The sequence below is a fragment of the Clostridium cylindrosporum DSM 605 genome, assembly GCF_001047375.1.
Taxonomy (GTDB): Bacteria; Bacillota; Clostridia; order Clostridiales; family Caloramatoraceae; genus Clostridium_AB; species Clostridium_AB cylindrosporum.
On the sequence record NZ_LFVU01000026.1, the window covers coordinates 1 to 115343 of the forward strand.

The 115343-nt window shown below is 32.8% G+C and carries 118 protein-coding genes, 4 tRNA genes and 2 riboswitches; of the genes, 98 read left to right on the forward strand and 24 right to left on the reverse strand.

What is annotated here, in order from left to right; genetic code table 11:
• Positions 1 to 344: 344 nt before the first annotated feature.
• Positions 345 to 842: a hypothetical protein gene (locus CLCY_RS06915; protein WP_048570399.1), complete on the forward strand. Its 498-nt coding sequence runs from the start codon at positions 345 to 347 to the stop codon at positions 840 to 842.
• A gap of 117 nt (positions 843 to 959) precedes the next feature.
• On the opposite strand, the gene gyrA is transcribed toward CLCY_RS06915, so the two are convergent.
• From gyrA to dnaA, 7 genes are all read right to left on the reverse strand, one after another.
• The gene (gene gyrA / locus CLCY_RS06920) at positions 960 to 3413 is read right to left on the reverse strand and encodes a DNA gyrase subunit A (RefSeq protein ID WP_048570400.1); all 2454 of its coding nucleotides are present in this window, start codon (positions 3411 to 3413) and stop codon (positions 960 to 962) included.
• 140 nt (positions 3414 to 3553) lie between these two features.
• Positions 3554 to 5464, reverse strand: a complete 1911-nt coding sequence (gyrB, locus tag CLCY_RS06925) for a DNA topoisomerase (ATP-hydrolyzing) subunit B (RefSeq protein ID WP_152668127.1) — start codon at positions 5462 to 5464, stop codon at positions 3554 to 3556.
• A 21-nt stretch (positions 5465 to 5485) separates the two neighbouring features.
• Complete coding sequence (gene remB / locus CLCY_RS06930) at positions 5486 to 5773, reverse strand: extracellular matrix regulator RemB (RefSeq protein ID WP_048570402.1); 288 nt, start codon at positions 5771 to 5773, stop codon at positions 5486 to 5488.
• Positions 5774 to 5826: 53 nt separating this feature from the next.
• Positions 5827 to 6936 carry a DNA replication/repair protein RecF gene (gene recF, locus CLCY_RS06935; RefSeq protein WP_048570403.1) on the reverse strand — a complete coding sequence of 370 codons (1110 nt, stop codon included), beginning with the start codon at positions 6934 to 6936 and terminating at the stop codon, positions 5827 to 5829.
• A gap of 14 nt (positions 6937 to 6950) precedes the next feature.
• Positions 6951 to 7160 carry an RNA-binding S4 domain-containing protein gene (locus CLCY_RS06940; RefSeq protein WP_048570404.1) on the reverse strand — a complete coding sequence of 70 codons (210 nt, stop codon included), beginning with the start codon at positions 7158 to 7160 and terminating at the stop codon, positions 6951 to 6953.
• Between the two features lie 84 nt (positions 7161 to 7244).
• Positions 7245 to 8354, reverse strand: coding sequence for a DNA polymerase III subunit beta (gene dnaN / locus CLCY_RS06945; RefSeq protein WP_048570405.1), 1110 nt, complete (start codon positions 8352 to 8354; stop codon positions 7245 to 7247).
• A 257-nt stretch (positions 8355 to 8611) separates the two neighbouring features.
• A complete protein-coding gene (gene dnaA / locus CLCY_RS06950) occupies positions 8612 to 9979 on the reverse strand; it encodes a chromosomal replication initiator protein DnaA (protein ID WP_048570406.1) in 1368 nt (455 codons plus the stop codon).
• Between the two features lie 548 nt (positions 9980 to 10527).
• Between dnaA and rpmH the strand changes: the two genes are divergently transcribed.
• The 5 genes from rpmH to jag all read left to right on the forward strand — a co-directional run bounded on the left by rpmH (position 10528) and on the right by jag (position 12890).
• A complete protein-coding gene (gene rpmH / locus CLCY_RS06955) occupies positions 10528 to 10662 on the forward strand; it encodes a 50S ribosomal protein L34 (RefSeq protein ID WP_048570407.1) in 135 nt (44 codons plus the stop codon).
• Between the two features lie 66 nt (positions 10663 to 10728).
• On the forward strand, positions 10729 to 11070 hold the full coding sequence (gene rnpA, locus CLCY_RS06960) for a ribonuclease P protein component (RefSeq protein ID WP_048570408.1): 342 nt from the start codon (positions 10729 to 10731) through the stop codon (positions 11068 to 11070).
• 5 nt (positions 11071 to 11075) lie between these two features.
• Positions 11076 to 11291, forward strand: coding sequence for a membrane protein insertion efficiency factor YidD (gene yidD / locus CLCY_RS06965; RefSeq protein WP_048570663.1), 216 nt, complete (start codon positions 11076 to 11078; stop codon positions 11289 to 11291).
• Between the two features lie 15 nt (positions 11292 to 11306).
• Entirely contained in the window at positions 11307 to 12179 is an 873-nt protein-coding gene (yidC, locus tag CLCY_RS06970) for a membrane protein insertase YidC (protein ID WP_048570409.1), read from the forward strand.
• Positions 12180 to 12197: 18 nt separating this feature from the next.
• Positions 12198 to 12890: an RNA-binding cell elongation regulator Jag/EloR gene (jag, locus tag CLCY_RS06975; RefSeq protein WP_048570410.1), complete on the forward strand. Its 693-nt coding sequence runs from the start codon at positions 12198 to 12200 to the stop codon at positions 12888 to 12890.
• 489 nt (positions 12891 to 13379) lie between these two features.
• Here the strand turns inward: jag and CLCY_RS06980 are convergent, their stop codons facing one another.
• Positions 13380 to 13880 carry a CarD family transcriptional regulator gene (locus tag CLCY_RS06980; RefSeq protein WP_048570411.1) on the reverse strand — a complete coding sequence of 167 codons (501 nt, stop codon included), beginning with the start codon at positions 13878 to 13880 and terminating at the stop codon, positions 13380 to 13382.
• A gap of 172 nt (positions 13881 to 14052) precedes the next feature.
• Here CLCY_RS06980 and CLCY_RS06985 point away from each other — a divergent pair, with 172 nt between their 5' ends.
• The 7 genes from CLCY_RS06985 to CLCY_RS13485 all read left to right on the forward strand — a co-directional run bounded on the left by CLCY_RS06985 (position 14053) and on the right by CLCY_RS13485 (position 23804).
• A complete protein-coding gene (locus CLCY_RS06985; protein ID WP_048570412.1) occupies positions 14053 to 14478 on the forward strand; it encodes a MarR family winged helix-turn-helix transcriptional regulator in 426 nt (141 codons plus the stop codon).
• A 730-nt stretch (positions 14479 to 15208) separates the two neighbouring features.
• Positions 15209 to 16591 (forward strand): tRNA uridine-5-carboxymethylaminomethyl(34) synthesis GTPase MnmE, encoded by a 1383-nt coding sequence (gene mnmE / locus CLCY_RS06990; protein WP_048570413.1) that lies wholly within the window; start codon positions 15209 to 15211, stop codon positions 16589 to 16591.
• A 10-nt stretch (positions 16592 to 16601) separates the two neighbouring features.
• Positions 16602 to 18503 (forward strand): tRNA uridine-5-carboxymethylaminomethyl(34) synthesis enzyme MnmG, encoded by a 1902-nt coding sequence (mnmG, locus tag CLCY_RS06995; RefSeq protein ID WP_048570414.1) that lies wholly within the window; start codon positions 16602 to 16604, stop codon positions 18501 to 18503.
• Between the two features lie 3 nt (positions 18504 to 18506).
• On the forward strand, positions 18507 to 19220 hold the full coding sequence (gene rsmG / locus CLCY_RS07000) for a 16S rRNA (guanine(527)-N(7))-methyltransferase RsmG (RefSeq protein ID WP_048570415.1): 714 nt from the start codon (positions 18507 to 18509) through the stop codon (positions 19218 to 19220).
• A 274-nt stretch (positions 19221 to 19494) separates the two neighbouring features.
• Complete coding sequence (gene noc, locus CLCY_RS07005) at positions 19495 to 20268, forward strand: nucleoid occlusion protein (RefSeq protein ID WP_048570664.1); 774 nt, start codon at positions 19495 to 19497, stop codon at positions 20266 to 20268.
• 630 nt (positions 20269 to 20898) lie between these two features.
• Entirely contained in the window at positions 20899 to 21762 is an 864-nt protein-coding gene (locus tag CLCY_RS07010) for a DMT family transporter (RefSeq protein WP_048570416.1), read from the forward strand.
• A 302-nt stretch (positions 21763 to 22064) separates the two neighbouring features.
• Complete coding sequence (locus tag CLCY_RS13485) at positions 22065 to 23804, forward strand: methyl-accepting chemotaxis protein (protein ID WP_082141742.1); 1740 nt, start codon at positions 22065 to 22067, stop codon at positions 23802 to 23804.
• A 90-nt stretch (positions 23805 to 23894) separates the two neighbouring features.
• Here the strand turns inward: CLCY_RS13485 and CLCY_RS07020 are convergent, their stop codons facing one another.
• Positions 23895 to 24164 (reverse strand): TMEM165/GDT1 family protein, encoded by a 270-nt coding sequence (locus CLCY_RS07020; protein WP_048570417.1) that lies wholly within the window; start codon positions 24162 to 24164, stop codon positions 23895 to 23897.
• 101 nt (positions 24165 to 24265) lie between these two features.
• Here CLCY_RS07020 and CLCY_RS07025 point away from each other — a divergent pair, with 101 nt between their 5' ends.
• The 5 genes from CLCY_RS07025 to CLCY_RS07045 all read left to right on the forward strand — a co-directional run bounded on the left by CLCY_RS07025 (position 24266) and on the right by CLCY_RS07045 (position 27982).
• Positions 24266 to 25036: a ParA family protein gene (locus CLCY_RS07025; protein ID WP_048570418.1), complete on the forward strand. Its 771-nt coding sequence runs from the start codon at positions 24266 to 24268 to the stop codon at positions 25034 to 25036.
• Complete coding sequence (locus CLCY_RS07030; protein ID WP_048570419.1) at positions 25036 to 25887, forward strand: ParB/RepB/Spo0J family partition protein; 852 nt, start codon at positions 25036 to 25038, stop codon at positions 25885 to 25887. Before CLCY_RS07025 ends, CLCY_RS07030 begins: the two co-directional genes overlap by 1 nt.
• 106 nt (positions 25888 to 25993) lie before the next feature.
• Positions 25994 to 26713: a DUF4446 family protein gene (locus CLCY_RS07035; RefSeq protein ID WP_082141743.1), complete on the forward strand. Its 720-nt coding sequence runs from the start codon at positions 25994 to 25996 to the stop codon at positions 26711 to 26713.
• A 196-nt stretch (positions 26714 to 26909) separates the two neighbouring features.
• The gene (locus CLCY_RS07040) at positions 26910 to 27326 is read left to right on the forward strand and encodes a flavodoxin (RefSeq protein WP_048570420.1); all 417 of its coding nucleotides are present in this window, start codon (positions 26910 to 26912) and stop codon (positions 27324 to 27326) included.
• Positions 27327 to 27346: 20 nt separating this feature from the next.
• Positions 27347 to 27982: a DUF3793 family protein gene (locus CLCY_RS07045; RefSeq protein ID WP_048570421.1), complete on the forward strand. Its 636-nt coding sequence runs from the start codon at positions 27347 to 27349 to the stop codon at positions 27980 to 27982.
• Between the two features lie 69 nt (positions 27983 to 28051).
• Here the strand turns inward: CLCY_RS07045 and CLCY_RS07050 are convergent, their stop codons facing one another.
• The 3 genes from CLCY_RS07050 to CLCY_RS07060 are packed head-to-tail and all read right to left on the reverse strand — an operon-like array spanning position 28052 to position 30576.
• Entirely contained in the window at positions 28052 to 28609 is a 558-nt protein-coding gene (locus CLCY_RS07050) for an ANTAR domain-containing response regulator (protein ID WP_048570422.1), read from the reverse strand.
• Between the two features lie 9 nt (positions 28610 to 28618).
• Entirely contained in the window at positions 28619 to 29917 is a 1299-nt protein-coding gene (gene glnA, locus CLCY_RS07055; protein WP_048570423.1) for a type I glutamate--ammonia ligase, read from the reverse strand.
• 29 nt (positions 29918 to 29946) lie between these two features.
• On the reverse strand, positions 29947 to 30576 hold the full coding sequence (locus CLCY_RS07060; protein WP_048570424.1) for a CvpA family protein: 630 nt from the start codon (positions 30574 to 30576) through the stop codon (positions 29947 to 29949).
• A 128-nt stretch (positions 30577 to 30704) separates the two neighbouring features.
• Here CLCY_RS07060 and ytvI point away from each other — a divergent pair, with 128 nt between their 5' ends.
• The 5 genes from ytvI (at position 30705) to CLCY_RS07085 (ending at position 34562) form a co-directional block, all read left to right on the forward strand.
• Entirely contained in the window at positions 30705 to 31754 is a 1050-nt protein-coding gene (gene ytvI / locus CLCY_RS07065; RefSeq protein WP_048570425.1) for a sporulation integral membrane protein YtvI, read from the forward strand.
• Between the two features lie 67 nt (positions 31755 to 31821).
• Complete coding sequence (gene yyaC, locus CLCY_RS07070) at positions 31822 to 32406, forward strand: spore protease YyaC (protein WP_048570426.1); 585 nt, start codon at positions 31822 to 31824, stop codon at positions 32404 to 32406.
• Between the two features lie 412 nt (positions 32407 to 32818).
• A complete protein-coding gene (locus CLCY_RS07075; protein ID WP_048570427.1) occupies positions 32819 to 32998 on the forward strand; it encodes a hypothetical protein in 180 nt (59 codons plus the stop codon).
• Positions 32999 to 33304: 306 nt separating this feature from the next.
• Positions 33305 to 33715 carry a phosphonate C-P lyase system protein PhnG gene (locus CLCY_RS07080; RefSeq protein WP_048570428.1) on the forward strand — a complete coding sequence of 137 codons (411 nt, stop codon included), beginning with the start codon at positions 33305 to 33307 and terminating at the stop codon, positions 33713 to 33715.
• Between the two features lie 37 nt (positions 33716 to 33752).
• Positions 33753 to 34562, forward strand: coding sequence for a PHP domain-containing protein (locus CLCY_RS07085; RefSeq protein ID WP_048570429.1), 810 nt, complete (start codon positions 33753 to 33755; stop codon positions 34560 to 34562).
• Positions 34563 to 34668: 106 nt separating this feature from the next.
• Here CLCY_RS07085 and CLCY_RS07090 read toward each other — a convergent pair whose 3' ends face one another.
• On the reverse strand, positions 34669 to 35160 hold the full coding sequence (locus CLCY_RS07090) for a hypothetical protein (protein ID WP_048570430.1): 492 nt from the start codon (positions 35158 to 35160) through the stop codon (positions 34669 to 34671).
• 178 nt (positions 35161 to 35338) lie between these two features.
• Between CLCY_RS07090 and CLCY_RS07095 the strand changes: the two genes are divergently transcribed.
• Together CLCY_RS07095 and CLCY_RS07100 are read left to right on the forward strand one after the other, a co-directional pair.
• Positions 35339 to 37906, forward strand: a complete 2568-nt coding sequence (locus CLCY_RS07095) for a 3'-5' exonuclease (protein WP_048570431.1) — start codon at positions 35339 to 35341, stop codon at positions 37904 to 37906.
• Between the two features lie 179 nt (positions 37907 to 38085).
• Positions 38086 to 39180 (forward strand): hypothetical protein, encoded by a 1095-nt coding sequence (locus tag CLCY_RS07100; protein ID WP_048570432.1) that lies wholly within the window; start codon positions 38086 to 38088, stop codon positions 39178 to 39180.
• 153 nt (positions 39181 to 39333) lie between these two features.
• On the opposite strand, the gene CLCY_RS07105 is transcribed toward CLCY_RS07100, so the two are convergent.
• Positions 39334 to 40185, reverse strand: a complete 852-nt coding sequence (locus CLCY_RS07105; protein WP_048570433.1) for a protein-tyrosine phosphatase family protein — start codon at positions 40183 to 40185, stop codon at positions 39334 to 39336.
• 282 nt (positions 40186 to 40467) lie between these two features.
• Between CLCY_RS07105 and CLCY_RS07110 the strand changes: the two genes are divergently transcribed.
• The 17 genes from CLCY_RS07110 to CLCY_RS07180 all read left to right on the forward strand — a co-directional run bounded on the left by CLCY_RS07110 (position 40468) and on the right by CLCY_RS07180 (position 52139).
• Entirely contained in the window at positions 40468 to 41865 is a 1398-nt protein-coding gene (locus tag CLCY_RS07110) for a membrane protein (RefSeq protein ID WP_048570434.1), read from the forward strand.
• Between the two features lie 196 nt (positions 41866 to 42061).
• Positions 42062 to 42667 carry a sulfurtransferase-like selenium metabolism protein YedF gene (gene yedF / locus CLCY_RS07115; protein WP_048570435.1) on the forward strand — a complete coding sequence of 202 codons (606 nt, stop codon included), beginning with the start codon at positions 42062 to 42064 and terminating at the stop codon, positions 42665 to 42667.
• 3 nt (positions 42668 to 42670) lie between these two features.
• Positions 42671 to 42928 carry a putative Se/S carrier protein gene (locus tag CLCY_RS07120; RefSeq protein WP_048570436.1) on the forward strand — a complete coding sequence of 86 codons (258 nt, stop codon included), beginning with the start codon at positions 42671 to 42673 and terminating at the stop codon, positions 42926 to 42928.
• 119 nt (positions 42929 to 43047) lie between these two features.
• Positions 43048 to 43899, forward strand: coding sequence for a mechanosensitive ion channel family protein (locus CLCY_RS07125; RefSeq protein ID WP_048570437.1), 852 nt, complete (start codon positions 43048 to 43050; stop codon positions 43897 to 43899).
• Positions 43900 to 43902: 3 nt separating this feature from the next.
• On the forward strand, positions 43903 to 44103 hold the full coding sequence (locus CLCY_RS07130) for a DUF951 domain-containing protein (RefSeq protein ID WP_048570438.1): 201 nt from the start codon (positions 43903 to 43905) through the stop codon (positions 44101 to 44103).
• Positions 44104 to 44201: 98 nt separating this feature from the next.
• A complete protein-coding gene (rpsF, locus tag CLCY_RS07135) occupies positions 44202 to 44486 on the forward strand; it encodes a 30S ribosomal protein S6 (protein WP_048570439.1) in 285 nt (94 codons plus the stop codon).
• 19 nt (positions 44487 to 44505) lie between these two features.
• On the forward strand, positions 44506 to 44964 hold the full coding sequence (locus tag CLCY_RS07140) for a single-stranded DNA-binding protein (protein ID WP_048570440.1): 459 nt from the start codon (positions 44506 to 44508) through the stop codon (positions 44962 to 44964).
• A gap of 30 nt (positions 44965 to 44994) precedes the next feature.
• A complete protein-coding gene (gene rpsR, locus CLCY_RS07145) occupies positions 44995 to 45240 on the forward strand; it encodes a 30S ribosomal protein S18 (RefSeq protein ID WP_048570441.1) in 246 nt (81 codons plus the stop codon).
• Positions 45241 to 45534: 294 nt separating this feature from the next.
• A complete protein-coding gene (locus CLCY_RS07150; protein ID WP_048570442.1) occupies positions 45535 to 45864 on the forward strand; it encodes a MazG-like family protein in 330 nt (109 codons plus the stop codon).
• Positions 45865 to 45914: 50 nt separating this feature from the next.
• Positions 45915 to 46871, forward strand: a complete 957-nt coding sequence (locus CLCY_RS07155) for a DUF2232 domain-containing protein (RefSeq protein ID WP_048570443.1) — start codon at positions 45915 to 45917, stop codon at positions 46869 to 46871.
• Positions 46872 to 46897: 26 nt separating this feature from the next.
• The gene (locus CLCY_RS07160) at positions 46898 to 48907 is read left to right on the forward strand and encodes a DHH family phosphoesterase (protein WP_048570444.1); all 2010 of its coding nucleotides are present in this window, start codon (positions 46898 to 46900) and stop codon (positions 48905 to 48907) included.
• Positions 48885 to 49325: a 50S ribosomal protein L9 gene (gene rplI, locus CLCY_RS07165; protein WP_048570445.1), complete on the forward strand. Its 441-nt coding sequence runs from the start codon at positions 48885 to 48887 to the stop codon at positions 49323 to 49325. The genes CLCY_RS07160 and rplI overlap by 23 nt, the downstream gene beginning before the upstream one ends.
• Before the next feature lie 163 nt (positions 49326 to 49488).
• On the forward strand, positions 49489 to 49923 hold the full coding sequence (locus tag CLCY_RS07170) for a hypothetical protein (RefSeq protein ID WP_048570446.1): 435 nt from the start codon (positions 49489 to 49491) through the stop codon (positions 49921 to 49923).
• A 109-nt stretch (positions 49924 to 50032) separates the two neighbouring features.
• Positions 50033 to 50167, forward strand: a complete 135-nt coding sequence (locus CLCY_RS14090; protein WP_278336152.1) for a hypothetical protein — start codon at positions 50033 to 50035, stop codon at positions 50165 to 50167.
• 319 nt (positions 50168 to 50486) lie between these two features.
• On the forward strand, positions 50487 to 51119 hold the full coding sequence (locus tag CLCY_RS13990) for a B12-binding domain-containing radical SAM protein (RefSeq protein ID WP_242844951.1): 633 nt from the start codon (positions 50487 to 50489) through the stop codon (positions 51117 to 51119).
• 42 nt (positions 51120 to 51161) lie between these two features.
• Complete coding sequence (locus CLCY_RS13995) at positions 51162 to 51758, forward strand: B12-binding domain-containing radical SAM protein (protein WP_242844952.1); 597 nt, start codon at positions 51162 to 51164, stop codon at positions 51756 to 51758.
• Positions 51759 to 51860: 102 nt separating this feature from the next.
• Positions 51861 to 52139 (forward strand): DUF4190 domain-containing protein, encoded by a 279-nt coding sequence (locus CLCY_RS07180; protein ID WP_048570447.1) that lies wholly within the window; start codon positions 51861 to 51863, stop codon positions 52137 to 52139.
• A 59-nt stretch (positions 52140 to 52198) separates the two neighbouring features.
• Here the strand turns inward: CLCY_RS07180 and CLCY_RS07185 are convergent, their stop codons facing one another.
• The 3 genes from CLCY_RS07185 to murJ all read right to left on the reverse strand — a co-directional run bounded on the left by CLCY_RS07185 (position 52199) and on the right by murJ (position 55760).
• On the reverse strand, positions 52199 to 53563 hold the full coding sequence (locus CLCY_RS07185; RefSeq protein WP_048570448.1) for an amino acid permease: 1365 nt from the start codon (positions 53561 to 53563) through the stop codon (positions 52199 to 52201).
• A gap of 262 nt (positions 53564 to 53825) precedes the next feature.
• A complete protein-coding gene (locus CLCY_RS07190; RefSeq protein ID WP_048570449.1) occupies positions 53826 to 54167 on the reverse strand; it encodes a hypothetical protein in 342 nt (113 codons plus the stop codon).
• A gap of 66 nt (positions 54168 to 54233) precedes the next feature.
• Entirely contained in the window at positions 54234 to 55760 is a 1527-nt protein-coding gene (murJ, locus tag CLCY_RS07195; protein WP_048570450.1) for a murein biosynthesis integral membrane protein MurJ, read from the reverse strand.
• A gap of 289 nt (positions 55761 to 56049) precedes the next feature.
• On the opposite strand from murJ, the gene CLCY_RS07200 reads away from it, so the two are divergent.
• From CLCY_RS07200 to CLCY_RS07220, 6 genes are all read left to right on the forward strand, one after another.
• On the forward strand, positions 56050 to 57072 hold the full coding sequence (locus CLCY_RS07200) for a FecCD family ABC transporter permease (protein ID WP_048570451.1): 1023 nt from the start codon (positions 56050 to 56052) through the stop codon (positions 57070 to 57072).
• The gene (locus CLCY_RS07205; RefSeq protein WP_048570452.1) at positions 57069 to 57851 is read left to right on the forward strand and encodes an ABC transporter ATP-binding protein; all 783 of its coding nucleotides are present in this window, start codon (positions 57069 to 57071) and stop codon (positions 57849 to 57851) included. Before CLCY_RS07200 ends, CLCY_RS07205 begins: the two co-directional genes overlap by 4 nt.
• A gap of 34 nt (positions 57852 to 57885) precedes the next feature.
• Positions 57886 to 58998: an ABC transporter substrate-binding protein gene (locus CLCY_RS07210; RefSeq protein ID WP_048570453.1), complete on the forward strand. Its 1113-nt coding sequence runs from the start codon at positions 57886 to 57888 to the stop codon at positions 58996 to 58998.
• Positions 58999 to 59234: 236 nt separating this feature from the next.
• Positions 59235 to 60578 carry a replicative DNA helicase gene (gene dnaB, locus CLCY_RS07215; protein WP_048570454.1) on the forward strand — a complete coding sequence of 448 codons (1344 nt, stop codon included), beginning with the start codon at positions 59235 to 59237 and terminating at the stop codon, positions 60576 to 60578.
• Positions 60579 to 60701: 123 nt separating this feature from the next.
• Positions 60702 to 60860 carry a hypothetical protein gene (locus CLCY_RS13770; protein ID WP_161797116.1) on the forward strand — a complete coding sequence of 53 codons (159 nt, stop codon included), beginning with the start codon at positions 60702 to 60704 and terminating at the stop codon, positions 60858 to 60860.
• Between the two features lie 109 nt (positions 60861 to 60969).
• Positions 60970 to 61815: an MBL fold metallo-hydrolase gene (locus tag CLCY_RS07220; RefSeq protein ID WP_048570455.1), complete on the forward strand. Its 846-nt coding sequence runs from the start codon at positions 60970 to 60972 to the stop codon at positions 61813 to 61815.
• Positions 61816 to 61885: 70 nt separating this feature from the next.
• Here CLCY_RS07220 and CLCY_RS07225 read toward each other — a convergent pair whose 3' ends face one another.
• Positions 61886 to 62500 carry an ECF transporter S component gene (locus CLCY_RS07225; RefSeq protein WP_048570456.1) on the reverse strand — a complete coding sequence of 205 codons (615 nt, stop codon included), beginning with the start codon at positions 62498 to 62500 and terminating at the stop codon, positions 61886 to 61888.
• 218 nt (positions 62501 to 62718) lie between these two features.
• Here CLCY_RS07225 and CLCY_RS07230 point away from each other — a divergent pair, with 218 nt between their 5' ends.
• From CLCY_RS07230 to CLCY_RS07320, 19 genes are all read left to right on the forward strand, one after another.
• Positions 62719 to 63180 (forward strand): hypothetical protein, encoded by a 462-nt coding sequence (locus CLCY_RS07230; protein WP_423230493.1) that lies wholly within the window; start codon positions 62719 to 62721, stop codon positions 63178 to 63180.
• 44 nt (positions 63181 to 63224) lie between these two features.
• Positions 63225 to 63395, forward strand: a complete 171-nt coding sequence (locus CLCY_RS07235) for a DUF6440 family protein (protein ID WP_048570458.1) — start codon at positions 63225 to 63227, stop codon at positions 63393 to 63395.
• Positions 63396 to 63554: 159 nt separating this feature from the next.
• On the forward strand, positions 63555 to 63785 hold the full coding sequence (locus CLCY_RS07240; RefSeq protein WP_048570459.1) for a hypothetical protein: 231 nt from the start codon (positions 63555 to 63557) through the stop codon (positions 63783 to 63785).
• A 61-nt stretch (positions 63786 to 63846) separates the two neighbouring features.
• Positions 63847 to 64533, forward strand: coding sequence for a hypothetical protein (locus CLCY_RS07245; protein WP_048570460.1), 687 nt, complete (start codon positions 63847 to 63849; stop codon positions 64531 to 64533).
• 17 nt (positions 64534 to 64550) lie between these two features.
• Positions 64551 to 64817 carry a hypothetical protein gene (locus CLCY_RS07250; RefSeq protein ID WP_152668128.1) on the forward strand — a complete coding sequence of 89 codons (267 nt, stop codon included), beginning with the start codon at positions 64551 to 64553 and terminating at the stop codon, positions 64815 to 64817.
• Between the two features lie 165 nt (positions 64818 to 64982).
• A complete protein-coding gene (locus CLCY_RS07255) occupies positions 64983 to 65843 on the forward strand; it encodes a M28 family peptidase (protein ID WP_082141745.1) in 861 nt (286 codons plus the stop codon).
• A 41-nt stretch (positions 65844 to 65884) separates the two neighbouring features.
• Positions 65885 to 66238, forward strand: coding sequence for a hypothetical protein (locus tag CLCY_RS07260; RefSeq protein ID WP_048570462.1), 354 nt, complete (start codon positions 65885 to 65887; stop codon positions 66236 to 66238).
• Positions 66239 to 66242: 4 nt separating this feature from the next.
• The gene (locus CLCY_RS07265; RefSeq protein ID WP_048570463.1) at positions 66243 to 66689 is read left to right on the forward strand and encodes an acyl-CoA thioesterase; all 447 of its coding nucleotides are present in this window, start codon (positions 66243 to 66245) and stop codon (positions 66687 to 66689) included.
• Between the two features lie 166 nt (positions 66690 to 66855).
• Positions 66856 to 67437 carry a sigma-70 family RNA polymerase sigma factor gene (locus tag CLCY_RS07270; protein ID WP_048570464.1) on the forward strand — a complete coding sequence of 194 codons (582 nt, stop codon included), beginning with the start codon at positions 66856 to 66858 and terminating at the stop codon, positions 67435 to 67437.
• Complete coding sequence (locus CLCY_RS07275; RefSeq protein WP_048570465.1) at positions 67427 to 68500, forward strand: DUF4179 domain-containing protein; 1074 nt, start codon at positions 67427 to 67429, stop codon at positions 68498 to 68500. Before CLCY_RS07270 ends, CLCY_RS07275 begins: the two co-directional genes overlap by 11 nt.
• Positions 68501 to 68657: 157 nt before the next feature.
• Complete coding sequence (locus CLCY_RS07280; RefSeq protein WP_048570466.1) at positions 68658 to 69365, forward strand: ferric reductase-like transmembrane domain-containing protein; 708 nt, start codon at positions 68658 to 68660, stop codon at positions 69363 to 69365.
• 311 nt (positions 69366 to 69676) lie between these two features.
• On the forward strand, positions 69677 to 72154 hold the full coding sequence (hpsG, locus tag CLCY_RS07285) for a (2S)-3-sulfopropanediol dehydratase (protein ID WP_048570467.1): 2478 nt from the start codon (positions 69677 to 69679) through the stop codon (positions 72152 to 72154).
• A gap of 30 nt (positions 72155 to 72184) precedes the next feature.
• Entirely contained in the window at positions 72185 to 73093 is a 909-nt protein-coding gene (hpsH, locus tag CLCY_RS07290; RefSeq protein WP_048570468.1) for a (2S)-3-sulfopropanediol dehydratase activating enzyme, read from the forward strand.
• Between the two features lie 110 nt (positions 73094 to 73203).
• Complete coding sequence (locus tag CLCY_RS07295) at positions 73204 to 74541, forward strand: aminotransferase class III-fold pyridoxal phosphate-dependent enzyme (RefSeq protein ID WP_048570469.1); 1338 nt, start codon at positions 73204 to 73206, stop codon at positions 74539 to 74541.
• Positions 74542 to 74552: 11 nt separating this feature from the next.
• Positions 74553 to 75668, forward strand: a complete 1116-nt coding sequence (locus CLCY_RS07300; protein ID WP_048570470.1) for an iron-containing alcohol dehydrogenase family protein — start codon at positions 74553 to 74555, stop codon at positions 75666 to 75668.
• A 22-nt stretch (positions 75669 to 75690) separates the two neighbouring features.
• Positions 75691 to 76479 carry an ABC transporter permease gene (locus CLCY_RS07305; RefSeq protein WP_048570471.1) on the forward strand — a complete coding sequence of 263 codons (789 nt, stop codon included), beginning with the start codon at positions 75691 to 75693 and terminating at the stop codon, positions 76477 to 76479.
• An 18-nt stretch (positions 76480 to 76497) separates the two neighbouring features.
• Entirely contained in the window at positions 76498 to 77538 is a 1041-nt protein-coding gene (locus CLCY_RS07310; protein ID WP_048570472.1) for a taurine ABC transporter substrate-binding protein, read from the forward strand.
• 21 nt (positions 77539 to 77559) lie between these two features.
• The gene (locus CLCY_RS07315; protein WP_048570473.1) at positions 77560 to 78369 is read left to right on the forward strand and encodes an ABC transporter ATP-binding protein; all 810 of its coding nucleotides are present in this window, start codon (positions 77560 to 77562) and stop codon (positions 78367 to 78369) included.
• A 226-nt stretch (positions 78370 to 78595) separates the two neighbouring features.
• Positions 78596 to 79480, forward strand: a complete 885-nt coding sequence (locus tag CLCY_RS07320) for a hypothetical protein (RefSeq protein ID WP_048570474.1) — start codon at positions 78596 to 78598, stop codon at positions 79478 to 79480.
• 164 nt (positions 79481 to 79644) lie between these two features.
• Here CLCY_RS07320 and CLCY_RS07325 read toward each other — a convergent pair whose 3' ends face one another.
• On the reverse strand, positions 79645 to 81093 hold the full coding sequence (locus tag CLCY_RS07325; RefSeq protein ID WP_048570475.1) for a hypothetical protein: 1449 nt from the start codon (positions 81091 to 81093) through the stop codon (positions 79645 to 79647).
• 180 nt (positions 81094 to 81273) lie between these two features.
• Between CLCY_RS07325 and CLCY_RS07330 the strand changes: the two genes are divergently transcribed.
• The 3 genes from CLCY_RS07330 (at position 81274) to CLCY_RS07340 (ending at position 84280) form a co-directional block, all read left to right on the forward strand.
• Positions 81274 to 82563 carry an adenylosuccinate synthase gene (locus CLCY_RS07330; RefSeq protein WP_048570476.1) on the forward strand — a complete coding sequence of 430 codons (1290 nt, stop codon included), beginning with the start codon at positions 81274 to 81276 and terminating at the stop codon, positions 82561 to 82563.
• A gap of 220 nt (positions 82564 to 82783) precedes the next feature.
• The gene (locus CLCY_RS07335) at positions 82784 to 83197 is read left to right on the forward strand and encodes a hypothetical protein (protein ID WP_048570477.1); all 414 of its coding nucleotides are present in this window, start codon (positions 82784 to 82786) and stop codon (positions 83195 to 83197) included.
• A gap of 222 nt (positions 83198 to 83419) precedes the next feature.
• A complete protein-coding gene (locus CLCY_RS07340; protein WP_048570668.1) occupies positions 83420 to 84280 on the forward strand; it encodes an SDR family oxidoreductase in 861 nt (286 codons plus the stop codon).
• An 87-nt stretch (positions 84281 to 84367) separates the two neighbouring features.
• Here CLCY_RS07340 and CLCY_RS07345 read toward each other — a convergent pair whose 3' ends face one another.
• Both CLCY_RS07345 and CLCY_RS07350 read right to left on the reverse strand, forming a co-directional pair.
• Complete coding sequence (locus CLCY_RS07345) at positions 84368 to 85447, reverse strand: anti-sigma-I factor RsgI family protein (RefSeq protein WP_048570478.1); 1080 nt, start codon at positions 85445 to 85447, stop codon at positions 84368 to 84370.
• Complete coding sequence (locus CLCY_RS07350; protein WP_048570479.1) at positions 85431 to 85931, reverse strand: RNA polymerase sigma factor; 501 nt, start codon at positions 85929 to 85931, stop codon at positions 85431 to 85433. Before CLCY_RS07350 ends, CLCY_RS07345 begins: the two co-directional genes overlap by 17 nt.
• Positions 85932 to 86478: 547 nt before the next feature.
• Between CLCY_RS07350 and CLCY_RS07355 the strand changes: the two genes are divergently transcribed.
• The 5 genes from CLCY_RS07355 to CLCY_RS07375 all read left to right on the forward strand — a co-directional run bounded on the left by CLCY_RS07355 (position 86479) and on the right by CLCY_RS07375 (position 88216).
• Entirely contained in the window at positions 86479 to 87693 is a 1215-nt protein-coding gene (locus CLCY_RS07355; protein ID WP_048570480.1) for a M20 metallopeptidase family protein, read from the forward strand.
• Positions 87694 to 87895: 202 nt separating this feature from the next.
• Positions 87896 to 87970 (forward strand) — tRNA-Glu (locus CLCY_RS07360).
• A 7-nt stretch (positions 87971 to 87977) separates the two neighbouring features.
• Positions 87978 to 88053 (forward strand) — tRNA-Val (locus tag CLCY_RS07365).
• Positions 88054 to 88058: 5 nt separating this feature from the next.
• Positions 88059 to 88135 (forward strand) — tRNA-Asp (locus CLCY_RS07370).
• Positions 88136 to 88140: 5 nt separating this feature from the next.
• Positions 88141 to 88216: transfer RNA gene (locus CLCY_RS07375), tRNA-Thr, on the forward strand.
• Positions 88217 to 88267: 51 nt separating this feature from the next.
• Here CLCY_RS07375 and CLCY_RS13775 read toward each other — a convergent pair.
• Positions 88268 to 88408 carry a hypothetical protein gene (locus CLCY_RS13775; RefSeq protein WP_161797117.1) on the reverse strand — a complete coding sequence of 47 codons (141 nt, stop codon included), beginning with the start codon at positions 88406 to 88408 and terminating at the stop codon, positions 88268 to 88270.
• Positions 88409 to 88585: 177 nt separating this feature from the next.
• The gene (locus tag CLCY_RS07380) at positions 88586 to 90454 is read right to left on the reverse strand and encodes a bifunctional diguanylate cyclase/phosphodiesterase (protein ID WP_048570481.1); all 1869 of its coding nucleotides are present in this window, start codon (positions 90452 to 90454) and stop codon (positions 88586 to 88588) included.
• A gap of 159 nt (positions 90455 to 90613) precedes the next feature.
• A riboswitch (cobalamin riboswitch) is annotated at positions 90614 to 90808 on the forward strand.
• 160 nt (positions 90809 to 90968) lie between these two features.
• Positions 90969 to 91142, forward strand: a riboswitch (cobalamin riboswitch).
• Positions 91143 to 91245: 103 nt separating this feature from the next.
• On the opposite strand from CLCY_RS07380, the gene CLCY_RS07385 reads away from it, so the two are divergent.
• The 18 genes from CLCY_RS07385 to CLCY_RS07470 all read left to right on the forward strand — a co-directional run bounded on the left by CLCY_RS07385 (position 91246) and on the right by CLCY_RS07470 (position 108191).
• The gene (locus CLCY_RS07385; protein ID WP_048570482.1) at positions 91246 to 91989 is read left to right on the forward strand and encodes an energy-coupling factor ABC transporter permease; all 744 of its coding nucleotides are present in this window, start codon (positions 91246 to 91248) and stop codon (positions 91987 to 91989) included.
• Positions 91990 to 92005: 16 nt separating this feature from the next.
• Positions 92006 to 92293 (forward strand): energy-coupling factor ABC transporter substrate-binding protein, encoded by a 288-nt coding sequence (locus tag CLCY_RS07390; protein ID WP_048570483.1) that lies wholly within the window; start codon positions 92006 to 92008, stop codon positions 92291 to 92293.
• On the forward strand, positions 92293 to 93072 hold the full coding sequence (gene cbiQ, locus CLCY_RS07395; RefSeq protein WP_048570484.1) for a cobalt ECF transporter T component CbiQ: 780 nt from the start codon (positions 92293 to 92295) through the stop codon (positions 93070 to 93072). Before CLCY_RS07390 ends, cbiQ begins: the two co-directional genes overlap by 1 nt.
• Entirely contained in the window at positions 93072 to 93923 is an 852-nt protein-coding gene (locus CLCY_RS07400) for an ATP-binding cassette domain-containing protein (RefSeq protein WP_048570669.1), read from the forward strand. Before cbiQ ends, CLCY_RS07400 begins: the two co-directional genes overlap by 1 nt.
• A gap of 69 nt (positions 93924 to 93992) precedes the next feature.
• On the forward strand, positions 93993 to 95138 hold the full coding sequence (gene cbiD / locus CLCY_RS07405; protein ID WP_048570485.1) for a cobalt-precorrin-5B (C(1))-methyltransferase CbiD: 1146 nt from the start codon (positions 93993 to 93995) through the stop codon (positions 95136 to 95138).
• Between the two features lie 2 nt (positions 95139 to 95140).
• Positions 95141 to 95839: a precorrin-2 C(20)-methyltransferase gene (cobI, locus tag CLCY_RS07410; RefSeq protein ID WP_048570486.1), complete on the forward strand. Its 699-nt coding sequence runs from the start codon at positions 95141 to 95143 to the stop codon at positions 95837 to 95839.
• Positions 95840 to 95844: 5 nt separating this feature from the next.
• A complete protein-coding gene (gene cobM, locus CLCY_RS07415; RefSeq protein ID WP_048570487.1) occupies positions 95845 to 96600 on the forward strand; it encodes a precorrin-4 C(11)-methyltransferase in 756 nt (251 codons plus the stop codon).
• Complete coding sequence (locus CLCY_RS07420) at positions 96601 to 97641, forward strand: cobalt-precorrin 5A hydrolase (RefSeq protein WP_048570488.1); 1041 nt, start codon at positions 96601 to 96603, stop codon at positions 97639 to 97641.
• Positions 97631 to 98677, forward strand: a complete 1047-nt coding sequence (hemA, locus tag CLCY_RS07425) for a glutamyl-tRNA reductase (protein ID WP_048570489.1) — start codon at positions 97631 to 97633, stop codon at positions 98675 to 98677. The genes CLCY_RS07420 and hemA overlap by 11 nt, the downstream gene beginning before the upstream one ends.
• Positions 98677 to 99405, forward strand: a complete 729-nt coding sequence (cobJ, locus tag CLCY_RS07430) for a precorrin-3B C(17)-methyltransferase (protein ID WP_048570490.1) — start codon at positions 98677 to 98679, stop codon at positions 99403 to 99405. The genes hemA and cobJ overlap by 1 nt, the downstream gene beginning before the upstream one ends.
• Positions 99398 to 100615, forward strand: a complete 1218-nt coding sequence (gene cobK, locus CLCY_RS07435; protein WP_048570491.1) for a precorrin-6A reductase — start codon at positions 99398 to 99400, stop codon at positions 100613 to 100615. The genes cobJ and cobK overlap by 8 nt, the downstream gene beginning before the upstream one ends.
• Before the next feature lie 18 nt (positions 100616 to 100633).
• Positions 100634 to 101518: a hydroxymethylbilane synthase gene (gene hemC, locus CLCY_RS07440; protein ID WP_048570492.1), complete on the forward strand. Its 885-nt coding sequence runs from the start codon at positions 100634 to 100636 to the stop codon at positions 101516 to 101518.
• Between the two features lie 2 nt (positions 101519 to 101520).
• On the forward strand, positions 101521 to 102999 hold the full coding sequence (gene cobA / locus CLCY_RS07445; RefSeq protein WP_048570493.1) for a uroporphyrinogen-III C-methyltransferase: 1479 nt from the start codon (positions 101521 to 101523) through the stop codon (positions 102997 to 102999).
• Between the two features lies 1 nt (position 103000).
• Positions 103001 to 103984, forward strand: coding sequence for a porphobilinogen synthase (gene hemB, locus CLCY_RS07450; protein ID WP_048570494.1), 984 nt, complete (start codon positions 103001 to 103003; stop codon positions 103982 to 103984).
• Positions 103984 to 105270, forward strand: a complete 1287-nt coding sequence (hemL, locus tag CLCY_RS07455; RefSeq protein ID WP_048570495.1) for a glutamate-1-semialdehyde 2,1-aminomutase — start codon at positions 103984 to 103986, stop codon at positions 105268 to 105270. The genes hemB and hemL overlap by 1 nt, the downstream gene beginning before the upstream one ends.
• A gap of 1 nt (position 105271) precedes the next feature.
• Positions 105272 to 105634 (forward strand): sirohydrochlorin chelatase, encoded by a 363-nt coding sequence (locus CLCY_RS07460; protein WP_048570496.1) that lies wholly within the window; start codon positions 105272 to 105274, stop codon positions 105632 to 105634.
• Between the two features lie 3 nt (positions 105635 to 105637).
• The gene (cbiE, locus tag CLCY_RS07465; RefSeq protein WP_048570497.1) at positions 105638 to 106843 is read left to right on the forward strand and encodes a precorrin-6y C5,15-methyltransferase (decarboxylating) subunit CbiE; all 1206 of its coding nucleotides are present in this window, start codon (positions 105638 to 105640) and stop codon (positions 106841 to 106843) included.
• Complete coding sequence (locus CLCY_RS07470; protein WP_048570498.1) at positions 106833 to 108191, forward strand: cobyrinic acid a,c-diamide synthase CobB; 1359 nt, start codon at positions 106833 to 106835, stop codon at positions 108189 to 108191. Before cbiE ends, CLCY_RS07470 begins: the two co-directional genes overlap by 11 nt.
• Positions 108192 to 108222: 31 nt before the next feature.
• Here CLCY_RS07470 and CLCY_RS07475 read toward each other — a convergent pair whose 3' ends face one another.
• The gene (locus tag CLCY_RS07475) at positions 108223 to 108507 is read right to left on the reverse strand and encodes a hypothetical protein (protein ID WP_048570499.1); all 285 of its coding nucleotides are present in this window, start codon (positions 108505 to 108507) and stop codon (positions 108223 to 108225) included.
• A gap of 77 nt (positions 108508 to 108584) precedes the next feature.
• Between CLCY_RS07475 and CLCY_RS07480 the strand changes: the two genes are divergently transcribed.
• From CLCY_RS07480 to CLCY_RS07500, 5 genes are all read left to right on the forward strand, one after another.
• Positions 108585 to 110087, forward strand: coding sequence for a cobyric acid synthase (locus CLCY_RS07480; RefSeq protein WP_048570500.1), 1503 nt, complete (start codon positions 108585 to 108587; stop codon positions 110085 to 110087).
• On the forward strand, positions 110087 to 110617 hold the full coding sequence (locus CLCY_RS07485; protein WP_048570501.1) for a cob(I)yrinic acid a,c-diamide adenosyltransferase: 531 nt from the start codon (positions 110087 to 110089) through the stop codon (positions 110615 to 110617). Before CLCY_RS07480 ends, CLCY_RS07485 begins: the two co-directional genes overlap by 1 nt.
• Before the next feature lie 11 nt (positions 110618 to 110628).
• Positions 110629 to 111273 (forward strand): precorrin-8X methylmutase, encoded by a 645-nt coding sequence (locus CLCY_RS07490; protein WP_048570502.1) that lies wholly within the window; start codon positions 110629 to 110631, stop codon positions 111271 to 111273.
• Positions 111274 to 111513: 240 nt separating this feature from the next.
• The gene (locus tag CLCY_RS07495; protein ID WP_048570503.1) at positions 111514 to 113223 is read left to right on the forward strand and encodes a methyl-accepting chemotaxis protein; all 1710 of its coding nucleotides are present in this window, start codon (positions 111514 to 111516) and stop codon (positions 113221 to 113223) included.
• Positions 113224 to 113535: 312 nt separating this feature from the next.
• Entirely contained in the window at positions 113536 to 115248 is a 1713-nt protein-coding gene (locus CLCY_RS07500) for a methyl-accepting chemotaxis protein (protein WP_048570504.1), read from the forward strand.
• Positions 115249 to 115343: the final 95 nt, after the last annotated feature.

A 115343-nucleotide genomic window follows, 5' to 3' on the forward strand; every position in this document is an offset into this window, starting at 1 on the left:
TCGCTATAGTTACTGTTTAGTTTTCAATGACCAAAGTACTTGATTAGTTTATCAGCAATTGACTTACTTGTCAACATTTACTTTTAAACTTTTTAAATTTATTTCGTTTCAGTTGTCTTTGCTCTCGCTCCGACAAGATATATCTTACCATTTATATATTATTATATACATTTAATATATCCATTTTATCGAAAATATTACCTATATTTCTCTAATATACTTCCTTTTTCTTTTATATACTACTTATGACACACTAGAATAAGTTGTTGTAAAACATATTAACAAAATGGCTTATACATGAATATTCTATATAGGTATATTATTTTTTATTATGGAGGAATTAAATGAAAAGCTATGCTTCTTTTCAAGGTAGAGTTAAGTCTATAGAAGATTTCCCTATAAATCAAAGCGGAAAAGACTTAGGATGTTACAAATTCGTATCCCTTATTGATAATAATGACTCAATAGTTAATTTTATAGTATCCCCAACTACTTACTTTGTAGATCATGTAATGATAAAGGTAGGGGATATAGTAACTGGGTTTTATGATAGAAATGCACCTGTCCCTCTTATATATCCACCACAATATAGGGCTCTTATTATGGCTAAAAATACACATTATCAAAATGTTAAGGTAGATTACTTTAATAGTAACCTAATAAGTAGTGATGGAATGCTTAAATTAAATATTGCTCCATACACTTCTGTAATATTAGAAAACGGACAAGAGTTTACAAAGTGTCCTATAAATAGAAACCTAATTGTTGTATACGGACCAACTACTAAAAGTATTCCTGCACAAACAACGCCTTATAAGATTGTGGTTATTTGTGATAATTAGTGAGATAAGGGTGATTCATTAGTTAATTGCTTAGGTAAACCGACGAGACCTTCAAAGAGAGCTTATAATCCCCATAAATAAAAAAGACCACCTACATTTGTAAGTGGTCTAAAAAATTTATTCTTGAATTTCATCATCATCTATATCAGTATCATTTGTATTAACCTTTGCAACAGAAACTATCTTTTGACCGTCATCTGCTCTCATTAGTGTAACACCCATTGCATTTCTACCTGTTGTAGATATTCCGCTAACTTCAAGTCTTATTATGATACCGCTATTGTTTATTATCATAATTTCGTCGCTATTTTCAACTGCTCTAGCGCTTATTATAATTCCTGTTTTCTTAGTTACCTTATATGTGATTACACCTTTTCCGCCTCTGCCTTGTACTGTGTAATTCTCAAAGCTTGTTCTCTTACCGAATCCATTTTCACTAACTACTAGAAGGTCATGTCCTTCTTCTGCAATTTCCATACTTACAGCTATATCATCTTCTCTAAGAGTTATACCCTTAACACCTGAAGCTGTTCTACCCATACATCTAACATCTGTTTCCTTAAATGTTATTGAGTATCCGTTTCTAGTTACTATTGTTATATTCTTAGTTCCGTCTGTAAGCTTAACACTTATAAGTTCATCATCTTCTCTAAGTGTTATAGCATTTATACCTGTTTTTCTTATTGTTGCAAATTCAGTTAGCTTTGACTTTTTAATTACACCCTTACGCGTTGCGAATACAAGGGTCTTATCCTCTTCAAACTCTTTAATAGTTATAACTGTTTCTATTTTTTCTTGAGGTTGAAGTGGAAGTATATTAACTATATTAGTTCCCTTAGCTGTTCTACCTGCTTCTGGAATTTCATATGCCTTAAGCTTGTATGCACGTCCAAGGTTAGTAAAGAATAGTATATTATCATGAGTTGATGTGATAAATAGGTTTTCAACAAAGTCATCTTCCCTAGTTGCAAGACCTTGTATACCACGTCCCCCTCTTTTTTGACTCTTATAAGTATCACTTGGAAGTCTCTTGATGTAACCTGCATGTGTAATAGTTACAGCTACGTCTTCCTCATCTATAAGGTCTTCTATATTAATTTCATCTATATTATTTTCTATAGATGTTCTTCTTTCATCAGCATACTTAGATCTAATTTCAAGAAGTTCTTCTTTAATTATATCTAGAACCATTTTTTCACTTGCAAGTACTGCCTTAAGATAGGCTATTGTTTCCATAAGTTGATTATATTCTGATTCTATCTTCTCTCTCTCTAGTCCAGTTAGTCTTTGAAGTCTCATATCAAGAATTGCTTGAGCTTGTCTCTCTGAAAGAGCAAAGTTTTCCATAAGTGCATTTCTAGCAATTTCTGTTGTTTTAGAAGCTCTAATAACCTTAATAACTTCATCAATATGATCAAGTGCTATTCTAAGTCCCTCTAGTATATGAGCTCTAGCCTCTGCTTTGTTAAGGTCAAACTGGCTTCTTCTTCTTATGATTTCCTTTTGGTGGTCTAAATAATGAACTATAAGTTCCTTTAGGTTAAGTACCTTAGGTTCACCATTTACAAGAGCAAGGTTTATAACACCAAATGTATCTCTCATTTTAGTATGCTTGTAAAGAAGGTTAAGTACAACACTTGAGTTAGCATCCCTTTTAAGTTCTATAACAATTCTCATACCATCTCTATCTGATTCATCACGAAGGTCTGATATTCCCTCTATCTTCTTCTCCTTAACAAGAGCTGCTATATTTTCTATAAGCTTAGCCTTATTAACTTGGTACGGAAGCTCAGTTACTACTATCTTGTGTCTTCCCTTTTCCTCTTCAATTTCAGCCTTAGCTCTAACTATTATTCTTCCTCTACCTGTTTCGTATGCACTTCTAATTCCTTCACGTCCAAGAATAGTTGCTGCAGTTGGGAAGTCTGGCCCCTTAACCTTAGTCATTATATCCTTAACTGTAACCTCAGGGTCATCTATAACCATTACAGTTCCATCTATTATTTCTCCAAGGTTATGTGGAGGCATGTTAGTTGCCATACCTACTGCTATACCACTTGACCCATTAACTAATAGGTTTGGGAATCTTGAAGGAAGCACTTTAGGCTCCTTTTCACTTCCGTCAAAGTTGTCTGCAAAATCAACTGTATCTTTATTGATATCACGAAGAATTTCCATAGCTATCTTTGACATTTTTGCTTCTGTATAACGCATAGCAGCTGCGGAGTCACCGTCAACTGACCCAAAGTTCCCATGTCCATCTACTAATGGATATCTAGTTGAGAAGTCCTGTGCAAGTCTAACCATTGCATCATAAACCGCTGTATCACCATGAGGGTGATACTTTCCTAGTACGTCTCCAACGATTCTGGCAGACTTTCTGTGTTTTTTATCATAATAAATTCCTAGTTCATGCATTGAATAAAGAATTCTTCTATGAACAGGCTTTAATCCATCTCTAACATCCGGTAGTGCTCTTCCTACGATAACACTCATAGCATAGTCAATATAGCATTCTTGCATTTCCTCTGCTATATCCCTATCTATTATCTTATCTCTAATTTCATCCATTAATTTTTCACCTCTTTAGTTTATCCAACTACTAGCATCTCAATATACCTATTCTAGGAATAAAGATACGCCCTGTTCCTGGACAACGATTTCTAAGATTTAGATTGAGTACTTAATCAATTTAAATCTAAAACTTTTGTTTATATATCAAGGTTATGAACTCTCTTAGCATTTTCTTTTATGAACTCACGTCTTGGCTCAACCTTATCACCCATAAGTACTGAGAATATATCATCAGCTGCTATAGCATCAGCTACTGTAGCTCTAAGAAGTGTTCTAGTATCAGGGTTCATTGTTGTATCCCAAAGTTGTTCTGCATTCATTTCTCCAAGACCTTTGTATCTTTGGATTTCTACGCCTTCTCTACCTATCTCATCAAGCTTTGCATCACGCTCATCATCACTGTAGGTATACCACATGTTTTTACCCTTAGATAACTTATATAGTGGTGGCTGTGCTATATATACATGACCTTCGTCTATAAGTGGTCTCATATATCTGAAGAAGAATGTTAAAAGTAATGTTCTAATATGAGCACCGTCAACATCCGCGTCTGTCATAATTATTATTTTGTCATACCTAATTTTTGAAACATCGAACTCATCACCGATTCCAGCGCCAAATGCTGTAATCATGTTTTTGATTTCATCTGAAACTAGTATCTTATCTATTCTTTGCTTTTCAACATTTAGTATCTTACCTCTTAGTGGTAGGATAGCTTGGAAAGCTCTACTTCTTCCCTGCTTAGCTGAACCACCCGCTGAGTCTCCCTCAACTAGATAAACTTCACAAAGCTTAGGATCCTTTTCAGAACAGTCAGCAAGCTTACCAGGTAAACTCATACTATCAAGTACATTTTTACGTCTTGTAAGTTCTCTTGCTTTTCTAGCAGCTTCTCTAGCTCTAGAAGCCATTAGTGACTTTTCAATTATTATCTTTGAAACATGAGGATTTTCTTCAAGGAAGCTTGATATCTTATCCCCACAAATATTTTCAACTATACCTCTAACCTCTGAGTTACCAAGTTTAGTTTTAGTTTGACCTTCAAACTGAGGTTCAGTTACCTTAACTGATATGATAGCTGTTATACCTTCTCTAGTATCCTCACCAGAAAGGTTCTTTTCACTTTCCTTTAGAATGTTATACTTTCTTGCATAGTCATTAACAACTCTAGTAAGGGCAGACTTAAATCCTACCACATGTGTTCCACCTTCAGTTGTATCTATGTTATTTGCAAATGATAGTATATTTTCAGTATATCCAGTGTTGTACTGAAGTGATATTTCAACCATAACGTCATCCTTAAGGCCTTCGATATATATAGGCTCTTCATGTACAACGTCTTTCTTTCTGTTTACATACTTAACAAATTCTCTTAGTCCACCTTCATAATGGAAAACTTCCTCACGAACTTCCTCTTCTCTCTCATCCCTAATAGTTATTCTTATTCCCTTATTTAGGAATGCAAGTTCTCTAAGTCTTTGTGCTAGTATGTCATATTCATATTCAAGAGTTTCAAATATTTCTGCGTCAGGCTTAAAGGTAACTATTGTTCCTGTAGTCTTAGACTCACCTGTTACCTTCATATCGTGCATAACCATTCCTCTTTCGTATCTTTGGTTATGTACCTTTCCGTCTCTTCTAACCTCAACTTCTAAGTATTCTGAAAGGGCATTAACAACAGATGCTCCAACTCCATGAAGACCACCTGATACCTTGTATCCTCCCCCTCCAAATTTACCTCCAGCATGAAGAACTGTAAATACAACTTCAACTGCAGGTTTATTCATCTTAGGATGCATTCCTGTTGGTATTCCACGACCATTGTCTCTAACTCTTATAATGTTATCCTTTAGTATTGAAACTTCTATATTATCGCAGTATCCCGCTAAGGCTTCATCTATTGAGTTATCTACAATTTCATATACTAAGTGATGAAGACCTCTACTACTTGTAGTTCCAATATACATTCCTGGTCTTTTTCTAACTGCCTCAAGACCCTCTAATACCTGGATCTCACTGGCACCGTAATTTTGTTCATTATCCACCAAAAGCTACCTCCTTAACCTAAACTACTTACCTGGTTTTAAATTTATTAAACTATTCATTTCTCTTTTGAAATCACTACGCTTCACAAGCGTTACTGATGATATAGGTGATAAATAAATAATACTCTTTTTGTCTCTTTCAGTGAGTACTATAGACTTTGGTTTTTCTTTGTTTATTCTCTTAACAAAGCCCTCTTCATCAGATATTCTCATGAACTTATTACTATCTATACTATTAACAGACTCAATGTCTAATATGGCTATAACTTCTTTCTGTGGAATTACAACATTTTCTCCAAGATGCAGGAACATATTCCTTCCTCCTTAAAAATTAATCATTAATCGATTATACCATATTAAAGTAATCATTGTCCTATACTTAGGTTTCCATTACTTACAAAGAATACATTTTTGTCTTCACTGCTGAACATATCAACATCACTACCGCTTGTACATGTTAATATTGTTTGTACATGATTTAGATTATCTATTAGGTATCTTTGCCTATTCTCATCTAATTCTGATAATACATCATCTAATATAAGAACAGGATACTCACCTGTAATGCTATTTATAATGTCTATCTCTGAAAGCTTTAAAGATAAAGCTGCACTTCTTTGCTGACCCTGTGAACCAAAGCTTCTAACGTCTATTCCGTTTATTTTAATCATTATATCGTCTCTGTGTGGACCTGCTAGTGTATATCCCTTTTTTATTTCAGACTTTCTTTTATCCTTTAATTTTTTTTCAAGAGAAGTCTTTATGTCTTCCTTACTTTGAAAATCCTTAACATCACAGATGTATTCTATTTCAAGCTCCTCTGTACCACTTGTAATTTTATTATGAATAAGTTTTGATATTTCTGATATCTTAATAAGAAAATCTCGCCTCATAATCATAATGTCACATGCAGCCTCTATTAGCTGATCTGTAAATACATCTAGGGTACTTATCATGTCCCTTGAAAATTGCAAAGATTTTAATAGGTTATTTCTTTGATTTAGTATTTTGTTGTATCTATTAATCAAATAATGATACTTAGGCCTTATTTGACTTAACTCAAAATCCAGGAACTTCCTCCTTAAAACAGGACCCTCCTTAACAAGTTTTAAGTCCTCAGGTGAAAACATAACAACATTAAGCCTACCAAGCACCTCGGATGCTTTAGTAGCCTTAACTCCATTTACCTTTATATAATTCTTTTCCTTGCTTGATATAAGAATCTCCAGTACATCCTCTCCGTAAAGCCTACTTACTACGGCTTTAATGTATGTGTCATCCTTATTCCACGCAATAATATCTTTGTTTTTTGATGTCCTATGGGATTTTAAAGAACTTAAGAAATATATTGCCTCTGCTAGATTTGTTTTTCCTTGTGCATTTTCTCCAAGAAATATGTTTAAGCTTTTACTTAAGTTTATATTAATATTATCGTAATTTCTATAGTTTTTAACTTGAAGGTTTTTAACGTACATTTTATTCACCTAGATTAACATATTTCGAAAGAGTCCACTCCTTCAACTTCTACTATATCGCCCTTTCTAAGCTTCTTGCCTCTCATTGTACAAACTTCTGAATTAACCTTAATCATTCCATCCGCTATTATTGCCTTAGCAACTACTCCATTATCTGCAATAGCTACCCACTTTAGAAATTGGTCTAATTTAATGAATTCTGTGCTTATTTCTACTTTGTTCATGTTATATCCTCCTTGTACTAAGAGGAACCACCTGCATGCAGGTGGTCCTATACTAAATATTTTTATTTTATTTTAAAATATCACTTACTTAATACTAGCATCTCTAACTGGTAATACTAGATAAATAAAGTCCTCATCCTCATTATCACATTTCTTAACTATACATGGACTTACACTAGTTGAAAGTTCCAGTATTATGTTGTCTGCTTCAATAATTCTAAGGGCATCAAGGAAGTACTTAGCATTAAATGCTATTTTTATATCATCACCTTGAGTTTCAACATCAACCTTTTCACATACATTTCCTAGCTGTGAATTTGAAGTAATAATAATACTATTATCTTTTATGTCGAATCTTATAAGGTTTGTTTTACCCTCTCTAGATAAAAGTGATGCTCTTTCTATACTGTGTAGAAGCTCTCCTCTATCAACGTTAACCTTTAGACTATACTCATCAGGAATTATTTGTCTGTAATTAATAAAGTCTCCCTCTAGAAGTCTAGATATAACCTTTGTTCCTTCAAGATTAAACAGTATATGGTTAGGAGTAAATGTTATCTTAACCTTTTCCCCTTTAATATCTAGTATCTTAGATATTTCACTAAGTGCTTTTCCTGGTATTACAGCATTAATATCACTTGCACCATCTAGTCTTTCCTTCTTGATACTTAATCTATACCCATCAAGAGCAACAAAACTTAACATGCTTTCCTTAACTTCAAATAATATTCCTGTAAAGATAGGTCTAGTTTCATCTTGAGCTACAGCAAAAATAGTTTGTTTAATCATATTTTTAAGTATATCCTCTGAAAGCTCATACATTGTATTTTCATTTATAAGAGGAAGTGATGGAAAGTCCTCAGGTGATGTTCCAACAATATTAAATTCAGAGTTTTTACATGATATATTAACGTTTCTATCACTAACTCTTAGTGTAATGTCCTCATTTGGTAGCTTTCTAATAAGGTCCTGGAAAAGCTTTGAATTAATAACGATAGTTCCAGGTTCAGTTACCTGTGCATCTATGTTCGTTTCTATACCGAAATCAAGATCTGTTGCTGTAAGAATTACCTTTCCATCAATCGCTCTTATAAGTATCCCCTCAAGAATAGGGTAAGTTGTTTTGTTAGATGCTGCTCTAGAGGCTATATTAATTCCCTCTTGTAATATTTCTTTTTTACACGTAAACCACATATATAAAATCCTCCTTTGTCCACAGGTTAGATTTATCTTTATTATTATTTAATATATATAAAAATATTAGTAGTAGTAGTAGTAGGGGCTGTTGATAAGTGGATAATCTTTAAGTCCATTGATACATAAGGTTCTTATCAAAAAATATATGTGGATAACTTGTATATCATTATGTACACTTTATCCACATTATAAACATCAAAAATCATAAAAATTAGTTGTCCACATTATATGCCCAAGTTATTAAATATAAAATGTTAGTTATTTTTCTGTATTTTTTTCATAAGATTATCAATTGTATCATTAAGACTATCATCTTTTTCAAGCATGTTAGAAATTTTCTCATATGCATGAATTACAGTAGTATGATCACGCCCACCAAACTCTTCTCCTATCTTAGGAAGGGAAAGGTCTGTAAGCTTTCTTGCTATATACATTGCAATTTGTCTAGGATATGCTACATTTTTAGTTCTTCTCTTAGATTTAAAGTCTTCAACCCTTAGATTATAGTAGTTTCCTACTACTTCCTGAATTAGGTTAACTGTAATTTGCTTTGATGTTTTATTAGAGATAATATCCTTAAGAGCTTCAGATGCAAGGTCTACACTTATATCTGCATTTGTAAGTGAAGAGTAAGCAACTATTCTAATTAGTGCCCCCTCAAGTTCTCTTATATTTGCAACTATTTTATTAGCTATATAAACCATAACATCATTAGAGATATCAAGTCCTTCTAAATCCGCCTTTTTCTTAAGTATAGCTATTCTAGTCTCAAAATCAGGTGCTTGAATATCCGCTATAAGTCCCCACTCAAATCTTGATCTTAACCTATCCTCTAAGGTTGGGATTTCCTTAGGAGGTCTATCACTAGAAATAATAATCTGCTTATTTGCCTCATGCAGAGTATTAAAAGTATGGAAGAATTCCTCTTGGGTCCTTTCCTTACCAGCTATGAACTGAATATCGTCAATAAGAAGTACATCTACATTTCTGTACTTGTTTCTGAACTCTACGTTTTTATCATCCTTAATAGAGTTTATAAGTTCATTTGTAAATTTCTCACTAGTAACATACTCAACCCTAGCTGAAGGATTACTATCTAGTATATAGTGCCCTATTGCATGCATAAGGTGAGTCTTACCAAGTCCAACTCCTCCGTATAGAAATAAAGGATTATAAGCCTTAGCAGGAGATTCAGCAACTGCTAGTGATGCTGCATGGGCAAACCTGTTACTATTACCGACTACAAAGCTATCAAATATATATTTAGGGTTTAGTGTAGATGTAGGAAAGTTATCCTTTACTTCTACAGTAGACTCCCTTCCCCCTAGGACGCCATCTGATGATTTAGAAACTAAATCCTTTGAAATATCATCTGATGGAAGTATAATGCATATTTCATACTTTTTTGAGGAAACTAATTTTACAGCATTGGCTATAAGGTCTTTATACCTAGCCTCTAGAATTCCCTTAGTAAAATCGTTTTGGACTGATATATATAATGTATCTTGAGTTATCTTTAGAGGTTTTATTGGACTAATCCATGTATTAAAGCCTACTTCAGTTAACTCAGATTTAATAATATTAGTGGTTTTATCCCATAAATCACTAAGCGGGTTTCCCATAGAATGGCCTCCTATCCTTTAAATTTAAATTATTTAAAAGTTACTATATTAAAAAATAATATTTATTAACAGGTTTATCAACAAGTATCTCTATATATTTCTTAAATGTTGACAATATGGATAAAAATTATAAACAGGATGTTAGTATGTTAATAACTTTTAAAGAATTAAAAATATATTAGAATTATTAACATAGTTACTAACAACAATATTAACATAGGTTAAAACCTTAAAAAAAGGCAAAAAAATAATAAGTAGTTACCAAAATCCAAAAGATATTAACAGGTTTATCCACAGAATGTGAATAACTTGATTAATATCAACATATATTTAAAAGTTATTCACAGTGTATTATTATCTTATCAAAACTTTAAATATGTATCAACAATTATCCACAAAAAAAACAGCCTGGGGATAATTAATATCAACAATATATCTATTTCTTGACAGTTTAGGCCTATAACTATATAATCTTTATAGTAATCTTATTTTAATGGGAAAGTACGGTTTGAACAGAAACCGCATTATATAAAAGGAGGTGTTTTCGAATGCTAAGAACTTACCAACCTAAGAAAAGACAAAGAAGTAAGGAACACGGATTCAGAAAGAGAATGAAGTCTCACGCTGGACAAATCATTCTAAAGAAGAGAAGAAGAAAAGGTAGAAAAAAACTATCTGCTTAAGGCCGCTTTTTTTGTGGCCTTTTTCTATATTTTATTTTTATTTTAACTATTAGAAAGAGGATTTTAATGAAAAGTGAAGAAAGAATAAAAAGAAATTCTCATTTTAGATATATATATAATAGAGGAAAATCTATTAGTAATGATACTCTTGTTCTATATACTCTTAAAAATAAGAAGGATATTAATAGAGTAGGGATATCAGTTAGTAAGAAGGTAGGAAATAGCGTTATTAGGAACAAAGTTAAAAGACTTATCAGAGAAAGTTATAGAGTTAATAGCGAATCCTTTAATAAAGGATACGACTTTATTTTTATAGCTAGACAAAGATCCGCATCAGCTGACTACAATAAAGTAGAGAGCGCTATGAAACACCTTATGAGGAAATCAGGGATAATTCCAAAGGAATAATGCCTATGTTATTAAGAAAACTATTTATAGGCTTAATAAGAACCTATCAAAAATATATATCACCTCTTAAGCCACCTAGTTGTAGATTTTATCCTACTTGTTCTAGTTATGGAATTGAGGCTATCGAAAAATATGGCGCTATTCGTGGCGCTTTTATGACTATAAAGAGAATTTTAAGGTGTCATCCATTTAATAAAGGGGGATATGACCCTGTACCTTAAAGGAGGTTTGTTTGATTGGGCGCATTAAATAATTTGCTAACAGGATTTTTTGACATAATACATAACCTTGTAGAGTCAATTGGAGTTACTAATTTAGGATTTGGATATGTTTTAGACATAGTGATTTACACACTTATACTTAAAACAATAATGCTTCCTTTATTTGTTTACCAGCAAAAGGGCACTAAGGGAATGAGTGAAGTCCAGCCTAAGATGAAGGAACTTCAGGAAAAGTATAAAAATGACCCAAAGAAGCTTCAAGAAGAACAAATAAAGCTATATAAAGAGTTAGGTGTAAATCCATTTAAGGGATGTCTACCATTATTTGTTCAAATGCCAATTTTCATTGCAATGTTTACAGTTCTTTCATCATATCACGGTTTCAATGGTGTACCATTTCTATGGATAAAGAACCTTGCAAAGCCAGATAACTTTTATATATTACCAGTACTAACAGCAGTTCTACAATATGTAAGCATAAAAGTTACATCTAAGAACATGGATGAAGAGCAAAAAAAGATGCAAAACAAAATGGGTATTACAATGTCAATTGTATTCTTATTTATCTGTATCAACTATAAAGCGGTTCTTGCAATATACTTTATATCAAGTAGTGTAATCCAAATGGTACAAACACTTATGGTTAATAAGTATCTTGAAAAGGAAAAGGCTAAGGAAGATGCTATAAAGAAGGCTAAAGAAGAGGAAAGATTAGCTAAGGAAGCAGAGGAGAAAGCTGCTAAACGTGAAGAATACAAAAAGAAAAAGAAGAAAAAGGCTGAATCAAGTGAAGAATTAAATAAAGCTGATAAGCCAGTAAAAAAGAAAAGAACGGAAGAGAGCCAAAAGCTCAAAGATGATAATAAAGATGGTAAGGTTGTAGAGTAAAAGGTGGTGAAGGGTCTCATGAAAACTTTAGAATTTGAAGGAAAAAGCGTTGAAGAAGCTATTGAAAATGCTATTAGGGAACTTTCAGTAAAGAAAGAAGACATTGAATATGAAGTTCTTCAACAACCAAGTAAAGGTTTTCTAGGATTTATAGGGGTAAAGCCAGCTAAGATAATAATTTCTCTTAAATCAAAAAGTAATAAAGCCGAAGGTAAAGAAGAGGCTATATGTAGCAATGCGGAGAAAGTTAAGGCTATAGACTATGAGGTACTAGCAAAAAAGTTCCTAAGGGATGTACTTAACAACATGAATGTAATGTGTGAAATTCATGCTGAGGACAAAGGGGACACATTAAAGGTTAACTTAGTAGGCCCAGACATGGGAATACTAATAGGCCGTAGAGGAGAGACATTAGATGCTCTTCAATATCTACTAAGCCTTGTAGTTAACAAAGAAAACAAGGATGATAAATATAAAAGAGTAGTTTTAGACACAGAAAACTACAGAAAGAAGAGAGAAGAAACTCTTATAAGACTTGCTAATAAGCTTGCATCAAGGGTTAAGAAATCAGGTCAAAGCATTACGCTAGAGCCTATGAACCCATATGAAAGAAGAGTTATTCACTCAGCACTTCAAGGAAATAAGCTAATATCAACTAAGAGCGAAGGTGAAGAACCTTTTAGAAAGGTTGTTATAGAGCTTAAAAAATAGATAAAAGGGCTGCTTCATAGGAAATGAAGCAGCCCTTTTATCTTACTTATCTACCTTCAAATTGAAACTTTTTAGGAGAGATATATTTATTAGATTTAACTAGATATGTTCCATATGTATTAGTCTTGTTATAAGAAATAGTATTAAGAGATTCACTCTCTTCTAATCCATCACTATTAAAACTATTAAATTACAATTTAAGAACTGCACTGGAGTAGTAAGCGGAATTATATATGAGAAAAATAATATAATTATAGATTAGACATATACCAATGGAAATAGGGAATATCTATTTGGAAGTTTTCCTTTAGGAAAGTACTATATAAAGTCAAATAAGTAAGTATATATTGATGTGAAAAGTCGTTGATTTATATCTCAAGGGATTTTAGTTTATATTAGATTAGTGGGCTTTAACATTGCAAGTAGAAGCATTTGTGTTAAATCTATAGTGATTTAACAGAACTTCTAACCTGCAAAAAGAGCCTAATACTAGCTTTCAACGTTAATTCTTTTAGAAAATTCGCTTTTTACTACATCTAAATTTGTATTTAATGACATTGATAATTCTGAGAAAAGTAGCTTCTTAGCAGAAGATAGGACTTTATCATCAGATTCAGAAAATTTCTTACCTAAAAGTTTTGCTTCTGATTTCTTTGCAGTAAGAAGGCAAATTAGCTTTGCTAATTCATTAGGATTTACTTCCTTTATGATCTGTGAGAACTCATTATTTCTTGCATTTCTATCTACAGTCCATGTCATATTTATATTTGGTATAGAATTAAGCACTTCATTTGCTTCTTCATAAGATATGATTGCCCTGAGGTTTACTTTAGCATTATCAACAGGGGTCATTATGGTTGAATTAGCTTCGTGAATTGGATGCAGTATATAGTAGTTCCTTTTAACTTTCCCTATCACCTGTTCACTTATTTCATCAATACTACATACCCCATGAAATGGGTACATAACATAGTCGCCTTGATCAAACATATATTCAACCTCCTTTTAATTGTCAACTTAGTTGACGATTTAAGAGTAACATATTAAAAATATTTTGTCAACTTAGTTGACATTTTAAAACTTTAAGTATATACTCCCACTTAGGATGGAAATCATCAATAAATTATGTGTTATAAAACCTCTAGATGGGAGATAAATAAATATGAATATACCAATACATAATATTGATTTAATAGATTTAATTAGTGAAAAACATATGAGTTTAAGGAAGCTTAGCGAAGATATGTGGAATGATGAAAGTAGCATCTCTATTACCAATTCCGAATGGTTTATCATTTCAATGGCATATGGAAGCCAGCCAACAATCGCAGAGGTAGCCCATAGCATTGATATAAGTAGACAGGCAACCCATAAGTGCATTAAGACTTTAAAGTCTAAGGGCATTATTGAAATACACAATGTAGAGAATAATAATAGGGATAAGTGTCTTAGACTCACAAGGCTTGGAGAAAAGTATTATATGAAGAATAAAATGCTTAAGGAAACTATAGTAAAGAATATAGCTGATAAAATTGGCAGAGAGAATATGATTTTCCTAAAGGATTTGTTAAAGCAAGATTGGATATAAGTTAAGTAAATATAGATTTTAAAGCCGCTTAGGATTAAGCGGCTTTTTTATATCTTTTGATGTAGGGGTGGTGGTGTTGTAATTAATGGTGGCTGAGACTAAATCGACGAGTACTTCAAACAGGGATTCTAACTTTCACAAATACCCTTAGCCTAAGATAATTCATAAACTCGCTAGGGCTCAAACATATGAACTATCTAAGACTAATGGTATTTATGAAAGTTAGAATCCCTAGTTTTTGTCTCCACTGATTTAGCCTGAGCCAGCACTAATTGCAAAGAAACCAGGCCCTACAGACCAATAAGAAATGCATTAAAAATAGCTTTAGAATTAGGAGTATTTATTTAAAGATATAGTAGATTTATGTAAGTAATATAGCTGCAGGTAGCAGTAATTTATGATATTTTTTGCTAGTAATTTAAGGAAATATAGCTTGTTTTCCTGTGGATAAGTAGGTATTTTATATTATTATTTAGAATTTAAATAGCCTGTGTATAACTTTTATAAAATATATATTTTTATTTTAAATTAATATTCTGTGGATAAATTCTATTTTATAATTTATTATAGACTATGTGGATAACTTTAAATTATAGATTATGTGAGTTTAGGATAAACTATTAAGATAGGTTGATGCATAAATATAAATTTTCATAAATATGATGAAATTTATGTGAATAAAAGGTTTTTTGATATAATGTAATAATGATTTTAATTGAGAGGTGTTAGTATGTTTTTAGATGATACTATTGCTGCTATTTCAACTGCCCCAGGGGAGGGTGGAATAGGTATTGTAAGAATGTCAGGGAGTGATTCCCTTAATATATTAAGTAAAGTGTTTAAATTAAAGAGTGGGAAAGCTTTTGAGAATTTTGAAAGCCATACTGTAAAGTATGGATATATATATGATCCTGAAACTAATGAGCAGGTTGATGAGGCTATTGTTATATATATGAAGGGTCCAAAGACCTATACTAGAGAGGATGTTGTTGAGATTAACTGCCACGGTGGTGTAGTTTCAGTTAGAAATGTTCTTGAAACTGTATTAAAAAGCGGTGCGAGAATGTCTGAAGCTGGTGAGTTTACCAAGAGGGCCTTTCTAAACGGTAGAATAGACCTATCTCAGGCAGAGGCTGTTATTGACCTTATAAGAAGTAAAACAGATGAAAGTGCAAAGATAGCTCTTGAACAGTCACAGGGTAAAACCTCTAAGAAAGTTAAGGAAGTTTCAGCTAAGCTTTTAGATGCTTTGGCACACATTGAGGCTGCTGTTGCATTTCCAGAGGATGATATAGAGGATGTTATATCTGATAAGGTTAAAGTAGCTATAAGTGAGGTTATATCAGATGTTAACACACTTATTAATAACTCAAATGCAGGGAAAATATATAGAGAGGGCTTAAACACTATAATTGTAGGTAAGCCAAATGTAGGGAAGTCTTCCCTTCTTAACACACTTTTACAGGAGAAAAGAGCCATTGTTACAGATATTCCAGGTACCACTAGAGACGTTATCGAGGAGTATGTTAATATAAAAGGCATTCCTGTAAAGCTTGTAGACACTGCAGGTATAAGAGAAACAGAGGATGTAGTTGAGAAGATAGGAGTTGAGAAAAGCAAGGAATACATCGAAAAGTCAGACCTTGTTATTTTAATGCTTGATAACTCACGTGCTCTTGAGGAAGAGGACAAGGAGATAATAGAATTTGTTAATGGTAAGAAGGTTATAGTTATCATTAACAAAATGGACCTTAAGGGAGAACTTGATTTAGGCTACATTAAAGAAAGATTTAATGACACTTCTATAGTATATACATCTGTAAATACTGAAGAGGGTATAGAAGAGGTTAAGGATAAAATAGCAAACCTTGTTAACAGTGGTAGCATATCTATTAGTGATGTTTATATAACAAATGTTAGACATAGAGATGTATTACTTAAGGCTAAGGAAAGTCTTGAGGCAGGGTATAACACACTAAACATGAGTATGCCACTTGATATGGCATCTGTTGAACTTAAAGATGCATACCTAAAGCTTGGAGAAATAACAGGTGAAGCTTATTCAGAGGATATATTAGATAAGATATTTAGTGATTTTTGTATAGGAAAGTAAGGTGAGAAATATGTACAAAGGAAAGAAGTACGACGTTATAGTTGTAGGTGCAGGTCATGCAGGATGTGAAGCAGGGCTTGCTTCAGCACGTATGGGACTTAAAACACTTATATTAACTATAAATTTAGATAGCATAGCATACATGCCTTGTAATCCATCAATTGGAGGAACAGCTAAGGGACATTTAGTTCGTGAAGTTGATGCCCTAGGTGGAGAAATGGGTAAAAATATAGATGAAACATATATACAATCTAAAATGCTTAATACATCAAAGGGACCAGCGGTTCATTCACTTAGAGCACAGGCTGATAAATTCGCATACCAACAAAGAATGAAGTATGCAATTGAAAGACAAGAAAACCTTGAGGTTAAGCAAGATGAGGTTATGTCTCTTATATTAGATGGGAATAAGGTTATAGGAGTTAAAACTAGAACTGTACCAGCTATATATGGAGATGCGGTTGTTATAACTACAGGAACATACCTAAGAAGTACGATTATAGTAGGAGATGTTCAGTACCTAAGTGGACCAAATGGTATGGCTTCATCTAACTTCCTTTCAGAGAATCTTAAGGAAATGGGAATAGAACTTAGAAGATTTAAAACAGGAACTCCAGCTAGAATTAAGGCTAGTACTATAGATTATTCAAAGGTTATTCCTCAACCAGGAGATGAAAGGGTTATTCCTTTCTCATTCCTAAATGAAGAGTGCAATATGGATCAGGTACAGTGTTATTTAACATACACTAATGCAGGTACTCACAAGATTATAACTGATAATATAGATAAATCCCCAATGTATAACGGAACAATTGAAGGGGTAGGTCCTAGATATTGTCCATCAATAGAGGATAAGGTTATGAGATTCCCAGATAAGGAAAGACATCAAGTATTCCTAGAACCAGAGGGAAGAAATACAGAGGAAGTATATATTCAAGGACTATCATCATCATTCCCAGAGGACATACAAGAAATGATGATTAGAAGTGTAGAGGGACTTGAAAATTGTGAAATAATGAGATCAGGATATGCTATAGAATATGATTGTATAGATCCAGTCCAACTTAACCTTTCACTAGAAATTAAGTCATATGAGAACCTATTCTTCGGTGGACAGATAAACGGAACATCAGGATATGAGGAAGCTGCAGCTCAAGGGCTTATAGCAGGGGTTAATGCAGCACTTAAGGTTAAGGGAATGGAACCACTTATTCTAGACAGAGGAGATGCTTATATAGGAGTTCTTATAGATGATTTAGTAACAAAGGGTACTAATGAACCTTATAGAATGCTAACATCAAGAGCAGAATATAGATTAATCCTTAGACAGGATAATGCAGACCTTAGACTTACTGAAAAGGGTAGAGAAATAGGCCTTGTAGATGATTATAGATGGGAAAAGTACACAGAAAGAAAACAAATGATAGAAACTGAAATAGAGCGTCTTAAGTCAACTACAATAGGACCAAATGAAGAGAGAAACAAAATACTTGAGGAAAATAACAGCTCACCATTAAAAACAGGAATATCACTTTATGAACTTTTAAAAAGACCTGAAATTACCTATAGTATGGTGAGAATGCTAGATGATAGCGATGTTAGCCTTCCACTAAGCATTCAAGAGGAAGTACAAATTCAAGTTAAATACAAAGGCTATATAGACAAGCAAATAGAACAAGTAGAATCACATAGAAAACTTGAAAAGAAGAAGATTCCTGAATATATAGATTTTGATGATATATCAGGGTTAAGACTTGAGGCTAAGCAAAAGCTTAAAGCAGTAAAACCTGAAAATATAGGTCAAGCTTCAAGAATTTCAGGTGTATCTCCAGCGGATATATCAGTTCTACTTATACACTTAGAACAAGTAAGAAGAAAAAGACCAAATTTAGATACTAAGCAAGGAGAATAGTTTATGATAGAAAACATGCTTAAAGAGGGAGCAGCCATATATGGAGTAGATCTTACAGATGAACAGGTTAAGCAGTTTATGACATATAAAAACCTACTTCAAGAATGGAACGAAAAGATTAATCTAACAGCTATAACAGATGATGAGGGAGTTATAAAGAAACACTTTATAGATTCAATTGCAATACTTAAGTCAAATGTTATAGAAGAGGGAGCAACGGTTATTGATGTTGGAACAGGGGCAGGATTTCCTGGTATTCCACTTAAGATAATTCGTCCAGATATTAAGCTAACACTACTAGACTCACTTAATAAAAGAATTAAGTTCCTAGAAACAGTATGTAATGAAGCTGGACTTGAGGGAGTAAAATGTGTCCACATGAGAGCAGAGGACGGTGGACGTGATAAGACCCTTCGTGAAAAGTATGATATAGCTACAGCAAGGGCTGTTGCAAATATGAGAGTACTATCAGAATATTGTATGCCATTTGTTAAGGTAGGAGGACATTTCGTTGCATTAAAGGGACCTTCAGGATATGATGAACTTAATGATGCTAGAAATGCAGTAGGGACTTTAGGTGGAAAGTGCAGAGAAATAATAGAAACAACAATACCTGGGGAAGATATAAAGCATAACTTAATAGTTGTAGAAAAGCATAAATCAACAGAGGCTAGATTCCCAAGGGTTCCAAAACAAATAGATAAAAAACCACTATAGAAATATAATAAAATTTTAGAAAACAGTTTTATACACATTAGGTATGAGGCTGTTTTTTTATATGGTTTATAGACAATATATTTAGTTAATATAGGGATTTATGATAAAATTTTTATCATATTTGGAAGGGAAAACATGAATTATATAGAAAATATAGGTATAAGGCATTATAATATAATAAAGGAATAAATAGGAAGTGTGGAGTATCTTCTCTACACCTTATATTTTGATTGAAATTATAAAATAATTTGTAAAGAGGTAGAGTGATATGGAAATGAAGGCTGAAAGAGAAGTTATAAATGTTCCAATAATACAAGTGAGACAGAATACTTATCAGCCACGTAAATTTTTTAGTGAAGAGGCATTAATGGAGCTTTCAGAGTCTATAAGAGAATATGGAGTACTTCAGCCTATTACCGTTAGAAGAATGGGAGATAGGTTCGAATTAGTTGCAGGGGAAAGAAGACTTCGTGCATCTCAGTTAGCTGGATTAACAGAGATTCCAGCAATAGTAGTAAACTTAACAGATACTGAATCAGCAGTTCTAGCACTTATAGAAAACCTTCAAAGAGAAGGCTTAAGTTATATTGAAGAGGCTGAAGGTTATCATAACCTAATAAGAGATCATGAATTTACCCAAGAGGAGCTTGCTAGCAAAATAGGTAAAAAGCAATCAACAATAGCTAATAAATTAAGATTATTAAAGCTTAGTGACAATATAAAATTATGCTTACTAGAAAATGACCTTACAGAAAGACATGCAAGAGCACTATTAAAGCTTCCTACAGAGGAACTACAATTTGAAGTAATAGAGAAGATAGTAACAAAAGGACTTAGTGTAAAGAAAACAGAGCAGTTGATAGAAAGTATGTTAGATAACGAAGATATAGATATTGATGAAGAGAGTAAGTATAGATGGTCTATAAATCCTAAAATAATAACAAACACGTTAAAGCAAATTATGGATAAGAGTGGAATAAAAGCTCAGTATAAGCATAGGGAAAAGGAAGATTGCTTAGAAATCATAGTTAAAATACCAAAGGCGTAGAGAAATCTGCGCCTTTTTTATATGGCATTGGTGGTCTGGTAAGAAGCAAATTAGCCTTCTAAAGGTGGCAGTGAGATTTTAAAAAGAGGTTGTAAATTTTGAATATAGGCCTTAGCCTAAGGGATTTCATAAACTCGCTACGCTCAAACATATGAAATCTACTAAGGCTAAGGCCTATATTCAAAACAACAACCTCTAGTTTAAAACTCAAGCACCTTCATAAGGCTAATTTGCTTCTTACCAAGAAACCTTTCCCATATAAAAAGACTTAGTAGTGGAGAAGTTTTTTATAATGGGAGTTGCAGATATAAATGCTATTTTATTTGATATAATAGTAATGGAAAAACCGTTTTCTAATTATAAGTAATATGAAAAAGGTTAAATCAAATTCAGTTATGTAGGAAAAGTGTCATTGCAAGTAGTGTATATCTTATATAAGTCATAGAGTCTAGAGGTAGAAATTCTATCCGAATCAAATGTGATTACCCTTAGAAGACATCGGCTAGAGTAGCGATTTAGATGTCGCACTTAAGGTAATCGCATTTGTGAGGATTAGAAGTTCTTCTTGAAGATCTCGTCGGACTGCACCACCACACCTTCCTACATAACACTAAAATTGGAGAGATAATCATGAACAACTACAAAGGAATACTCTATGCAATTATGTCCTCAGCAGCATTTGGTCTTAGCCCTATTTTCGGAAAACTATCCTATGCTAGTGGGTCTAATCCAACATCTATATTGTTATTTAGGTTTTTAATTGCAGGGGTGGTTTTATTAGCATATTTAATTTATAAGAAAATTGACATCAGGATTACTAAACAGCAGTTTATAGTTCTGCTTTTAATTGGGGGTGTAGGGTATACAGTTACTACTGAGACTTTATTTATGTCCTATGTTACATTAGGTGCAGGACTTGGGACTACACTTCACTTTATATATCCTGCTTTGGTTTGCTTAATTAGCATTTTTGTATTTAAGGAGAGGGTAAGTAGGGTTAAGTTAATTTCATTACTTCTTGCAGGAATAGGGCTTTATTCACTAATTGCCTTTGAAAATCAAAAGTTAGATATTATAGGTGTAATCTTAGCATTAACTTCAGGGGTAACTTATTCTGTGAGTATTATTGCTTTAGGATTTAAAACAATAACTTCCATAGACAATAGAATAGCAACTATGTATGTTAGTTTTGGTGCTTTCATAGGTATGCTTTTGTATGGAGTTTTTAGTGACACTATAGTATTAAAGTTTAATGCGGGGATAGTTTTTTCATATATAGGAATAGCACTTGTTTCAACAATACTTGCAATTATATTCTTTTTAAAGGCAATTGAAACCATAGGACCGACTTCAACCTCAATACTTGCAACACTAGAGCCTATCATAAGTATAATACTTGGAATAATTATATTTGGAGAGAATCTAAGCTTTTCATTAGTAATTGGATCTGCTTTTATAGTTATATCTACCATCATACTTGCAAAGGAAAAATAGAATTTATGATTTTTAGGATAATGTTTCACGTGAAACATTATCCTTATTTTTTATATAACTAAGAAAATACTTATATTTAATAGGATATATGTTAACAATATGTTAAATCCTACTAAAAAAGCATAAATGTAAAAAAATGTTTATTTAATCAATGACTACAGTACGATATATTAATAGTATTGTCAGAAAGTGGTGTCAATTTATAATGGAATTTAACATTTTTTAAATAATAAATAACGGTTTTGAAAAGTCAATAAATAAGAGATTTATTTATTGATTATTATGAAGGGAGAAAGTTTTAGATGAAGGGGAATAAGGGTATAGGTGTAAGGTTATATGCACTAATAGGGTTTGTTATTGTATTTATAATTACTATTAGTAGTTTTACATGGTATAAATTTAAAAACTTTGATGAGAAGAGCAAGATAAGGCTAGAGTCAACTATTAAGTATATTAATCTAGTAGACCATTCTAGACAAGCTCAAGTACATTTTAAGATACAGGTACAGGAATGGAAAAATATATTATTACGTGGTAATGATCCAAAGTCATTTGATAAGTACTATTCACAATTTACTGAGGAATATGAGAATGTTCAGTCTCGTATATCCAATATAAAGATTAACATGTCTAAGAGCGGAATGGATACTTCATTAGTAGATACATTGTTAAGTGACCATAAATACTTATATGATAAGTACACTAAGGCAATACAAGGCTACGATAAGAAAAACCCTCAAAGTTATAAAATAGTAGATACTATGGTAAAGGGTATGGATAGAAGTCCAACACAGAACATGGATAAGCTAGTAAGTTATATAGATGATAAGGCAAAGTCAGAAACTGAAAAGATGGTAAAAGAAGCAAATGAAGATACAAGTGAATTTAATAAGAGTTTAGTGGTTATGACTACTGGTGGTATCATACTGATTATATTCTTTGCTATACTTATAACTTTAACATATAGAGGAATAACTAAGTTTATAGATCAATTTAATCTATTAATGGAAAAGGCTGAGGATGGAGACCTTACTATTAAGGGAGAAATATATAAGAAGGATGAACTTGGTCAAATAACTGAAAGATTTAATAGGTTTATTGATAGGGTTAGAGACTTGATTTCAGAGGCTAAGAAAACAAGTGAAGTTGTAGCTGCATCATCAAGTGAGATTATGGAAGCAACTGATAGGGTAAGTGCTGCATCTGAAGAAGTTGCAACAACAATTAGTAATATAGCTAATGGAGCATCAAGACAGGTAGAACTTGCAGAGGAAAGTAGTAGTTCTGTTAAAGGTGTTGTAGAAGGATTAAATCATATAAGTGAAAATACTATATATATAGATGAACTTGCAAGTAGTGCTATGGAAATAGTTAATAATGGGACCATAAGTATAAAGGATCAAAGTGAAAAAATGTCTACTACAAAGAATGCATCTGAGGATGTTACTAATGTAATTTCTGAGCTTTCTAAGAAGTCTAAGGAAATAGGAACAGTAGTAGAGTTTATTAATGGAATAACAGAACAAATAAATCTATTATCACTAAATGCTTCAATAGAAGCCGCAAGAGCTGGTGAGGCTGGTCGTGGGTTTACTGTTGTTGCTAATGAGGTTAAAAAACTTGCAGAGCTTTCAAAGGAATCAACATTAAAAATAAGCAACCTTATAGAAGAGGTGCAAATTGATATTGAAAAGGCAGTAAATGGTGTAAGTGACACAAAAACTTCAATAGATGAACAAGAAGCTTCACTAAAGATAATCGATGACTCATTTAATCTAATCCGTGAATCTGTTTTTGATGTTGCAAGTAAAATAAAAGAAGTGGCAAATGAAACTAAGATAATAAATGAAAATGCAATATCAGCAGAAAAATTTCTAGAAAATATAGTAGGTATAATAGAACAAAGCGCATTAGGTACAGAGGAAGTAGCATCTACTACTGAAGAACAAACAGCTTCAATTCAAGAGGTGGCATCTTCAATGAGTAACCTTGTAGAGTTATCAAATAACTTAGAAGTATCGATTTCTAAATTTAAAGTATAGTATAAATACATGTTTCATGTGAAATAAGAAAAAACCTTTTGTTTGTTCAAAAGGTTTTTCTTTTTGTAAATATTATTTTATATGTAGGGGTTATACTTTATTAAAAAGGAGTAAAACTCCAATTATGATAAAGGCTATAGCTGAAGCAGTTTGAACTAGGCTTGCAGGAACATATTTGTTAAGGACTCCTCCTAGGAGAACCCCCATAACAGAAGCGCATATAAGTGCAACAGAGGAACCTATAAAAACTGCCATTTTAGATCCTGATTGAGCAGATAACATCATTGTAGTAAGTTGAGTTTTATCACCTAATTCTGCTACAAAGACCAACAGAAAGGTGGATAACATAATTTTTAACATAAATCCCTCCTAAAGTATTTAATATAGATAAGTCTTACGGTAAAATGTATATTAGAGAAATCTATAAAATATACTTAAAATTTGCAAAGGTGGGGATTTTAATGGGGAAGGTTATATGTATCTTTAATCAAAAAGGGGGAGTTGGTAAAACAACAACAACAATTAATTTAAGTGCCTATCTTGCAAGTATGGGAAAGAGGATACTCGTTGCAGATATAGATCCTCAAGGTAACACTACAAGTGGTTTATCTATAGATAAGGACCAACTTGAATACTCAATGTATCATGTTATAATGGGTATATCTCCAAAACTTGCCATAAAGGGTACTGCTATCGAAAATCTTGATGTGATTCCTGGAACTGTAGAACTTGCTGGTGCAGAAATAGAATTAACAGCTAAAATTAGCAGAGAAACAAAGGTAAAGGATGCCTTAGATCAGGTAAAGGAAGAGTATGATTACATATTTATAGATTGTCCACCTTCCCTTGGGCTGTTAACAATAAACTCATTAACAGCATCTGATAGTGTTATGATACCTATTCAGTGTGAGTTTTATGCTTTAGAGGGAGTTGGACAGTTAATGAATACTATTAAGCTTGTTAAGAAAAGCTTAAATCAAAATCTTCAGATTCAAGGTGTTGTTATGAGTATGTTTGACGGAAGGACTAACCTTTCTATAGAAGTTGTAGAGGAAGTTAAAAAATACTTTAAGGGGAAGGTATACACAACAATTATTCCGAGAAATGTTAGATTAGCTGAGGCTCCGAGTCACGGAGTACCTATTATGTTATATGACAAGGTATCTAGAGGGGCTAGGGCATATGAAGAACTTGCAGCTGAATTTTTAGAGTGTGATGAGGAGGATAACTAATGGCTAAAAAGGGTGCATTAGGTAAGGGGTTATCTGCGCTTATACCTGAGGACAACGGAGTTATAGAAAAGGCTAGGGAAGCAAGTATTGAGGTTAACATAGATGATGTTTTTCCAAATAAGCTTCAGCCGAGACATGACTTCGATGAGGAAAAAATAGAATCTTTAGCACAATCTATTAAAGAGCATGGGATAATTCAACCTATAATTGTTAAAAAAGAAGGAGACTTTTATAAGATAATTGCTGGTGAAAGAAGATGGAGAGCATCTAAGAAGATAGGAATGAAGAAAATTCCTATAATAGAAAGAGACTTTTCAGAAAGGGAAATAGCAGAGATTTCCTTGATAGAGAATATACAAAGGGAAGATTTAAATCCTATTGAAGAAGCATTAGCATATAAAAGACTTTCTAAAGAATTTAACTTAACTCAGGAAGAGATATCAACTAGAGTTGGAAAGTCTAGGGCAGCTATTACAAATACCATGAGATTATTAACACTACATGATGATATTATAAATCTAATAGAAAAGAGATCACTTACAGAGGGACATGGAAAAATAATAGCTGGAATAGAAGATAAGGATATTCAGTTAAAAATAGCAGATAAAGTTATAAAAGAGGAATTAAATGTCCGTCAAACGGAAACATTAATAAGAGAAATAAATTTAGATAAATCTACTAAGAAAGTAGAGAAGGCTAAAGATATTCATGTAAAGCATGTGGAAGAAAGACTAAAAGAAATACTAGGAACTAAAGTTAGCATTAATCAAGGAAAGAAAAAGGGTAAGTTAGAAATAGAATTTTATTCTGATGCTGACCTTAATAGGATACTGGACTTGATTTCTAAGTAATTAATATACATATGATAATGTTTCACGTGAAACAAATACATAATTAGACACTAAACCTAATTTTTTAGGGATATGATAAAACTTAATATAGGAGTGAGAGACGAATATGGAGATGATTCTAGAGACTATTAGCGAGTACAATACACTTATAATTATTGCTATATTAGCACTTATACTTGTGCTTATAGTTATACAAATAGTCAACAAGGTCCATTTAAACAAGTTAGACAAAAAGTACAGGAAACTTTTTAGAAATTCTAAATCTGAAACTATTGAAGATATGATTATCGATTATGGTAGCAGAGTAGAAAAGATTCTAGAGTACACAAGAAATGTACATAAGGCTTATAAGGGAATTGATGAAAGAATAAGTGGATGTACACAAAAAGTAGGTATGATAAGATATAAGGCCTTTGATGATATAGGAAGCGATTTAAGCTATTCAATAGCATTACTTGATGAATCTGATTCAGGGGTTGTAATTACAGGTATTTACGGAAGAAATGATTCAACTACATTTGCTAAGCCAATAGATAATGGTATCTCTAAATATGACCTTTCAGATGAGGAAAAAGAGGCTATAGATAGGGCACAAAAGGCATATAAAGATAATAATAAGTATAGAATGGATACTCTAGAGGAAATTAGTGACCTAAAGGAATATAGACCTTTAAATAATGAATCTGATGAGGATGAAGATGATTATGAAGGTGACTATAGTGATGATGAAAATTATCAAGATGAATATAGCGACGAAGATTATGATGATTACGATGAAACCGCATATGATGAAGATGATGAAGAATATATAAATAAAAAAAATTAAAATAAAATAGGGACTGTTTCTCAACTATTACTTAGTTTTGGAACAGTCCCTATTACTTTATATAATATTAATGGCTTTGATGCAACTAACTATAAAATATAACAAATACTAAATTAATGCTTGACAAATATAAAAATATCAAATACTATTTAATTGAGAATGATTTTCATATTTATTTAGAAGGTGGGGATATTACATGAAAATAGTTTATTGGTCAGGAACAGGAAATACAGAAAAAATGGCAGAGTTAATTTCTGAGGGTATAAAGTCAACAGGAAAAAATGCTGAGGCTATTTTTGTTTCAGATGTTAATATAGATTTAATTTTACAAGAGGAAGTACTAGTACTTGGATGCCCATCAATGGGGTGTGAGGAACTAGAGGGAGCACAGTTTGAACCATTTATCCAAGAGATATCTACAAAGATATCAGGAAAAAAGCTTGCACTATTTGGCTCATATGGATGGGGAAGTGGAGAGTGGATGGATGATTTTAAACAAAGAATGATAGGATATGGCTGTGTTATAAGTGAAGAACCTCTAATAATTCAAAATGAACCAGATGATAATGAAGATGATTGTATAGACTTTGGGAAGAGGATAGCTCTTTTATAATAAAGAGTTAACTTTTAAGTATGAAAACTATAGATTTTTATAATAAACTAAATTCAATGCATGAAAAGGATTATATAGAGAACTTTTTGACTTATAGTACATCTCTGGTAATTGCAGGTATAAAACCTGCTGTGACAATCGCTTTAAGTGAACAAAATAAAAAATTATTTAAGTCATGGAAACATTTTGGAAGAGATTTCGTAGACAAATTGTCTCTAAATTATATAGAGCTTAGAAATACTAGTAAATCAACAATTTTAATGATTTATGATAAAGATGTATTACAGAAAAGACTTACAAAGGAATCAGTTCAACAATTTTTAATTGAACTTGGTTATCCTAAAACTTTAGATATCCATAGCTATATTAATAAATTAAAGCTTAGATATGAAAAATACCATTGTCCTCATGAACTTGGCCTATTCCTTGGAATACCAATTGAGGATGTAAAGGACTTTATGAATTGTACTCCTAAGGAATGCTTATTATGCGGATATTGGAAGGTCTATAACAATCTTCATGAAGCTAAAAATACCTTTGATAAATATGACATGATAAAGGAGTACACAATACAAAGTATACTTCAAGGCAAATTATCACATGATGTTGCCTTTAAGATAAAAAATTATTCATTTTCCCTTTCGAATGTAAATTAATCAATCAATACTAAATATTTATTACAGCAAGAAGCCTCTATAAGGTTTAATACTTATAGAGGCCTTTTTTTATTTGGTTTTCAGTACATCTATGAGAATTAGGGATATTTTATACATTGTTGATCCCTTATCCATGCTTTTCTTTCTTATATACTTATAAGCATCTTCTTCACCTAAATTATACTTTTCCATTAACATCTTTTTAGCTTTATCTACTGTTTTCTTTTCTTTAGCTTTCTTTTCTTCCTTAAGGGCTCTATGAAATTCATCTATAGAGTGCTTTAATAAGTAATCAATTTCACTATAGTCTACAGGCTTTCTAAGATAAGTCTTTACCTTTTTACGAGAAATATTTATTTTGTATTGGGATGGCTCTCCTTTAAAACTTACTATACAAGGACAAATCCCTTCCCCCTCTAGTATATCTGCTATTTCAAAGCCTGATACTCCCTTAAGAGTTGCTTCTGCTATTACTATATCAGGGCTAAGGCTTCTTATCTTTCTAAGAAGTGCTGCCCCTGAAGTGTCAGTATCTAGGACTCTATGTCCTGTTTGAGATATTCTGAATTTTAATGTTTCTAGAAAACTTTCATCATTGTCCCCTATGATTATCTTATAACTTGGCATAGTTTATACCTAAAACTTTGTTAAGTATTGATCTATTTCCCAGGATGTTATTCTGCTTCTATAATCCTCAAATTCTATCTTCTTAGCCTCTGTAAAGGTTTTGAAAATGTGCTCCTTTAATGCGTCTTTAATTACATCGTCTTTTATAAGACATGTTATGGCGCTTTCAAGTGATGATGGAAGTCTATCTATGTCCTCAGTAACTTCTTCTATAGGGCTACCTGGGTCTATCTTATTCTTTATTCCCTCTAATCCTGCCTTAAGTATCACTGCAAAAGCAAGATATGGATTACATGAAGGGTCAGGATTTCTAATTTCTATTCTTACATCTTTACTATTAACTAGTGCAGGAACCCTTATAAGAGGTCCTCTGTTTTTAAATGACCATGCTATGTCCCTTGGGGCTTCATATCCTGACAAAAGCCTTTTATAGCTGTTTACTGTTGGGTTTGTTAGTGCACATATAGCCTTTGCATGTTTTAATACTCCACCAATAAAGTACATAGCTTCCTTAGAAAGTCCTCCCTTAAGGTCTCCTTTAAAGGCATCCTTGCCATCACAGTGCATAGAAACATTCATATGCATTCCACTTCCAGCTTCTTTAAACATAGGTTTTGGCATAAATGTAGCATGAAGTCCATGGTTCTTAGCTACCTTTCTTACTATGGTTTTAAAGGTAACTATTTTATCAGCTGCATGTAGAGCTATGTCACTTTTAAGATCTATTTCATGTTGGCCAGGAGCTACCTCATGATGTGACGTATCAACTTCGAATCCCATTTTTCTAAGTGTTACAACCATATCTCGTCTAGCATTTTCACCAAGGTCAACAGGAGCTAGATCAAAATATCCTGCATCATCATGTGTATTAAGAGTTGCTTTTCCATTAGAATCTGTATGGAATAAGAAGAATTCACACTCTGGTCCAAAGTTAAAGCTATAACCAAGAGCTGATGCCTCATCTATAACCCTTTGAAGAATGAATCTTGGGTCACCATTAAAAGGAGTGTTTAAATCACTGTATATATTACAGATTACCCTAGCTTCACGTCCAAAGCTTCCTCTCCAAGGATAAATTAAAAAGGTATCAAGGTCAGGTTTTAGGTACATATCATATTCCTCAACTCTAACAAAACCATCAATAGAAGAGCCATCAAATGTAAGCTCACCCTTAAGGGCTCTTTCTATTTCATCTCCTGTTATGGCGATATTTTTCATAACCCCTAATATATCTGTAAACTGAAGGTATAGAAACTCTATCTCTTCCTCTTCAATTATTTCTAAAATATCCTGTACAGTATATTTCACAGCTTTTCCTCCTTAAGGAATTATTTATACTACATCTTAATTAAATTCTTTATATTCCCCTCAAAAAAGGACTTTATTAATGTAGTTATAAGATTATAATTTATTAAATTCTTAGCTAAAATTGATCCGTCAATTAATACATAAAAATTATTATTCTTAGTTAGCAGTGGAACTATAGGAGTTACAAATGCAAATACAACAGATAGTATCAAAATCCATTTAATGAATCCTAGAACTCCACCTAGAACACTGTCTATTGGTCCTAAAACTGATTTTTTAATTCCATTTTTAATACCTTGCTTTAGCATGCCTATTATTATAGTTATACAAATAAATAGAACTATAAATATAGCAGCATTAATAAAGTTACTAGTTAAAAATTCATTTGGACTCATTCCTGCTATCTTAAGCTTGTTAATAATATTAACTGTAAATGGGTCTAGAGAATTTATTCTTTGTGATACAAGAGAATTTATTGCCACTTCAATATCCGTATACTTTATAAGTAGTTTAGATAGTGTACCTGAAAACGAAAAACATAGTATGAAGGTAACTACTAGACCAACTATATTAAGTATAGAAATTACTAATCCCTTCCTTGCACCGGATATAACACCAAGCACTAAAATGACTAAAATAATAATGTCTAAATAATTCATACCTACCACCTTTTTAAATAAAATTTTTTGTTTATAAAAATAATTATAATGATATAATTACAAATAAGCAAAGCATTAAACATATAATGGATATCTACTTAACTTTAGGTAAAAGGGAGGGTGGAAAAATGTTAGATCCACTTTTAATTTCTAAAATAAAAAAGACAGCAATATTTTTAATTGCGTATACCGTATTATTTGTAGGGTTTTTCTCTACTATTTCCTATACATTGCCATTTGTACTAGCTTTTATTATTGCCTATCTTACTAGACCACTTACAGAATTCTTAAAAAGAAAATTAAAAATATCAAGCGGGCTTTCTTCACTAATAACTACTACGATATCCTTCGCGATAATAACTTTAATAATTACATTGCTAATTATGAAGGTAGCTACTGAATCAAAGGAGCTGCTAGCTTCACTTCCTAGCATAAACATAAATGACATTACTAATTATTTTATGTCCAGTATTGATTATCTTAGACATTTTTATGAGACATTAGACCCTAGTATAATTAAACAAGCAGAAGCACAGGTAGCATCAATTGCTTCAAGTTTAGTTGATATTATAGGTGTTTTACTAGACAAGCTAGTTAGACTTGCTATGTCACTGCCATTAATTTTTATGGTAATACTAGTAACTCTACTTGCTACATTTTTTATCTCCAAGGACCTTCCTGACATACAAAAAAGGCTTATAAGAGCATTATCTCCAAGTGGTCAGGACAGAGTTAAATACTTTTGGTCTGAAACTAATAAAATGTTATTTCAGTACATTAAGTCCTATGGGATTATAATATTTATAACCTTTATATTAACCTTAGTAGGATTTAGAATACTTGATTTGAAATATGCATTTATGTTAAGTTTATTATCAGCATTTTTTGATATTCTACCTATACTTGGAATAGCATCAATATATATACCACTTGCTATTTATTACTGGATAATTGGGGATCATATGATTTCTATAGTTATACTTATTTTATACGGAGTTGTTACAATAGTTAGACATATAGTAGAACCAAAACTTGTATCATCATCTCTTAATTTACATCCTGTAGCTGTTCTTGCAGCAATATTTATAGGACTTAAGGCATATGGATTCCTTGGAATGGTTTATTTAATATTCCTTATGCTTTTCTACAACATACTAAAAAAAGTAAATGTATTATAAATAACGGAATACAATCCTTTCTTTATGGCAATAATCCTATTAAAACCATAAAGGGAGGATTTTTTTAATGAATAAAGCACAAAAATATAATTTTTCTATAGATACTAAAGCTGAAAATGCTATTATGACGATTTGTAAATCTCTTAAGGAGATTATTAATGATATATATACATCACACCAAAATATAGTAGTTCTTTGTATAGGAACAGACAGGTCTACAGGGGATAGCCTAGGCCCACTTGTTGGAACTAGACTTTCTGAGGCCCTTAAAGGATCTAATATAACTGTACTTGGAACATTACATGAGCCTGTTCATGCAAAGAATATAGGGGATAATATAGAGTATATAAACTCTTCTATATCTAATCCATTTGTAATTGCAATTGATGCATCGCTTGGTCGTGTAGATAAGGTAGGATATGTAAGTATATTTGATGGTCCGATAAGACCAGGCGCAGGGGTTAATAAGAGCCTTCCACATATAGGTGATATAGGAATAACAGGGGTTATTAATGTATCAGGCTTTATGGAATATATGGTACTTCAAAATACTAGACTTTCACTTGTAATGGATCTTGCTGAAAAGATTGCATCTAGTATATATTTTACACTTAAGGATTATTCATTTAGTAAATTTTCTGCAAGGGCGTAGACTGATGAGAGCTTATGCCTTGCAATAGGTGTAGCCTTAGTTAAATCAACGAGACTTTCAAACAGAGCTTCTAATCTGCAAAGATACCAATAGACTAACTGCGACATCTAAATCGTTTCACTTGCCGATGTCTTGTAAGTCTATTGATATTTTTACAGATAAGAATCTCTAGTTTTTAGCTCTATTGATTTAACTAAGGCTACACCTATTTGCTATGATACTAAACTTATCTATCAAGCATTTTAAAAAATGTTTATTATAAAAAATTTATAATAAGTTGGTATGGAAATAGATAGATAACCTATGATATTTACTTCTAATAAAATATAAGCAACTTTGTAATACTATAATAAGGCATTTAAGGGATGCTCTTAGAAAGAATTAAAGAATTCTGTTTGCAAAGGAGTGCCATATGAAAAAGAGTAAGATAAATGTTGGAACTATACAAGGAAATGACTTACTTCTAAACAGAGAAGGTAAGCTTAGTAAGGCTGATAGAGTAGTTACAAGAGGTTGTGGAGTTCATGTTCCGAAGAATTTAAAAGAAAAACATAAACAAAAACTAAAAAGAGAGTTAACAGAGTATTATTAGAGGGTATATGCCCTCTTTTTTTAGTATGATATCCATTTATTAAGAATACTAAACTCATTACAAAATATTTTACACACTTTTTACTAGTAACCTAGAACAAACTTTACAGTGTACATATATGATATAGTTATAAGAATTTCAGAGAGTTTTATTAATTAGATGGTAGTCATAGGAGAGATATATTCTTTTATTCACTAATCTAAAAAGTTGGAGTTTTAATGAATATTTTACATATATTTTTTAATATATTTACTAGGATATTAAGGTAAAAATAATATAGGTGATTAGGGGATAGAGGTGTGGACTATGAGAATTAATAAAAATCAGATGTTTAAAATATTATCGGCTGCTACCTTGGAAGAGGTGGAGAGAATATCATCTATTATTAGTAGAAAGTATTTAGTAAAGGTTATAAAGCCAGCGCATAAAACACTTGTAATGGCAAGGATAAGAAAGTCATATGAGCCATCTTTATTTTATCTTGGAGAGGTTCTTGGATGTGAGTGTATTGTTGAGGTAAATGGAGCAAGAGGGATAGCTTTGATTGAAGGTGATGATTTTGATAAGACAACCTTTATAGCTATAATAGATGCAGCTTTGAACTTAGGAGTTAGAGAATCCCAAGAGATACACGAAAGAATGAATAAACTTTATGAAAAACAAATAAAGAGCGAACTAAGGAATACTCATAAATTTGGGTTTATAGATAGATTATGATTTTAGATTTTATTAAATATAAGAAGGTGATTTTTCTATGTATAAAGCGGATTTACACGTTCATTCATCTGTTTCAGATTGTAACTACACTGTAGATGAGATTATAGATAAAGCAAAGGATAAAGGCTTAACACATATGGCATTTACGGAACATGATACTACTAGAGGATCTGATTATGCTGTTAAGCGAGGTAAACTTAAGGGTATAAACATCATTCCAGGTATAGAAATATCAGCGTATGACAGATGCATAGGAAAAAAGGTTCATATATTAGGTTACAATTATAAAGGTAGTGATAATATAAGGAAGCTATGCAATGCAATAATAAAAAGGAGAAATAATAATTGCATAAAACAAATAAAGATACTTCAAGTACTAGGGTATGATATAAAGGTTGATGAAGTAATGGAGATATCAGGGGAGTGTATGTATAAGCAGCATATACTAGATTATCTTCATAAAACAGGACAGACAGATTCTTTATTTGGGGATATATACAAAAAAGTTTTTTCAAACAGAGGTGCCTGTGATTTTGATATTGAATATGTAAATCCAGTAGATGCAGTTAAGGCGATAAGAAGTGATGGAGGATATGCAGTGTTAGCACATCCAGGCAGACAAGGGAACTTAAGCATGGTTTTTAGTCTTATAGAGGCAGGGTTGAATGGAATAGAGTTAAATCATCATGGAAACTCTCCTAATTGCAGAAAAGAAATAGAAATAATATGTAAGACAAATAAGTTATTTATGACAGGTGGAAGTGATTATCATGGGGAATATTCTTTAGATGCTTTAGATATAGGAATTAATCTAGCCCATGAAAGTAGTGAAGTTGTATTCAATTAACTTAATGTTGATTTAATTTAATAGAATTAATTTAAAATGCTAGTGATTCCAAAAGTATCACCAGCATTTTTTTATGTTTCACGTGAAACATTACTGTAAATATTCATTAATTTAAGTGATCTGTAACATAAAGTATTTGTTTGTTTTTATTACCTACGATGTCTTTCCAGGTAATTGCTATTTTAAAGTCTTTAAGATAGTTTTTTAATTCATTTTCGCTAATGTTATTTAGATGTATTTTTAATGATTCTTGTGATTTTTTGCTATTTGGATTTCCGCTACTTTTAGCATCTAAAACCTTTATTCTTGGATTATCCATTAGATAACTTTCAAGGTAACTTCTATCTATATTTAGCTCTTTAATCAATAATATTGGAGTGTCTATCTTCAAAAGTATTTCAACATCTTTAAAGTTTTCGATATTTTTATCCCTAGGAGTCTCTTGTTTTTTTGCTAATTTATCATATGACTGTTTGTCTAGCGTAGATATGCTAGATATAAATGTTATTTTAGGCTGTGTATATGCTATGAGGTAAATCATCATAAATAATATTATTGTACCTACTAAAACAAATACTAGGTTTCTAATACTTAACATAATAAACACCGCCTTTATGAAGTGTATTAATTAGAAATCATATAAATATTAATAAGATAAGTTTACATAATTTCCTCTTGTTAATTATTATATTTATGTATACTTTAGATTGTGAATATTTTAAAGTATAATTTAACTAAATTATAAGGATCGGTGAATATGTTAGGAGGTGGCTAATATGGATTTAAACGAAAGTCAACAAAGGGTAGTAAGCGAAATAGATAGAAATATTCTTCTCCTTGCATCTGCGGGAACAGGAAAAACAGATACAATGTCTAGGAGAATCGCAAATATTATTAAAAGTGGCAGGGCAAATAGTGATGAAATTCTTTGTATAACTTTTACTAATAAAGCTGCAAAGGAAATGGAAAATAGGATAAAGGCTATTATTCAAGAAGAGGGGAATAAAATAACTATTAGAACATTTCATAGTTTTTGCTTTGACATTATAAAAAGGGAAGCTAAGAGAAGTACTGATATTTTTACTGATTTTGTTGTTTTTGATGAAGATGATTGTAGAGATATTATTAAGGGTTTTAGGCCACATGGATTTTCAGAGGATAGTATTCAAAGATTTATAAATATTGTAAAGGAAGAGTCAGTTAAAAAAGGTATAAGCTATAATGCTTCAATTGAAAATATATTTAATAGTAGAGATGATGATATAAATTATATCTGTACTGAGAATAAGAAAGTTAACTTTGATTTGAAAAGATACCTTGAGGCTAATGGAGAAAATCTAATTCATATATATAATAGAGAACTTTCGAATAACCATGGATTAGATTTTAATGACTTAATAATTAAGGCTAAGGAAATACTAAGTAATGAAAATGTAGTTAATTACTTAAGGCAGAAATATAAATATATAAATGTTGATGAGGTCCAAGACACCAGTACACTAGAATACTCAATTATAGAAAGTATTTTCTATGATAACAATATACTTATATGCGGTGATATTTTTCAAACTATATATGGGTGGAGAGGTTCTGAACCTAGAAAGATTATTAGTAATTTTACAGAAAAGTATTCACCTATAGAAGTTGTATTTAATAAAAACTATAGAGCTACTAAGAATCTTACAGAGGCATCACTTGGTTATCTTTTAAATGCATTTAATAGTGAGGCTATGAGTGTATATAGTGATGGATTAGAATCTGAGGCTAAAGATCTTGGAGATAAAATAGTATTTAAGGAAAATGATAGCTTGTATGAAGAGGCAAGTTTTATATATAGTCAAATAAAAAGCCTTCAAATCAAGGGTGAGGATATTTCAAAGGTTTGTGTACTTACAAGGGACAATGGATATAACGTAAATTTAAGTAAGGAATTAAGTTATATTCAAAAAGGTGGACAAGGCTTCGAGTTTGTTCTTGTTGATCAATTTAAGTTTTTTAGAAGAATGGAAGTTAAGGATATAATAGCATTCTTAAAGTTAATAGGTAACAAAAACGACTCATTAAGTCTAAAAAGAATACTAAAAAGACTTCCTACAGGAATAGGAGACAAGACTCTTGAGGAAATAGAAAGTAGTTCATATAGACTAGCGGGAATATCACTTTCTGATTTTATTGATGATAAAACATATAAAGGAGAGTATTTTTCACTGCTTATTGAGGAGTTTAAAAAGGATAATGTAATTATATTTGATGTAGAAAGCACTGGAGTAGATGTTACTGAGGATGAAATTATTCAAATAGCAGCTATAAAGATAAATTCTAAGGGAGAAAAAGTAGAAAGCTTTGAAAAGTTTATATCTCCTAAAAGATTAGTAAAGGATTCACAGTTTGTACATGGATTTAGTGATGATTTTCTAAAGAAGAATGGTGAAGATAAGAAAAAAGTTTTAAATGAGTTTTTAGAGTTTTCTAAGGATGCTGTTATTGTAGGGCATAATGTTCAATTTGATATAAATATATTAACCTCTGAAGTATCAAGGGAGAAACTTGGAGAAATTAAATTTAAAGGATTCTATGATACCTTAGATATATATAGAAGGTTTCATAGTAATGTGGAGAATCATAAGCTTGAAACACTAAGTAATGTTTTTAAAACAAAAAATAAGCCGAGTCATAATGCAATGGATGATATATTAGCAACAGGTGAACTTTTAGCTCGTGCTATTAGTGAGGACATTGTTCCTACTTCCTTTGAGAGAATATCTTATATAGCAAAACATATAAAGTCATTCTCAGATATATCAAATAAATTAAATAATTTATTTAAATTTGCAAATGAAAATAGGCCCTGTGATATTATAACCTTTATAGTTGAAAACTTTAATATTAAGTCCCTTTATAAAGGCGAAGATGGATATAATAAAATGGAGAGAATTAGGGATTTTTATGTACTATTAAAGGATTTAGATGATTCACTTAAAAGTAACAGAGACTCTTTATTAGAAGTTATCAAAATAACATCATTATCTAATGGAGAGCTTGAAAATATAATAATAAAAAGAAGTGGAAAAATAAGAATACCTATAATTACAGTACATCAATCTAAGGGATTAGAATATGAAAACGTTTTCATAGCTGGACTTCAAGATGGAAAGTTTCCCTCATATAGAGCTATAAAAAGTAATGATATAGATGAAGAAAAACGAACATTCTATGTTGCTATAACAAGGGCAAAGAAAAGACTATATCTAAGCTGTAATACTAATGATGGTTATTATAAAAGGTCCTTAAGAAGTAGATTTATAGACTTGATACCACAAAAATATGTTAAATATGATAATTAAAACTAAAGTATAAAATTCGATATAAATAATCATAATATGACTATACAATTTGTTCAGAAGAATTAGTTGTACTATGATTTAGTAAATTTCGACATTAGAGAAGAAAATACCATCATATTTTCTTGGTAGAAGACAGATATTAACATCATAAAAATAATTTAATTTTTGGAGGTATCACTATGAATTCAAATAAAACAAATTCATCTAACCAAGGATTATCAAATGGAGCATCACTAAGTTCTCCACAAATGACAAGTGGAGCACAAAGTGCTATATCTGAAGGATCAAAGTATTCACAATCACCTTCAGCTTTATCAAATAGTGCTGGTATTTCTTCATTATCACAAGGAGCACAAAGTGGGTATCTACAAGGAGCACTAACTTCACAAGGTGGATCTTCACTTTCATCACAATCTCTTGGTGGAGTACAAATGACAAGCGGAGAGCAATCAGCTAAAAGATCAGCTCAAAACCTTGTTCAAAGCGGTAACGCTGGATTAAATAGTTCATATATGCAAGATACAATTAATTCTGGTAGACAAAGCGTAATGAATTCAGCTGGAGTAAATGCATCACTTACAAGTAGTGCAACAGGACTATCAAGTGGAGCATCTAGCTCATTAACAAGTGGTATATCAGGTTCATCAAGCTCACTATCAAGTTCAATACCAAGTGGAGTTCCAAGTTCTCCATATGCAGCACTAGCAAGCTTTAATTCACTTTCATCACAATCAGGTGGAAGTCAAGGTGCTTCATTCTCAAATGGTATAATTGATTCAGGAGCATATGGTAGTTCTCAAGGTTCATCACTATCAAGTGGAGGAGTAAATTCTTCACTAACAAGTAGCGCAGGACTATCAAGTGGATCAACTTCATCACTATCAAATGGCGGAGCTTACTCAGCATTAAATGCAGGAGCTCTAGGGGCACAATACGCAAATGGAGTCCTAGATTCAGGTATAACATCAAGTAGTGAAAGCAGAGAATCAATGTCAAATGGAATAATTGACTCAGCTGTTAATTCAGTTAGTGGGCAAGGTTCTTCATTATCAAGTGGAGGAGTAAGTTCTTCACTAACAAGTAGTGTACCAAGCTCTTCATTTTCAAGTGGAGTAAATGCATCACTTACAAGTAGTTTATCAAGCTCTCCATATTCAAATGGAGTAATTGACGCTGGTGTAACATCTGAAAGTGAAAAGGCGAGACTAGAAAGTAATGGGATAGTTGACTCAGGAGCTCTAGGTAACCAATCAAGCCCAAGTTCATTATCTTAATAAGTATACAGCATTCAAGTAATTTATTATTAGCATAGAGAGGTTGCCTCACTTAGAATTTCTAGGTGGGGCAACTTACTTATTTTAAATTAGTTGAAAAAGTTATTTTAAAATAAAGTGCCTATGATAATTTAACTTATCATAGGCACTTATCTATTGATTTTTTATCCACTGAGAGTAGGGTACTCTAAAGTTAGTATTAATGTTCTCTAGAGAGTACTTGTAGAAGCTAGTTAGGAATTTTTCCTTATTAGGATTATCTAGTAGTGATATTCCACCTATTTTATATTGATAATCTAGTATTTCTTTAAGTGGTAAGTTATTTTTGTTTTTCATCATTTGGTACATAGACATAAATAATGTTGTTCTATATTCACCATTATCACAATGGAAGTGAAGGTGGGTATTTGGTACTTGGTATTTTACAAAGGATACAAACTGATCGATTGTTTTAATGCTCGGAATATTTTCATTGCTAGATGCAAATCTTACATATATAAGATTGTTATTTCTAACTACTGTTGATTCAGATAAAACTGACTCAATAAATACACTAGATGAATAACCTGCATTTCTTGAATGTAATGTTAGTTTATCTCCCTTTGGAATCGAAGCTAGTCTTAGTGTTTCATTAGCTAGTATTTTACTAGTGCTAAGGTCTTTAGTTAAATCCTTATTAGGTTCATAGAAGCTAACAGGAGAATTATTTATGAATCCATGTAGTTCATCTCTTAAATCAACTATAAATATTTGAGAGTTTTTTATATTAGCTTTCATATTTTTAATTTGATTAGGATTAATTTGAGAACTTCCAGAAATCTTTAATGAATTTATAATTCTATATTTATAAGGTAATTCATTTTTAGATTCATTATCAAGAATTAGATTGTTTTCATATTTTTGATCATTGCTTGCATCTACTATATTTGGTAATGCTACAGTAGAGAAAATAGTCATAATAACCATTAAGGCTAGTATTTTAGTATATTTCTTAAATAAGTTCATAACATAATACTCCTTATATTATATATATAATAAAGTTAATTTATAAAGGTATATATCTATTAGTATTTTTCTAAGGTTAAGAACTTATTCATTTTATTTATAAAAGTTAATCCATCTTTCTCATTAAAGAATTAACTGGTATATATGTATTTTTTTACATTTTGCATTATATGAAGTTTGAAAATTCACCTAATGTTTTCAAACTATTAATATATAAAGAACGATTTTTTATATATTTACATAATATAAATGTATACCAGTTTTTGAGGAAGGGGTGATCCTATGGATATTGAACTTGGAACATTACACTGGATCTATTTAATTTTCATTTTACTGATTATTGTAGTTATGGTTATGAAACGTGATACAAGCTTGGTTTGTATAGTAGGTATATTTCTTCTTGGGCTATTTGCTACAGACTCCGTATATCAAGGGGTAATGGGCATTTTTAACAGCTTTATCTATGCAACCAAGGAACTTATGGGTGTTATTTTGATTATATCTGTAATAACGGCTATGAGTAAAATTTTACTAGAAACAGGAATTAATGAAGTTATGATAAGTCCCTTCACAAAGATGATTAAAACACCTTCACAGGCCTATTGGATTATAGGTATCTTGATGATGGTAATATCATGGTTTTTCTGGCCATCACCAGCTGTTGCACTTTTAGGAGTAGTTTTACTTCCTGTAGCAATCAATGTAAAGTTACCTGCAATAGGTGTAGCAGTTGCGATGAACCTTTTTGGTCATGGTATTGCACTATCTAGTGACTTTATAATCCAAGGTGCACCTAAGATAACAGCAGACGCTGCGAGTATACCTGTTAGTGATGTAGTGTCCGCTACAGTACCATTAATTATTGTAATGGGATTAGTAACCACTGTTTCAGCATTTTGGATGCTTAGAAGAGATATGAAAAAGGGAATCCTAACTGTAGATGACACTATACTAAAGGATTTAATTAAGGATGAAGATTCAAAGAAAAAAACATTATCACTTAAGACGAGAAAATGGCTAGCATTACTAATGCTAGTACTCTTCCTAGGAGATATTGCTATAATGTATTTTGCAAAGCTTCAAGGAGGAGATGCTACAGCCCTTATAGGAGGGACTGCAGTTTTTATGTTAGTTTTAATCTCTATAATTTCACAAAAAGACAAGGGAATGGAGAAAATAACAGATTGCTTAATAGAAGGATTACAATTTGCTTTTAAGATATTTGGTCCTATAATTCCAATAGCAGCATTTTTCTATCTTGGAGACTCAGCGATAACTACTATATTTGGTGAAGTTCTTCCGAAAGCCTCCCATGGTATAGTTAATGACTTAGGAGTTGCACTAGCTCATATTGTTCCACTTAGTAAACCAGCAGCAGCAGTAACACTTACTACTGTAGGTACTATAACAGGTTTAGATGGCTCTGGTTTCTCAGGAATTAACCTAGCAGGTTCTATAGCAAGTCTATTTGGATCAGCAATAAAATCTGGAGTTGCAACACTTACAGCTCTTGGTCAAATAGCTGGAATTTGGGTTGGCGGAGGAACAATAGTACCTTGGGCTGTTATTCCAGCAGCTGCTATATGTGGTGTTGACCCATTTGAACTCGCAAGGCGAAATTTTAAGCCTGTTATAATTGGGTTAGTTGTAACAACAATAGTAGCAATGTTTATTATGTAAATCTATTAAAAGGTAGTCTCTAGGGCTACCTTTACCTACAACTATTTAAAATAATAAATATATAATCTCTATATATGTGTTGATATATATAGAAAAAAGTGTTGAATAAATTACAAAATAACCCATGTATTATTTGAAATATTACTATATGGTTTGTTATATTAAGAATATAGAAATATAAGGGAGGAAGCTTTAGATGAAAACAATAGATTGCAGAGGACTTGAATGTCCAAAACCTGTTATAAATACAAAAAAGACTTTAGATCAAGAAAAGGGTCAAGTAATTGAGGTATTAGTTGATAATGAAGTTGCTAGGGAAAATGTATCAAAATTTCTTTCAGGTCAAGGTGTAGGATTTACTGTGAATGAGAAGGATGGATATTTTTCTATAGTAACTGAGGTAGTAAGCGAAGGTTTAAGTAATAAGGTTGAGGAAAAAATAGTAGATGATAAATCTCTAGTTAATATAGGTAGTGATGTTATTCTTTTCTCAAGTGATAAATTAGGAAAAGGCGACGACAAGCTTGGAGAAGCTCTTATGAAAAGCTTTATGTTTGCTCTATCTGAAAGTAAACTTCCATCAGCTATGTTATTTGTAAACGGTGGAGTTAAGCTTACAACAGAGGGTTCAGATGTAATAGACACTATAAAGGAACTAGAGTCTAAGGGAGTTGAAGTGCTTTCCTGTGGAACATGTCTAGATTTCTATGAACTTAAGGATAAGCTTCTTGTTGGAGGAATCACTAATATGTATACGATTATTGAACACCTTCAAAAATCAGGAAAGGTTATTAGTTTATAAGTTATGGATAAATACATAGTTATTACCTTTGAAAGCGTAAACTTTGCTATGCAAACTGAATCAGTTCTTAAGGGTAAAGAATTAGCTCATCAGATAATACCAACTCCAAGGGAGATAACACTTAGTTGTGGCCTTTCCGTTAAAACTGCATATGAAAACATAGATATAATTAAGGAACTTATAGAGGACAAATCTATAAGAACTAAAAAGATGTATGTTTTTGAAGGACTTGGAAGTAATAAAACATTTAAAGAGATGTAAACAGCCTGGACCTATATAATCCTGACAATTTAGGATTATATAGGTCTTTTTTATACACTTTTTTTAATGTTATAATAATAGAAAGCATAATAAGACAATTTACTTAAGGAGGTTAATATATGGACATAAAACTAATGATGAATAAGATCCTCCTGGAAAACGAAAAAATAATACAAGTTCTATGGGATATTGTCATGATAATAATAATATTTATTTTGGCAAAGATTATAACTAGTATTATTAAAAAGTTAATAGGTAACATTTTTAAACACCAGGAGAAAATAGGAATACAGTTAAGTGAGCAAAAAAGAAAAACCCTAGCAGAGCTTTTAAAAAATGTAACAATGTATGTTGTTTACTTTATAGCGATTATTTCAGCGCTTCAAACCCTTGGTATAAAAATGCAAACAATTTTAGCTGTAGCAGGGGCAGCCAGTGTGGCTATAGGTCTTGGGGCACAAAGTCTTATAAAGGACGTAATATCAGGGTTCTTTATACTGTTTGAGGATCAGTTCGCTGTTGGAGATTATGTTACAATAGGCCTTATGTCAGGAGTAGTTGAGGTTGTAGGTCTTAGAATAACTAAGATTAGGGACTTTTCAGGAGATTTACATATAATTCCGAATGGTAGCATACTAACTGTTACTAACAAGTCTAGAGGAGATATGAGAGCCCTAGTAGATATTCAGGTTTCTAATACTGAGGATTTAGATAATATATTAGCTGTTATGAATAGGGTAGCTGAGGAAATTAAGAAGGACTGTGAATACATTACAGATGGACCTACTGTAATTGGAGTTGTTAACATAACGGAAACATTTGTAACCTTAAGAATAGTTGCAAAGACTATTCCTATGAAACAATGGAATGCAGAGGTAGAGATTAGACATAGAGTTAAGGTGGAATTTGATAAAGAGGGTATTAAGGCACCTTATCAAAAAATGGTTTTTGTTGATAGAAAGGAGTCATAGAAGTTGGTAAAGGAATTTAATCTACATGATATTGTAGAAACTAAAAAAGGTCATCCATGTGGAAGTAAGACATGGGAAGTAATAAGGCTTGGAGCTGACATTAAGATAAAGTGCACAGGTTGTGAACGAATAGTAATGCTGCCTAGAGCTAAGTTTGAAAAGTCAGTTAAGAAAGTAGTTAAGTCAGCAGAGACTGGAGAATAATTCTATTGCCATAAAATGTTTTTTGTGATATTATGTTCTTTGTTGTATCCCTGCTCGAATTATCGAGCCGATAGTCCAAGGGGAGGAGGTGTAAGAGAATGAATAAGTACGAACTAATACTAGTAGTAGCACCTAACCTTACAGAAGAAGAGGTTAAGGCTACATTTGAAAAAGCTAAAGGCGTTATCGAAGGTAACGGCGGAGTAGTTGACAACGTTGACGATTGGGGTAAGAGAAGACTTGCTTACGAAATCAACGATTTCAACGAAGGTTTCTACTATCTAGTTAATTTCTCATCTAATCCAGAATTACCTAAGGAATTAGATAGAATTCTGAGAATTACTGATAGCGTTGTTAGACATATGGTAGTAAAGCAAGGTTAATTTCCAAGGTGGTGTTTTAATGAATAAGGTATTTTTAATAGGCAGATTAACTCGTGACCCAGAACTGAGATTTACTCCAGGAGCGGGAAATGCGGTTGCCACTTTTTCATTAGCCGTTGATAGAAACTATGTTTCACAAAACGGTCAAAGAGAGGCTGATTTCATTAACATAGTTTGTTGGAGAAAGCTAGCAGAGAACGTAGCTAATAACCTATCTAAGGGAAGACTTTGTGCAGTATCAGGTTCAATCCAAACTAGAAAGTATCAAGCTCAAGATGGCTCTAACAGATATGTAACAGAAATAGTTGCAGAGGAAGTTAAATTTCTAGATTGGGGTAATAAAGAAGGTGGATCACCTCAGGCCCATAGAGGAGATTCATTCAATAGAGAAGCTACACCACAAGGTGGAAGTGGACTATTCGAACCAGATAATTCTGATGGTTTTTTCCCTACAGATGACACAGAGATTCCATTTTAATCTAATTCAATAAGGTAAGGAGGGAAAACGATGGCAGACTTTAGAAGAGGAAACGGAAAGCAAAGAAGAATGAAGAAAAAACAATGTGCTTTCTGTTCAGATAAATCAGCAGCTATTGATTACAAAGATATCGGTAGACTAAAGAAGTATGTAACTGAAAGAGGAAAGATTCTTCCAAGAAGAATCACTGGAAGCTGCGCTAAGCACCAAAGAGAGCTTACTATAGCAATCAAGAGAGCTAGAAACGTAGCACTACTTCCATTCACTACAGAATAATTAAATGCCTCAGTTATGAGGCATTTTTTATTTTTATCCTATAAGGTATTTAAGCGGTTTAAATATAGTTAATAAAGGCTATTGACTACATTTAGACCGTTTTTATTAATTATTTTAGTGAAGGATATCCCTATCCCCTGTAGAATATAGTATATAACTGTATTTTTAATTAGTTAATATAAAATATACATATTTTAAAAACTTAAATAAGCCTTAATAAGCCTTGATAAACACTAGGCTATATTGTAGCATAAGTTTAATAGAATTATATTATTGCTTAGGGGGATAATAAAATTGAATAATGAAAATTTCGATATTATTGGAAATATGAACACAATAGATGGCTACAAAACATATCTTATCGGATTCGTAGCAGACCTTTTTGCAACTATGAATAAGTCTAAGGGTAATACAGCTTATAATGATGAAATTATAGATGAAGTGGCAGATATTATTATATGTTCCTATCTTATAAGTAAGCGTATTGGAATAAGTTATGATAAAATAGATAAGAGGATAATGGATAAGTTAAAGGTAGGGCTTTTAGAGGATAATGGTGCAGATAGACTATGTCAGGATTACACTAGCTTAATATCATATATTAGAGATGGAAGACAAGAATAGAAACTTATCTAGCATTATAAGTCTAAATTTTAGGCTTAAGGAGGAATTTAATGGAATCACAAAGCAGTACAAAGGCGTTAGTAGGAACTGCACTTTTTAGTGCTATAACTGTTGTACTGTATGTAATATCTACATATATTCCTATTATTGATATTTTAGTTATATTAGGGGTACATTTACCCATTGTTGTAATATACTTAAAGTATGGGGGAAAATATGCTGGAGTTTCTACAGCGGTAACAACAATATTACTAACCTTTATTTTGGGACCAACATGGTCATTAAGATTTTTATTCTTAAATGCAGTAGTTGGGCTTGTATTAGGATATACATCAACTAAAAAATTCAATAGCATAACATCAATCGCGATGCTTTCATTAATAACATTACTTTCAGTAGGTGTTTTTTACAAGCTATTTACTTTTATGACAGGTGTAGATTTAATGGCTAGTAGTGTAGACACTGTTATAAAATCTATGGAGGCATCATTAGCTACTCTAAAAGAATCTGGAGTAGATAAAACCTTAACAGCGGGTATAAATTTAGATGACTTAAAGACATATCTTTTAATGGCTATGCCGGGTATATCTATAGTTACTATGGGCGTTTTATCATATATATATTATTTAGTAACACAGAAAATTCTAAAAAGATTTGGTTTTGTCATAGAGCCTGTTAAGGAGTTTAGTAATTGGTATCTACAATCAAGAATCGCCTATCCCCTTATGATTCTACTTTTCGGGGTCATGATTTTTGAGTCAAAGGAGCTAAGTATTGTAGGTTATACTATTAGAATTATTTTTTTAATGGCATTTACTATAAATGCTTTATCGACTATTTCTTATTATCTTAAGAAATTTAGCTTTCCGAATCCTTTAATTGGGATTATAGTATTTGTAGTGCTTATGACTCTACAAAATGTACTAATATTTATTGGTTTAATTGAATATGCACTTAACCTTAGAGCGCTAGATAACAAGAGAGCATCAATAAGACGAAAAAAATAACTGTCTCCAAGAATCGGAGGTTTTTTATGGATAATAAAATGAAAAGGTTCTTTCCAAAGACGCAGGTATATATGGTTATGATTGCTTTGCTTCTTTTAGTAGTTATATATTACGATTTACTTGTTGGGGTTATAGGAATTATAGCCTTTACGGTTCTATCAGTATATAATCTTAAAAGCAATAGGCTTAGAGATGATCAGTGGGGTAGATTTGTTGAGGATATATCCTCAGATATAGATATTGCAGGGCGTAATACCCTATCGCAAATTCCACTACCACTTGCTATTGTAAACTCAGAGGGGCAGGTAATCTGGGGCAATCAAGGATTTACAGGAATAGCATCTCAAAGCGTATATGGGAAGAATATTACAACAGTAATAAAAGACTTTAACGTTAAAAAGATAGTTCATAAGGATGAAAAGTCAATTAATGACGTTTTAATTGAAGACAAAATATATAACATTCTAATTAATAAGGTAAAATTAGATCCTAATAAAGAGGATAAGAAGTTTTTATTCATACTTTACTTTATAGATAAAAGTGATTATTATGAATTACTTAATAAGCATAATAAGGAAAAGTCTATTGTGGCATTAGTAGAGTTTGATAATTATGATGAAGTTGTTAAAAGTACAGAAGAAAATATGAGACCAGCACTTATAGCTGAAGTTGACAAACATGTAAATAACTTCGCAACATCTCTAGATGGAGTAATAAGAAAATATGATGATAGTAAGTATATAATTATATTCGAAAATAAGTACCTTGATAAACTTATCGAGAAGAAGTTTGATATTCTTGATGAAATTCGTGAAATAGATGCTGGAAATAAAATACCTGTTACTTTAAGTATAGGTATAGGTTTAAATGGAGACACACTTTATGATGTACACCAATATGCTATAGCGGCAAAGGATCTATCACTAGGTCGTGGCGGGGATCAAGCTGTAGTTAAGGATAAGGATAAGCTATCCTTCTATGGAGGTAAATCTAAGGAAGTTGAAAGAAGAACCAAGGTTAAGGCAAGGGTTATGGCCCATGGACTTACACAGCTTATAGATCAAAGTAGCGAAGTTATAATAATGGGGCATGATATACCTGACCTTGACTCCCTAGGAGCTGCTGTAGGTATGTATAGAGGATGCAAGCTTCGAGGTAAACAGGCTCATATACTTTTAAGTAAATCTAACACTTCTATAGATAAGATGTTAAAAAAGATTCTAGAAATAGAAGAATATGAGGATGTATTTATTAATCATGATGCAGTAGTACAAAGGCTGATTAAAGATCCCCTAATTATAGTAGTAGACGTACACAGAAAGAGTTTTGTTGATTTTCCAGATATATTAGATCGAGTTTCAAATATATTTATAATTGATCATCACAGAAAAAGTGTAGATTTTATAGATAATGCAACGATAAGTTATATAGAGCCATATGCATCTTCAACCTGTGAATTAGTAACTGAACTTATACAGTACATGAGCGAAAAGCCAGGACTTTTAGAAGCAGAGGCACAGGCTCTAATGGCTGGTATATATATGGATACTAAGAGTTTTGCATTTAAAACAGGGGTTAGAACATTTGAAGCTGCAGGATATCTAAAGAGAATGGGTGCTGACCTTATAGAGGTTAAAAGGCTTCTAGCAGATGACTTTGAGACCTATGTAGAAAGATCCCAAATAGTAGCAAGTGCAAAGGTTAAAAACAAAATAGCAATAGTATGTCATACCACAGGGGTTAAGAACTATCTATCTATACCTCAAGCCGCAGACGAGCTTCTGAAGATAGAAGGTATAGAGGCATCATTTGTTCTAGCACCTACTGGTAATAACGTTACTATAAGTGGCCGTTCACTTGGAGATATAAACGTACAAGTAATACTAGAAAGCATTGGTGGCGGTGGGCATATGACTATTGCAGGTGCTAAACTATTTGATACAACAATTGGAGAGGCAAAGGATATACTAAAAAATGCTATAGATAAATATCTAGAAGAGGAGGCTGACAAAAATGAAAGTAATACTAAAAGCTGATGTTAAAGGTTCAGGAAAAAAAGGTGAAGTTATAAACACATCTGATGGATATGCAAGAAACTTCCTATTCCCAAAGGGGCTAGCAATCGAAGCTACACCAGGAAATATAAAGAGTCTTGAACTTATTAAAGCAAAGGAAGCCAAACTTAAGGCAGAGGAGCTTGCTGAAGCTAAGGCTCTAGCAGAAAAAATTGGAGAGCTTACAGTATCTCTAAAGGTTAAGACAGGAGATAACGGTAAAGTATTTGGTTCAGTAACAGCTAAGGATGTAGCTGAGGCATTAGAATCACAACATGGAATAAAGGTAGAGAAGAAGAAGGTTGACATTAAGGAAGCTATAAAGACAACTGGTGTTTATACAGCAGAGGTTAAGGTATACCCAGAGGTTGTAGGAAAGCTTAAGGTAAGCATTTCTTAATATGATATATGAAGACTGATAAGGCAGATGCTTTATCAGTCTTTTTTTCGTTTTGATGAAGGTAGTGCGTAGATTAGCACCATAAGAGTATTTGAATAATAAATGTATAGAAAAGAAAATTCATAGTAGTATATTATAAAAGATATTTTTAGGGGAGAGGATTATGGCTTCTAAATTTCATGGGGTTTTTGTAGCCCTTGCTAAGTTAATAGATAGGTTATTAAGAGAAGGTTTTTTTAATATGGAATTTAAAAGGCTAGAAAATAGGTTTTCAAATGAGTATTTAACTCACTTGCTGGAGATGATTGGAGAGGGAAAGCTTCCAGAGTTTGTAGCCTTCGAAGCTGACTATCAATTACAGATGATACTTAGAAATAATACATTAGAAGAGAATGAGATTAAGGAGTTATTTATTATTAAACATGGTATTCATCATGTTCAAACTCTTGATGCAGATGGAATTCTAATGTATTCAAGGCATTTTACATCAGATGATATATACGATGAAACATATAATGAAATGTTTTTAATACTAAGAGAATTTCTCAAGGACCCATTTGAGGGTAATGATGGAGTAAGTATAAGCACAGAGTTTTAGAGTAAGTAGTATCTATTTAATAATACTTAGTGATAAAAAGTTAGGCATATAATCTAGCATAATTCTACATAGTATGTGTGCTACAATGGGGAAAATAGGAGGGATTGTAATGGTAAGTCTTGCACTAAGTCCGGCTACTATAATTGTAACTATTCTTAATTTAGTCCTTATGGGCCTAGGAATTTATACTTTATTTTTAGTTATTAAGGCATTAAGGATATATATAAAGAAGAACTCGAAATAATATACAAGGGGTGATTCTATTTGAAGTTAGTTATGAAATGAGTCGTTGATATGTAGATCGTGTATCTATTTATAGCTAAACTAATAGAACAGACATTATTTTTATAAGAGGCTAGTAACAGAAAAATGTTACTAGCCTCTAGCTATTTTGATTTATTATTCAATATAATATTCCCCAGGAAATATATTTAATTTAGCTTATTTGACACATACTTGGAAAATATGCTAGGTATAATGATGAAAATAATAAACAGTAAGCAGATATTTATATGGTATAATTAGGAAAAATAAGGAAGCGCAATGTAGTTTGGAGTGGTTTTATGAAGAAAAAGATATTACTAATTCAGCCTGAAAATATTGAAATTAGAAAGTTTAGAAGGAAGCAACTTAATAACTTTGTTCAATTAACTATTCCCTATTTAGCAGGATATATAGATGAAAAAAGATACGAAATAACCTTGATAGATGAATATAATAACAGGATTCCATATGACAAATGTTTTGATTTAGTATGTATAACAGTAAACACTCCAAATGCTAATCATTGTTATGAAATGGCTAGAAGGTTTAAGAAAAGTGGAAGTGTTGTAGTTTTAGGGGGTCCCCATGTAACACTTTTGCCTGAGGAGGCAGAAAAATTTGCAGATGTTTTAATTATAGGTGAAAGTGAGGAAACATGGCCAAGATTTCTAAATAACTTTTATCTTGGGGATTATAAAGAAAAGTATGTATCAGAGGGTGCTGCATGCCTTAAAGATCTTCCTATGCCAAGATGGGACTTACTTAACCGTTTTAGTATATTTAAAGGGGCTGTTATTTCAAGTAGAGGTTGTCCAAATCACTGTAGTTATTGTAACCTAAAACAAATATACGTAGATAAGTTTAGAACTCGTCCTATAGATGAGGTTATAAGAGAAATAAGAGCTATTCCATCTAAGTTTTTTGTTTTCTAGGATGATAATTTCTTTGCAGATAAAAGGTATGCATTAAGGTTAATGAGTGAACTTAAGAAGTTAAATAAAAGATGGGCAGCACAGGTTACAATTGGTGATTGCAACAACGATGAACTACTAAAGGCAGCAAGTAGTGCAGGATGTAAATATCTATTTGTAGGATTAGAATCCTTTTCAGATAATACACTAAAAGGTGTAAATAAAGCCCTTAATAAAACAGGAGACTATAAAAGCATAATAGAAAAGATACATAGAAATAAAATATTAGTACAAGCAGGTATTGTTTTTGGATTTGATACAGATACTAAGGATATATTTGATAAGACCCTTGATGCCTGTGAAGAGATTGGAATTGATGGAGTTACAGTAAGTATACTAACCCCATTTCCTAAAACACCAATATACAATCAGTTAAGAGAAGAGGGGAGATTATTAACTGAGAATTGGACATACTATAATAGCAAAACATCAGTAGTGTTTCAGCCAAGGAACATGACAGCTGATGAGTTATTTGACGGATATATGAGGTTTAGAAGAAAGTTTTATTCCTTAAGGTCATTTATAAAGAGAATGAGGGTATCTAGGACTAATGTAATTTATAACTTTATAATTAATCTAGGTTACTGGATGGCGATTTAATGTAGGTTTAAGTTTATTTTATTTATTAGATTAATTTATTATTAAACAAAACAAACAAATGATAAATAGTATATAAAAGGTGTTCATTTAGGAGGTTTTAGTGTGAAAAAGTTTAACAGTAAAGCGATAACTTCGCTGACGATAAGTATATTATCATTTGTTCTGCCATTCATTGGGATAATAACTGCATTTATAGGATTTGCTTTATCTTTTATATCTGTTAAAGAAATAGTTGATAGAGAAGAAAAGGGTATGGGTATAGCTATTGCAGGGAGGATTATAAGCATTATTGCTATATGTGTGCAGGTACTTCTTATAGTTGGATATGTATTATTTAGCAATACTCCTGCTATAAGTCAGTCTTTTAAAATAATTAAGTAATGTAAGAATCTATGCTAAATAATTATAAGGGGCATTCTAATGAGAATGCCCCTATTTTATTATGAGTTTTGTTTTTCAAACTTTGATTTTCTTATCTTGTAAATTGCACTAAGCATTATAAACCATACTGGTGTTACAAATAATGCTACACGAGTTTCTTCACTAAGTGCTAATACAACTAGTACAAAGGCGATAAATGCTAGTATTACATAGTTAGAGATTGGGTAGAATGGCATTTTGAATTTGCTTTTAGCTGCAAGTTCAGGATTAGCTTTACGATATTTCAGATGGGATACGACTATAATAGCCCAAATGAAGATAAAGCAGAAGGTTGATATACTTGTAATGAGTATGAATACTCCCTTTGGCATGACATAGTTCAGAATAACTGAAATCAAAATGACAATCGCAGAGAAGATTAGGGCATTTGAAGGTACTTGATGAGAAGTTAGTTTTGTCATTGATTTAGGTGCATTTTCTTCCTTAGCAAGTGAGTAAACCATACGGCTTGTACTGAAGATAGCACTATTACAAGCTGATGCAGCTGATGTTAGTACAACAAAGTTAACAATACTTGCTGCTGCTACAATTCCTGCTGCAGAGAATACCTGTACAAATGGACTCTTATCAGGGTTAATTGAGTTCCATGGATAGATACTCATAATTACAAATAGTGCCCCTATATAGAAGATAATGATTCTAATTGGAATATTGTTGATAGCCTTAGGAATAACTCTCTCTGGGTCTTCAGTTTCACCAGCTGTTAAGCCAACTAATTCGATTCCAACGAAGGCAAATACAACCATCTGGAATGAAAGTATGAAACCGCTTATACCATTCGGGAAGAATCCTCCATGACTCCAAAGGTTCGTAAAGCTAGATGCACCAGCATCTGTTGAGAATCCTTTAATAATCATAAAGGTACCAACTATAATTAAACCTACAATAGCAACAACTTTAATTAAAGCAAACCAGAATTCCATTTCACCAAATAACTTTACTGTGGCAAGATTCATAATCAGCAAAATCACGAGGGCTATAAGGCATGGAACCCACTGGGCCACATTAGGGAACCAGTATTGTATATAGAGCCCTACAGCAGTTAAGTCAGCCATAGCAAGTGATATCCAGCAAAACCAGTAGGTCCAACCAGTAACAAATGCAGCTCCTTTTCCTAGGTAATCATGAACAAAGTCTACAAATGAGTGGTAATTTAAGTTCGAAAGTAGTAGTTCTCCAAGTGCACGCATGATTAGGAAGCAAATTACCCCTGTTATCATGTAGGCAAATAGGATAGATGGACCAGCGAGGTGAATTGATTTACCTGAACCAAGGAATAATCCAGTACCAATTGCACCTCCAATCGCGAGAAGTTGTACGTGACGATTTTTTAATCCTCTTGCTAAAGTTTGATTTTCTGACATGCTCATCGCCTCTCTTAAAATTATTCTTACTATAGTATATTTATATACCATGGTAATAGGTGTATTAATTTTTTCAATTTTATTAAAAAAATATTGAAAGCAATATAAAAATTGTTTTATAAAGTACAGATCTAATGAAATAAATATATAAATAAAAAGAGTGTGTAAGGCATTGATAATACAATGCTTACACACTCTTAATTATATTGAGATTATCCATAAATATAAGGATTTTTATTATGTTTGTAAATATATATATTTGTTATAAATTTTTTTCATTTATTGAGAAAATATATTCCTGTATATCTCTTTCATGAAGGTTATAAACAGCAGTAGGTAATTTTCTAGGGATTATCCTAATTTTATTATTTTCTATAACAACTTTACTAAGCTGGTTTTTAGCTTTTACCATGTTAAATGACCCTATATCATGTATCATTTCCTTTCCTGTGTCCTTAATTCCTATAACTAAACTATATAAAAATTCATTAGATTTATCACTAGGTGTATATACTACCTTAGCCCATATAGAATTGTTTTCACAGCTTATATGAGTAATATTGTTTTCTTTATTTATGTTTTTTTTTCGTACAATTTTTTTCATTACTACCTCATAAAATATACAAAGATAATATACATAATATTAAACCTATTAAGTTATGGATTCAAGTTATATAGAGTTTTTTAATTTTAATTTATTTTTAAACATATCTAAAATAGAGTTTACTTCTTCTATCTTCATAAGGTATAAAGTTACAGAGTAAACTACAATTGCAATTAACACCGCAACTATTAAGGCTAGAGTTTCTCCAATTATAGGGGTTAAAAGTAAAAGTACAAGTCTTGCAGAGCATCCCATTGCAATTGCAGATGCTCCTATTTTACATAGTGAAATTAATATAGACTTTAGTTTTATGTAACCTATTTTTCTACGAAGAGATATAAATAGGGTTATAGTACATAGTATTCCTGCTATACTTGTAGCTAGTGCTAGTCCATTTACTCCCATAAACCTTGATAATATAATACACAGGATTATATTTATCACCACAGCAACAACAGCGTTAATCATTGGAGTCTTTGTATCATGTAATGAATAAAACGCCTTAGATATAACCTCACGAAGACCATATCCTATCATTCCTATAGAGTAGAAGAATAGTACACCTGATGTTATTAAAGTATCACTACTGTTAAACTTACCTCTTTCAAACAATAATTTTATCACTGGTTCTGAGAAAATCATAGCTAAAACACTTACAGGAATAACAAGTAAACTTACACTTATAATAGCTTCCTTTAGACTATCTTTTAGACCATCTATATTATTTTCTGAGCCCATTTTAGATATCATAGGGTACATAGCGGTGACAATGCTCATTACAAATAGACCTTGAACAAAACCGTTAAGTCTCATTCCATAATCAATTGCACCTACTGCCTTTATAGATAATGTTGAGGCAATATTTTTGTCTACTATCAAGTTAACCTGATTAGCAGAGATTCCTATGATAACTGGAACAGCTAGAACAATCATCTTTTTTAGATATTTATCTTTTTTATCTAAGATAAACCTATGCTTATATCCTGTTTTCTTTATAAATGGCAATAAAAATATAACCTGAACAAAAATTGATATAAGGGTACCTAGTCCTAATACCTCTATACCTGTTTTTGAACTTAAAGCAATAGAGAACAAAACACATATATTCATTGGTATTCCAACAAGCGCAGGTATTATAAAAGTATTTTTTAGATTTAAGTAAGCAGAAAAAATATAAACAAGTGCAGTAAAATACACACCGATAATTGTAAATCTTGTAAGAGTTACAGTTATATCTAGGACTTTACCTTCAAAAGCTACTGCAAATAGCTTTACAACAGGATTTGGAAAAATAAGTACTAGTATAACTAAAATAGTACAAATAAGCATAGTGAAGTTTATAATATTACTTGTAAATCTATTAGCCTGTTCTGTATCAGCCTCATTTTCTATCCTACTATAAATTGGTATATATCCTGTAGCTATACCAGCTCCAATAAGTGCAAATACGGTTCCAGGAATACTTAAAGCGATTCCATAGGCACTTTTTACATCTGTAATTCCATAAAAATAAGCTAAGAAAATCTCTCTAAAGAGTCCTAGTATCTTTGAAAGAACAGTAGCTAACATTAAAAGTATTGCTGTTTTCCTCATGTATTACCTCTTTTTTCTAATTACATATTACATCTATAATACATAAAGTTCAGATTAATAGAAAGAGGATTACAGGTATTATCTAAACAAAAAATATCTTCAACCTATCTTTTCACACTTTTTGACATATACTTTATTACATTTGTATCTTTTACAATTATATATGGGAAATTTACAATATATTGACTTATTTTTTATGCTATGTTATTATTCAGTTGAATCGGTATACTTTTAGAAATATAACGATAATATCAATAGAGTTTAATATATTAAGAAAATTGGTGAAAATATGAATGAATCCTATTTTAAGAAGAAGAATAAGTTATGCTTTACAATTTTAATTAGCATTTTTATTTTATGTTTTGTTATATCATTTATGATAGGAAAGTATCCTATAAACCCAATAGAGCTTATTAAGGTACTATTATCACCGATAGTTCCTATTACTCCAACATGGAAGCCTGAGGTTGAGACTATTATATTTCAGGTTAGACTTCCAAGGGTAATAGCTGCAGTACTAATAGGTTCAGCACTATCTGCTGCAGGTGCAGCCTACCAAGGACTTTTTAGAAATCCTATGGTATCTCCCGATGTTTTAGGTGCATCTGCAGGAGCAGGGTTTGGTGCTGCACTTGGGATATTCTGCTCATTTAGTTACTTTGGAATATCTATAAGCTCATTTTTATTTGGTATTTTAACAGTTACTTTAGTTTACATAATTAGTATTCAAGTTAGGAACAATCCAATACTAGGACTTGTATTAACTGGGATTATGGTAGGTTCTTTATTCTCATCAGGGACCTCTTTTCTAAAACTCATGGCAGACCCTGATAACGTGCTTCCTGCTATTACATATTGGTTAATGGGAAGCCTTGCATCTATTCGGAGAGAAGATGTGATTTTTGCTATAGTTCCTATATTAATAGGGCTTATACCACTATTTTTATTAAGGTGGAAGTTAAATGTTTTAACCATGGGGGAGGAAGAGGCACAGACAATAGGAATAAATACAGGGCTTACTCGGATTATCATAGTCCTATGTGCAACCTTAGTAACCTCAGCTAGTGTATCTATAAGCGGTATGATTGGATGGGTTGGACTTGTTATTCCACATTTTGCACGGATGATTGTAGGATATGACTATAGGGTTATGCTTCCTGCTTCAATGCTTATGGGTGGAAGTTATCTACTAATGGTAGATAATATTGCTCGTACTATATCTACATCAGAAATTCCTATAGGAATATTAACAGCTTTTGTAGGTGCACCGTTTTTCGTATATCTTATTTTAAGGGAAGGGAAAAAGTCATGAGTATAGAGGTTTCTGGCTTAAACTTTAAGTACAAATCTAGAATTATATTAAAAGATATTTCTTTTAAAGCTGAAAAGGGAGATTTACTTTGTGTACTTGGTCCTAATGGAGTTGGCAAAAGCACTCTTTTTAAGTGTATTTTAGGACTATTAAAGAACTACCAGGGAGAAATTATTATAGATAAAAAGAACTTAAGAAAAATAAGCCGTAAGGAAATGGCAAAGCAAGTTGCATATATACCTCAATCACATTATCCTACCTTTAATTTTACAGTTCTAAACACTGTATTAATGGGAATGACAGTACACCTTGGAGGGGTTTCATCACCAAAGCTAGAGGATGAAAAGGTAGCTATAGAAACCTTAGAAAAGCTAGGAATAGATCATTTAGCCAATAGAGGATATGCTGAGATAAGTGGGGGAGAAAGACAACTTGCACTTATAGCAAGGGCCATTGTTCAAAGGGCTAAGGTTTTAATTATGGATGAGCCTACAGCGAACCTTGATTATGGTAATCAGATAAGAGTAATGGAGCAAATAAAGTCTCTAACAAATAGAGGATATACAATAATACTTTCTACCCATAACCCAGAGCATGCATTTTTATATGGTAATAAGGTTATGGTTATGTTAGATGGAAGGATTATTAGCTTTGGATCTCCTAGGGAAGAGTTAAGTGAGGATTTACTTAATACTGTGTATGGGGTTAAAGTTAATCTTCATGATATATATTCAAATGAAAAAAGTGTTCGTGTATGTGTGCCATCATTAAATAATTAATTATTAAGAGTCTTTTAAATACAGGGGGGTAAATATGAAGGGATTAGCAAAAAGGTCATTAGGGTTACTAGTAGTAGCAACTATGATGCTTTCATCATTAGTTGGGTGTACAAGCACCAATAAAAATGAGGTAAAACAAACTAGTGTAGAACAGCAAAAGCAAAATAAAGAAACAAGGACATTTGTAGATTCAGCTGGACGTAGTGTAGAGATACCAAAGGAAATTAAAAGAGTTGCACCATCAGGGGCTCTTGCACAAATTGTATTATACTCATTAAGCCCAGATAAAATAATAGGTTGGTCACAGGAGCCATCTGAAAGTGTTAAGAAATACATGGATGAAAAGTACTGGAAACTACCTACATTTGGTCAGTTTTATGGTAAGAATGTAAACCTAAACATTGAGGCACTTATAAAGGAAAAACCAGAGGTAATTATAGATATTGGAGAAAAGAAAAAAACAGTTAAACAGGACATGGATGGAATACAAAAACAAGTAGGCATTCCTGTAATATTTATAGAAGCAACACTTGATACAATGGACAAGGCATATACTACTCTAGGAGAAATCCTATCAGAAAAGGATGCTGCAAAGGTTCTATCAGATTACTGTACTAAGTCAATAAATGAAGCTAGAGGAAAAAGTGCTTCTATACCTATGGATAAAAAGTTAAAGGTATACTATGGTGAAGGGGATACAGGACTTGAAACAAATCCTAAGGGGTCAATACACGCTGATGTAATTGATTTAGTAGGAGGTATTAATGTAGCTGATATTACAACTACTAAGGGAACAGGTGGAAATCAGGTAACAATGGAGCAAATTTTACTTTGGGCACCTGATAGAATAATACTTGGACCTAAAAGTATCTATAAAAGCATGGGAATTGATGATAGATGGAAGGATTTAAAGGCAGTAAAAGAAGGTAAGTATTATGAAATACCAATGGGTCCATATAACTGGATGGGTAGACCACCATCAGTAAATAGATTAATAGGAATCAAATGGCTTGGAAATCTACTATATCCAGATATCTTTAACTATGACATGGTAAAGGAAACAAAGGAATTTTATAAGTTATTCTATCACTATGATTTAAAGGATTCTGATGTAAAGAAATTATTATCTAAGTCCACTTTTAAATAATTAATATAGCCCCCTAGTCTTATTTTAATCCCACTTAAGACTAGGGGTACTAGCTTTTTTGAATATTTTTTTATAAATTTAGGGTAGTCTAATATGTAAGAATAGACTAAAGACACATAAAGTAAAGGTTTCAGGAAAAGTAATTTTTAGATTCTAAATATGTTAGAATATATAAGTTTAAAGTAGATTATGTTAAAATATAAATAAAAATAAGAGAATCGAAGGAGGGACTTTTTTTGGAACAAAGACTTAGAGTACCTCCCTATAATATAGATGCAGAGCAGCTTGTAATTGGTTCTATGATAGTAGACAAAAATGCCATTACAGCAGCTACTGAAATTCTAAAGGGGGAGGAATTTTATAAAGATAGTCATAAGATTCTATTTGATGCTATAACCCACTTGTATGACCATGACACACCTGTAGATATAGTAACTATAACAGAACAGTTAAAGACTATGGATAAAACCCTTGATGACGTTGGGGGAGTTTCATATATATCTGAAATTGTATCAGGAGTTGAAACTACAGCAGAGGAAAGGGTTAAGGCCCATGCTAGAATAGTTGAGGATAAGTTTACATTAAGAAGACTTATAGAATCCTCTAACTCCATAATGGAAAAATGCTATGACCAAAACCTTGAAGTAGATAGCATTTTATCAGATGCAGAAAAGCATATTTTCAATATATCTCAAAAGACAAATACAGGTGACTTTGAGCACTTAAGTGGAATAATTGAAAGAAGTTTTGAGGATTTTGAAAGGATGTACAACAGTAAAACTGATGTTACAGGTATTCCATCTGGATTTAGAGACCTTGACTCTAAAACATCAGGATTCCAAAAAGGTGACTTCGTTCTTATAGCAGCAAGACCTTCAATGGGTAAAACTGCATTTGTACTTAACCTTGCACTTCATTCTGGACTTCGTGCAGGAAAAAGCGTTGCTATATTCTCTCTAGAAATGTCTAGGGAACAGCTTGTATACAGAATGCTTTGTGCAGAGGCCAACATAGATATGCAAAAGCTAAGAATAGGTGACCTTGATGATGAGTCATGGATAAGACTTGGTCGTGCATCAAGCCCTATGTCGAATTCAAGAATATTTATAGACGATACACCAGGTATAACTATATCAGAGCTAAGATCTAAGTGTAGAAGACTTAAGATAGAAAAAGGGCTAGATATTATTATAATTGACTATTTGCAGCTTATGTCAGGAAGTAGAAATAGTGAGAGTAGACAGCAGGAAGTATCAGAAATATCAAGATCCCTAAAGGCAATAGCCAAGGAAATGGGAGCTCCTGTTATAGCACTAAGTCAGCTTTCCCGTGCCCCGGAAATGAGAGCAGACCATAGACCAATTCTATCTGACCTTCGTGAATCAGGGTCAATAGAGCAGGACGCCGACGTTGTTATGTTCCTATATAGAGACGAATACTATAACAAGGAAACAGAGAAAAAGGGAGTTGCAGAAGTTATAATAGCTAAGCAAAGAAACGGTCCTACAGGAACTGTTGAACTTGCTTGGATTGGACAATACACAAGATTTAGAGATTTAGATAAATATCATAGTAGCTAGTGGTGTAACCACTAGCTTTTTTATGCCTTTAAAGAAATTAAAGTAATAAAATATTTGGTTATTGGAAATTATAAATTTGATAGGAAATTTTATAGTTTCTTTAATTTTAAGGAGGTGCTTGTTATGTCTAAGAAAAGCAAAAAAGAAAATGTAACAACTAGTTTAGGAAGTATAAATGCATTTGAATCTTTCAATGAAGTAGAAAATTCAAATGACTCATCAGGTAGAATGGTAGATGGTGAAACACTAAGCCTAAATGAAGATAAAGATAGCTTAAACTAATACGTAAAATCCCTATTATAGATTAATCTATAATAGGGATTTCTTAAGTTCAAAAGAAGTATAAGGTATATTATAATTGTCTTATATCTTTTATTATGGAGGTGGAAAAATGTTAAATAAATTAACTAATAGAGTTTACTATATGCCATATAGAGATGAGGGATGTAGGCCAAGCCTTGGTCTTGTAATAGGTGATAAATACAGCTTAGTTGTTGATGCTGGAAATTCAATAGAGCACACAAATGAGTTTTTAGAAGAGATAAAGAGTATTAATCATACTCCTATAAAGTATCTTGCAATAACACATTGGCACTGGGATCATGTTGCAGGAATATCAATAATAGATGTTGATACAATATGCCATAAAAGAACAAATGAAAAGATAGAAGAAGTTAAAAATATATTAAGTGGCGGAACACCTAAGTTAAAGGATGCTAAAATACTTGGTAGAGAGCTTTATAGTACATCTACTAAGTTAAAAGTTCAAATGAATAAAGGACTTGAAATAAGAGGTGGAAATATAGAGTTTACGGAAAAAGTAAAAGTAGATCTTGGGGGAATTAGTTGCATAATAGAAAACATTGAGGGAGATCATGCAGATGACTCAAGTCTAATATATGTAACAGATGAAAAGGTAATGTTCTTAGGGGACTCTACGTATAGAAATCTAAATACAGATGAGAGAAGCTACTCAAGGGAAAAGCTATATCCACTTATAGAAAAGATATTAAGCTATGATACAGAATACTACTTAACTGCACATAAACCATATTATACGAAGGAATCTATGAAGGAATACTTTGATATGCTAACCTTTATAGGTGATACTATAGGGGATAGCTTAGATTTAGAAAGGGCATTAAGTACATATAAGAAAAAGGTAAACAGAGAGATAGATTCTGAAGAGAGAATGTATGTTGAAAGCTTTGTAAATGGAAATAAAAAGTTAAAATAATAAAAAATAGAGCCATCTTACACATAAGAGAGCTCTATTTTTTATTTATATAGTCTTTTAAAATTGTTAATTAACTAATATTAATATTTTTGTTTTCTACAGGTAATAACAATCCTGACCTTGTTAAAATTGGCCTTACCACATTATACATAAAGGTTACTAATATTGCAGATACCACTGCATTAATAAAAGTAGTAACTGCACTTAGCTTTGCTAATACAGCTGCCATTTGTTGAGGTTGTCCAAGAATATATTGTTTATAGAAATATCCAACAATAGGATCAAAAACAACATTAAAAGCTAATCCGCAAACTGTAGCAATAATACTCCATTTTAATATGTATTTCTTATCACTGCTTTGGTGGATTTTAGCATAGTTATGTGCAATTAGTCCTGTTATTAATCCAATACATAATTTCAATATAAAGGTTTTTGGTGCCCCTATAATATACACAGGATCAAGCAAATCTGCTATTGTCATACCAACAGCACCAGCTAATCCTCCATACCATCCACCAAGAAGTAAAGCAGCTAATACACAAAAAGCATTTCCTATATGTAATGAAGTTGCATCCCCGCCTGGTACTGGAATTTTAATTTGAAGAAAAGTAAAGGATACAAAACATAGTGCTGCAAGTACTCCTGTTTGTATTAATTTCATAGTTCTTAAACGTTTGCTTTCCATTTAGTAGTCCCCCTGTAGTTTTGTAATAAATTTCAAGTTAATAAATATTATAACATTGTAGATACATTGTGACAATTGTATGTCAAAAACAATTTTGTAATTGTATGGGTACGGAGGTTTTTATATAGCTTTTATATTTTCTAAAAGTAGAACTAGCCAATGGTATAGAGTATAATATGTATAAAGGTAATATTTGTAAGCAGTATAAGATCTAAGGAGTGAAGGTTTTGAGAAAGCTAATTACTGTTTTAATTATGACGGTGTTATTTATACTTGCAGGCTGTTCAAATGAAGAGGTTATTCAGGAAAGTCTTATTTATAAAGGCGAAAATGAGTCTTGGAGAGCTGAATATAAGGTAGATTCAAAGATTACTACTACTACAAAGGATAATATAATAAATAAATATGAAGGTAAAAAAAGTGACTTACTAACAGTAACCTATAAGAAGGATTTATCTCAGTTAGCTTCAGTTAAGCATTTGAAGATTACCTACAATAGCAGCTGTAGTGGAGGAAGCCTTGAAGATGAGTTTGATAAAAATAATCCTATAGACAAAAAAACCTTTAAGATTCAGGGTGTAAGTGGTGGAGTAGAGGTAGAGAAAAAAGATGAAATAGTAAAAGTGAATATAAACGTTGATGGGAAAATACAGACAATTGAATTGAAAAGCATAAATTAACTTTAGATTAAAGATGATAAAAAGTTTTATTTTGGAGGTTAATTATGAATGGAGATAAAAGGTTTGAGGTGAAATCTTCACAGGGAATTATGGAAACATATAGAGTAATAGTTGATAAGAAAACAGGAGTAAATTATCTATATGTTAATAGTGGAACAGGTGGTGGACTTACAGTATTAGTAGATGCAGAGGGAAAACCAATTGTAACTAAATAAATAGTAGCTTTATAGCAGACGAGATGGTGTCTGCTATTATTTTTATAATAATGACAGGAGCAGGTCGAAAGACTTGCTTTTTTATTTGGATACCATTTTGGAATATAATGGTATAATACTCTTGAAATAAAAATTATATATAAGGGGGAATTGAAAGATATGAAAGGTAAAGTATTAAGCGGTATTATATTCAGTTTAAGTAGTATTTCCCTGATAATTTCACTTAAACTATTTTGGAATTTATGTATTTTCGTAGATGAGCATGGTACATCTCCAACAATAGTGTTTGGTGGTGACTTTTGGCTTAGTATGAATTGGTTAAGATTAGGGTTTCTTTTTATCATTTGTATTCTATCTTTCATAGGAACATTTTGCGTAGAAGATAAATAGGTTAAGTTACATTACATATTATATAACTGTTTTACGTTGAGAACTAAGGAGGGGAAAAAAGATGACTGTATTAAGAGAGAAAAAGACTTGGATAGCAATGAGTTTGTTAATAATCACTGTTTTGTTAATAATGACAATTTTACTTTTACTTCATATGAAAGATAAAAAAGATGAAAATTATAAAAAGGAAAAGTTCAATTCAGTATATTATACAAAACCAGTTCAGTTTAATAATAGTGATATTGATTTCGAATATTCACAATTTCAGGGGAAGACTCAGTCAAAAAAGTATAATAATCTAGAATCATTAGAAAATCAAATAGGTTTCAAGGTCTTACATTCTAATTATTTTTCCAATGATAATTTCGAAGTTGTATATATAAAAGATGTTGGGTTCTCTGAAATATATCAAGTACCTAAAGCATCGCTAAAATCTTATGGAAAAGATTTTGATAAAATAGGTATTAGTTCATTTTTAAATGATATTACAGAGCCATATGTTAAAATGACGATTATTAATAACAAGGATACTAAGGGAATACCTACAGAGTATATGGGGTATTATGAAATTCAAGATGTATTTTCTTTAAGTAATGGTAAAGAGGTTCAGTTAATAAAAGAGTATAATCGTACAGGAGATTATGAGAGATATATAATTGTTTTTAATCATAATAACGTTGTATATACTGTTGAATATATACCTGACCTTGATTCTGCTAGAAATATAGCAAATTCTTTTTTTAAGTAAAAAATGGAGGTGTATTTATGGAGAAAAGTCGTTTGAAGTTTAAAATTTTTATAGGTATCTTTATAGTAGGAGTAATAATATTGCTTATGAGTGTAGGTTTAGGTGAAAGTGAAATGTCTAACGTTATGGTAAATACAGGTGGCATGGAGACTAATGTTTACTTAATTTACTTAGAACAATTAATTACAAAATATAGATTTTTAGGCACTATATTATCAATATTAGGGGGACTTGGAATATTGGGAGTATTGGATGAGTTCATAGATACATTTAGTAAGTCATAATATGTATATATTATGACCAATTAACTTTATTATAAGGGAGGGTTTATCATTAATAAGATACTAAAGTTAACCATCATATCTTTTATAAGTATATTTTTTTCATCTTGTTCAAATGTTCAAACAGACATAAGAACATCGGAAAAGCAGGTACAACAAATTGATGCTATGAAGTATCCAACAATTGAGGAAACAGTAACTACATTAGCTTCGGATAAGTTTGAAGGAAGAGCTGTTGGATTAGCTGGAAATGAAGCTACAGCAGAATACATTGAAAAAGCTTTTAAAAGCTTGAATCTTACTCCACTATTTGAAGATAGTTATTATCAGACCTATTATCAAGCAGTAAAGAGTGATCCTAAGTCAAATGATAGCGAGAAAAAACTTAAGCAATTAAAAAATGTTATTGGTTTAATAAAAGGAAAAAATCCTAAGAAAGCAGTAATAGTATCTGCCCATTTTGACCATATTGGATATAAAGATGGAAATATGGTTAGAGGAGCTTTGGATAATGCATCTGGGGTATCCGCTTTATTAGAAATAGCAAATATTCTTAAGAAAAAATCAAGTGAATATGATTTTGAGACAAATATAATTTTCTGTGCTTTCAATAGTGAAGAGAGGGCTTATGGGGGAAGTGGTGCATTCAATAGAGCAATAGGGTTTGATATCTATTCTGATTTTTATAACATAAATATTGACTGTATTGGAGCCAAAGAAGGTGGAAAGCTTGCTTTAAAAAATAGAGGTAATTCATCTAATGCTTTGTATGATTCTGTAAAGTCTACACTTAAGAAAAATAAAGTTGAGTTTTCTGATAAGCAAGCAAGGGGTGGAAGTGATCATGTAGTATTTGATTCTGTTGGAATACCTAATATTTATATAACTGAAGAAAATATCTTAGAATTAATACATAGACCTACAGATATTCCTGAAATACTTGATTACGGAAAAATTAGAGATATTTCAAGAGCTTTATCTGATTTTATAATATCAAATGATAAAACGGTATTTATGAACTCTAAATAATATACATTATGTTTATATTGTGAGTATAGAAAGGAATAATTATGCCCAGGAATGAAAATCTAAAAATTTTAATAACTGTGTTTATGATATTAACTATTATAAAGATTTTTACTGCAAAAGTAGGTTTATTAGGGGATCCAACAATACAATTAGTTGTAAAGCCTAATCTTACAATATCAAACTCCTATATTATGAAAGGAGAAGATAATCATATAAATAGAGAAAAGTATAAGGGGACTTGGTATTATGAAGGAAAGTATAGTGTTATTACTGGTGATGAAGCAGGATTTCCAGGAGAGTCACTTTATGATTTATTAATAATTTGTTGGTGGATCCTTATTATAGGTATACCTATTTATATAATAAAAGAGTCAAGTAATAAGAAGGGGATTTAAAAATATGGAATTAAAAGCTTATTTACATAAAGTGCAGTACTATGAAACAGACCAAATGGGAGTAGTACATCATTCTAATTATATAAGATGGTTTGAGGAATCAAGGATTGATTATATAGAGCAAATTGGGTTAGATTATGCTACATTAGAACAGGATGGATATATAAGTCCAATTGTTTCGATAAACTGTAGTTATAAGACAATGGTAAGGTTCGGGGATTCTGTGTATATAACTACTAAACTCAAAAGCTTTGGCAGTGCTAAGTTTAGCCTAACCTATAAGGTAATTGATTCAGTTACAAAGGAAGTTCGCGCTACTGGAGAAAGTACACATTGTTTTATTAATAGGGATGGAAAAATAATATCTTTGAAAAGAGAAAATAAAAAATACTTTGAGTTATTTTTTAATTCTATAGGAAAAGAAGCAAGCATTTCAATTAAAGAATGTTAATTAGCTTTATATATTTAATCATCATGGCTATATAAGATTTGAACTATAAAGGTTCGTCTTTATATAGCTTTTATTTATTTAAAGAGAAAAGTTTCATATTATAGGATAGATTTTACAATTTTTTACGTTATAAATAGTAAAGAGAAAATTGAGAGGAGGGAAAATCTTGATTTTTGATGATGACAATTTTATTGATGGCTTAAGAAATAGAAATGAAGATGCACTTGAGTACACAATTGATAGGTTTACGCCTATTGTTACTTCTGTTGTAGGAAAGGTTTTAGAATGTTATGGGAAAGAGACAAAGGAAGAGTGTATAAGTGATGTTTTTGTATCTGTTTGGTGGAATATTGAAAGGTTTAAGGGGGAAGGCACAGTCTTTAAAAACTGGATATGTGCTGTAGCAAGGTTCAAGGCTATAGATTATTACAGAAGATTTGCTAACAAAGAAAATGTTATAAGTATTAATACTACAGTTTCCCCAGATGTTTTAGATGAAATTATAACTAATGAAGATAGAAAAGAAGTTGTAGAGCTTCTAAATATACTTGTTCCAGAGGATAGAAAAATATTTTCTATGAGGTTTTTCTTAGGTATGAAGGTAAAGGAAATAGCACTACAGCTAAACCTTTCAGAGGCTATTGTAAGTAACCGCATATATAAGGGAAAGGAAAGAATAAAAAGATGTATTGAAATTGAAGCTAGAAAAGGTCAGGAACTAGAGGAGGTGGATGTAAGTGAAGGATAAAAGGGAATACAGTGATAACTATATATATGATATTTTAGATAACCTAGACCTAAATGAAATACCTGTAGAGAAAGAAAGTGAAGCTCAAGAATGTAATATTAATTCCATAAAATCAAATGTATTAGAAAAGATTAAACCAGAGGTTAAGAGTGAAAGTAATATAGTAAAGAGAGCTAAACTTAAGTGGAGTAGGTATGTAGTAGCAGCGTCTATATTCCTTGTAGCAATACTTGGAGTATTTATAGGAGGAGAGGTTTCAAAGGCACGTATAAGTCATAAGGATAATAGTACGTGGGAGTATGGAATGGATATTGATAGAGATGCCCTTAGAAAGTATTCAACCTCTCTTAATAAAGTAGTTACAGATAAGGGGATAAATATAAATATAAAAAATATATTAGTAGATGGAACTGCTATATGGATAAATTACGAAGTAAGTTCAGATAAATTTAACTTTAGTCATGATAAATGGCAGAGTGAAGGTTTTGAATTTCCAGAACTTGAAGTTAAAGTGAATGGAGTAAGTATAGGGCCTGGAGGTCTAGGTGCAGATTTAATAGATAAACACACATTAAATATTATGCAGGAATTGGAAGTGAAAAATATAGAGGTAAATGGTGAGTTAAGTGTAGATTTTAGTACTAAAGAAGTTATGGGAGTAAAGGGTAACTGGAGTACTAGTTTTAAAGTAGATGCTAAGGATATACTTGCTGAAACTAAGGAGTATAAAGTAGGGAAGATTTTTTATATAGATAAAAGTATAGTTATGATTAAATCTTTAGCTATAAGTCCAATTCAAACAACTATATACTATAACGCTATTGGTATTAGAAATGAAAGGGTGGACCTTATAGTGAAAAATGAAAATGGACTTGAACTTACACCCTTAGGATCAGGATATTCAGGAAAGTTTTTTAGAGGAAGTGGAGAAGTAAAGTTTTCAAGTGGCCATATTAAAGGAGATACGTTAATATTAACTCCCCAAATTCATATTCTTACTAAAAATGGTATGGAAACAAAGTTAAATGAAAGAAAAGTGATAAAGGTTAACATTAGTAAATAGATAAAAGGAGTATGTTTATGAGTAGTAAACATACTCCTTTTATTGCAGTGACAATTAATCTCCATATAAATTTTATGAATTTTATTATTATACGACATTGACATTCATTATCATTTGTTATATGCTTGGAAAGTAAAATTTATTTGGAGGGGTTCAAATGTTATTTATTATCTCTATTTTATTTGTGCTTATTTTAAGCGTTTTACTACATAAACAAATTAAAAAGCACGCTAATGTTTTTAATTTTATTACTATATTAATTTCAATTTCTTTTATTATTTTGCCTCAAATGAAACTAGATGCTTATATTCCTGAGGTTATAGATAAATATTTTATATCTATATTCTCTAGAGGTGCTGTTTCAACCGCTGCCTTCACTCTTGTAATGTATGCTGGGGCTTTAAATAGAAGGCTTTCTATAACTAAGACTTTAATGAGTATAAGAGCAGAGTTATCTATTATGGCATGTATTTTAACTTTAGGTCATAATATTTTGTTCGGAATGATTTTCTTCCCAAAGCTTTTTTTAGATCCAGGATCTATGCAGCCTCTTAAGTTAATTGCAACTATATTAACTTTAATAATGATATGTATAATGTTGCCTTTAATGATTACATCTTTTACTTCTGTAAGAAAGAGAATGTCTTATAAGAATTGGAAGAATCTACAACGTTTATCTTACTTATTTTATGGACTAATTTATGTTCACATAGCTTGTTTATTTATTCCTAAAATTCAAAAAGGAAAGTTTCTAGATATCACAATTTATACAGTTATCTTTTTAGCTTATGCTGTCTTACGTATATATAAGTATAGCGTCGATACAAAGAAAAAACAGAACACTAAAATTAAACTTCATGCATAAGGACTTAAATTTAATTTAAGTAAAGTGATACTTTAAAATAATCAGGAAAAACCTAAGAAAATTTATAACCCCATAAGTAAAATTAATTTGGAATTAGTATCCCAGTTTTACTTATGGGGTTAATTGTATTTTAGTTTCTTGTGTTAAGTTAGAAAGAGTAACATAAAACCTAATTCCTATAAATACACTAGGACTAATAGGAAAAAATATATTGACATGGAAATATATTGAAACTATAATTGATATAAAACCTAGTAAATGTATAGGGTAAATATGTATGTAAAAATTGTAAGTTATTTAGGAGGGATAGTATGGTGACTACAGTCTTATCTCCACAAGAAATAAGAATAGAAAGTGAAATTTCAAATAAATTAAACTTTATTAAAAAGAGTAGAGCAGAGAAGATACTAGATAGCTTTAAAGGTGAAAGACCAAGGATTGATGCCTATAGGGCCAAGTATTTTACTGAGTCATTTAAGGAGACAGAGGGAGAAGCTTTAATTCTTAGATGGGCAAAGGCCCTAAAAAGATATGCTGAGAAAGCTCCAGTTTATATTGATAAGGATCAATTGATAGTTGGGCGTTCAGGTTACCCAGGAAGATATGGACTTGTTTATCCAGAGCTTGATGGTGACTTTTTAGACATTGCGATTAAGGAACTACCTAAGAGGGAGACTTCTCCATTTAATATATCTAAGGAGGATGCAAGAATTCTAATTGAGGAGGTTGCTCCATACTGGAAGGGGAAGACTTTTCACGAGGACTTAGCTAAGGCATTATCAGATGAGACTATTAAGTACACATATAATCCTAATAATACATTAGAATCAAGATTTATAGTTAATGAAACCGCATCATTTCGTTCATCTATTCAGTGGGTACACGATTATGAGAAGGTTCTTAAACTTGGATATATAGAGATTAGGAATCAAGCATTAAAGGCCCTAGAGGAGCTTGATCCATTTAGCCCAGTTGATAATACAGAGAAGGCACCATTTCTTAATGCTATTGTTATAGTTTCAGATGCAATTATTCTTTGGGCAAGAAGACATGGAGACTTAGCTCTTGAATTATCAAAGAGGGAAAATGACTCTATAAGACGTGATGAGCTGAAAGTCATTGCTAGTAACTGCTACAGGGTTCCAGCATATCCTGCAGAAAGTTTCTATGAGGCTGTACAGTCACAGTGGTTTGTTCAGATGTTTTCAAGAATTGAACAGAAAACAGGAACAGTTATATCAAATGGAAGAATGGATCAGTATCTATATCCATACTACAAAAAGGATGTAGAATCTGGAGTTCTTACAGATGAAGGCGCTATTGAATTATTAGATTGTGTGTGGGTAGCTATGGCGCAGTTTATTGATCTGTATATATCACCTACAGGTGGTGCGTTTAATGAAGGATATGCACACTGGGAAGCGGTTACAATAGGTGGACAGACCAAAGAGGGGGTAGACGCTACTAACGACTTAACCTATTTATTCCTAGAGTCTAAGAAGAACTTCCCTCTTAACTATCCTGATTTAGCAGCTAGAATTCACACAAGGTCACCTATTAGGTATTTATATGAGGTTGCTGAAACTATTAAGGATGGATCAGGGTTTCCAAAGCTTATTAATGATGAGGAAGTGGTTCCACTTCTACTATCAAAGGGAGCAAGCTTCGATGAAGCCTATGACTATGCGGTATCAGGATGTGCAGAGTGCAGAATGCCAAATCGTGATACTTACACAAGTCCATGTGCATATATAAACTTTGCAGCTGCACTTGAAATGACCCTATATAATGGGAAGATGCAAAAGTATGGGGATGAGGTTATTGGACTTGAAACAGGGGACCCTAGAGAATTTAAATCCTTTGATGAGTTTTTTGATGCATATTTAAAGCAGCAAAAGAACTTCTTAAAGCATGCATTTATTCAGCAGCATGAAATTATTCGTTTAAGGGAGCAGCACTTTGCAGCACCACTTAGTTCATCTATGCATAGGCTTTGCTTAGAGAATTATAAGGATATTCATAGTGCTCATATTGAAGGTGGAATAGATCTTGGGTACTTTGAATTTATAGGATATGGAACTGTTATAGATTCACTATCTGCAGTTAAGAAGTTAGTGTTTGAGCATAAGAAAATTACTATAGATGAGCTGTTAGAGGCGACTCAGAATAACTTTGAAGGATATGAGGCAATTCGTCAACAGCTTTTAAGTGCACCTAGCTATGGTAATAATGATGAGTATGCAGATTCAATTGCAAAGAAACTAGATTATGAAGCTCTTAAGTTTACAGAAAAGTATTCTAAGGAACTAGGGGTGAACCTAGACCTTAGATATGTACCGTTTACTTCACATGTACCATTTGGAAAGGTAGTTAGTGCGACTCCTAATGGAAGATTTAGCTTTACTCCTTTAGCAGATGGTTCATCAGCATCACATGGTGCAGATGTAAATGGACCTACAGCGGTTCTACTATCTAATTTTGAATCTAAGAACTACGGAATTAAAAACCGTGCTGCAAGGCTTTTAAATATTAAGCTAACACCAAGCTGTGTAGATGGAGATGAGGGAACAGATAGACTAGTAGACCTTATAAGAACATGGTGTGATTTAAAGCTTTGGCATCTACAGTTTAACATCATTAATAAGGAAACTTTAATTGAAGCTAAGAAGAATCCAGAAGATTATTCTAATCTACTAGTTAGAGTAGCAGGATATAGTGCTTACTTTGTAGAGCTATCTGAGGATCTTCAAGATGATATTATAGCTAGAACAGAGCACAGAGCAATCTAAACAGAATTCTCGAATCCGAGGGAGGACATTATGTATAAGGAAAAAAGTGATAGCGCCTATGTTTTAAATATTCAACATTATTCATTACATGATGGACCTGGTATAAGAACTCTAGTGTTTTTAAAGGGATGTCCCCTTCGTTGTAGATGGTGTGCTAATCCAGAATCACAGTCAATAGAACCACAGGTTGCCTTTAACCATCTTAAGTGTATAGGGGAGAGGGAATGTGGAAGGTGCATAAAGGTTTGTGAAGGTGATTCTATACACTTTGATAAAGGGAAGGCTATTCTTAATCATAAAAGGTGTACAAACTGCTTAAAATGTGTAGATGCTTGTCCATCTGGCGCCATATCAGTATATGGGAAACTTATGAATTATAAAGAGGTTCTTAAGATAGTTGAAAAGGATTCAAACTTCTACGCTAGAAGTGGTGGAGGACTTACAATCAGTGGGGGAGAGCCTCTACTAAATGGAGATTTCACCATAAAGCTACTAAGGGAAGCTAGGAAAAGAAGAATTAATACAGCTATAGAAACCTCAGGCTATGGAGACTTCCAGGTCTTAAGCGAAATAGCAAAGCATCTTGATACAATTATATTTGATATAAAGTGTATAAGTGATGATCAGCATAAAAAGTACACAGGGGTTTCAAGAAACCTAATACTTGATAACTTTACAAGGTTATGCATAGAATATCCTCATCTTAAAAAGATAGTTAGAACACCTGTAATACCTGGCTTCAACGATAATGAGTACGAGATCTATAAAATTATAGATTTTCTATCAGGTAAAGAAAATATAAAGTATGAACTTCTTCAATATCACCGCTTTGGTGAGGCGAAGTATGGGTATATAGGAAAAGAGTATTTAATGGGGGATGTTACCTTAAGCGATGAGAAAATGGATGACTTAAGAAGAATGGTTAAAGAAAAATTTTAACATTTTATATTAATTTTATTTTATTGGGGTTATTGTATATTGAATCCTACTAAACATATATGTTTATAGTAAAAGATGTTTAGTACAGAATTTTAGGGGGATGGTTTTAAATGACTAAGTTAAGCGGGGATAAAGTAAGAGAGTTAGATGCTAAGTATAATCTGCATCCATGGATGAAGCAAAAAAACATGAATGCACTTCCAGTAGAAAGAGCAGAGGGGATTTACTACTGGGATTATGATGGCAACAAGTACTATGATATGTCTTCACAACTTGTAAATGTTAATCTAGGCTATGGCAACAAGGAGATAATCAATGCTATAAAGGAGCAGGTGGAAAGACTTCCATATATCGCTCCTGCATATGCAGAGGAGTCTAAGTCAAGGCTAGCTGAGGAATTAATTAAGATATCACCTAAGAATATGAGAAAGGTATTTTTCACATGTGGTGGTTCCGATGCTAATGAAAGTGCTATTAACATGGCAAGAACAGTAACAGGAAGAACAAAGATATTCTCAAGATACCGTAGCTATCATGGTTCAACTCTAGGTTCAGGTAATCTTTCAGGGGATCCTAGAAGATTTGCCCTTGAGAACCCAGCAGCAACTGGATTTATTAAGTTTTTTGATCCATATGTATATAGAGAGTATTTTAACTTTAGTAGTGATGAGGAGGCTTCAAACTACTACATTGCAAAGCTTAGGGAACAACTAACCTATGAAGGACCAGAAAATGTAGCTGCAATAATTGTAGAGTCTATAACTGGGGCTAATGGAGTTATCATTCCCCCAGATGGATACCTACAAGGAATCAGAAAGATTTGTGATGAGTTTGGAATTATTATGATTTGTGATGAGGTTATGGCTGGGTTTGGTCGTACTGGTAAAATGTTTGCATTTGAGAATTGGGGCATAGAACCAGACATAATAGTTTTCGCTAAGGGAGTAACCTGTGGCTATGTGCAACTAGGAGGAGTAATAGTTAACGAAAGAGTTGCAAAGCATTATGAGGATACTGTATTCCAATATGGTTTAACATACAGTGGACACCCACTAGGATGTGCAGCTGGTCTTGCATCAGTTAAGTACTATGAAGATGCGAATATACTTGAAAATGTAAACAAAGTAGGAAAGGTTCTAGGAGAGAGACTAGAGGAATTTAAGAGTAAATATAAAAGCGTTGGTGACGTTAGATATATAGGTTTATTCTCAGCTGTAGAACTAGTTAAGAACAAGGGAACAAAGGAACCACTAGTTCCATATGGTAGAGATCCTGAAGGGATAATTGGTAAGATTATATCTCTACTAAAGTCAAAGGGCTTCTCAACATTTGGTCGTGAAAACACAATCATTATTGCACCTCCACTTATTATTACAGAGGAGGAGCTTCTAGAGGCGTTAAAGATATTTGAGGAAGTGCTTGAGGTAGTGGACAGGGAATATATTTAGAGGTGAATAGTATGTGGAGTTATGAAGAGCCAGTAAAAATTATCTTTGGAAATGGTGTAATTAAAAAGCTAAATGAAGTCATAAAAGAAAATAAATATAAAAATGGGCTTTTAGTAAGTGATAAATACTTTCTAGAAAGTGGCTTTGTAGGAGAGGTGCTCCTTGATAATATGGGATGCATTAAAAATACTTTTTATGATATAGAGCCAAATCCAACAGTTAAAAACGTTGATAGCTGTGCCAAGTTAATAAGGGAAAATAACATTGAATTTATAGTAGCACTTGGAGGGGGAAGTGCCCTTGACTGTGCTAAGGCTGCAAGTGTAGTGGCATTAACTAATGACTCTATAACAAAATACCATGGCACAGGACTCCAAATTCCTGATAAGGGATTGCCTCTTATCGCTATTCCAACTACATCAGGAACAGGAAGTGAGGTTACAAGTGTTAGTGTATTAACTGATCATGATTTAGGAAGAAAGGCACCTATAGCATCAAAGTCTATGTACCCGAAAATAGCACTTGTTGATCCAGAGCTAACATACTCTATGCCAAAGAATGTAACAGCAAGTACAGGAATAGATGTACTATGTCATGCCCTTGAAGGTTTTTGGAGTAAAAATCATCAGCCTATATCAGATGCCTTAGCACTTTATGCAAGTCTTTTAGTTTTTAAGTATTTAGAAAGAGCATTTAAGAATGCTTATGATAAAGAGGCACGTGAAAAGCTTTCCGAAGCTTCTATTATCGCAGGGCTAGCATTTAATCTACCAAAAACAACAGCATCACATGCATGTTCTTTTCCACTAACTAATATTTATCATATACCCCATGGAGAAGCATGTGGATTAACCCTTGATTACTTTGTAAGACTTAATAAGGATGCAGAAAAGAGTAGACTAGAGGATTTTGCAAGAAGGATTGGGTTTAGGGATGCGAGTCACCTAGCAGATGAGATAAGAGAACTAAAAAAACGAGTAGGGCTATTAGTTGATCTAAAGCATCTAAGTCTAAGTGAAGAAGATATTGAGGATTTAGTTAATGAAAGTAAGCATCCAAATTTACTAAATAATCCTGTAGAGGTGACAGATGATGTACTACTTAAAATGTACAGGAGCTTAACTTAAGACATCTAAGGGGGATAATAGTATGGACAAGCTATCCAAGAGAAATGGAACTTTTGAGAGGGTTCTAACCCTTTCAACGGTTTTGATAATAATAGCTATTTGGTATATAACAACAAAACTAAACCTGGTGTCGGATACATTGGTTCCCTCACCGGGCAAGGTTATAAAGGCATTTATAGAAGTGCTACAAAATGGATATAAAGGTTCATCACTTCTAACTCATCTAGGGGTTAGTATGGAAAGACTATTAATTGCATTTATTTTAGCAGGAATCACAGCGATTCCACTGGGACTTTTAAGTGGATACAACAGCAAGATTCGAGCAATACTTGAGCCTATTATTGAGTTTTATAGACCACTACCACCACTTGCCTACTATACACTTTTAGTGCTTTGGATGGGTATTGATAATTCATCTAAGATCGCACTTTTATATTTGGCAAGCTTTGCCCCAATATTTATATCATGTATGTCAGCGGTGCTTAAGGTAAAAAAGGATTATATAAGTAGTGCAGATACACTTGGGGCATCAAGAAGCCAAGTATTTGCCCATGTTATATTTCCATCCTGTCTTCCTGATATATTCCTTGGGCTTAGAACAGCTATAGGGGTATCATATACAACACTAGTTGCAGCGGAAATGGTAGCTGCGGTATCAGGTATAGGATGGATGGTGCTAGATGCAAGTAAATTTTTAAGAAGTGACATTATATTTGTAGGAATTATTATCATGGGGCTAACTGGAATACTACTAGATAGAATTATTCGTTATATAGAAATAAAGGTTGTTCCATGGAAGGGTAAAGAATAACTTTTAGGGGGACTTTATATGAAAAGGATTAAAAAGTTTATTGGGGCTTCATTACTTTTAACTTTATCACTATCACTTGCTTCATGTGGAGTAAAAAGTGAAACTACTTCTTCAAAGGGAAATAATCTGCCTGAGGTAGTGAACATAGGAACTCAGCAAATGCCAAATGACGAGACAATAGCAAGGGCAAAGGGATTCTTTGAAAGTGAGCTTGGAGTTAAGGTAAATATAAAGGAGTTTGATTCAGGTAAGGACGTTAATACTGCACTTGCATCAAAAAGTATAGATTTTGGACTTCTTGGAACAACACCAGCAACTATAAGTTTAGCTAGTGGGATTCCAGTAGAGGTTATATGGATTCATGACGTTATAGGTGAGGTTGAATCACTTGCAGTTAGAAATAAATCAAATATAAAATCAGTAGCAGAACTTAAGGGCAAGAGAATAGCAGTTCCATTTGGTTCAACTGCACACTACAGCCTTCTAAGAGGACTTAAGCTAAATAATCTTACAGAAAAGGATCTTACTATTCTAGATATGCAACCAGCTGATATAGTTGCAGCTTGGCAAAGAGGGGATATAGATGGTGCATATGTATGGCAACCAACACTTCAAAAACTTCTTGGGGATGGAAGTGTATTAGTTTCAAGTAAGAATCTTGCAGAAAAAGGTGCTGTAACAGCAGACATTGAGGTTGTTAGAAGTGAATTCTCAAAGAAGTATCCTGAAATAGTATCAAAGTATATAGGAATTCAACAAAAATCACATGAAATCTATGAAAGTAACCTAGATGATGCAGTAGAAACAGTATCAAAGGCTCTTCAAATTAGTAAAGATGAAAGCAGCAAACAAATAAAGGAATCAATTTGGGTATCAGCTAAGGAGCAGTTAAGCGACAAGTACTTTGGAACATCTAGCAATAAGGGTAACTTAGTTAATATTCTTAAGGATACAGCGGACTTTTTAGCAGACCAAAAGACTATACCATCTTCTCCAGATATAAAGGTTTTTGAAAATGCTGTTAATCCAAGCTACATTGAAAAAGCATTAAAGAAGTAAGATAACACAAGGAGTAAGGTTATGGGGAATGAAGAAATTAAAGATGATTATGTAATTACCTTAAAGGATATAAATTTAAAATATGAAGGTGAAAAGGGAGTAGTAACAGCTCTAGAAAATGTTAACCTAAACATAGAAAATGGAGAATTTATATGTGTTCTTGGGCCTTCAGGATGTGGGAAAAGCACTCTTTTAAAGATAATTGCAGGACTGCTTGCACCAAGTAGTGGTGAAGCAAAAATGGATCAGGGAATAATAAAGGGACCTGACTATAACCGAGGTGTTGTATTCCAAAACCCTACGCTTTATCCATGGCTGAACATTAGAGATAATGTAGGTTTTGGTCTCAAAATGAGAAAGTTCCCAAAGGAGGATATTGCAAGACGTACAAAACAGTATTTAGAGCTTGTAAACCTTTCAGAATTTGAAAAGCATAAGCCATATGAATTATCAGGTGGAATGAAGCAAAGAGCTTCACTTGCTAAGGTTTTAGTTAATAACCCTAGGGTAATTTTAATGGACGAGCCACTTGGTGCACTAGATGCATTAACAAGACAGAATATGCAAAGTCTAATTCGTAGTCTTTGGTGGAAGACTAATAAAACTGTGTTTTTAATTACACATGATGTAGATGAAGCATTATCCCTTGGTACAAGGGTTATAGTTATGTCCAGTAGACCAGGTAGGATAGTTAAGGAGTTTAAGACAGACTTTACCTACAACATAACCGGAGATAATGGAGATAGATGTAGGTATTCTGATCATTACCTAAAAATAAGAGAAGAGATTCTAAATCTTATTAATGATCAAGGAGATAAGTATGTAATATAAGGATGGGTTATTTAACCCATCCTTATTTATTATGTCGAATTATAACTGAATTTTAAGAATACTTTCACATAGAGTGCAGGGTTTAATCACACTACATTCACAAAGTAAGGTTAATATAAGGTACATAAAGCAAAGACGTAAAGAATTGAGTCATAAGAACTTATCTAAGTAGGTACCTGTGGAAATTCCACATGGTTATATTTATAAAATAAAAGGAGGATTTTAAATGAAAAGTATTAGTATTAAAAGTAGACTTGTTGCAGGATTAATGGTTCTAGGCATGGCAGGTGTTGCTCTATCAAGTGGTGTAGCACATGCTGCTGAGACCTCTAAAACTACTACTAAGTCAAAACCTCAGGTAGTGTCAAAGACAAAGGCAGCAGTAGCTTCTAAAGATAAGACAGGACAAAAGCCTTTAAAAGGTGGAGAAAAAGGTAGGGATGGACTTAAGACAAAGCTTGGTTCACTAGTTACATCGGGAACAATTACAGCTGACCAACAAACAGCAATTGAAAAGGCGTTAAAACCGACAGGTGAAGATAGAAAAGATCACAAGGATATAATAGCAACTAAACTTTCAGAGCTAGTAACTGCAGGAACAATAAGCACAGATCAAAAAACTGCAATAGAAAAATCTCTAGCTTCTGCTGAAAAAGGAAAAGGTGGATTTAAGACCCAATTAGATGCACTAGTAAAGGCAGGAACAATCACAGCTGACCAAGAGACAGCAATAGAAAAAGCTCTAACACCGAAAGATAAGGCTGGGAAGGTACAAGAGCATAAGGAAAGAATAACAAAGGCTCTTAGTGAGCTAGTTACAGCTGGAACAATTACAGCTGATAAGCAATCAGCATTAGTAAAAGCATTTGAATCTGCTAGTAAGGATAAGGGTGGTTTTAAGGCTCAGATAGATGCACTAGTTACAGCAGGAACAATAACAGCTGATCAAAAGACAGCAATTGAAAAGGCCCTAGCACCAAAAGATATGGCTGAGAAAATGCAAGAACATAAGGAAAGATTAACAAAGGTTCTTAGTGAACTAGTGGCAAAGGGAACAATTACAGCTGACCAACAAGCCGCAGTAGAAAAAGTTTTAACACCTTCTAAATAAAGATTAGCAATAAAAAGATAAGTATATTTTAAAATAATAAAGAATTTCCTGTCCTATATAACCTATTAAATAAATGTGTAATGTAAATTTAAAGAGTATGATACTTAAAAGTTTGGTATCATACTCTTTTAATATATGCATTATTATGAATAGGATTCTAAGTATTATTTACTTAAAAAAGCTTCCAAGTCATTTGTCCCAAGTGAACTTGTATAGGTTATAATATTACTCATAAGGCCTTCATAGGTATTTAAATTTCTTAAATTAAAATATGGATTCATAAAGTTTGTTAAGTAATTATAAAGTCCATTTAAGTTTTCATACCATATATTATAATTAACTTCCTGTACTGGATAGCATTCCTCTATTGAATTTTTGTATAGAATATTTGATAAGTACTGTATGTCTTCAGCTTCAGATAAAATATATGCCCCAAGAGTCCAGGCACCATAGGAGTTTATGTTTTGTAGCCGTTCTATTTCTTTATCTAGTAAATCAATAATCTTAGAAATCTTTATTCTTTCAAATGAAGTCATTGTACCCTTGGTAAGTGTATTTCTATTTGCAATAGTAAATGACTTTTCAATGGAAACTGCCCTTGTTATGTCCGTCCTAATACCATCACTTAAACTAGTATTGTCACCTAGTATTCGTGTTAGTATAGGAGGTTGAGGTTTATCCTTAACTTTAGCGTCATACTTATCCTTATATTCTTTATACTTATTAATGTTCTTATCTTTGTATTTTTTATATTTATTTTTTAATTTTTTCTTTTCTTTTTTAAATCTTTCAGTAGCCTCTTTATACTTATCTTGATTAAGAGGATTTTCATCTGGTGTAAATCCCTGAGTAGTGCTTGTTGATCCATTTGTAGAGGTAAGAGATGTTCCATCAATTGATCCAACAGTTAAGTCTATATCAATTAATTCAGTTTTATCTAGACCCAATTGATCTAAAAAGTTTATTTGATATGCTTTAAATGGAAAAAGCTTATCTCTCAGATGCTCTAATTCACATATTTTATGTTCTATATATCTTTGAGTTAATGGCTCCAGAATAAATATAACCATATAGTTATAATCATCAACCTTATTGAAAAAGCCTGTAAATCCAGAAAGGTCTTGGGAAGTATAATTAGCACTATCATTACCTATAAAACCTGATACAGAGTTAAAATCTGTAATTCTATTTTTTATATATGAAATGTCTTTATAGGGTTCTTCATTCTTTAGAATATAATTATTTTCAAGACCTACAATAACCTCAACACCGCTTTTCGTATAATTAAAAATATATACAATATTAGATGATGTATTGTACATATATGACATATTATTTGCTATTCTTTTTCCAATTGATTCATTATAAGTATAAAATGTATAGTTAATAAGTACTTCATTAATATCAGATACTTTATAATTATTAATTTTTAGTTGTACCTGCCTATCTACTATCTCTCTATATATTCTTATGAGTTTTTCAAGGTCATTAGAGTCGACTAAGGCAGTTATCCTACAATTCTCTATGCCAAGTTGAAGCTGATTATCTACACATTTTCTATATATTTTTAAAAACTTTTCTATATCATTATGATCATTTATATCAAAGTCCAAAATGCACCTTCTAAAATAATTGGTATCATTAATAATATATTAAGTTAATTTTAATATGTGATGGCAATTTATAAAGAATATTAGATATAAAAATTACAAAGCATAATACATAAGGCTAAAGTTTTAAGTAGGGATTTACCGAAAAGACAAATAAATTAAGAAATTTATAGAGGTGATTTTATGTCAGGATTAGTAGTTATAGGAGCTCAATGGGGAGATGAAGGTAAGGGGAAGATTACTGACTTTCTTGCAAGTGGTGCAGAATTAGTTATTAGATATCAAGGTGGAAACAATGCTGGACACACAGTAGAAGTAGGAGATAAGTCATACAAGCTTCATCTAATACCATCTGGAATTATTAATGAAGATTGTCTATGTATAATAGGTGATGGAGTAGTTATAGACCCTAAGGCTTTTATAGATGAAACTGAATATCTAGAAAGAGAAGGGCTAAGAGTTACACCAAGTAAACTTGCTATAAGCGATAGATCACATATAATTATGCCATACCATAAGGTTTTAGATGGAATAAGCGAAGAGAAAAGAGGAAGTCAAAGTATAGGTACTACTAAAAAAGGCATAGGACCTTGTTATATGGATAAACATGAAAGAAGCGGGATTAGGGTTTGTGACCTATTAAAACCTGAAGTTTTTAAGGAAAAGTTAAAGGCATCTCTTGAAATAAAAAATAGCATAATCAAAAATATCTATGGTGGAGAAGAGCTAGACTTTAATGAAATATATAATACATATATGGAATATGCTAAGATTTTGGTTCCATTTGTACGTGATACTACAGTTGAAGTCTACAAAGGAATTAAGAGCGGCAAGAAGGTTCTATTTGAAGGTGCTCAAGGAACACTTCTTGATGTAGATTATGGAACATACCCATATGTTACATCCTCCCACCCAATTTCAGGTGGAGTATGTGTAGGAGCAGGTGTTGGTCCTACTGCTATTAAGTCAGCAGTAGGGGTTTGTAAGGCTTACACAACAAGAGTTGGAGAAGGGCCATTCCCAACAGAGTTATTAGATGAAATGGGTGAGCATATTAGAGAAAAAGGATTTGAATATGGAACAACCACAGGAAGAAGTAGAAGATGTGGGTGGCTTGACCTTATAATTCTACAATACGCAGTTCGTATATCATCACTAACAAGCCTTGCAATAACAAAGCTTGATACATTGGCAGGGATTGATACCCTTAAAGTATGTGTAGGGTATGAGCTAAATGGAACTATGATAGACTACTTCCCAGCATCACTTGAGGACCTTGCACAGTGTAAGCCTGTTTATAAGGAATTCAAGGGATGGGATTCATCAGTTGCTAAGGCTAAAAGTTATAATGAACTTCCTAAAAATGCAAAGATTTATCTTAAATTCATAGAAGAGTTTACAGGATGCAAGATTTCAATTGTATCTGTAGGACCAAATAGAGAAGAGACTATATTAGTAGATGAGAGTCTATAATCAAGAGAGGTTGTCATGTTAATGACAGCCTTTTTTGTTTGTAGAATTATAGTTTACAATAAAATATTTAAATTAGGAGAAAATCAAAGAAAAGCCTATATTCTATAGGCTTATTTTGATTATAAGATTACATAATATTTGAAAAATACGCCTATTTTAGTAACCAATTTTTGAAAAGTAGAATATTGTATATCGAAAATAAGTAAAGGGAGTGGTTAACATGTACAACAACAATAATAATGATTTTAGAAATGAAGAGGACTTCAAAAAATACGATGACTTTAGAAAATACGATGATCACAAAAAATGCTATGATCACAAAAAGAAAGACTCTAAGTGTTGTGACGAATGTGTTAAAACACTAGCAGAACAACTTGAAAAGTATAAATGTGAGTATGTTGCTGTTTTTGAAAAGGATGCCGTTGTTATTGGAAGAGTAAAAGCTGTAATAAATGATTCAGTTCTTGTTTTAGTAGATGGAATTAAGTTTGTTGAGGGAATTCCTTTCTTCATTCCATTTGATAAGATCTTCATAAGTATCTGTGCAATTAAAGAGTTTATTCCTTTTACAGCTGATCAAGCTACAACTGCATTAGAAGGTATAAGAAACTCAGGAAGAAAGTGCCTACTATAAGTAATTAAGTATTGATCTGTTTTATAGAAAAGCCCTATTTTAGGGTTTTTCTTAATTTAAGATAGGTAATGAATAGTAAGATATATTTTTTACAAAATCTATTTAGCCTCTGTTAGATTAACCTAGAAAGCTATTAAGACTTAGACAATATAAGCATAATATATCAAAACTTACAAATAATAATCCTAAAGAATATTTAGGAGGATTGCACTAATGGCTAATATGAATTTCCCGACAAGTTTTCCAGCGCAAGTACAAGAAAGACACCCTGGAATTGAAAGTGAAATGAATCCAAGACCTATTTTTAAGGCTAATGGATATAACGTTATTGGAGAAAAGCTAAAGAATAAGATAGCTGTTATCACAGGTGGAGATAGTGGAATAGGTAGAGCAGTTGCATATGCTTTTTCAAAGCACGGAGCAAAGGTTAATATACTATATTTTGATGAGGATGTAGATGCTCTAGAAACTAAAAGTATAATAGAATCTGAGGGTGGAGAATGTAATCTATATAAAGGTGATATAGCAAATGAACAATACTGCATAAGTGTTATTGATGAAATAGGAAAAAAGTATGGCAATATAGATATACTAGTTAATAATTCTGCGGTTCAATATTCTAAGAATTCCATAGACCAAATAGATACAGATCAGATGCTAAGAACATTTGAGGTAAATGTATTTGCTAATTTCTACCTATCTAAGGCATCACTTAAGTATATGACTAGTGGGGCTTCAATAATTAATACATCATCTGTCACAGCTTTCCATGGTCATAAGACATTAATTGATTATTCATCTACTAAAGGTGCTATTACTAGTCTTACAAGGTCTTTATCTATGAATCTTGCAGATAAAGGTATAAGAGTAAATGCAGTTGCACCTGGACCAATATGGACACCTCTAATCCCATCTAGCTTTACATTAGAAGAGGTAAGTACATTTGGATCACAAACCCCGATGAAAAGAGCAGGTCAGCCAGTTGAAGTGGCAGGAGCGTACGTATTTTTAGCATCAGATGAAGCTTCATTTATAACTGGTCAAACAATACATATAAATGGTGGAGAGATAGTTAACGCCTAATACTCCTTTATAAATAGAATTGAAAAGTAAAAAGGTATGGGAAATTGTTTTGTTTCCCATACCATATGTGAAAGTTATAGTTCTTTTTTACTTATTTTTTTTATTACCTTTGTTATTAGCATTACTATTGGAATTGCTATTTTTATTATGTTTTCCATTACCATTGCCGTTATTATTAGCATTACTATAACTATTAGGATTACTTTTACCATTACCATTACTCTTCTTACTATTAGATTTATTATTTTTATTATTTGATGATTTCGTTTTTTCAAGTTTAGTTATTGTCTTTTTCTCAGCATCACTTTGTGTTTTAGCTACTGTATTAGTAGTAGTATTATTATCACTTAGTTTACTAGTAGTGTTATTTGATGAACCACTATTAGTTTTCTTAGCTTTATCATATAAAGGATCCTCGGCTTTAGTAATTACAGTACTTTTGCTTTTTAGAACCTTTATGTTGTTCATTATACTTTTTACACTTTCATCTTTGTACTTCTCTATGGTAGCGCTTGAATCAAGGGCTTGAAGTTTTTTTATTAAGTTAAGCTTTCCAGGAGTAATATTATATGCTTTTGCCTCATCATGAAGAGAAAGAGGAACATTTTCTTTATGTATAATTGCAGTTTTCAAAGTTTTCCTTAAAGCTTCTGTTGCTCCAGTTTCTGATTCTGCTTGAAGTTTTATAGAGGTGTTTTTATTATCTGTTTCTGATGTAAAAGAAACAACTGTTGAGCCATTAACTTCTATATAATTATTGTGTATAGCAGATAAGAGAACTGTATTAACAGCCTTCTTTACATTAAGTCCTGTTACCTTTAGACCATGTAATATCTTATTACCATCATCATTAAAGCTTTTAGCCTTTACGACTTTGCCAAATCCGTTTACACCAAGCTCAATGCTTGGATTAATGTCTATACTAAGATATGATGTTGGTGTTTTATAGTAGGCATATGTCATGCTACTTCCACAAACAAGTAAAATAGCCATACAAGTAGCAAGTACAAGTTTTTTTCCCATGGGAAATATGTTCCACTTTATAAACTTGAATGTTTTAGTATTTTGTTCTTTTTGTAGCGCGTCTTTTAAATATAATTCAGTTTTCTTTACTAAGGCATCTTCAGCTTTAATTTGGTTTAACGCAGATTTAAAACGCGTATTCATGTTCCTTACCCCCTAATTTTTGTCTAATAATTAGTCTTGCCCTATGTAATTGAGAATATATTGTGTTTTCTCTTTTTTTTAGTAACTTCGCCATTTCAGGTACAGTGTACCCTTCATAATAATGTAGATAGATAACGTCCTTATATTTTTGTGGAATTGATAAAACTATCTGCATAAGCTCATTTTCAGATTTATCTTCAAAGGGTATGTCTATACCCTCAATAGAGTCTATATTTTTTCTCCAAAAGCTTTTTAAGGTATCTTTGCACTTATTAATCGTTACCCTTATTAGCCACGCTTTCTCATGTTTATCACTTTCAAAGGGGGTTTTCCTTTGTAACATCTTTAGGAATACTTCTTGAAATATATCATCAACATCTGTACTGTTGTTTAGATATAAAAAGCAAATTCTACGCACCATGTCTGAATACTTAGTTAGCGCTATTTCTATTATGTCGTTTATTTCAAACGCTGTTGACTCCATTTGCTCACTCCCTCCTATATATAATACGAATGAAGATGATGAATCCTTGCATAAAATTTTAAAAAACATATAAAAAATTTATTACGCAAACTGTCCTGTAATTATATCCATATATTTAATAGGATTTCAAAGGAATATAGGGGTGTAAAGTGTAAAAAATGGAAAAGAGCTATATTCTATAAAGCTTCATCTAGATTTAAAAGATAACTATTATATGGGGAAAAGTTAATAAAGAATAAACTGCTAATACATACTTATTAGCAGTTTACTATATTGAAAAGAAGGTAGAGATTGGATTTTAAAATAGAAAGATATAAGGGTTCAATAGGTATTAATACCTTATATAATATTTTAATAATTGAAAAATTGTTACTATTTGTTAGGAACTATTTTTTATTTCGGTGATACAATAGTAATAGGCAGATTTATTTATCCAATGACTTAATTCTGCTAAGCTATCGGACAAGGACTTATAAGAATCAATAGGAGTTAAAGTTTTCTATTATTCAAGAGTTCTGTTTATAAAATATTTTAGGGGATGATTGTATTGTTAGCACAGGAAGTTCTCGATCTGGCTCGGGAGCTTAGAGATTACATTATAGGTATCAGAAGACAGGTTCACGAAAATCCTGAACTTGGTTTTAAGGAGTTTAAAACATCAAAGCTTATTGAGGAAGAACTTCTAAAAATAGGTTTTGATCATGTTGAAGAGGTTGGTGGAACTGGAGTCCTTGGGGTTTTAAAGGGACTTAAAGAAGAAGAAAATGATAGGTGTATACTTTTAAGAGCAGACATAGATGCTCTTCCTATTCAAGAGGAAACAGGAGAGCCTTATCAGTCAAAGATTAAAGGAGTTATGCATGCTTGTGGACATGATTCACATATTGCTTGGACACTTGGAGCAGCTAAAATACTTTATCTTTTAAGACATAGGTTTTCAGGAACAGTTAAATTTCTATTCCAGCCATGTGAGGAAGGTGGAGGAATAAAGGCAGTTGAAAGGGTTTTAGATGATGGTGTAATGGAAGACCCAAAGGTTACAGCATCCCTTGCAGGTCATATCTGGCCAAATCTTAAATCAGGGGAGATTGGGATAGCTAGAAGATGTGCAATGGCATGTTCAACTAACTTTAGCATAAAGGTTAAGGGAAAGGGTGGACATGGTGCCACACCAGATAAGACAGTAGACCCTATATCAATTGGGCATCAGATTTATGGTTCAATAGAGGCTATAGTTACAAGAAGAGAATCTCAAGTTGAACCGATAGTTGTATCTATATGTTCAATGAATGCTGGTGGAGACAGGTTTAATATTATTCCTGAGGAATGCAATATGAAGGGAATAATAAGAAGCTGTGATCCGGATATAAATGAGAGAATAAGTGAAAAGATAAAGAAGATATCAAATTCAATAGCAGAAGCTAATGAGGGTGAGGTAGAATTCTTTAGTGAACTTTCCTATTATCCAGTTATAAATGATAAGGAAATGATTAAAAGATTCTGTGACTCATGTAGGGACATGGTAGCTAAGGAAAAGATAAAGCTTATAGAAAAACCTGCAATGACAGGGGAGAACTTCTCTTGTTTCTCAAGACTAGTTCCATCACTATATGCTTATATTGGAACATATAACGAAGGTGCAGGGGCAGTAGAATGTCTTCATAGCCCAAAGTTTAGAATAGATGAAAAGGTAGTTCCATTAGCATCAGCAGTTTTTGCAAGGGTTATAATAGACTACTTAAAGGAAGGACACGCGAGTTAGCGTGTTCTTTTTATGTGGGATAGGGTGTCTTGCAGTAGTGGTGATTGTATCTAAAACCACGAGTCCTTCGAGGAGAACTTCTAATCCTCACAAATGCCTGAAAAAAACTTTAAATTTTTTTTGGAAAATGTGTTGACTTTTATTATACGATATTGTATTATAAATCTTGTCGAAGGGCACAAGCCCTGGTGACTAAGGATATGGCCCCTTGGTCAAGCGGTTAAGACACCACCCTTTCACGGTGGTAACAGGGGTTCGATTCCCCTAGGGGTCACCATTATTTTGGAAGCATAGCTCAGCTGGGAGAGCACCTGCCTTACAAGCAGGGGGTCACAGGTTCGATCCCTGTTGTTTCCACCACAAATGGCCCAGTAGCTCAGTTGGTTAGAGTGCTGGCCTGTCACGCCAGAGGTCGAGGGTTCGAGCCCCTTCTGGGTCGCCATTTGTGCCGGCATAGCTCAGTTGGTAGAGCAACTGACTTGTAATCAGTAGGTCGTGGGTTCAAATCCTATTGCCGGCTCCAAAAAGTCCATCTCGTATGAGATGGACTTTTTTATTTTGATTCATAATAAGTTTATAAAAGTGCATATGTAAGTAGTTCTTTACTTACAAAATAGCTAAATGCAAATAAGATTATTGCACCTAATGTATATACAACATATCTACTATTTTTTGTATCTAAATTCTTAAAATAGTCTTTAATTGAATTAACCATTATATATCCCCCCTATTTATAAGTAATTACATTATATATTTTTATGGAATATATTTCAAATAATCATTAGTAGAAGAGTATTAGGAACTTAGTGAATGTAAATTCTAAAATAAAGAAGGTGTCTAAGAGAATTTTCTCTAACACCTTCTTATTTGTTATAAGTATAAAATATATTTTCTAGGATAACTTAGGAAAGTATGTATTAGGGGAATCAAATACAAATCTACCTTCATTGAATCCCATGTTATTTTTCATCTTAACCTCAAATTTATGTAAAACTCCAGTTAGTATAGTTCTTTCATTTTCATCAACGGTAAATTCAATACCATATTCATATAGGTCTCCGTGCACCTCTTCTATCCATTTAGGACATCCATATACATTGATTTCCTCTGCCAAAATTTCTGTTTTAAACTGTAATATAATATTATTCTTTATAGGAAGTCTTATAGTAGAAATAAATCTTAAGCCCCCTGGACCCATATCCTTTATCAGGGCTTTTGTATATCCTAAGTTCACCTTTTTATCATTAATTGTTAAAACCGTCATATCAACTTCTAGTAAGTTTATAAAGTTAATTCTAAAAAAATTCCGCCTTCCCTCAATTGCAGGGTTTTTCACATTAATTGGATTTAATTTTTTCTTAGATAATATTTTTTCGAATTCTTGTATAGGCGTTGGTTCTATGTACAAATAGCCTTGCCCTGTATGACAATTTAACTTTTTTAAATAGTGCAATTGTTCATCAGTTTCAATTCCCTCTGCCACTAGTTTAACTTTAAGTTCTTGGGCCATTTTAATTAAACTTTCAATAATTATATCGCTAGTTTTATCTATAGTAACATTTTTGATAAAAGAACTATCTATCTTTAAAATATCTATATTAAGCGAGTTTAGATATTGTAGGGATGAATAACTCCTTCCAAAGTTATTAAGGGCTACTTGTATTCCATAGGCCCTTAAGCATTTGATATTATGCATTATTTCTTCTTTATTTTCAAATAGTATGCTTTCTATAATTTCTATAATTAGAAAATTAGGATTTAATTTAAATTCATCTATTATATTTTTAACATTCTCTAGGAAGTTCTTTTGTTGTAAATGAATACTTGAATAATTAATAGATATCTTTATAGCTGGTAACCCAGAATCAATCCATTTTCTATATGTGTCACATATATCTCTTAGTAACCAATTTCCCATGTCAATAATAAATCCTGTTTCATCTGCTATAGATATAAATTCAGAGGGGAACACTAAACCCCATGTTGGATGATCCCAGCGAATTAATGCTTCAGCTGCTAATATTTCATTGTTTTTTAGTTTAATAATTGGTTGATAATAGACTTTAAACTCACCATTTTTAATAGCTTTTAGAAAGTCATTTCGAAGTATGAATTGCTTGTAACTTTGGATATTCATTTTAGGGGAATAAAACTTATAACTATTTTTTGCCTCGGTTTTAGCTCTAATTAAAGCCCTATTTGCATAGTTTTTTAAAGATTCATGATCCTTTCCATCTTCAGGGAAGATACTTACTCCCATACTTACAGTAATGTTTAAATTATGTTGATTTATTATAAAGGGATTTGAAAATAAATCAATAACCTTTTTAGCTACCCATTCATATTCCCCTATATTACCTAGCCCTGGCACAATAATAGCAAATTGGTCTCCAAAGTAACGAGAAATAAATATATCCTCACCTAGGAACATCTTTAATCTATAAGCGATTTCTACTAGAAGATTATCTCCTATACTATAACCTAAAGCATCATTTATATATTTAAATCCATCAACATTTAACATCATTAAAGCAAAGGATCTTTCTTTTTCTCTAAATTCTTCACATTGTAGTTTAATTTGTTTTCTAAAAAAGGCACGATGAGGGAGCTTTGTTAAATAATCATGATTAGAAATGAATTCAATTTTTTTCTCCATTTCCTCTTTTGATAAGTTAAAGTTTTCTTGAGGGTTATCCTTTGGATAAATCAAATCATTATTTTTATTATCTTTTTTTAATGAGTTATTGTAAATTGAGGTCATCTATATTCTCCCTTGTGGATTTTCAAGTTAATTATATTTTATTACTTTATTATATTAAAATATTTACCTAATATGTACCATGTTACCAATAAGGCTCATACTCAGTCAAGCTATATAAATTGACTTTATTGTCATTAATGTGATAGAATTCACGTGAAAATTAAATTCTCAAATAATGGTTCATTTTAAATTTTAATTTATTATGATAATATGGAATTAGGTTGAAATCCTAAGCGGTCCTGCCGCCGTATTGACGGAGCTACCTTCATTAAGCCCACTGAGCATAGTGCTTGGGAAGGGGAAGGGATGCGATGATGTCTGAGCCGGAATACATGCCATTATTTTCTAGGGGAATTTCCTCTAGAGAACTATTAATTCACAGAGTATGAAGAAATAGTTTGCTTACAATAAGGATATGCTTATACCCGTTTTTGGTATAGGTGTAGATATTTTTTGCAATTATTATGTTTCAGCTTTGGTTGGAACATTTTTTTGTACCAAATTTCAAAATAAAATAGGAATAAGTGCAAATGTAAGTGAGTCACTTAATTAGGAAGCAGGTGGGAATCCTGCACTGTCCCGCAACTGTATTAGAAGAGTACAAGTAATTATGCCACTGGGAAACTGGGAAGGCTACTTTGTATGATGAGGCTTAAGTCAGGATATTAATATTTTGCATTTTATATTCTCTACGATGGATAGGGGGTGTAGTAGGTAGTTTTATACCTTTTTCTACACTTATCTCTATGATAGGTGTATTTTTGTTTCTAATTAATAATTGGAGGTTAAACATGGGAAAGATAGATTTTAAAAAGCTAATTTTAAGGTGCTTTTCACTTATGGCATTAATCTTAGTAGTTCCTATTATGAATGCTAATGCTATGCATATAATGGAAGGTTACCTGCCACCTGTTTGGAGTATTAGCTGGGGAGTTCTATGTATACCCTTCATAGTTTTAGGATTTTTATCTATTAAGAAGAAGGTTTCTAATTCTTCTAGGATGCTTTTAATTCTAGCTATGTGTGGGGCATTTGCATTTGTACTGTCATCCCTTAAGATTCCATCAGTTACTGGAAGTTGTTCACATCCAACTGGTGTAGGTCTTGGAACGGTATTATTCGGACCACTTGCTATGTCGGTTATTGGCGTTATAGTTCTTTTGTTTCAGGCAATTTTACTTGCACATGGAGGGATTACAACTCTTGGGGCCAATACATTCTCTATGGCAATCGCAGGACCTTTCATAGCATATGGAGTGTACATTCTATGTAAAAGGGTAGGAGTTAAAAAGGAGATAGGTGTTTTCTTTGCAGCTTTTCTAGGTGATATATTTACATACATGGTGACTTCAGGACAACTTGCACTTGCATTTCCAGATGCAACCGGTGGAGTAATAGGGTCCCTAGTTAAGTTTTTAGGTATATTCGCTATAACTCAACTTCCTTTAGCTATGATCGAAGGGTTACTAACTGTAATAGTGTACAATGGAATCCAAAAGTACTGTTCAGATGAGCTGAATATGTTATCAGTATAATAAGGGGGAAGACGTTATGAAGCTATGGAAAAAGAATATTATAATGCTCTTAATAGCTGGGGCTATAGCAGTTATTCCTTTACTTATAAATAAAGGTGCAGAATTTGGGGGAGCTGATGGAAAGGCTAAGGATGCCATAACTCAGATTAAACCAGGCTATAAGCCTTGGGCAGATTCCCTTTTCCAGCCACCAAGTACAGAGGTAGAGTCATTATTATTTGCTCTTCAAGCTGCGCTTGGAGCAGGGTTTCTAGGATTTGCATTTGGAAGACTATCTGTTAAAAATAAGGAGAATAATAAATAATGATAGGAATTGATAAATATGCGTACCTCTCGAAAATTTCTAGACTAAACCCTAAGGGTAAGCTTTTATTTAGTATGTTGCCACTATTAATATGCATATTTTCTAATTCCTTTATAGTGAGTATTTTGACGATAATTATAATGACATATGCCACCTTAGTATGGGGTGGCATATCATATAAGGTATTTTTGAAATTAATTCTCATTCCAATTGGATTCTTATTTATAGGATCAGCAACTATTATGATTAATAGGTTTAATCTAGGTAGCCCCTTATTAATAGGGGTTAGTTTAGGAAGTTACTCCTATGGAATAAGTTATGATACTTTGATGAAGGGACTACTTATAACACTTAAGTCCCTAGGAGCTGTAAGCTGCATGTACTTTTTTTCTCTTAATACTCCTATGAATGATTTCTTTAATCTACTTAGGAAAACAAAACTTCCTGTTTTACTAATTGAATTAATGGAGCTTATGTATAGATTTATATTTATTATATGGGAAGAGGGAGAAAAGATTTACATAGCTAAGTCATCAAGGCTTGGGTATCTTGGATTTAAGAACCAGATGTATTCAACTGGAGAATTAATAAGTTCACTATTCTTAAGATCATTTAGAAGAATTGATACTATAAATGCAGCACTTGAATCAAGGGGCTTTGATGGAAGTCTTGATACTTTAGTAGAAGAATATAGTCCGTGTAAGTGGTTAAATATATACACAGTATTAGTTTGTATAATTTTGATTATTTCCTATATAGTAGAAAGGTTATTGTTTTAATGAGTATATTAGAAACTAGAAATTTATGTTACTTCTATGAAGATGATAAAATGGCACTTGATAATGTAAATATGATTTTCAAAAAAGGAAGAACAACAGCAATCCTAGGTGGAAATGGAGCAGGAAAGTCTACTTTATTTCTTAACCTTAATGGGGTTTTAAAGCCTAAGGGTGGAGAGGTTTTCTTTAATGGAACCCCTGTAAAGTATGATAAAAAAGGCCTTATAGATATAAGGAAGAAAATCGGAATAGTTTTTCAAGATCCTGAGAATCAGCTATTTTCCTCTAGTGTTAGACGTGATATTTCCTTTGGACCTATGAAAATGGGACTTAGTAAAAATGAAGTAGAGGAAAGAGTAGAAAAGGCAATAAGGGATACTGGGATAGAGCATATAGCAGATAAGCCAACCCATGCACTAAGTTTCGGACAGAAGAAAAGAGTTGCTATAGCAGGTGTTCTTGTTATGAATCCAGAGGTTATAATACTTGATGAACCAACAGCTGGGCTTGACCCACAGGGGGTTAGTGAAATTCTAAATCTACTTGATGATATAAAAAAGCAGAATAATATCTCACTTATTATAGCAACACATGAAATTGACATTGTACCACTATATTGTGATGACGCCTATGTAATGAATAGGGGGAAGGTAGTACACTCAGGTTCTGTGAAGGAAATGTTTAATAATCCTGAGGTTCTTCGAGAAAACTACCTTAGACTTCCAAGAATTGCTCATTTAATGGAGGTTCTTAAAAATAAGGATAATTTAGATGTTGATACCTCAGCTTCGACTATAGCCCAAGGTAGAAAAACTATTAATGAATTGATTAACAATATAAGGAATAATTAATAGAATTATAATTTGAACTACATAAGTCCTATAAGTATAATAGGAAATATAGCCAAGGGAGAGATTTAATTGAGCCAAATTGAGGAATATATCTATAAGGATAATAAGAAGCTTCGTTTAGGATACACTACAGGAAGTTGTGCCGCTGCTGCTGCAAAGGCAGCATCTATAATGCTCCTTTCAGGTTCAGATATAAAATATGTAGATTTAATGACTCCTAAGGGGATAGGATTAAAGCTTAAGGTTTTAGAGATTAATAAATCAGATGAGTATGTATCCTGTGCTATTCAAAAGGATAGTGGAGATGATCCTGATATTACAAATGGGATGCTAATCTTTGCAAAGGTGAGAAAGATAGATGAACCAAAGGTTGTAATTGATGGAGGAATAGGAGTTGGTAGAGTCACTAAAAAGGGACTTGAACAGGCCATAGGTGAGGCTGCAATTAATAGAGTTCCTAGAAGTATGATAGAAAATGAGGTTAAGTCTATTATAGAGGAACTTGAATATAAAGGTGGAATAGAGGCTGTAATTTCTATCCCTAAGGGTGAGGAGATTGCTAGAAAGACCTTTAATCCAAGGCTTGGAATAGTAGGTGGAATTTCAATTCTAGGAACAAGTGGAATAGTTGAACCTATGAGTGAAAAAGCTCTAACAGATTCTATAAGAATTGAAATGAAGATGCTCCATGAAAATGGTGCAGAGTATGTTTTAGTGACACCTGGAAACTACGGTGAGGCATTTGCAAGTGAAACACTTGGAATAGATATAGAAGACTCTGTAAAGTGTAGCAACTTTGTAGGTGATGTATTAGATTATGCCTTAGAGTTTAAGTTTAAAGGAATTCTTCTAATAGGTCATGTTGGAAAGTTTGTGAAACTATCTGGGGGAATTATGAATACCCACTCAAGATATGCAGATTGTAGAGTTGAGATTCTTACAGCAAATGCAGCACTTGAGGGAGCAGATAGGTCTACCTTAGAGAAAATAATGAACAGCATAACAACAGATGATGCTATAGAATATTTAGATAAGGCTGGTTTAAGAGAAGATGTATTTAGTAGAATAGGGGAAAAAATAGATTATCATATTAATCAAAGGGTATATAATGAACTTAAAGTAGGTGCAATTGTTTTCTCTAACAAATACGGACTACTATGTGAAACAAAGCATTCAAAGGAGTTAATCAAACACTTTAGGATAAGGGAGATATAATTATGGAAAATGGGAAACTTTATGGAGTAGGGGTAGGCCCTGGGGACCCAGAGCTTATAACCTTAAAGGCAGTAAATACTATAAGAAAATGTGATATAATCGCAGTTCCAAGATCAGGGGAAAGTGAAAAGGTTGCATTTAGCATCGCTAAAGGTGCAGTTAATGATATAGAATGTAAGGAAATAGTTGAGATAGATATGCCAATGACTAGAGATAAGGATATTCTAAATGCTAGTCATGAGGCAGGGGCAAATATACTAATAGATTTAATTAAAAAGGGAAAGAATATAGCATTTCTAACACTAGGAGATCCGTGTATATATTCTACATATATCTATATTCACAAACGCGTGTTAAGTAAGGGCTATAGTGCTGAAATAATCCCTGGGGTTCCTTCATTTTGTGCAGTAGCAGCAAGATTAAACGAAGGTCTTGTTGAAGGGGCAGAGCCACTTCACATAATACCTGCATCATATAAAGGTGCAAGTGAAGGACTAGACTTTAAGGGGACTAAGGTTCTTATGAAAACGGGAAGATCGATAAATAAGGTTAAGGAGTCTCTTAAGGAAAAGGGACTATATGAAAATGCTAAAATGGTTCAAAGATGTACAATGGATGGAGAGGCTGTTTTTGATAGCCTTGATGATGTAGATGAAAGTTCAAGCTATTTTTCTATAATAGTTGTAAAGGATAAGGAGTAGGGAATATGATACATTTTGTTGGTGCAGGTCCAGGAGCAGTGGATTTAATTACAGTTAGAGGAAAAACTTTACTTGAGGCAGCTGATGTAATAATATATGCAGGTTCACTTGTGAACCCTGAGCTTTTAACATATAAGAAGGAAAGCTGCAGGGTTTATAATAGTGCTAAGATGACCCTTGATGAAGTTATAGATGTTATGAAGGAGTCAACAGATAATGGTGAAATGGTCGTAAGACTTCATACAGGGGACCCTAGTATATATGGTGCAATTAGAGAGCAAATGGATAGACTAGATACACTTAATATAGAGTACAATGTGACTCCAGGTGTTAGCTCGTTTTTCGGTGCAGCTGCAACTCTTAAAAAGGAGTACACACTTCCAAATGTGTCACAAACAGTTATTATAACTCGTATGGCAGGAAGAACTCCAGTACCTGAAAAAGAGGAAATAGCTCTACTTGCTAGTCACAATGCTACAATGGTTATATTCCTAAGTACAGGAATGCTTGAAGCTCTTCGTGAAAGACTTTTAGTTGGAGGATACAGAAAGGATACACCAGCGGCTATTGTTTATAAGGCTACTTGGGATGATGAGAAAAAGTTCATATGTACAGTTGATACACTGCCAGAGGTTGCTCGTGAAAACAATATTACTAAAACAGCTTTAATAATAGTTGGTGACTTTCTTGGAAACGAATATGAGCTATCAAAGCTATATGACCCAAGCTTTACACATGAGTTTAGAGAGGCGAGTAAGTAAATGAAAATAGCAGTAGTATCCTTTACTAGAAATGGAGCAAAGCTAACTAAAAGTATTAGCTTAAAGTTAGCTTCAAGTAACGATGTAGAAGGCTACACACTGGAGAAATTCTCTAAGGAATATGATTTAAATACTATAAGTAGTGGACTTAAAGCTTGGACAGAGGATATGTTTGCATCAAGGAATGCTATTGTATTTGTAGGTGCCTGTGGTATAGCAGTAAGGTCCATTGCACCTTTTATAAAGGATAAAACAAAGGACCCTGCTGTTATAGTAGTAGATGAACTAGGAAGACATGTTATATCACTACTTTCTGGACATATAGGGGGAGCTAATTCCCTAGCTACTACAATAGCTACTATAACAGGGGGAGAGGCTATAATATCTACTGCAACGGATATTAATAATAGGTTTTCAGTTGATACCTTTGCTAAGGCAAATGACCTATACATAAGTGATATGGCTATTGCAAAGGAGGTTTCATCTAGGGTACTTGAAAATGAGAAAATAGGATTACTATGTGACTTTAGTATAGACTCTAATATCCATAGTGACTTAAAGCTAACCACTTCAAGTGATATTGGGATTGCAATTACACTAGATGATATGAAAAAGCCATATAAGAGAACACTATCTCTTATTCCAAGGATAGTGTCCCTTGGAATAGGATGTAGAAGGAATACTCCACTTGAAAACATTGAGGAGTTAGTACTTAAGACTCTTAAGGAAAATAATATATCACTTAAAGGTGTTAGAAATGTTTCATCAATTAACATTAAAGCAGATGAAAAGGGATTAGTTGATTTTTGTACTAAGTACAACTTAAACTTTATAACATTTACACCTGATGAGCTTAATGAGGCAAAAGGAGATTTTACGAGGTCTGGCTTTGTTAAAAGCATTACTGGGGTAGATAATGTATGTGAAAGAGCAGCGGTGCTTGGGAGTGACAATGGTAGTTTAATTATTAGGAAGACATGTAGAAATTCTGTTACACTAGCAGTAGCAGTTAAGAAATGGGGTGCTGATTTTGAAGGTTAGTATGATAGGAATTGACCACAGCAAGGCTAGTATAGAATTTAGAGAGAAGTTTGCATTTACCAAATCAAAGGTAGTACTTGCATTAAATGACATAAGAAATAAATTCCCTGTTAGCGGATGTGTAATTATATCAACTTGTAACCGTACAGAAATATGGTTTAGTAAATTTTTAGGTGATGATGAGGACATTTATAAAGTAATAGGAGAAATCTATGATATGGATGAATCACTTTATAGAGAATTCTTTACTGTGAGACACGGAAATGAAGCAGTAAAACATCTATTTGAACTTTCATGTGGGTTAAAGTCAAAGATAATAGGAGAGGATCAGATTTTAACTCAGGTTAAAGAAAGTGCATCAATTTCAAGGGAAGAGGGAACAATAGACACTGTTTTAGAAAAGTTATTTCAAATGGCAATAACCTCAGCAAAGAGGGTAAAGACAAATGTTAGACTAACACCTGTTGATACTTCGGTTGCAACTAAGGTTTTAGACTTACTTAAAGTTAAATACACTTCACTTAAAGAAGTTAAATGCCTAGTTATAGGCAATGGCGAAGTAGGAAGACTTACAGCAAAGACATTAGTAGATGCAGGTTGCAGTGTTTCTATGACTCTTCGCCAGTATAAAAGGGGGGTAGTTCAAGTACCCGAAGGGTGTAGAATTATTCAATATGATGACAGAATAGATTATGTCAACGAATCAGATGTAGTTATAAGTGGTACTTTAAGTCCACATTATACTTTAATCTATGATGATGTAAAGGCAGTAATTGATGATAGAAAAAGGCTGTTTATAGACCTTGCAATACCACGTGATATAGACACTAAAATAAAGGACTTAGAAGGCGTAGAGCTTTATGATATAGATTCACTAAGCGAAAATGAAAATAGTACAAATGAGGTTCTTGAGGCTCAGATAATTAAAGTAGAGTCAATACTTAATAAATATATAAATGAATTTAAAGAGTTTTATTACAATAGAGAAATAAGAAGAGTCAAATTCGAAATGAAAAAGAAATCAGAGGTGAACTAATGAAAGTATATGTTGTAGGACTAGGACCAGGAGGGTTCAACGAGATAACACCAAGGGCAATGGCCGCTATGGAGGAAAGTGACGTTATAGCTGGATACAGCGTTTATATAGACCTTATAAAGGATAAATTTTCACACAAGACACTACTTACAACTCCTATGAAAAGGGAAGTTGATAGATGTCATATGGCACTTGAGGAAGCGGTAAAGGGAAAAACTGTTTCTATGGTTTGTAGTGGAGATGCTGGAGTATATGGAATGGCAGGACTTATATATGAAGTATCACAGCAGTATGATCCAGTTGAAATAGAGGTTATAAGTGGTATAACAGCAGCATGTAGTGGTGCAGCTATACTTGGAGCGCCACTTATTCATGACTTTGCAGTAATTAGTTTAAGTGATCTTTTAACTCCACTTGAACTAATTAAGAAAAGATTAGAAGCTGCAGCAATGGCTGACTTCGTTATTTGTTTATATAACCCATCAAGTAAAAAGCGTTTTGATTACCTTATGAAGGCATGTGACATAATCGTACGCTATAGAAGTGCTAATACTCCATGTGGAATAGTTAGAAACATAGGCCGCGAAGGTGAAGAGTACAAGGTTATGACGCTTAAGGAACTTAGAAACACTGAAGTAGATATGTTTACAACTGTTTTCATAGGTAATTCAAAGACTAAGGTTATTTCTGGAAAAATGGTAACTCCAAGGGGTTATAAGGATGTATAAAATCCTCATTTTTGGTGGAACTACCGAGGGGAGAATTCTTACAGAAAGACTCTCTAGGTACAATATAGATATTACTGTCTCAGTTGCAACTGAAACTGGACGTGATGTACTTCCTAAAGGGGATAATATAAAGTGCCTAGTTAATAGACTAACTAGAGAAGAAATGGCAAAACTTATAGGTAGTGGATTTAACTTAGTTATAGATGCCACCCACCCCTATGCAAGTGAAGTTACAGAGAATATATTAGCTGCATCTAAGGAATCTAATGTAGAGTATATAAGACTTCTAAGGAAGGAAGAAAAGGTAGCTAGCTGTATATATGTAAAAAGCATAGATGAAGCTATAGATTACCTAAATACTGTAGATGGAAACATTCTGCTTACTACAGGAAGTCGTGACCTTCATGAATTTATAAAGGTTAATAATTATGAAACTAGAGTTTTTGCAAGGGTTCTTCCAACTGTAGATGTTATGGAAAAATGCTATAGCATAGGGCTTAAGGCTAAAAACATAATAGCTATGCAGGGGCCATTTACTTTGGAGCTTAATTCTGCAATCTTAGCTCAGATTAATGCAAAGTATATGGTGACTAAGGAATCAGGCGATGTTGGTGGATTCCAGGAGAAGGTAGATGCAGCATTAAAGTCAATGGCACAATTAATAGTTATAGGTAGACCCCTTAAGGAGATTGGCTATAGCTTAGAGGAAATTGAACAAAGAATACTAAGCCACTTAAAGCTTGATTACAAGAAAGAGGATATTAAAAGATATTTTCCACTATTCGTTGATTTAGAAGATAAATTGGTTAAGGTTTTTGGAGGGGGAAATATAGCTCTTAGACGTATAAAAACCCTACTTAACTTTAACTGCAAAGTAGAGGTTATAGCACCTAAAGTGCTTGATGAGATAAAGACTTTAGAAATTGAAGGTAAGATAAAGTTAACTCTTGAAACCTACAATGAAGGTGATTGCAAGGGTTCAGATATAGTACTTGCCCTAACAGACAATAGGGAAGTAAACCATAGAATATATAGTGAATGCACAGAGCTAAATATTCTATGCAATATAGGAGATAAGAAGGAAGAATGTAGTTTCTATTTTCCTGGAGTTGTAATTAAAGATAATGTTGTAGTTGGTGTAACTGCAAGTGGATTAAACCACAGTGAAGCAAAAAAGGTAACGCGGATTGTTCGAGATATATTTAATTAGTGAAGGGGTGATTTTTCTATGGCTAGAAGAAAGATAGTAGTTGGAAGTCGTGAAAGTAAATTAGCGGTTCTTCAAACAAGAATAGTAATGGATTCAATTAAGAGACACAATCCTGATATTGAACTAGAACTTATAACAATGAAAACAACAGGTGACAAGATACTAGACAGAACCCTTGATAAGGTAGGGGGAAAGGGTCTATTTGTCAAGGAACTTGATATGGCATTAATGGAGGGAAGAATAGATTTATCTGTTCATAGTCTAAAGGATATGCCAATGGAAACTCCAGGGCAGCTTCCACTTGTTGCCCTATCTGAAAGAGAAGACCCAAGGGACGTTCTTATATATCCCTTTGGAGAAGAGGAATTAGATAAGAGTAAGTGTATTGGAACTTCTAGCTTTAGAAGAAAACTTCTACTTAGAAACCTTTACCCAGATGTAGGGGTTGATTGGATAAGAGGAAATCTTCAAACACGCCTTTCAAAGCTTGACTCTGGTCAGTTTTCAGCTATTGTTCTTGCAGCAGCGGGAATTAAAAGATTAGGACTTGAACATAGAATTGGTAGATTCTTTTCAACAGATGAAGTTATACCACCTGCAGGTCAAGGAGTACTTGCTGTTCAAGGAAGAGCGGGAGAGGATTATTCATTCCTTGAAAATGTAAATAACAAAATAGCAAACTACACATCAGATGCTGAAAGAAGCTTTGTAAGAACACTTAATGGAGGATGTAGTTCTCCAGTTGCAGCATATGCTATTGTTCATGGAAATGAAATAAAGCTAAGGGGGCTTTATTATAATGAGGAAACTGAGCAGTACACAATAGGTGAAACAGTAGGCGATGTGAAAGATGGTATTAAACTTGGGGAAGAGCTTGCACTTAAGCTTAGAAAAGAGGGATAGTCATGGGAAAAGGAAAGGTATGGCTTGTTGGAGCAGGACCATCTGATGTAGGATTATTCACCTTAAAGGGACGTGAAGTATTAGAGAAGGCAGATGTTGTTGTATATGATAAGTTAGTTGGTGGAGGGATATTAAGCCTTATTCCAAATGAGACAGAGCTTATATATGTAGGAAAGACATCGGGAAATCATCCAGTGCCTCAAGACAGAATAAACGAAATATTACTTGAAGAAGCACTTAAAGGAAAGAATGTAGCAAGGCTTAAAGGGGGAGACCCATTTCTATTTGGTAGAGGTGGAGAGGAACTTGAACTTCTAGTTGAACATGGAATTGAGTTTGAGATAGTACCAGGTATAACTTCAGCTATATCAGTTCCAGCATATGCAGGAATCCCAGTAACCCATAGAGACTTTACCTCATCGCTACATATTATAACTGGGCATACTAAAAAGGAAAGTGCTCCTAGCATTGACTTTGAATCACTTGTTAAGTTAAATGGGACACTGGTATTTTTAATGGGTGTTTCCTCACTTGAAGTTATATGTAAGGGACTAATTGATGCAGGAATGGATAAAACTACACCTGCTGCAATAATAGAAAGTGGAACAACATCAAGACAAAGAAAGGTTGTTTCAACTGTTGAGTATTTATCAAGTGAGGCAAGGGATGCAAAGATAAAAACCCCAGGTCTTATAATAGTAGGAAAGGTTGCTCAGCTTTCAGATAAGTTTAGCTGGGCAGAGAAAAGACCTCTAGCAGGTACTAAGGTACTAGTTACTAGACCTAAGAGCCTTGCATCTAGACTTTCTAAGAAGCTTTATGATAATGGTGCAGAGGTTATAGAACTTCCTACTATAGAAACTAAGGCTATAGAGGATAATAGTCTTCTTTTAGGGGAAATTAAAAATATAAAGGACTATGGATGGATTGTGTTTACAAGTCCAACTGGAGTTAATGTATTCTTTGAGTCTCTTAAAGTGAATTCTATAGATATTAGAAGCCTACTTGGAGTTAAGTTTGCAGCTGTAGGAAGTGCAACAGCCAAGGCCATTGAGGATAGAGGAATTATAGTGGACTTTATTCCGTCAATGTTTAATGGAAAGGTACTAGCTATAGAACTATCACCTAAGGTAAATGGCGAGAAGGTTATGATTCCAAGGGCAAAGGACGGTACACTTGATATTGTAGAAGAGTTTAAGAAAGCTAACATAGATTACAGAGACATTCCTATATATGAGACGATTATTAAGGAAACTGAGGTTGATAATATAGAAGACTTTGATTATGTAGCATTTACAAGTGCTAGTACAGTTAAGGGCTTTGTAAATTCAGTTAAGACAGACTATTCGAGGCTAAAGGCTATATGTATAGGAGAGAGTACTGAAGGAGAAGCTAAGAAGTACTCTATGGAAACCTTTGTAGCAAAGAGGGCTACACTTGATTCCATGGTTGAACTTTTGATTGAATTGAGAGGTAATTAAAATGGATTTAATAAATAGACCAAGAAGACTTAGAGATCGTGATATTCTAAGGGACATGGTTAGAGAAACTAGAATATCAAAATCATCATTAATATACCCAATTTTCATTAAAGAGGGCAAGGGAATTATAGAGGATATATCTTCAATGGAGGGACAAAAAAGATATAGCATAGACATGCTAGGTCATGCCCTTGAGGATATTTCAAAAAGCGGAGTTAATAAGGTTTTATTATTTGGAATACCAGAGCATAAGGATGAAGTTGGAAGTGGTGCATACGCTGAGGATGGAATCATCCAAAAAGCACTAAGATATGCTAAGGAAAAGTATCCGAACCTTTTCTACATCACAGATGTATGCCTTTGTGAATATACATCACATGGTCACTGTGGAATGCTAAATGGACATAGAATTGATAACGATACAACTCTACCACTACTTGCGAAAACAGCTCTTTCACATGTAGAGGCAGGTGCAGATATGGTTGCACCATCTGATATGATGGACGGAAGAATAGGAGCTATAAGACATGAGCTTGATAAAAATGGATTCCATGGAACTCCTATAATGTCATACTCAGTTAAGTATGCATCAGCTTTCTACGGACCATTCCGTGAAGCTGCAGGGTCAGCTCCATCATTTGGTGATAGAAAAACATATCAAATGGACTACCATAACAAGAAGGAAGGCTTAAAACAAGCAGCACTTGATATAAATCAAGGAGCAGACATTATAATGGTTAAGCCTGCACTATCATACCTAGATGTTATTAATGAAGTATCAAGTAACTTTAATGTTCCAGTTGCTGCATATAGCGTTAGTGGAGAATACTCTATGATTAAGGCAGCGGCTAAGGCTGGATATATAGATGAAATGTCAATTGTATGTGAAAGTGCAACAAGCATTTTTAGAGCAGGGGCAAATATTCTAATGACATACTATGCAAAGGAACTTGCAAAATACATTGACGAAGGGAGAATAGGCTAATGACAATTTCAGAAAACTTAAATATAGAGGCACAAAAGTATATACCAGGAGGGGTTAACAGCCCAGTTAGAGCATTTAGATCAGTTGGAAGTACTCCAAGATTTATGAAAAGTGCAGATGGAGCATATCTAATTGATGAAGACGGAAACAAATATCTTGATTTTATAGGTTCATGGGGACCAATGATTCTAGGACATAATCACCCAGATGTTCGAGAGGCAGTAATCGATGCAGCAGCAAGTGGATTAAGCTTTGGTGCAGCAACAAAGATAGAAGTTGAAATGGCAAAGCTTATATGTGAAGTTGTTCCTTCAGTTGAACTAGTTAGAATGGTTAACTCAGGAACAGAGGCTGTTATGAGTGCCCTTAGAGTAGCGAGAGGTCATACAGGAAGAGACAAGATAATTAAGTTTGAAGGATGTTACCACGGACATAGCGATTCAATGCTTGTAAAGGCAGGTTCAGGGGCACTAACAACAGGAGTTCCTGATAGTGCAGGGGTACCAGAAGGATGTGCAAAGGATACATTAACTGCTATATACAATGATATTAATAGTGTTGAGAGACTATTTGAAGAAAACAAAGGCGAGATTGCAGCTATAATTATAGAGCCTGTTGTTGCTAACATGGGAGTTGTACTACCTAAGGATAATTTCCTACAAAAGCTTCGTGATATATGCACTGAAAACGGTGCACTACTTATATTTGATGAGGTTATAACTGGATTTAGACTAGGAATAGATGGAGCTCAAGGATATTTTAACGTAAAGCCGGATCTAACTATATTCGGTAAGATTATAGGTGGCGGAATGCCTGTTGGAGCATATGGTGGAAAGAGAGAAATAATGGAAAACGTAGCTCCACTAGGAAAGGTATATCAAGCTGGGACACTAAGTGGTAACCCAATAGCAATGGCAGCTGGTATTACTCAACTAAGAACTCTTAGAGACAACCCTAAGATATATGAGCATATAAGAAGTCTTGGAAACAGATTAGCTACTGGAATAGAAGATATAATAAAGAAGCATAACTTAAAGTGCAGCGTTAATAACCTTGAATCTTTATGTTGTTTCTTCTTTAGCCCAGAAAAAATAGAAGACTATAATGGTGCTAAAACATCAGATACAGCAGCATATGCTAAGTACTTTAACTTTATGTTAAACAAGGGAATATATCTAGCACCTGCACAATTTGAAGCTATGTTTATATCAAATGCACATACAGAAAAGGATATAGACTTTACATTAGAATGCATAGAAGAATACTTTACTAAAGGAGATATGTAAGATGACAGGAGTACTATTATTAGCACACGGTAGCCGTGAAGAAGATACAATGATAACAATGGAAAAGATAACATCTGAGGTAAAGAACCAACTAGGACTAGAACTTGTTGAATGTGCTTACCTACAGTTTTGTGATGTTAACCTAGAAAAGGGGCTAGAGATCCTAATTTCTAAGGGAGCAAAGGATATAAAGGTTATACCATACTTCCTATTCCAAGGAGTACATATTAAAGAAGATATTCCAGCAGAGCTTGAAGAATTTAAGAAGAATCATGCAGATGTAAGTATAACATTTGGAGATACTCTAGGAAGTGACAAGCGTCTTGCTATGATAGTTGCAGATAGAGTTAGAGAGATTCTATAGTTTATGAAGATATACATTGTAGGAATAGGAACAGGAAATAAAGATTTAATGACAGGTGAAGCTTTAAAGGTAGTTGAGTCAAGTGACCTACTAATTGGAGCTAGCAGAATGCTTGAAGCATTTAGTTACCTTGAAACTCCTAAGATTAATTCCTATTTAAGTAAAGAAATAAAGGGCATACTTGAGAATAATAAAGAAGCTAAAAAGGTTTCAATTATAGTATCAGGTGATGTTGGATTCTTTAGTGCTACAAAGAAATTACTACTAGAACTTGAGGGTTATGATGTAGAGCTTATTCCAGGAATAAGCTCTATAGTGTATTTTGCATCGAAGCTTAAGGCAAACTGGGATGATATGAAGATAATCAGTCTTCATGGAAGAGATGAGAGCATTATAGCAAGTATTATGAAAAATGCTAAAACATTTATATTAACAGGTGGCAAAAATAAGGTTAATAGTATATGTAAGTCCTTTGTAGATGCAGGTCTTGATAATATAGTTGTAAGTGTTGGAGAAAATCTATCCTATGACAATGAAAAAATAACAACAGGTATACCAAGTAGGCTTCAAGGACTTGAATTTGACGACTTAAGTGTAATGCTAGTTGAGAATAAAAGTCCTATTAATAAGTTTAATTCATTTGGTATAGCAGATGAAGAGTTTGCTAGAGGAGATGTTCCAATGACAAAGTCAGAGGTTCGAAGTATAGTAATGTCTAAGCTTAGACTTCAAGAAAATGACATAGCCTATGACGTTGGAGCTGGAACAGGTTCAGTATCAATTGAAATGGCACTTGCAGCAAGTGAAGTTTATGCGATTGAGAGAAATCCTAAGGGGATAGAACTTATTAATGAAAATAGGGAAAAGTTCAATGCATATAACCTAAAAGCAATAGAGGGACTTGCCCCAGACTCACTCCTTGATTTACCTGCACCTGATAAGGTATTTATAGGTGGCTCAGGAAAGAAGTTAGATGAGATAATAGAGCTTTGTCTTAAGAAAAATCCTAGGGTTCGAATAGTTGTAACTGCAATTGCCCTGGAAACTGTGGCACAGACTATTGAATGCTTTAAAAAGTTCAATATTAAAAACTCTGAAATAGTTCAAGTTAATATCTCTAAGGCAAGAAGCGTTGCAAACTACAACATGATGATAGGTCAAAACCCTATTTATATATTTAGTGGAGATGGTAGTGTAGATGAAAAGTAGAATACCTAGAATAATGATTGCAGCTCCATCAAGTGGAAGCGGAAAGACAACAGTTGTATGTGGAGTTCTTAAGCTTCTTAAAGACAGAGGTTTAAATATTACATCATTTAAGTGTGGGCCAGATTATATAGACCCTATGTTTCATAAAAAAGCTCTAGACATAGATTCTAGAAACTTAGACCTATTTCTAAATAATGAGGATACAGTAAAGTATCTATTAGCTAAGAATTCAGCTAATAGTGATGTATCAGTAATCGAAGGGGTTATGGGCTATTATGATGGAATAGCAGGAAAAAGCCTAAGTGCTAGCTCCTATGATTTATCAAGGGTTACAAAAACCCCAACTATACTTGTTATAAATGCTAAGGGTAAATCAACATCTATAATACCAGAGATTAAGGGTTTTATAGAGTATAGAGATGATAGTAACATCGAGGGAGTAATCCTTAATAACATATCCCCTATGTTATATCCTGACATAAAGGAGTTAATAGAAGTTGAACTTCAAGTTAAAGTGCTTGGATATGCTCCTAAAGACGAAGGATTTAACCTAGAAAGTCGTCACCTAGGTCTTGTTACTCCAAGTGAGATAGCAGGGATAGAGGAAAAGATAAGCTATATTGCAAGTATTCTTGAAAAGACAATTGATGTAGATTCTATAATTGAAATGGCAAGTAGGGCTACTGATATAGAGTATACTTCCCTAAGTGTTCCAAAACTTAAGGGGGCAAGAATTGCATTGGCTAGAGATAAGGCATTTTGCTTTTACTATAGTGATAATCTAGATTTACTTCTTGAAATGGGAGCTGAGCTTGTTGAGTTTAGTCCACTTAAGGACTCTCATTTACCAAAAGGTATTAATGGACTTATAATAGGCGGGGGATATCCAGAAGTCTTTGCAAGTCACCTGTCTCAAAATAAATCATTACTAAATGATATAAGAGAGAAGTTAAAGATGGGACTTCCAACCCTTGCTGAGTGTGGCGGCTTTATGTATCTAGGAAGTAGCATAGTTGATAAAGCTGGACAAGAGTACAGTATGGTTGATTACATCCCTATGAAAAGCTCAAGTACAGGAAAGCTTTCAAGATTCGGATATGTAACACTAACTGCAAATGAAGATAACATGCTTTGTAGTAAGGGAGATACTATAAATGCCCATGAGTTTCACTATTGGGATTCAACTGAAAATGGAGAAAGCTTTAATGCTACAAAACCTCTTAGAAAAAGAAGCTGGAGCTGTATAAATTATAGGGATAATGTTATTGCAGGATATCCTCATATGCATTATTACTCTAATATTAATTTTCCATATAACTTCTTAAAAAAGTGTATAGAATACAACTAAATAAGCACATGGAAAGCCATGTGCTTAAGTTTTAGATACTTTCAGTTTTACTTGAAGTAGCTTTTTCAAGCTTCTTATTTCTAAGGTATATACAAGAATCTGCAAACACCATGATTAGGTTAAGTATGTAAAGAAAGATTACATAGTCAAAGTGATAGAAGATTTTGTTTAATATACCACATATATAGCCTAACATTACAATGATTAGGAAGGTTAGGCTTTTACCTGAAGTACTTTTTGAGGTAAGTGATTTATATATTGATGGTGGCCAAGCTGCACCAAAACAGATTAACATTAATGCTTCAAAAATACTCATAACATCCTCCAAAAATTTAAGTCTATATTTATTATAAACCAAAAAATCTTATGAAAGTTACAAATAAGGAGAAAATAATGGCTAAATCAATAATGATTCAAGGTACAATGTCTAATGCAGGAAAAAGCATTGTAGCAGCTGCATTATGTAGAATATTTAAGCAAGATGGATATAAGGTAGCACCATTTAAGTCTCAAAACATGGCGCTTAATTCATATATAACAAGTGAAGGCCTTGAAATGGGTAGAGCTCAAGTTGTTCAAGCTGAAGCTGCAGGGATTGAACCATCTGTACTTATGAACCCAATTCTTTTAAAGCCTACAAACGATACAGGATCACAGGTAATAGTTAACGGTGAAGTTCTAGGAAATATGAGTGCAGTAGATTACTTTAAGAAAAAGAAGGAACTTATTCCCCATATAATGAAGGCATATGAAAAACTAGATAATGAGTATGACATTATAGTACTTGAGGGGGCAGGAAGTCCAGCTGAGATAAACCTAAAAAGTGAAGACATCGTTAATATGGGTATGGCAAAGCTAGCTAAGGCCCCTGTACTTTTAGTTGGAGATATTGATCGTGGAGGAGTTTTTGCATCACTTGCTGGAACTCTAATGCTTCTTGAAGAGGACGAAAGAAACATGGTTAAGGGAATCATAGTTAATAAGTTCAGAGGAGATAAAGCTATACTTCAGCCAGGGCTTGATATGATAGAGAACATAACTAAGGTTAAGGTAGCTGGAACTATTCCATACATGAATGTAGACATTGATGATGAGGACAGTTTATCTGATAGATTTCACAGAAGTGATATAAAGGGCCTTGTAGACATAGCGGTAATTCGTCTTCCTAGAATATCTAACTTCACAGATTTTACTCCACTTGAGTATATTCCAGGTGTTAATTTGCGTTACGTAAAAAGTACCCGTGAACTTAAAAACCCTGACATGATAATAATCCCAGGAACAAAGAATACAATGGGAGATTTATTATGGCTTCGTCAAAGTGGTCTTGAAGCAGCGATACTAAAGCATGCATCAAGTGGAAAGGTTGTTTTCGGGGTATGCGGTGGCTATCAAATGCTAGGTGAAGTGCTTTCTGACCCACATGGTGTTGAAGATGGTGGAGAGATGAAGGGAATGGGGCTTTTACCTATAAGAACAGTGTTTGAGCAAAGCAAAACAAGAACACAGGTAAATGGAGAGTTTAATAAGGTAACAGGTCCCCTTGAAGGTCTTGCTGGAGTAGCATTTGAAGGTTATGAAATCCATATGGGAAAATCCTATCCATTAGGTGATGCGTTGCATTTAACAACAATTAGACAAAGGGACAATGAAGCTGAGGAAGGTAACTTTAAGGATAATATATATGGAAGCTATGTTCACGGGATATTTGATAAGGAAGAGGTAACAAAGGCTATAGCAATTTGTTTATTTAGGAATAAGGGCCTTGATTATAGTGAAGTTGATTCAATAGATATTAAGGAATATAAGGAAAAGCAGTATGACCTACTTGCTGACTACGTTAGAGAAAGCCTTGATATGGAGTACATTTATAAGATTCTAGATGAGGGGATGTAATGGAAAGACAGGGGCTTGTTCACATTTACTGTGGAGATGGAAAAGGAAAAACAACAGCATCAATTGGATTAATCATAAGAGCACTAGGCTCTGGTATGAAGGTAGTCTTTCTTCAGTTTCTTAAAAACTCACCTACAAGTGAACTGAATATATTAAGTTATTTAGATAACTTAACTATTTTAAGGGGAAAGCAGGGAAATGTATTTTCATTTTCTATGACAGATGAAGAAAAGAGACTATCAACTGAAATTCATAACAATAATCTTAAAAGAGCTATAGAAATTGCAATGTCACTACAGTGTGATATGTTAGTTCTCGATGAGGTAATAGGTGCATATAACAGGAATTTAGTAGACAAGGATATGCTATTAGAGTTTTTAGACCGTAAGCCAAGTACCTTAGAAGTAGTACTAACAGGAAGAGGGCCAGATGCTAATCTTACAGATAGAGCAGACTATATATCTGAGATAAAGAAGATTAAGCATCCATTTGACATGGGAATTAGTGCAAGAGTTGGAATAGAAAGATAGGTGAATTATAAATGAAGATAGAAATCGAAAATATTCTTCCAATGGATATAGAGAAAAGAAGTTTTGAAATAATAACAGATGAGCTAGGGGAGGTTAAGCTTGACCCAAAACATGAGCCAATAATTAAAAGAGCTATACATACCGCAGCTGACTTTGAGTATGTAAATAATCTATACTTTTCTGAAGGTGCAGTAGATAAGGCTATAACTGCTATAAAAAATGGAGCTACGATTATTACAGATACTCAAATGGTTAAAGCAGGAGTTAACAAAAAGGTTGTGGCGAAGTTCGGCGGTGAAGTTATTTGTTTTATGTGCGACGATGATGTAGCCAAGGAAGCTAAGGAGAGAGGGGTTACCCGTGCTATTGTTAGTATGGAAAGAGCATCTAAAATAGATAGGCCATTAATATTTGCTATAGGTAATGCTCCAACAGCACTAATTAAGCTATATGAAATGATAGAAAGTGGACTGTTAAAACCAGAGCTTGTAATTGGAGTTCCAGTAGGCTTCGTTAACGTTGTTGAATCTAAGGAACTTATAATAGAATCTAATGTAACCTCAATAGTAGCAAGAGGAAGAAAAGGTGGTAGCAATATAGCAGCAGCTATTTGCAATGCACTTCTTTATATGGCAAGTGAGGGAGAAAGAGAATAATATATTTAAGGTACTACATAGATGAAGCTATATAGTACCTTTTTTTATTTAGGTTAAGTTTTAATATTATTAAAATAAATGGAAGGAACCTATAGAATGATATCGAACTATTATTTATAGTAGTTAGTTGTAATATCCTTAATAGTACATGTATATAATATCATGAAAACTCTTTAGCAATTTAATAAGCAGAATTATTAAAAGAAAATAATTAAAAAGTAGAGCTTAAGGGGGAATAATATGAATTTTTTCAAAAACTTAAAGGTATCAACTAAATTAATAATAGACTTTACTTTGATAATAGGTTTATTGATACTCATTGGAATAAACGGAATCTATAGTATAAATCAAATGAATAATGGAATTAAAAAACTATATAATGAAAACACTCAAGGGATAGCATCTATATCTATAATCGATAAAAACTTTTCAAAGGTTGAAAACATCCTAAACTTAATGAGTGTAACAACTGATCAAAATAAGATTAGCACCTATAAGAAACAAATACAGGACTTTAGAGCTGAAAATAATGAACAATTAGAAAGATACAAATCCTCAATAACAGGGGAAGAGGATAAAGCTCTTTTAGCTAACTTTGAAGATAGACTTAAAATATATAGAGGTGAGGTTGATAAGTATATAGAATATGCAGCCCTTGCTAGCACTATAAATGAAAGTAAATTTCAACCTGTAAAAGAAGAACAGGAAAAGATAGGAAAAGTAATAGAAAACATAAGAGAGACAAATGAAAAATGGGCTAAAAACACAATGGAAACTAGTGCAGAAACCTTTAGTGGAACATTTAAGTTTATTGTAGGATTTATTATTATTGCTATTATAATATCCGCTATAAGAGCCTTTGCATCTATAAGAAATATAACGAATCCCTTAAACAAAACAAAGAAATTCGCAAATAGGTTATCAGAATATGATTTCTCTGTTCCCCTAGATATAAATAAGCAGGATGAATTTGGAGAAGTGGCATCCGCATTAAATAGGGCACAGGAAAATGTATCTAACTTAGTAAGAAGTATAGCAACAAGTACAGAAAGCATAGCATCATCAAGTGAGGAGCTTTCAGCTACTGTAGAAGAAATGGCTTCAAAGTTCCAGCTTATAAACGAGAGAACAGTGGAAATTAGTAATATAGTACAGGAAACTAGCAGTTCAGCACAGCAAATAGCAGCTTCGTCAGAGGAAGTGGATTCAAGTGTATCTATACTTGCAGGTAAAGCAACAGATGGAAGTAGTAATTCAGTTGAAATAAAGGAAAGAGCATATAAAACTAAAATAGATAGTGAAAAAGCCTATGAAAATACAAGTAAACTTTATACTGAGGTAGAAAAAAATATTAAAAATGATATTGAAAGAGGAAAAGTAGTAGAGGAAATAAGGAGTATGGCTGATACTATAGCTTCTATTTCAGATCAAATAAATCTATTGGCACTTAATGCAGCAATCGAAGCTGCAAGAGCTGGAGAGTCTGGACGTGGATTTGCAGTTGTTGCAGATGAGGTTAGAAAACTTGCTGAACAGTCAGCAGAAGAGGTTATAAGTGTTAAGTCAACTATAGAAGAAGTTCAAGAAGCATTTAGAAGTTTATCAAGTAATAGTAATGAACTATTAGGATTTATGAATGAAAAGGTTGCCCCAGAATTTGAAAAATTCACAAGTGTTGGAGAGAGATATGAAAATGATGGAGAATTTATAAGTAGTATGAGTGAGGATTTAGCTGCAATGAGTCAGGAGATTTCAGCAACTATAAATCAAGTAAGTGATGCCATTCAAAGTCTTGCTGAATCCACACTAAAGTCATCTGAAAACATAGGGGAAATACAAGAAGGTATTAATGAGTCAAATACTGCTATGGAACAGGTTGCATTAGCAGCACAGGGACAAGCAGAGCTTGCACAAAATCTAAGTGATATGATTTCAAGATTTAAGGTATAAGTAGATTCCCTGAAGTTGCAATATGAGAAATTAATATCATCTGAATCATAATATATAAAAATAAGGGACTGTCTCAAAATGATTTTAAAAGTTGTTTTGCAGGTAGTCCCTTTTGTTATTACTAATATATGAATAAAATCATATAATCCCTAAGTTTAATAGGAATATTGTGGTAATTACCTGTATATAATGCTATGTGAAAACTTAGAGATTATAAATAAAATATAAAGAATGTAAGGAGGTTCTCATAGTAAAGGTTTCTATGTAGAGAATTTTAAGGGGATGTTAAGTGGGAGTTTAGGGGGGAATATTATGAATGTTTTTAGGAATTTAAAAGTGTCGACGAAGTTAATACTTAGCTTTAGTATTATAATACTACTATTGCTATTTACAGGGATACAAGGTATGTATAACATAAATAAAACAAACAATTTTGTTAAAAGATTATATAAGGATAATACAGTTGGAATATCATCCATATCTATAATAGATAAGAACTTTTCAGAGATTAAATATAATCTAGCCTTAATTAATACAGCTACAGATGTAGGAAAAATAAATGGATATAGAAGTGAAATTGAGAGATTAAGGTCGCAAAATAATGAGCAGTTAGAAAGATATAAAACCTCCATAACAGGAGAAGAGGATAAGGCTCTTATTGCAAACTTCGAAGAGAATTTAAAAACATATAGAGCATCTGTTGATGAGTATATGGGGTATGCAGCAAGTCTTAACATAAAGGAAGCTAGTAGTAGATTTCCATCTATAATAGATGCTCAAATGAATATGGAGAAAATAATAGACGGGATAAGGGACACCAATGATAACTGGGCAAAAATTTCAATGGAAAATAGTGCAGCCACATTTAACACTTCAAGTAAGCTTGTTATAGCATCTATTATAATGGCAATAATAGCATCAGCTATACTTGCCTATAGTTCAATGAAAAACATAACAAAACCATTAGGAAGAACTAAGGAACTTGCTAATAGGTTAGCAGTTTATGACTTTTCGATACCAATAGAGGTTGATAATAAAGATGAGTTTGGAGAAGTAGCTAGTGCATTAAATAAAGCACAGGAAAATGTATCAAGTCTAGTGAAAAACATAGCTTTAAGTACAGAAAGCATAGCATCATCAAGTGAAGAATTATCAGCAACAATTCAGGAAATGGCTTCAAAGTTTCACATAATCAATGAAAGAACAGTAGAAATAAATAATGTAGTCCAAGAAACAAGTAGTGCAGCACAGCAAATAGCAGCCTCTACAGAGGAAGTAGACTCAAGTGTAACTGTACTTGCAGGAAAGGCTACAGATGGAAGTAGTAATTCAATAGATATAAAAGAAAGAGCATATAAAACGAAAAAGGACAGTGAAGAGGCTTTTAAAGACGCGAATAATGTTTATATAGAAGTAGAAAAGGAAATCCTAAAGGATATTGAAAGAGGAAAAGTAGTTGAGGAGATAAGAAGTATGGCGGACACTATAGCTTCTGTATCTGAGCAGATTAACCTATTGGCCCTTAACGCAGCAATTGAAGCCGCAAGAGCAGGGGAGAGTGGGCGTGGCTTTGCGGTTGTTGCAAATGAGGTTAAAAAGCTTGCAGAACAGTCAGCGGCGGAGGTTGTAAATGTAAAGTCAACTATAGAGGAAGTCCAAGAAGCCTTTAGAAGCCTATCTAATAATAGTAATGATCTTCTAAAATTTATGAGTGATAAGGTAAGTCCGCAATTTGAAAAATTCGTAAGCCTTGGGGACAAATATGAAAGTGACGGTGATTTTGTAAGTAGCATGAGTGAGGACCTTGCTGCAATGAGTGAAGAGATTTCAGCAACTATAAATCAGGTAAGTGATGCTATACAAAATCTAGCTGAAATGACTCAAAGGTCATCAGAGAATCTAGGGGAAATTCAAGAGGGTATTGATGAATCAACCACTGCGATAGAGCAGGTTGCATCAACAGCCCAGGGACAAGCAGAACTTGCACATAACTTAAGTGAGATGATTTTAAGATTTAAAGTATAAAGTAAAAGCTACCAGCAGAAATGCTGGTAGCTTTTATAGTTATAGGGTGTAATTAATAGGAAACGCTTTATATATAATGTTATAATTAGATAACA

What these genes read in the sequence shown, in the direction of transcription:
- CLCY_RS06985 (WP_048570412.1), top strand. Translation starts at nt 14,053, where the DNA reads ATGAATATACCAATACATAATATTGATTTAATAGATTTAATTAGTGAA.
- CLCY_RS06940 (WP_048570404.1), bottom strand. Translation starts at nt 7,160, where the DNA reads ATGAACAAAGTAGAAATAAGCACAGAATTCATTAAATTAGACCAATTT.
- CLCY_RS07030 (WP_048570419.1), top strand. Translation starts at nt 25,036, where the DNA reads ATGGCTAAAAAGGGTGCATTAGGTAAGGGGTTATCTGCGCTTATACCT.
- CLCY_RS07060 (WP_048570424.1), bottom strand. Translation starts at nt 30,576, where the DNA reads ATGAATTATTTAGACATTATTATTTTAGTCATTTTAGTGCTTGGTGTT.
- hpsG (WP_048570467.1), top strand. Translation starts at nt 69,677, where the DNA reads ATGGTGACTACAGTCTTATCTCCACAAGAAATAAGAATAGAAAGTGAA.
- CLCY_RS07205 (WP_048570452.1), top strand. Translation starts at nt 57,069, where the DNA reads ATGAGTATAGAGGTTTCTGGCTTAAACTTTAAGTACAAATCTAGAATT.
- CLCY_RS07075 (WP_048570427.1), top strand. Translation starts at nt 32,819, where the DNA reads ATGAAAAAGAGTAAGATAAATGTTGGAACTATACAAGGAAATGACTTA.
- CLCY_RS07295 (WP_048570469.1), top strand. Translation starts at nt 73,204, where the DNA reads ATGACTAAGTTAAGCGGGGATAAAGTAAGAGAGTTAGATGCTAAGTAT.
- CLCY_RS07085 (WP_048570429.1), top strand. Translation starts at nt 33,753, where the DNA reads ATGTATAAAGCGGATTTACACGTTCATTCATCTGTTTCAGATTGTAAC.
- CLCY_RS07350 (WP_048570479.1), bottom strand. Translation starts at nt 85,931, where the DNA reads ATGGAGTCAACAGCGTTTGAAATAAACGACATAATAGAAATAGCGCTA.
- dnaA (WP_048570406.1), bottom strand. Translation starts at nt 9,979, where the DNA reads ATGGGAAACCCGCTTAGTGATTTATGGGATAAAACCACTAATATTATT.
- CLCY_RS07155 (WP_048570443.1), top strand. Translation starts at nt 45,915, where the DNA reads ATGGAATCACAAAGCAGTACAAAGGCGTTAGTAGGAACTGCACTTTTT.
- CLCY_RS07265 (WP_048570463.1), top strand. Translation starts at nt 66,243, where the DNA reads ATGGAATTAAAAGCTTATTTACATAAAGTGCAGTACTATGAAACAGAC.
- CLCY_RS07110 (WP_048570434.1), top strand. Translation starts at nt 40,468, where the DNA reads ATGGATATTGAACTTGGAACATTACACTGGATCTATTTAATTTTCATT.
- CLCY_RS07300 (WP_048570470.1), top strand. Translation starts at nt 74,553, where the DNA reads ATGTGGAGTTATGAAGAGCCAGTAAAAATTATCTTTGGAAATGGTGTA.
- CLCY_RS07020 (WP_048570417.1), bottom strand. Translation starts at nt 24,164, where the DNA reads ATGTTAAAAATTATGTTATCCACCTTTCTGTTGGTCTTTGTAGCAGAA.
- CLCY_RS07400 (WP_048570669.1), top strand. Translation starts at nt 93,072, where the DNA reads ATGAGTATATTAGAAACTAGAAATTTATGTTACTTCTATGAAGATGAT.
- hemB (WP_048570494.1), top strand. Translation starts at nt 103,001, where the DNA reads ATGGATTTAATAAATAGACCAAGAAGACTTAGAGATCGTGATATTCTA.
- CLCY_RS07470 (WP_048570498.1), top strand. Translation starts at nt 106,833, where the DNA reads ATGAAAAGTAGAATACCTAGAATAATGATTGCAGCTCCATCAAGTGGA.
- mnmE (WP_048570413.1), top strand. Translation starts at nt 15,209, where the DNA reads ATGTTTTTAGATGATACTATTGCTGCTATTTCAACTGCCCCAGGGGAG.
- CLCY_RS13770 (WP_161797116.1), top strand. Translation starts at nt 60,702, where the DNA reads ATGTCTAAGAAAAGCAAAAAAGAAAATGTAACAACTAGTTTAGGAAGT.
- cobJ (WP_048570490.1), top strand. Translation starts at nt 98,677, where the DNA reads ATGAAAGTATATGTTGTAGGACTAGGACCAGGAGGGTTCAACGAGATA.
- dnaN (WP_048570405.1), bottom strand. Translation starts at nt 8,354, where the DNA reads ATGTGGTTTACGTGTAAAAAAGAAATATTACAAGAGGGAATTAATATA.
- cobI (WP_048570486.1), top strand. Translation starts at nt 95,141, where the DNA reads ATGGAAAATGGGAAACTTTATGGAGTAGGGGTAGGCCCTGGGGACCCA.
- CLCY_RS07090 (WP_048570430.1), bottom strand. Translation starts at nt 35,160, where the DNA reads ATGTTAAGTATTAGAAACCTAGTATTTGTTTTAGTAGGTACAATAATA.
- CLCY_RS07255 (WP_082141745.1), top strand. Translation starts at nt 64,983, where the DNA reads ATGAAGTATCCAACAATTGAGGAAACAGTAACTACATTAGCTTCGGAT.
- CLCY_RS07035 (WP_082141743.1), top strand. Translation starts at nt 25,994, where the DNA reads ATGGAGATGATTCTAGAGACTATTAGCGAGTACAATACACTTATAATT.
- CLCY_RS07240 (WP_048570459.1), top strand. Translation starts at nt 63,555, where the DNA reads ATGAAAGGTAAAGTATTAAGCGGTATTATATTCAGTTTAAGTAGTATT.
- rnpA (WP_048570408.1), top strand. Translation starts at nt 10,729, where the DNA reads ATGAAAAGTGAAGAAAGAATAAAAAGAAATTCTCATTTTAGATATATA.
- CLCY_RS07380 (WP_048570481.1), bottom strand. Translation starts at nt 90,454, where the DNA reads ATGACCTCAATTTACAATAACTCATTAAAAAAAGATAATAAAAATAAT.
- CLCY_RS07340 (WP_048570668.1), top strand. Translation starts at nt 83,420, where the DNA reads ATGAATTTCCCGACAAGTTTTCCAGCGCAAGTACAAGAAAGACACCCT.
- cbiE (WP_048570497.1), top strand. Translation starts at nt 105,638, where the DNA reads ATGAAGATATACATTGTAGGAATAGGAACAGGAAATAAAGATTTAATG.
- CLCY_RS07475 (WP_048570499.1), bottom strand. Translation starts at nt 108,507, where the DNA reads ATGAGTATTTTTGAAGCATTAATGTTAATCTGTTTTGGTGCAGCTTGG.
- rplI (WP_048570445.1), top strand. Translation starts at nt 48,885, where the DNA reads ATGAAAGTAATACTAAAAGCTGATGTTAAAGGTTCAGGAAAAAAAGGT.
- CLCY_RS07095 (WP_048570431.1), top strand. Translation starts at nt 35,339, where the DNA reads ATGGATTTAAACGAAAGTCAACAAAGGGTAGTAAGCGAAATAGATAGA.
- CLCY_RS07200 (WP_048570451.1), top strand. Translation starts at nt 56,050, where the DNA reads ATGAATGAATCCTATTTTAAGAAGAAGAATAAGTTATGCTTTACAATT.
- yidD (WP_048570663.1), top strand. Translation starts at nt 11,076, where the DNA reads ATGTTATTAAGAAAACTATTTATAGGCTTAATAAGAACCTATCAAAAA.
- rpsF (WP_048570439.1), top strand. Translation starts at nt 44,202, where the DNA reads ATGAATAAGTACGAACTAATACTAGTAGTAGCACCTAACCTTACAGAA.
- CLCY_RS07320 (WP_048570474.1), top strand. Translation starts at nt 78,596, where the DNA reads ATGAAAAGTATTAGTATTAAAAGTAGACTTGTTGCAGGATTAATGGTT.
- CLCY_RS14090 (WP_278336152.1), top strand. Translation starts at nt 50,033, where the DNA reads ATGGTAAGTCTTGCACTAAGTCCGGCTACTATAATTGTAACTATTCTT.
- gyrA (WP_048570400.1), bottom strand. Translation starts at nt 3,413, where the DNA reads ATGGATGAAATTAGAGATAAGATAATAGATAGGGATATAGCAGAGGAA.
- CLCY_RS07185 (WP_048570448.1), bottom strand. Translation starts at nt 53,563, where the DNA reads ATGTCAGAAAATCAAACTTTAGCAAGAGGATTAAAAAATCGTCACGTA.
- ytvI (WP_048570425.1), top strand. Translation starts at nt 30,705, where the DNA reads ATGTTAGATCCACTTTTAATTTCTAAAATAAAAAAGACAGCAATATTT.
- CLCY_RS07140 (WP_048570440.1), top strand. Translation starts at nt 44,506, where the DNA reads ATGAATAAGGTATTTTTAATAGGCAGATTAACTCGTGACCCAGAACTG.
- CLCY_RS07245 (WP_048570460.1), top strand. Translation starts at nt 63,847, where the DNA reads ATGACTGTATTAAGAGAGAAAAAGACTTGGATAGCAATGAGTTTGTTA.
- CLCY_RS07080 (WP_048570428.1), top strand. Translation starts at nt 33,305, where the DNA reads ATGAGAATTAATAAAAATCAGATGTTTAAAATATTATCGGCTGCTACC.
- CLCY_RS13485 (WP_082141742.1), top strand. Translation starts at nt 22,065, where the DNA reads ATGAAGGGGAATAAGGGTATAGGTGTAAGGTTATATGCACTAATAGGG.
- mnmG (WP_048570414.1), top strand. Translation starts at nt 16,602, where the DNA reads ATGTACAAAGGAAAGAAGTACGACGTTATAGTTGTAGGTGCAGGTCAT.
- CLCY_RS07480 (WP_048570500.1), top strand. Translation starts at nt 108,585, where the DNA reads ATGGCTAAATCAATAATGATTCAAGGTACAATGTCTAATGCAGGAAAA.
- noc (WP_048570664.1), top strand. Translation starts at nt 19,495, where the DNA reads ATGAAGGCTGAAAGAGAAGTTATAAATGTTCCAATAATACAAGTGAGA.
- CLCY_RS13775 (WP_161797117.1), bottom strand. Translation starts at nt 88,408, where the DNA reads ATGGTTAATTCAATTAAAGACTATTTTAAGAATTTAGATACAAAAAAT.
- CLCY_RS07335 (WP_048570477.1), top strand. Translation starts at nt 82,784, where the DNA reads ATGTACAACAACAATAATAATGATTTTAGAAATGAAGAGGACTTCAAA.
- CLCY_RS07050 (WP_048570422.1), bottom strand. Translation starts at nt 28,609, where the DNA reads ATGCCAAGTTATAAGATAATCATAGGGGACAATGATGAAAGTTTTCTA.
- CLCY_RS07105 (WP_048570433.1), bottom strand. Translation starts at nt 40,185, where the DNA reads ATGAACTTATTTAAGAAATATACTAAAATACTAGCCTTAATGGTTATT.
- cobK (WP_048570491.1), top strand. Translation starts at nt 99,398, where the DNA reads ATGTATAAAATCCTCATTTTTGGTGGAACTACCGAGGGGAGAATTCTT.
- CLCY_RS07310 (WP_048570472.1), top strand. Translation starts at nt 76,498, where the DNA reads ATGAAAAGGATTAAAAAGTTTATTGGGGCTTCATTACTTTTAACTTTA.
- CLCY_RS07420 (WP_048570488.1), top strand. Translation starts at nt 96,601, where the DNA reads ATGAAAATAGCAGTAGTATCCTTTACTAGAAATGGAGCAAAGCTAACT.
- murJ (WP_048570450.1), bottom strand. Translation starts at nt 55,760, where the DNA reads ATGAGGAAAACAGCAATACTTTTAATGTTAGCTACTGTTCTTTCAAAG.
- CLCY_RS07490 (WP_048570502.1), top strand. Translation starts at nt 110,629, where the DNA reads ATGAAGATAGAAATCGAAAATATTCTTCCAATGGATATAGAGAAAAGA.
- cobM (WP_048570487.1), top strand. Translation starts at nt 95,845, where the DNA reads ATGATACATTTTGTTGGTGCAGGTCCAGGAGCAGTGGATTTAATTACA.
- hpsH (WP_048570468.1), top strand. Translation starts at nt 72,185, where the DNA reads ATGTATAAGGAAAAAAGTGATAGCGCCTATGTTTTAAATATTCAACAT.
- CLCY_RS07100 (WP_048570432.1), top strand. Translation starts at nt 38,086, where the DNA reads ATGAATTCAAATAAAACAAATTCATCTAACCAAGGATTATCAAATGGA.
- rpsR (WP_048570441.1), top strand. Translation starts at nt 44,995, where the DNA reads ATGGCAGACTTTAGAAGAGGAAACGGAAAGCAAAGAAGAATGAAGAAA.
- CLCY_RS13995 (WP_242844952.1), top strand. Translation starts at nt 51,162, where the DNA reads ATGAGTGAACTTAAGAAGTTAAATAAAAGATGGGCAGCACAGGTTACA.
- CLCY_RS07220 (WP_048570455.1), top strand. Translation starts at nt 60,970, where the DNA reads ATGTTAAATAAATTAACTAATAGAGTTTACTATATGCCATATAGAGAT.
- CLCY_RS07120 (WP_048570436.1), top strand. Translation starts at nt 42,671, where the DNA reads ATGGATAAATACATAGTTATTACCTTTGAAAGCGTAAACTTTGCTATG.
- CLCY_RS07010 (WP_048570416.1), top strand. Translation starts at nt 20,899, where the DNA reads ATGAACAACTACAAAGGAATACTCTATGCAATTATGTCCTCAGCAGCA.
- CLCY_RS07500 (WP_048570504.1), top strand. Translation starts at nt 113,536, where the DNA reads ATGAATGTTTTTAGGAATTTAAAAGTGTCGACGAAGTTAATACTTAGC.
- CLCY_RS07125 (WP_048570437.1), top strand. Translation starts at nt 43,048, where the DNA reads ATGGACATAAAACTAATGATGAATAAGATCCTCCTGGAAAACGAAAAA.
- CLCY_RS07385 (WP_048570482.1), top strand. Translation starts at nt 91,246, where the DNA reads ATGGGAAAGATAGATTTTAAAAAGCTAATTTTAAGGTGCTTTTCACTT.
- remB (WP_048570402.1), bottom strand. Translation starts at nt 5,773, where the DNA reads ATGTTCCTGCATCTTGGAGAAAATGTTGTAATTCCACAGAAAGAAGTT.
- cbiQ (WP_048570484.1), top strand. Translation starts at nt 92,293, where the DNA reads ATGATAGGAATTGATAAATATGCGTACCTCTCGAAAATTTCTAGACTA.
- rsmG (WP_048570415.1), top strand. Translation starts at nt 18,507, where the DNA reads ATGATAGAAAACATGCTTAAAGAGGGAGCAGCCATATATGGAGTAGAT.
- CLCY_RS07160 (WP_048570444.1), top strand. Translation starts at nt 46,898, where the DNA reads ATGGATAATAAAATGAAAAGGTTCTTTCCAAAGACGCAGGTATATATG.
- CLCY_RS13990 (WP_242844951.1), top strand. Translation starts at nt 50,487, where the DNA reads ATGAAGAAAAAGATATTACTAATTCAGCCTGAAAATATTGAAATTAGA.
- CLCY_RS07460 (WP_048570496.1), top strand. Translation starts at nt 105,272, where the DNA reads ATGACAGGAGTACTATTATTAGCACACGGTAGCCGTGAAGAAGATACA.
- CLCY_RS06915 (WP_048570399.1), top strand. Translation starts at nt 345, where the DNA reads ATGAAAAGCTATGCTTCTTTTCAAGGTAGAGTTAAGTCTATAGAAGAT.
- CLCY_RS07280 (WP_048570466.1), top strand. Translation starts at nt 68,658, where the DNA reads ATGTTATTTATTATCTCTATTTTATTTGTGCTTATTTTAAGCGTTTTA.
- CLCY_RS07260 (WP_048570462.1), top strand. Translation starts at nt 65,885, where the DNA reads ATGCCCAGGAATGAAAATCTAAAAATTTTAATAACTGTGTTTATGATA.
- CLCY_RS07315 (WP_048570473.1), top strand. Translation starts at nt 77,560, where the DNA reads ATGGGGAATGAAGAAATTAAAGATGATTATGTAATTACCTTAAAGGAT.
- hemL (WP_048570495.1), top strand. Translation starts at nt 103,984, where the DNA reads ATGACAATTTCAGAAAACTTAAATATAGAGGCACAAAAGTATATACCA.
- CLCY_RS06980 (WP_048570411.1), bottom strand. Translation starts at nt 13,880, where the DNA reads ATGTTTGATCAAGGCGACTATGTTATGTACCCATTTCATGGGGTATGT.
- CLCY_RS07345 (WP_048570478.1), bottom strand. Translation starts at nt 85,447, where the DNA reads ATGAATACGCGTTTTAAATCTGCGTTAAACCAAATTAAAGCTGAAGAT.
- CLCY_RS07390 (WP_048570483.1), top strand. Translation starts at nt 92,006, where the DNA reads ATGAAGCTATGGAAAAAGAATATTATAATGCTCTTAATAGCTGGGGCT.
- CLCY_RS07170 (WP_048570446.1), top strand. Translation starts at nt 49,489, where the DNA reads ATGGCTTCTAAATTTCATGGGGTTTTTGTAGCCCTTGCTAAGTTAATA.
- CLCY_RS07190 (WP_048570449.1), bottom strand. Translation starts at nt 54,167, where the DNA reads ATGAAAAAAATTGTACGAAAAAAAAACATAAATAAAGAAAACAATATT.
- CLCY_RS07040 (WP_048570420.1), top strand. Translation starts at nt 26,910, where the DNA reads ATGAAAATAGTTTATTGGTCAGGAACAGGAAATACAGAAAAAATGGCA.
- CLCY_RS07225 (WP_048570456.1), bottom strand. Translation starts at nt 62,500, where the DNA reads ATGGAAAGCAAACGTTTAAGAACTATGAAATTAATACAAACAGGAGTA.
- CLCY_RS07330 (WP_048570476.1), top strand. Translation starts at nt 81,274, where the DNA reads ATGTCAGGATTAGTAGTTATAGGAGCTCAATGGGGAGATGAAGGTAAG.
- jag (WP_048570410.1), top strand. Translation starts at nt 12,198, where the DNA reads ATGAAAACTTTAGAATTTGAAGGAAAAAGCGTTGAAGAAGCTATTGAA.
- recF (WP_048570403.1), bottom strand. Translation starts at nt 6,936, where the DNA reads ATGTACGTTAAAAACCTTCAAGTTAAAAACTATAGAAATTACGATAAT.
- CLCY_RS07045 (WP_048570421.1), top strand. Translation starts at nt 27,347, where the DNA reads ATGAAAACTATAGATTTTTATAATAAACTAAATTCAATGCATGAAAAG.
- hemC (WP_048570492.1), top strand. Translation starts at nt 100,634, where the DNA reads ATGGCTAGAAGAAAGATAGTAGTTGGAAGTCGTGAAAGTAAATTAGCG.
- yyaC (WP_048570426.1), top strand. Translation starts at nt 31,822, where the DNA reads ATGAATAAAGCACAAAAATATAATTTTTCTATAGATACTAAAGCTGAA.
- yedF (WP_048570435.1), top strand. Translation starts at nt 42,062, where the DNA reads ATGAAAACAATAGATTGCAGAGGACTTGAATGTCCAAAACCTGTTATA.
- cobA (WP_048570493.1), top strand. Translation starts at nt 101,521, where the DNA reads ATGGGAAAAGGAAAGGTATGGCTTGTTGGAGCAGGACCATCTGATGTA.
- rpmH (WP_048570407.1), top strand. Translation starts at nt 10,528, where the DNA reads ATGCTAAGAACTTACCAACCTAAGAAAAGACAAAGAAGTAAGGAACAC.
- CLCY_RS07485 (WP_048570501.1), top strand. Translation starts at nt 110,087, where the DNA reads ATGGAAAGACAGGGGCTTGTTCACATTTACTGTGGAGATGGAAAAGGA.
- CLCY_RS07025 (WP_048570418.1), top strand. Translation starts at nt 24,266, where the DNA reads ATGGGGAAGGTTATATGTATCTTTAATCAAAAAGGGGGAGTTGGTAAA.
- CLCY_RS07210 (WP_048570453.1), top strand. Translation starts at nt 57,886, where the DNA reads ATGAAGGGATTAGCAAAAAGGTCATTAGGGTTACTAGTAGTAGCAACT.
- CLCY_RS07235 (WP_048570458.1), top strand. Translation starts at nt 63,225, where the DNA reads ATGAATGGAGATAAAAGGTTTGAGGTGAAATCTTCACAGGGAATTATG.
- CLCY_RS07495 (WP_048570503.1), top strand. Translation starts at nt 111,514, where the DNA reads ATGAATTTTTTCAAAAACTTAAAGGTATCAACTAAATTAATAATAGAC.
- CLCY_RS07305 (WP_048570471.1), top strand. Translation starts at nt 75,691, where the DNA reads ATGGACAAGCTATCCAAGAGAAATGGAACTTTTGAGAGGGTTCTAACC.
- CLCY_RS07250 (WP_152668128.1), top strand. Translation starts at nt 64,551, where the DNA reads ATGGAGAAAAGTCGTTTGAAGTTTAAAATTTTTATAGGTATCTTTATA.